We start from the raw sequence: 109,359 nt of genomic DNA, 5'->3' as shown, positions 1-109,359 counted from the left end.
ATCGACGCCGCCGTCCGCTCGCGGATCGCCTCCATCTCGGTGACGGCCTCGGTGGCGGCGTCGTTGCCGGCGTTGCCGATCTCGGCGGCGTTCGCCGACTTCGTCGCGACCTCGTCGGACGACGAGGCGATCTCCTCGATCGACGCCGAGAGGTCGGAGAGCTCGCCGGAGGCGTCCCGCACGGTGTCGTACTGGTCGCCCGCGTTGTCGGCGATCCCGTCGATCACCTCGACGACGTCGTCGCCCTGGGACGCCAGCCGCCGCGCCGTGTCGTCGATCTCGGTGCTGGCCTCGTCGACCTCTGCCGCGAACGACCGGACGCCCTCGACGGTCGCCTCCACGTCGCCGATCATGTCGTTGAACGACGCGGCGATCGTCGCCAGCGCCTCCGCGTCGACGTCCTCGTCGGCCCGCACGGAGAGGTCGCCGTCGGCCGCCGCGTCGAACGTCTCGCTCATGCGCTCCGCGCTCGCGGCCAGCGACTCCGCCTGTCGCTCGGCCTCCGCGCGCGCCGCCTCCGCCTCCCGCTGGGCGGTCTCCAGCTCGTCGATCCGCGTCGCGATGGCGTCGCGCATCGAGCGCACGGCCGCGAACAGCCGCCCGACCTCGTCGTACCGCGGCGCGTCGAGGTTCACGTCGAACTCGCCGTCCTCGATCCGCGCCGCCTTCTCGTTGAGGAACCCGAGCGCGCCGGCGGTGTCGCGGACCAGCGTGATCGTCAGCAGCGACGCGCCCACGACCGCGACGAACAGCGTCGTCACCAGCGCTGACAGCACGGCGGACTCGGCCTCGGCGGGTATCGACCCGCGGACCGAGAGCCACCGGGTCCACACCGTTACCCCGAGCAGCAGCGCGAACCCCGCGATGCCGAGGAAGCTCTTGGTGTTGAGGCTACGCGTCAGTATCGAACCGGAAGTGGTCGTGTCCGTCATGGTCTCAGGCGGCGGTCGTCGCGGTCGTCGTTTCGCTCTCGGCGAACAGGTCGCCGACGCGGGTGATGCTGAACGTGACGATCGAGGTGAAGCCGACCTTGGCGGTCGTGTCGAGCACGGCGACGATGAAGTGGTAGTCGGCGGTCGATATCACGCCGACGCCGGAGCCGCTGAGCAGCCAGATCACCGGGTAGACGAACCACAGGGCGATGGTGAGGTCCCGGAGCGTCCGGAAGGTGCCCTGCACCGCGGCGCTCTCGTCGCGGACGCCGTCCGTCACGGTCGTGAGCAGGAGGTAGACCACCGCGAGGAACGCGGCCGACGAGACGGCGAACCCGCCCCACTTGACCCCCGGCGTCGCCGCGGTGGTCGCGGCGTAGCCGGCCGCGATCATGAGCGCGTCGGCGCCCATCGCGGCGGCGATCGTCTTCCGCGGAGCGGCCGCGACCACCGCGATGTGTAACACGATGAGCGGCGTCGTCAGTGCCCAGTCGAGGTACCGGAGCTCGACGACGAACCCCTCCAGGGCGATCCCGGCCGAGCTCGCCGCCATCCCGGCGTACGAGAGCCCCGCGATCGACATGATTGCCGGCGGGAGCAGGAAGTACCTGTTCTCGTGGTCCCCCAGCAGCGAGAACGCGACGAACGCGACTGTCGATACCCCCATCAGCGCCGCCACAGCGGCGAACACCGCCGTCTCTACCAGCATGGTACGGATCAGTCGACCGTCCGTATTGAATCCCTCCCGCGAGTTATCAGGACTGGTATCTCGGCGCGGAGCTCCGGGTGAGCCGGCCGGATCCGAGGGGGCAGAGGTCCCTCGGTGGCAGTCCGACGCGATCGGTCTCGACTAACCTTTTATATCCCACACGCGAACCGCTTCGCATGACCGATATCGCCGCCGCGGTGCGGGACGCGTTCGAGCACACCGACTACGACCTCGGCGACGTCGCCGTCAACCGACGGCAGGTCCGCGTCCCGGTCCTCCGGGAGGGGGCCGACCCCGACGCGCTCCGCGCCGTGATCGAGGAGGCGCTCGGCGCGGACGCGGTCGCCGGGGTCACCGTGACCACGGAGACGATCGACGGGGACGACGGGATCGGCACCGTCGTCTCGTTCCGATACCGCCCGTAGCGCGGTACGGTTAAGCGTGCGGTGCTCGTAGACGCCCCGTACACGATGACGTCCGACGACGGACACGACGGCGCACAGTACCTCGCCGGCTCGCCGGTCCGGGTCGCGGTCCTCCGGGCGCTCCGGCGGGAGCCGCGTCGTCCGACGGACCTGACGGACGCGGTCGACGCGACCCGGACGACGGTCCAGCGGATCCTCGGGGGGTTCCGCGAGCGCGACTGGGTCGTCAAGCGCGACGCGGCGTACCGCGTGACGGCGACCGGAGAGCGCGTCCACGACGCGTACGAGACCCTTCTGGACGAGGTGGAGCTGGCCGACCGCTACGGCGGGTTCGCCGCCGACCTCGAACGCGTGGGCGCCGGGTTCCCCGCGGAGGCCGTCGACGCCGGCGACCTGACAGTCGCGACCGACCGGAACCCGCTCGCCGCGGTCGACCGCATCGCCGACATCATCCGAGACGGCCGTCGGGCCGAGATCAGGGCGGTCTCGCCGGTCGTCATCCAGCAGTTCAACCGGGCGGCCGCGACCGCGCTCGACGCCGGCGCGGAGGTCGAGCTCGTCATCGACCGCGACGTGGTCGAGGCGTCGATCGCCGACTTCGCCCGGGCGACCGACCGGGCGCTCGACGACGACGACGCGACCGTCTACGTCTCGCCCGACCCGATCGAGTACGGGCTGTTCAGGCGGGACGACGTCGCCTGCGTGACGGCGTACGACCGCCGGAACAACCCCCGATGCGTGCTGGAGTCCACCGACTCGGCGGTGGTCGACTGGGTCGACGACCGGTTCGAGTCGCTCACCGCCGACGCCCGACGGCTGTCCGCGGTCGTCGAGAACGCCTGACGCGGCGGTCGGGACGCCTACGCGGTCGACCGGTCGGCGTCGCCGTCGGACGCGTCGTCCGAGTCGGCGTCGCGGCGCTCGGGCTCGAAGTTGGCGGGGACGACCGTCGGGTGATCGATGCCGACGGACGGGGTGCTCGCGCTCATGGCTCTGTCAGTACGTAGGCGCGCCACCGACTAAAAATTACCCATGGGCATAACGCATCCCGTCCGCGGGACGCGATGTCCGGTAGTTATCTCTTCGAGTCCGGCGCTACTCGCCGAACTCCTCGTCGTACAGGTCCCGCGCGTGTTCGATCGCGTCCTTCGCGGCCGCCTTGTCCTCCCATCCGAGGGTTTCGACCTCCTTGCCCGCTTCGAGGTTCTTGTACGTCGAGAAGAACTCGTCTATCTCGTCGCGGATCTGCTGCGGGATGTCTTCTAAGTCCTCGATGTGGTCGAAGCGGGGGTCCTCGGTCGGCACCGCGATCACCTTGTCGTCCTGCTCGCCGTCGTCGTCCATCTTCATCAGCGCGACGGGGCGGGCCTCGACGACGCAGCCGGGGAACGTCTGGTCCTCGACGAGCACCATCACGTCGAACGGGTCCTCGTCGTCGTAGTACGACCGCGGGATGAACCCGTAGTCGTACGGGTAGTGGACGTTCGAGTGGAGCACGCGGTCGAGGACGACGCCGGGGATGTCCTTGTCGTACTCGTACTTGTTCCGCTCGCCCTTGAGGCACTCCACGACCGCGTAGATCTCGTCGGGTGCGTCCGGGCCCGTCTCGAGGTCCTCCCAGAGGTTGACCATGTGACCGATATTCGGTCCATCGGTAGCAAAGTCCTTTCGGGTTCCCGGCGACACCGCTCCGACCGTCGTCGGCCGAGTCGCTTTTCGATTCGACCGTCGCTTTCCGATTCGACCGTGCTTTCCGATCGATCGTCTCGACTGACCGTCGTTCGCGCCCCCGCGTTTACCGACCGCTCCTCGGAGACGGCTACCGGTTGATCGGATGTCGTATTGTGTCCGAAGCTCCCGGTTCGTCCGACGGATCGTCACGGATGCGTCGCGTCGGTCGGCGATCGCTCGGATCCGGTGTCGGGAACGAACCGGCAGTTCAGCCGTTCTGCGGCCGACGACGGCCGGAAACGAACGCGTGCGGCGTAGTTATGTATTTAAAAGATGCTGAATCTTGAGAAAGGTTATAAGTTCGGGAACCCTTCAGATACCCATGTCAGAGGCACAATCAGTCACTGATGCGGAGACACCGCGGCCGGCGTCGGAGCTGACGGCGTTCCAGCAGAACATCCTCGCGATCCTCTCGGAGGAGCCCATGTACGGGCTCGCGGTCAAGCGCGAGCTCGAATCGTACTACGGCTCCGAGGTCAACCACGGGCGGCTCTACCCCAACCTCGACGACCTGGTCGCGGACGGGTTCGTCGAGAAGAGCGAACTCGACAAGCGGACGAACCAGTACGAGCTGACCGAGGCCGGCCACGACGCGGTCCTCGGCCAGCTGGAGTGGGCCCTCGACCGGTTCGTCACCGACGAGGAGCGGGCCGACGAGGTCCGCGCGCTCCTCGACGAGTAGCGCGGCGAGCCCGCGGGACGCATCGGCGCGAAACCGACAGTATCCTGGCACACGACGCGCGGTGAAAACCGCGCGCCCCCGAGACTCCCAGCCCCGGCGCCGTCGTCGACGACGCCGACATCGGCGATTCGGGCCTCGACTACGACTCCTCTGGCCCGTCGACCTCGGCGGCGACCGACTCGATCACCGCCAGCGACTCCTCGACGACGGCGAGCTGCTCGTCCGTCGGCCAGCCGTTCCGCGGCAGGTACTCCTCGCGGAACTCCTCGCGCACCTCGGGGGTCGCGTCGTCGACGGCGCGCACGTAGTGGTTGCTCATGAACGCCGCGAAGCTGCGGGCGGTGTCGGCGTGCGCGCCGCCGTGCGCCTCGGCGACCGCGTCGGCGACCGCCTCGTTGTACGCGGCGACCTCGTCGTACCGGTCGGCGTCGCCCGGCCCGGACAGCGACACCTCGACGGCCCGCTCGGTGGTCTCGATCCGGTCGAGTCGCACCGTCCCGTCGGCCATCCACTCGTCGGGGTACAACACGAGGGTGTCGTCGTCCTCGCGGAGCCGCGGGACGTAGCCGTGGCCCGCGACGAGCTCGTCGCGGCGCTCGCGGTAGAACGCGGCCGCCGCGTCCTCCTCCGCCCGCCGCGCGAGCCGCGTGAGCCGCTCCGCCTCGTCGACGACCTCGACCGGCACGTCCGGGACGCGGTCGGCGTCGCTCGCGCCTTCGTCGGCCGGGTCACCGTCGCCGTCGCTCTCGGCGCCCTCCTCGGCCGCCATCACCTCTCGCGCCCGCTCCTTCGCCCACTCCGGGGGTTCGTCGTTAGTTCGCGTCATCGAGTGCCTCGTTCGCCAGATCGTCGGCGCGCGCGTTTATCTCCCGCGGAACGTGGCCGATCGACCACCGGTCGAACCGCTCTAACAGCTCCCGGGCGCGAACCCGCCTCTCGCGCAGCTCGGGGTCGTTGGCGTCCCACTCGCCGCGCACCTGCCTGACGATCAGCTCCGAGTCGCCGCGGACGTCGATCTCGTTGAAGCCGTACTCGTCGGCCGCCTCCAGCGCCCGGATCAGCGCCGCGTACTCGGCCTGGTTGTTGGTGACCGTCCCGATCCGCTCGCCGCCCTCGGCGACGACGCCGTCGGACGTGACGAGACACCAGCCGACCGCGCCCGGCCCGGGGTTCCCGCGGGAGGCGCCGTCGAAGTAGACGTGCGCGCGGCCGCCCCCCTCGCGGATGAGGTTCGTCAGGCGGGTCGGGTCGCTCCCCTGGACCACGACCTTGCCGTCGTACGCGACGGCGACGGCGCCCTCGCGCTCCGCGCGCCACCGCTCGTGGGCCGTGTTCCCGTCGTCGATCGGGACGCCGGCGTCCTCGAGGCGGGCGCGCGCGGTCGCCGGGTCGCAGTCGATCGTCGGCATTCGGTCGCAGTCGACGCCGGCGCGTCAAAGCCTTGTCCGTCGCGGTCGCCGACCGAGCGTCCACTGACCTCTCCTCGCTCCGGTCGAGCGATCGCCGACCCTCACGAACTTTTAAGTCAGTCCGATTGGATAGTATATAAATGCGATGACACGGCCAACCCGGCAACGGGATCACGACCGGCAGCGTGTGCGGGACGAGGACGCCGACGAGACCGAGACCGACGCCGAGGGGGTCGAGGGGGTCGACGCCGACGAGCTGGACCCCGAGGACTTCGACCCGGAGGAGCTCACCCGGACGGCCGACGGGGAGCTGATACACGAGGAGACGGGCATCATCATCGAGGAGGAGCAGATCGATCCCGGACCGGAGTGGCGCGCGTTCAACCACTCGGAGCGGCAGGAGAAGTCGCGGGTCGGCGCCCCGACGACGAAGACGATGCACGACAAGGGGCTGACGACGACGATCGACTGGAAGGACAAGGACGCCTACGGGCGATCCATCTCCTCGAAGAAGCGGTCGCAGATGCATCGGCTGCGCAAGTGGCAGGAGCGGATCCGGACGAAGGACGCGGGCGAGCGGAACCTCCAGTTCGCGCTCTCGGAGATCGACCGGATGGCCTCGGCGCTCGGCGTGCCCCGCTCGGTACGGGAGGTCGCCTCGGTCATCTACCGACGCGCGCTCAACGAGGACCTGATCCGCGGGCGCTCCATCGAGGGCGTCTCCACCGCCGCGCTCTACGCCGCCTGTCGAAAGGAGGGGATCCCCCGGTCGTTAGAGGAGATCTCCGACGTCTCCCGCGTCGACCGCAAGGAGATCGGCCGGACGTACCGCTACATCTCTCAGGAGCTCGGCCTGGAGATGCGTCCAGTCGATCCGAAGAAGTACGTGCCCCGGTTCTCCTCCGAGCTCGAACTGAGCGAGGAGGTGCAGTCGAAGGCGAACGAGATCATCGAGACGACCGCCGAGCAGGGGCTCCTCTCCGGGAAGTCCCCGACCGGCTACGCCGCGGCGGCCATCTACGCGGCCTCGCTGCTCTGTAACGAGAAGAAGACCCAGCGCGAGGTCGCCGACGTCGCGCAGGTCACCGAGGTCACCATCCGCAACCGGTACCAGGAGCAGATCGAGGCGATGGGGATCCACAGCTAGCGGGCCGCGGGTCGACGGGAGGCGTACGGTTTTTTCGCTCGGTCACCGATCGCCACACATGCTCGTCTGCGGAACCCACAGCGGGCTGTATCGGCTCGACGGGCCGCACGGCGACCCGGTGCGGGTCGCCGCCTGCGGGCGCGTCCGCGAGGTCGTCCGGAGCGGCGACGCCCGGATCGCCGCGACCGCCGAGGGGCTGTACCGCTCGACGGACGGGACCGACTGGCACCGGCTCGACGGCCCGGACGACCCGGTCTCCGTGCTCGCCGGCCCGGAGACCGTGCTGGTCGGGACGGGCTCGGTCGACGTGCTCCGGGCGCGGCCGGCGACCGACGGCGACGGGTGGCGCTTCGACCCGATCGGAGACCTCGACGCGCACCCGCACGGCGAGCGGTGGCGGGACCGCGCGCCGGGGGCGGCGCCGAGCGTCAGGACGCTGGCGGTCCACCCGGACGACGGCGTGCTCGCGGGGCTCGAACCCGGCGGCGTCTACGCGTTCGACGGCGACTTCTGGCGGCGGTACGGGCGGGGCGTTCACGACGACGTCCACGACCTGCGCGTGCTCGACGGCGGCGCCGTCGTCGCCGCCACCGGGAGCGGGCTCTACCGGACGGACGACGGCGACCTGTGGTACCGGCTCGACACCGACTTCCGCGACTTCTGGGCGAGCTACTTCCGCGAGGCGGTCGTCCGCGGCGACCGACTCTACGCGGGGGCGAACCGCTGGGGCCCGGAGGCGCCCTCGGGCGTGACCCTCTCGGGGCCCGCCGACGGCGACGGGTTCGACGCCGACCCCGTGCCCGCCGCCGAACCGGCGTTCGTCGCCTCGTGGGCGGTCGTCGACGGGACGCTCGTCGGCGGGACGCTGCGCGTCGACGAGGACGGGTTCGCGGGCGGGGAGCCGACGCCGCTGGTCGTCCGCGATGACGACGCGTGGCGCGTCGGCGCGACGCTGCCGGCCGGCGCGACGTCGCTCGCGACCTGAGCGGCAAACGTCCCTTGCGGTTCGGGACGGGGTCCCGCCGGCCGCCGACACCGTCAAGTCGCGCTCGGCCCTACTCGACGGCGAATGCGGCTCGACGAGTTCATCGAGTTCGAGGCGAACGAGCGCGCCGAGCGGCGGCGCCTCGCGAGCGAGAAGGACTACGGCATCCTCGACCACCTCGACTCCTTCGAGCGGCGCTTCGAGGAGCACGTCTCCGACGACGCCGTGGTCGGTAGCGTCTCGCCCTCCATCTTCGTCGGCCGCGCGGACTACCCCAACGTCTCGACCGGGCTGCTCTCGCCGGTCGGCCGCGAGGAGCGCGCGGCGGCGTTCGAGACCTCCGCGGCGTGGTACGACGAGGGCGTCTCCATCTCGGACGTGTTCGACCGCCGGACGAGCCTGCTCAACTCGACCCGCGGCGTCGACGTCGCGGACGCCGGGGCGACCGGCGGGGTGGCGTCGATCGGGGGCGGCGACGGGCCGGCGGAGAGCGTCCAGGACGCGTGGGACGGCTGGCTCGGCGTCCAACGCGAGGTCGCGATCGCGGACCGCCCGGTCGACGTGGAAATCGGGCTTGACGGCCGGCCGGACCTCGACTTCGAGGTGGGCACCGAGGACATCAAGACGCCGACGGGGCCGCGCGCGGCCGCCCGCACCGCCGAGCTCGGCGAGAACCCGCACGTCCCGCGGCCGGTGCAGAAGACGCTCGAAGACGACGACTGGCGCGCCGAGGGGGCGATGACGTACCTCTACCGCCGCGGGTTCGACGTGTACGAGATCAACACGATCCTCTCGGCGGGCGCGCTCGGCCGCGGCGAGAACCGCCGGCTCGTCCCGACGCGCTGGTCGATCACCGCCGTCGACGACACGGTCGGCCAGTTCCTCCGCGGGTCGATCCGCGACGACCCGACGGTCGACCGGATCGAGGTCCACCGCAACGAGTACCTCGGCAACGCCTTCTGGGTGATCCTCGTGCCGGGGCAGTGGGAGTACGAGCTCGTCGAGATGAAGGCGCCCGGCTCGATCTGGAACCCAGACCCCGAGGCCGGCGTCTCCCTCTCGGCCGCGAGCGAGGGCCGCGAGGGCCGGACCGGCTACGTCGAGGAGACCGCGGGCGCCTACTACGCGGCCCGGCTCGGCGTCTTAGAGCACCTCGACGACCGCGGGCGACAGGCGAAGGCGCTCGTCTGCCGCCACGTCTCCGACGACTACTGGGGCCCGGTCGGCGTGTGGCAGGTGCGCGAGGCGGTCCGGAACGCCTTCGAGGGCGAGCGCGGGACCGCGGAGACGTTCGGCGAGGCGGTCCGCGGCGTCGCCGACCGCCTCCCGATCTCGCTCGCTCGCCTCCGCCGGAAGTCGACGCTCGCGGCCGGGCTCCAGGCGAACCTCGCGGACTTCGTCGACGCGGGCTGAGCCGCCGGGCGACGGCACGCCTCCCTCCCCATCCCTTTAGTCGCGAGGCCGAGTGGGTAGCGCATGGTCTCTCTCGTCCCCGCGTTCGGCGGTATCCCCGCCGGGCCCGAACTCCTGATCGTCCTGATCATCGCCGTGCTCCTCTTCGGCGTGCCCCTCGTCCTCGTCGCGGGCGCGGTGCTGTTCTTCGCGCTGCGCTCCGACGACGAAGACGAGCGAGACGACCGGCCGGACGCCGACCGGATCGCCGAACTGGAAGCCGAGGTCGAGCGCCTCCGGGAACAGGTGGGCGACGAACAGGACGGTCGCGGCGACGAGCCGAACGGTCGGGAGGGCGGCCACTCCTGAAAAGGTAAGGCGGTGGCGCGTGCCTCCGAGTGGCCGCCGAAGGCGGCCGCGAAGAGCACGCGCGAGGGACGCCGCGAACGCCCGTAGGGCGTGAGCGGCGAGGCTGGGGAGGCGCGAGGCCGCGGTGCGGGGTGGGACTCGAAGGGGCAGCCGGGAGACGACCTGAGGCGACGCAAGCACCGCAGGGAGCGAGTGAAACGAGCGACCGAGGAGCACAGCGAGCGCATCGAGTCCTCCCGGTTGGGGCTTCGGGGGTTGTCGCCGGCGATTCACGATCAACTCCGTACAGCCGAGCGGTTGGGACTTCGAGGCTGTCAGCAGCGTCTGCGCGGTCGACTGAATATAAACAGAGACCGGAGAAACGACGGTGCTTCTCGCAGTAGTCGTCTCAGTCCTCGGCCCAGTAGTACAGATCCTCGCGCGGCGCGTCGCAGTTCGGGCAGTTCTCGGGGAGCTCCGTGCCGATCTCGCCCATCTCGCCGCACTCCCAGCAGCGCCACATCACGTAGGCGGTGCCGAACACGTCGCGCGCGTCGGTGAGGCTCAGCGACTTCGATCCGGACGGCGACGAGACGTAGAACCCGTCGTCGTCGACCCCGCGGACGGTGCCGAGTTCCTCGCCCGACTCGTCGTACACCGTCTGTCCGATACTCACGTCAGCGAAGACGGGTTCGTCGGTAGCCATACAGGGGGGTACGTGTTTATGACTTATAATTGTGATAGTAGGTAGCACGACACGGGTGGGATATACGACCACCGATCGGCGGCGAACACCGCCAAAGCCCCAGCCGTGAGACGGCCTGACGCTCGCTGCGCTCCTCGCTCGTTCACTCCGTTCACTCGCTGTGGTGCTTGCGCCGCCTCAGGTCGTCTCACGGCTACCCCTTTGAATCCCGCCCCGCACAGCACCGCACCTCACGCCTCCCCAGCCTCGCGGCTCCCTCCGCTTCGCTCCGGTCGCCGCGTCCCTCGCGCGTGCTCCTCGCGGCCTATCGGCCGCTCGCAGGCACGCGCCACCGCATCCACGAGTAGACGGGGATGCCGACCAGCGGAACAAGACCCGAACCCTGTCCGTTCAGGCGACCGGCGTCCGCTCGACGACGGTGCCGTCGACGGTCGGGTACTGCTCGACGATTTCCCCCTCGTCGAGGTCGCCGTCCTCGACCATCTCTTCGAGGAGCCACCACGCGACCTCGACGTGGTTCGACTTCGCGGTGTAGAACTCCTCGGGGACGCCGAGCGCGTCGAAGCGCTCCGGGTCGGCGAACGCCTTCCCGTAGACGAGCGTGCCGTCGTCGGTCACCTCGTCGAACTCGCGGCGGATGTTCTCCGCCATCCGCTTCAGGCGGTTGCGGTGTTGCGCGGCGTCTTTGAACACCGAGGTACAGAAGTACACCTTCTCGTGGCTCGCCATCTCCGAGACGATCGCGTCGTCCTTCGACCCCTCGACGGCGGACATGTGCCCGTCCTGCAGCTCGAACCCCTCCTCCTGCATCCGACGGTAGTTCCCGTCGGACATCTCGAACTCGTTGATGTTACAGAACTCGGCGGCGCCCTCGTCCAAAAAGTCCAGGAACTCCGGCTCCGCGCGGATGCCGGGGATCTCGAAGGCGGGCGTGAGCCCCTCTTCGCGGGCGACGTGGAGGATCTCCTCCCACTCGGTGCCGTGCATGTCGCCCCACATCTCCAGCGGCGGGTGGAAGCGGATCTCGTCGAGGCCGGCCTCGGAGAGCTTCCGCATGTTCTCGCGGCCGCCCGTGATCCCGGTGTAGAGGTGGGTGTGGTGGTCCTCGCCGAACTCGTCTTTCAGCAGTTCGAGGTACCGGCACGTCTTCGCCATCGCCTCCTGCGGCTCGCCGCCGGTGATCGAGGTGCCGAGCGCGCTCATGCGCTTGGCCTCTCGAATCACGTCCTCGTCGGACTCGACCTTCCGCTCGTTTGCGTACACGTCGGTGACGTTCTTCCGGTTCTCTCCGAGGGGGCAGTAGAAGCAGTCCCGCTGGTCGCAGTAGCCGTAGACGAACAGCACCATCTTGCCGCCCTTGGCGCACTGTTCACAGCCCTTGGAGATCATCTACCCCTCCCTACCGGCCGCGGCCTCAAAAAGCGTCCGAAGCGCGCGTTCCCGGGGGATCCGTTGCCACGGGGCGGTTCCGACGCTCGACGGCGCCGCGCACGGGGCGACTCGGACACAAAGTATGTACCCCCGCCGGCGCCAGTGCCGGCCATGAACCGAGAGCCGACCGTCGACGACGACGCCGAGAACCGGACCGCGAGCGACGCGATCACCCGCCGTCGCGCCCTCGCGGTCGGCGGTGCGGCCGGCCTCGCGGGCCTCGCCGGCTGCACCGCGTACGACGTCGTCAGCGGCGACGGCCCCGCGGAGTTCGCCGCCGGGACCGCGACGGTCGCCGACGCGACGCTCTCGGAGAGCGGCTACGAGCTCAACGAGGTGACCGACGAGACGATCACCCGGGAGGTCGAGGTGGCCGGACGGACGCGGGAGGTCCGCGTGACGAACACCGTCGCGGAGTACGACAAGGCCGTGGAGCTGTTCGGCGAGCGCTACCAGGCCGCCGTCTTCGCCGCGGTGGCGACGCCGCGGGTGGAGGTCCTCGGGGAAGCGCTCAACCCGATCGCCGACTTCACGACCCGCGAGCGCGCGGAGATCATCCTGAGCCGCTACGAGGACGTCGGCGACCTGGAGCGCGGCTCCGAGTACTCGACGACGGTCCTCGGCGCAGACGCCGACGTCGTCGTCTACACGGCGGAGGGCGAGATCGGGGGGACGGGCGCGGGCGTCGAGCTGGAGCTCCACGTCGGGGAGCCGGTCGAGACCGGCGACGACTTCGTCCTGCCGCTCGCGGCGTACCCGGCGTCGTTCAGCGACGGCGAGAACGTCCGCCGGATGATGAACGGGATCGAACACGAGCCGGCCTCGGACGACGACTGAGGGCAACGGAACGACGCGACGGTCGGTCGACTCGACCGGGCGCACGCGACCACACACGGACCGGGCACACGCGACCGAACGCGCGAGAGCCGCGCCCCGCGAGCCGTCAAGTCGCCGACGCGAGCCGAAAACATATGTCGGCCCCTCGCATAGCGTCGCGTAATGCTGTTGGTCCTCTGCGTCGACCTCGACGACGACCTCGGCCGCAAGACCGGGATCCCGACCCCGGTGATCGGCGCCGACGACGTCACCGAGGCCGCCGTCGCGCTCGCGACGGCCGACCCGGAGGACTCGGACGTGAACGTCCTCTTCCAGGGCGTGAACGTCCACGACGAGCTGGCGGCCGGCGGCGAGGCGGTCGAGGTCGCCGCCGTCACCGGCGTGGACGGCGCCGACGTGAAGGCGAACCGCGCGGTCGGCAAGGAGGTCGACCGCGTCCTCGCCGAGCTGTCGACCGGCGAGGAGGTCTCCGCGGTCGTGATCACCGACGGCGCGCAGGACGAGTCCGTCCTCCCGGTGATCCGCTCCCGGATGCCGATCGACGGGATGCGCCGCGTCGTCGTCCGGCAGGCGCAGGACTTGGAGTCGCTCTACTACACGATCAAGCAGGTGCTGGCGGACCCGGAGACCCGCGGCACCATTCTGGTCCCGCTCGGCGTCCTCCTGCTCATCTACCCCCTGGTCGTCGTCGCGAACCTCTTCGACGTCGCCGGCGCGGCCGTCCTCGGGATCCTCTCCGGGCTCGTCGGGCTCTACTCGCTGTTCCGCGGCCTCGGGCTGGAGGAGACCGTCGACGGCGCGGCCTCGACCGTGCGGAACGTCCTCTACACGGGGCGGGTGACGCTCGTCACCTACGTCGTCGCGCTCGCGCTGATCGTCGTCGGCGGCGTCCAGGGGACGGAGACGGTCGAGGCCGTCAGCGCGGTCCGCGGCGGGTCGATCACGGCCGGCGTGACCCTCGCGGCGTTCGTCCACGGCTTCGTCCAGTGGCTCGCGGTCGCCGGGGTCACCTCCAGCCTCGGACAGATCACCGACGAGTACCTCGGCGGACGCTTCCGGTGGCGGTACCTCAACGCCCCCTTCTACGTGCTCTCCATCGCCGTCGTGCTGTACGCCGTCTCCGGGTTCTTCCTGCCGGACGCGCCGGGCGTCACGTCGCTCGGGCTCCCGGACCTCGCGATGGCGCTCGCGGCCGGGACGCTCACGGCCGTGCTGAGCACGCTCGCGTTCGCCGTCGCGGAGTCGCAGCTCCCGTCGGCGGCCGGCGTCGGCGAGCGGAAGAGCGGGTAGGCGGCGTGCCGGTTCGGAAAGCGCCCCTGAGAGCTACCGCGGCGTCCACTCCTCGCAGGCGTCCATGTCGTCCATCAGCTCATCGTGGTGCCCGCAGTACGGCTGCATCCCCTGATCGGTCCGGACGTAGTCGAAGTGCGTGCAGTTCCCGCAGTACGTGTCGCCGGGACCGTCGCGCGCGGCGGCGTCGACGCCGGGGGAGATGTCCGCCCCGCTTCGTCCGTCCTCGCCCGGCCCCGCGGGTCCGTTCGGTCCCGCCGACCCCGCGTCGTCGAGGGGCGACCGGATGTCCGTGCCGGACTCGCCGCCGTCGCTCACGCCGGCGGAGCCGCCGCCTCGACCGCCGGAGAGGGCGTCCGAGCGCCCCGCGCCGAGGCCGCCTCCGGAACCGGTCGTCGGCCCCGTCCCGGTCGCCGATCCGTTCCGGGTCGGCGATCCGCCGCCGGCCGGCGACTCCTCCCCGACCGACGGTCGGCTCCTGGACCGCGGCCCGTCGCCGGTCGACCCGTCGCTCCCACCGGCGCGGTCCGGCCGGTTCGTCTGCGTCTCCACGTCGCCGTCGGGGGTCCCGCCGAGGAGCCCGACGCCGCCGGCCCCGTCGAGCTGGTTGCGGCCGACCTCGATGACCTTCGTCTCGCCCTTGTGGGTCACCTCCATCGTGACGGTGCCGCCGGGGTCGTTCCGCGTCTTGAAGTTGGCGACGCCGATGAAGACGCTCCACAGCGTCGTCGCGGCGCCGACGAAGTACAGCCCCGCGGTCGGCAGCGTGAGGTCGGTCAGCTCCGGGCGCGGCCCGCTCACCCAGTGGTAGGGGTACGCGTACGCGAACAGCGCGACGCCGAGGCACATCACGCTCGCCCCGACGACCGCGGCGACGCGCGTGCTTCGATCCGCCGGCAGGACGGTCATCACGCCGAGCAACACCAATGGGACGCCCACGCCGCCGAGCACGCCGCCGAGCCGCCGCGCCTCGGCGGAGCCGTAGCCGCTCGGGAGCACGACCTCCGCGGCCACGAACAGCCCGGCGACGAGCAGTAGGGTTCCGGCGACGAACGAGCCCACGCCGAGGTACAGCCGGCGCGGGTCGACCTCGGAGCCCCCCCGTCCACCGTACGCCTCCGAGAGACTGGTCATACGCGGCCTACGTCGTCCTCCGTGAAAACAGTACGTCAGACGTTCCCCCGCGCGGGGGACGAGGCGGGCGTCGCGGGGCGGCGGCGACCGAGAGCCTACAGCAACGCGTCGACGTCGACGTGCGCGTCGAGCAGCTCCGCCATCCGGTCCACGGTGCGCGCGTCCCGGGTCCGCCCGCTGCGGACGATCCCCTCGGCGCGGTCGATCGCGGTGACGGTGTCCGTGTTCACGGCGAGGACGGGCTTGCCGGCGTCCGCGGCCTTCCCGAGCACCGCGCCGGAGGGGCGGTGGCCGCCGGTCAGGACGAGACAGGCGACGCCGGAGGCGTCGAGCGCCGCGGTCTGGACGTCCGCGCGGTCGCCGCCGGTGATGACGGCGGCGTCGCGGGCGCGTCGGAAGTACCGCAGCGCCTCGTCGCCGCCCATCGCCCCGACGAGGAAGCGCTCGACGAAGCCGTCCGTCGGCGCGTCGGTGAGCAGCTCGGCGCCGAGTTCGTCGGCCAGCTCGCCGACGGTGACGCCCGCGAGCTCCTTCTCGTGGGGGATCGCGCCGAAGACGGTGATCCCGCGCGACTCGAGGAACGGGATCCCGTCCTGGCCGAGCGAGTCGAACGCGTCGTCGGAGACCTTGTTGAACACGACGCCGGCGAGGCGGTCGCCGAAGGCGTCGGCGGCCGCGAGCACGTCGTCGAGGTCGTTCGGCGAGCCGTACTCGGCGACGAGCACGACCCGCGCGTCGAGCAGCTCCGCGACGTCGACGTCGGTGAGGTCGACGACGCCGCCGGTGGTCCAGCTGCCGCCCCCCTCGACGAACATGCGGTCGCGGTCGGCCGCGAGCTCCTCGTACTCCTCGCGGATCCGGTCGCTGAGGGCATCGGCGTCCTCGGTGCCGCGGATCGCGCCCTCGACGAACGTCGGCGAGTAGACGACGGGCTCCATCTGGTGCATCTCGGAGTCGAGACCGAGCACCTCGCGGGCGAGCATGGGGTCCTGGTCGAGCGTCTTGCCGACGTTCGACTGGAGCCGCGTCCCCTTCGGTTTCATGTAGCCGACGCTGCGGTCGCGGTCGGCGGCGAGCCGCGCGAGCGCGACGGCGATCGCTGTCTTTCCGGCGCCTTCTCCGGTCGCGGTGACGAGTGTGGTGGGTGTGTCAGTCATTGGTGGGTTCCTCCGAGTCGGTGACTTCGGGGTCGGCGTCGACCGGGTCGAGCGCCTCCGGGTCGAGCGCCTCCGGGTCGACGGTGAGTCTCACGTCGACGGCGGCGGCGTTCGCGCCGCCGTCGGCGTCGGGCAGTGCGACGAGCGGGTTGATGTCGAGTTCTAAGATTGCGGGGAAGTCGGTGACCAGCTGGGAGAGCCGGCCGATCGTCTCGACCACGGCGTCGACGTCGACCGGATCGCGGCCGCGGGCGCCGCGCAGCAGCGGCGCCGACTGGATCTCCTCGGTCATCTCGCGCGCCTCGGGCTCCGAGACGGGCGCGACGCGGAAGGTGGTGTCCTCCATCACCTCCACGAAGATGCCGCCGAGCCCGAACATCAGCAGCGGGCCGAACTGCGGGTCGCGGTTCATCCCGACGATCGTCTCGACGCCGTCCTCCAGGTCGACCATCTCCTGCACCTGCACGCCGAGCACGGTCGCGTCCGGCTGGTAGTTGCGCGCCCGGGTGATCAGGTCCTCGTAGGTGTCGGCCACGTCCGCGTCGGCGACGCCGACGGCGACGCCGCCGATGTCGCTCTTGTGAAGGATGTCCGGCGAGACGATCTTCATCACCACGTCGCCGTCGATCCCGGAAGCGACCTCGGCGGCGCGCTCGGGGGTGTCGACGATCTCGCCGTCGGGCGTGGGGATGCCGTACGCGTCGAGCAGCTCCATCGCCTCGACGCCGAGGCGGTTGTCGTCGCGGTCGCGCACCGCTCCCAGGATCTCGCGGGCGCGCTCGCGGTCGACGTCGAACGACATCGGGGGCGCGTACTCCCGCTCCCTGATGTCACGGTACCGCGCGAGCGTCGCGAGGCTCTCGATCCCGCGGGCGGGGTCGAAGTAACAGGGGATCCCCTTCGCCTGCAGCCGCTGTTTCGGCTCGCGGGTGCGGTCGCCGCCCATCAGGCAGGCGGCGACGGGCGCGTCCATCTCGTCGCTCACGTCGGTGATCGCGCCCGCCAGCTCGTCGAAGTCGATGGTGGCGGTGGGGGCGGCCAACACGAGCGCGGCCCCGACGTCGTCGTCGGCGACCGTGATCTCCAGCGCCTCGCGGAACCGCTCCACGTCGGCGTCGCCGATCACGTCGACCGGGTTGTGGATGTTCGCCTCCTCGGGCATCGCGTCGGCGAGCCGATCGGTCGTCTCCCGGGTGAACGACGCCATGTCGAGGTCGGCGTCGCCGACCGCGTCGGTCGCCATCACGCCCGGGCCGCCGGCGTTGGTGACGATCGCGACGCTGTCGGTGTCGGGGAGCGGCTGGCTCCCGAGGATGCCCGCCGAGTCGAACAGCTCGTCGACCGACTCGGCGCGGATGACGCCGGCCTGGTCGAGCCCGGCCTCGTACGCCTTGTCGGAGCCCGCGAGCGTGCCGGTGTGCGAGGAGGCGGCCTGCGCGCCGGCGCTCGTCCGGCCGGACTTCACCGCGACGATCGGCGTGTCCCGGGTCGTCTCGCGGGCGGTCTCGATGAACTCGCGGCCGTCCTCGATCCCCTCCAGGTAGCCGATGATCACGTCGGTCTCCTCGTCGTCGCCCCAGTGGTCGACGAAGTCCGTCTCGTCGAGGACGGCCTTGTTGCCGAGCGAGACGACGTCCTTGAACCCGATCCCGTTGTCGTTGGCCCAGTCGAGGACCGCGGTGACGAACGCGCCCGACTGGCTCATGAAGGAGAGCCCGCCGGGGAGCGCGTTCTCCGGCCCGAACGTCGCGTTCATGCCCGAGGGCGTCGACATGATCCCCAGGCTGTTGGGGCCGACGAGGTCGAGGTCGTGCTCGTCGGCTATCTCGGCGAGGCGCCGCTCCCGCGCCGCCCCGTCCTCCCCCGTCTCGCCGAACCCGGCGGTGATCACGACGACGTTCCGGACGCCGGCCGCGCCGCACGCCTCGATCGCGTCCAACACGATCGAGGGCGGCACGACGACCACGGCGACGTCGGCGTCGGCGTCGCCCACCTCGTCGACGCAGGGCGTCCCGAGCACCTCGTCGTAGTTCGGGTTGACGGGAACGGTGTCGCCGTCGAAGTCGTCGAGCAGGTTCGACGTGACCGCGCGGCCGACGGCCCCCTCGCGCGCGGTCGCGCCGACGACGGCGACCCGATCCGGGTCGAACAGCTCGTTGAGCGTACCCATCAGCGTGGAGCTACGCGAACCGGCGGCTTAAGATCCGTGGGAGCCCGTTCGGTAGCCGAGTCAATCACGAACGACCGATCGGGAACCGCCCGGGTCGGCGGCGGGCCGTTCGGGCCGTCGACGGGTCACCCGTCTGAACCGCCCCGCACCCTCAATCGGTTCCCGCACCGCCTCCCGGTTCCGGGCCGACCTCGCCGCCCCTCTCGGCGTCCGCCCCGCGGTTCGCGCGGTCCGCCGTCGTCCGCGGTCGGTCGGGGAGCGTCGACGCGGCCGGGGCCTCCTCCGTCTCCCGCCCGGCGCTCGGGACGCTGAGCGTCACGACGTTCCCGTCCGGATGGGTGTCGAAGGAGAGGTCGCCGCCAGACCGGTTCGCGACCCAGTAGACGAGCCACAGGCCCATCCCCCCGGTGTGGCGCAGGTCGTCCATCTCCCACCGGTCGGTGATGACGTACCGCTCCTCCGTCGGGATGGGCGGGCAGTTGTCCCGGATCGCGATCTCGACGCTCTCGTCCGCCTCCGTCACGTCTATCCGGACGCGCGGCGCCGACTCCGCGTGCTCGATGGCGTTCTCGACGAGCTCGGCGATCGCGTAGTCCAGTTCCGGGTGCGTGAACGCCTCCACGTCCCGCGGGTACGAGACGGAGACGGTCGCGACGTCCCCGCCGTCGGCGTCCGAGTCCGATCCCCGCGATCCGTCGGCGTCCGAGCCGCGGTTCCGCGACCCGTCGGCGGTCGACTCGAAGTCGTGCGCTCCGTCTCCGACCGCCTCGTCGGGGGCCGGTTCGCGGTAGCTGACGTCGATCTCGTCGCGGCCCTCGCAGTCGTCGACGACCATGTCGATCGCCTCCTCGACGACGGGCGCGATCTCCACCGACCGGGGCGACCCGCGCTGGCGGAGCAGGTCGATGACGCCGCGCTGCTTCTCGGCGGTCGCCAAGAGGTCGGCGGCGACGCGGCGGATCGTCTCGGCGTGCTCGGCGACGTCCGCGCCGAGCTCGGCCAGCTCGTCGGGGTCGGCCCCCGCCGACCCGTCCGTTCCCCCTGTCGCCGTTTCCTCCGCCGTCCCCGTTTCCCCCGACCCCGTCTCCTCCGGCCCCGTTCCCTCCGTCGTCTCGGCTCCCTCCCGGGCCTCCGGATCGAGCGCGTCCGCGGCGGCCACGCGCTCGACGATCCGCTCCGCGGTGCCGTCGACGATGTTCATGTCGTTCCGGATCGTGTGCCGGAGCAGGTTGTCCATCACGGTGAGCTGGCGGTCGCGGCGGTACTCGTCCGTGACGTCGCGCGCGAAGCCCGTGACGGCGACGACCTCGTCACCCTCCACGACCGGCTCGCCGGGCACTCGAACCCATCGGGTGGCCCCGTCGGGCGTCCCGAGCCGGTAGTCGATCAGCGTCGACTCGCCGGCGGAGAGCCGCTGCATCGCTCGCTCTACGTACGGTCGGTCCTCGGGGTGGATCGAGTCGAGGAAGACCCGCGGCTCGCGTTCGAGCCGCTCCGCGGGGACGTCGAACACCCGCTCGACGGCGTCGTTGACGAACAGCAGCTCGGACCAGTCCGGGGTGAACATCCAGAACACGTCCGGCGACACCGAGGCGATCGTCTCCAACCGACGCCGCGACTCCACCTCGCGGGTCACGTCGCGGGAGGTCAACACGTAGCCGTCGACCCCGGTGGAGTCGGGCGTGTGCACCCTGGTCCGGAGCCACACCCACCCGCCGTCGGCGGTCGCGTAGCGGTATTCGAAGGGTCCGTCCGGCTCGGCCTCGCCGGCGACGATCGCCGCGAACGTCTCCCGGAGACGGGCCTCGTCCTCGGGGTGGACGAGCTCGAACGCGTCCGTGCCGACGAGCTCCTCAGGGTCGAACCCGATCACGTCGGCGGTGGCCGCGTTCAGGTGCCGGTACACCCCTTCCTCGTCGAGGACCACGACCTTGTCCTGAGCGAGGTCCAGGAGGGTCTCGGGGTCCGGCCCGTCGCGCATACGGAACCGGTTCGCTGAGCGATAGATAAGGCTGACTCCCCGATTATCGCAGACGAAAAAATCGGTCCGGGCTCAGTCGGCCGAGACCCCGGTCGTCTCGACGGCCGCGGTGAGCGAGTCGACGCCCCCGTCCTCGACGGTCAGCGTGACACCGTCGTCCCCGAGTTCGATCGCCGCGTCGGTGGCGCCGCGGGTGTACTCGGCGGCGTGGTCGCCCTCGGGGTCGAAGCGGACGCCCTCGACGAGGAGCGGCGTCTCGCTCAGGCGCTCGACCTTCCGGTATGCCGTCGAGAGCGCGATGTCGCACGCGTCGGCCAGCTCGCTCGTCGTCATCGGCGTGTCGGCGGCGCCGAGGATCGCTCGGCAGTCCGGGTCCGCGAGGACGTCGAAGGTGGCGTCCAGCGTCTCGTCGCCCTCGGTCGCCGTCGTCGGTCCGGTCGCGTACGAGGCCTGTCGCTTCATGGATGTACGTACCGGTTCCACCCACCCCAACACCGCCCCTGCATATGAGGGGTGTTTTATAAGGACGCGCCGAACCCGGTCGCCTTCGACCGCCTCTCGCCTCCTTCCCGCGGCGGGCGTCGGACCGGCCGACGCGGCCGCGGGCGGCTCCGCGCCGCCACCGCTTCCGCGGCGTCAACGTTTTGCCCGGGGGCGGTCACGGACGGACGCAGATGGGATCCGGAATCAGGGCGGAGGTCTCGCTCCCGGCGGGGACGCCGTCGCCGTTCGACGGGATCGCCGACGGCTCGACGCCGATATACAGCGTCGCGCGGACCGCTCCGGACGGGGCCGCGGGGACGGTCGTCTTCGAGTTCGTCGCCGACGCCGACCTGTCGGTGCCCGAGGGCGTCGACGTCGTCTTCGACTACGGCGCAAAGGCCGCCTACCGGTTCGAGACCGACCCCGACGAGGCGTCGCCGTTCGCGGTGCTCGACCGCCACGGGCTCCCCGCATCGGAGACGACCGTCCGGGACGGGCGGCTCCTCGTCACGTTCCACGCGACCGACCTCCCGACGCTCCGGTCGGTCCTCGACGCGTTCCGGGAGTCGACCCCGGACATGGAGGTGTTGCGGCTCCTCCAGTCGTCGTCGACGCCGGAGGAGTCGGACCTCGTCACCGTCGACCGGAGCGACCTCACCGAGCGCCAGCGCGAGGTGCTCGCGACCGCCTACGACGCCGGCTACTTCGACCACCCGAAGGGGGCCAACGCCGGCGAGGTCGCCGACTCGCTCGGCATCGACCGCTCGACGTTCTCGGAGCACATCGCCGCCGCGCAGCGGAAGCTGCTCTCGACGCTGATCGACTGAGCGGCCGGGGACCGCCCCGCGCCGTCGGTCGACCGTATTCCGAACCCTCTGGAATCCGATCCATCCTTCATGAGCGTCCGCGTCGTACGCGCATCCATGACGACCCCACGGACCCACACGTTCGTCTGCCCGGAGTGTCGTCGGTCGATCGAGGTGGACGACGCCATGCGGGCGACCCTGCTCGACGTGGGCTGCGTCGTCTGCGGCGAGCCCGTCACCGAGGGCGACATCGCCGATCCGCAGAGTGCGTAGGACCGCCCGCCCCTCGTCGTTCCCGCTCGCGTCGTCGCACCCCCCGCTCGCGTCCCGGTACTCCCGCTCGCGTCCTCACACCCCCGATCCGTCTCGTGCCCTTTATCCCGGCGTACGCCGACCTTCGCGTATGGCGACGAACGGCGAGGTCGAGATGACCGACGCGGAGGTCGACGCGTTCCTCTCGCGTCACGAGACCGGCGTGCTCTCGCTCGCGCGCGACGAGACGCCGTACGCGATCCCGATCTCCTACGGATTCGACGAGGAGTCCCGCGACGCCTTCCTCCGGCTGGTGTCGACGCCCGACAGCGAGAAGCGCGAGTTCCTCGCCTCCGAGCCGAAGGCGCGGATCGTCGTGTACGAGGAGGACGGCGACGAGTACGGGAGCGTCGTCGGCGTCGGCGTGCTCCGGCGCGTCGACCTCGACGAGCTCACGCCCGAGACGATCGCGCAGTACGGCGAGACCCGCCGCCCGCTCTTCGAGATCTGGGCCGACGGGAAGTCCGACCTCGACATCGACCTCTACCGGTTCGTCCCCGAGCGACTCACCGGCCGACGGATCGTCGTCGACCGCGACGAGGAGTGAGGGGCCGCCGACGCTCCGCCCCCCGAGGTCCGACCGCGCGGGCACCGCGTCCGGGCGGGAGCCTACCCGTCGTCGGGGTCGTCGGAGAAGTCGTCCTCGCTGGCGCCGGTCGTACACACCGGACAGCCGGCCGCGAGGATCGTCTCCCGCATCTCCTCGTTGACCTCGATGGTCTGCGCGCAGTCGGAACAGGTGAAGTGAACGGTCGTCAACGGTGGCCCTCTCTCGTCTCTCCGAGACGGCGGCGGACCGTATAAATGACCGGCTTCGGGGCGGCGCCGCGCCGAGCGGCCGGCTCCCCGCTCCACGCCGGGCCGCCGGCCCTCCGCCTAATCCGTCCGCGGGACCGCGTACGCGCCGACCGCGAGGAACGCGACGGCGAGGGCGGAGAGGGCGGCGAGGTCGCCGACCCACGCCCCGGGCTCGTGGACGATCGCCCGCGTCCCGCGCGCGAAGTACGTCAGCGGCGACGCGGCGACGGCCGGCCGGAACCACCCCGGCAGCAGGTCGGGAGAGACGAACGTCTCCGAGAGGAAGAGGAGGGGGAGCGCGACCGTGTTGCTCGCGGCGATCACGCCGTCCTGCGAGTCGGTGAGCGCGCCGAGCACCGCCCCGAGCCCGCAGAACAGCGCGACGCCGACGGCGACGAAGACGGGGAGGACGGCGAGCGCGGGCGAGACGACCGGCTCGGCGTCGGTCACCGCGAGCACGAGCCCGAAGATCAGGAGGCTCGCCGCCCCGATGATCGCGACGTTGACGAGGGTGTGCGCGAGCAGCCACTCCGCCCGCGAGAGCGGGGTCGTCGCCAGCTTCTCGAACCGGCCGCCGTCGCGGTGGCGGGCGATCTCGGAGCCGACCCGCGAGAGGGGGGTGAAGAGGACGACGACCGCGAGGTAGCCGGGGATGTAGTAGCCGGCCGGCTCCGCGAACAGCCCCCCGCCGGTCGGCTGGGTGCGGACTAAGGCGCCGAAGATGACGACGAGGATCACGGGGAAAAAGAACGTGAAGAACACCGCCGTCCGCCGGCGGAGGAACGACCGCGCCGCCGCGGTCGCCTCGGTGCGGACCCGGCCCACGCGGGTCATCGGTCGCCTCCGTCTCGGGGCACCCCGTCGAGGACCTCCTCGCGCGGCGAGTACTCCTCGCCGGTGAGCCGCAGGTAGACGTCCTCCAGCGACGGTTCGGACCACGCGATCGACTCGAAGGCGACCCCGGCCGCGTCGAGGGCGTCGACCGCGTCGCCGATCGCTTCGGGTCGAACGCCGCGGATCCGCAGTCCGTCGCGGGTCGACTCGACGGCGACGTCGTTCGAACCGTCGCCCGCGCCGCCCGCGAGCGCCGCCGCGGCGCGCTCGCCGACGCGCCCGGCGACCGCCTCGCCCGCGGGCCCGTCGAGGGTCACGTCAAGTCGGGGCGCCCCGCCGTGCTCGGCGATCAGCTCGTCGGGCGGCCCGACGGCGACGACCGCGCCGTCCCGGAGGAGGGCGACGCGGTCGGCGAGCCGCTCGACCTCGTCCATCGCGTGGCTCGTGAGGAAGACGGTCGTGCCGCCGTCGGCGAGCCGCTCGATCAGGCGGTGGATCGACCGGCGGCCGGCGGGGTCGATCCCCGTGGTCGGCTCGTCGAGGAAGAGGAGGTCCGGGTCGTTGACGACGGCGGTCGCGACGCAGGTCCGGCGCCGCTGCCCGCCCGAGAGCGTCTCGTACCACGCGTCGGCGTCGCCGGCCATCCCCACGTCCCGCAGGACCGACTCGACGTCGCGGGCGTCGTCGTAGAGGCCGCCGTAGTACTCGACGAGCTCGGTCGCCGTGAGGCGCTCCGGCGGGTCGAACGACTGCGGGAGCAGCCCGATCCGCTGCGGGTCGACCGCGTCGGGCGGGGCGCCGAACACGCGCAGGTCGCCCTCGGCGTCGGTCGTCCCCGTCAGCGCGCGGACGAGCGTGGTCTTGCCGGCGCCGTTGGGGCCGATGAGCCCGAACACCTCGCCGGCCTCGACGCGGAGGTCGACCCCGTCGAGCGCGACGACGTCGCCGTACGACCGCCGGACGTCCTCGCCGACGAGGACCGGGTCGCCGGCGGCGTCGTCCCCCGCCGCACCTCCCCCGGCGGCCGACGCGGCCGCTGTCTCGTTCATGCGACCGAGTCGGGGTGCCGCGCGCGTAAGGGTTGCTCTTCGCGGCCGGCTCCCCGCGGACGGTCGGCGACCGCCGGTCCTCGCGTCGGCGGTGCCGTCCCAGCTCGCTCGGGTCCGTTACGCCTAAGCGACGCGGCGCCGACCCAGGGACATGGACTACCACGAGGCGGCGGCGTTCCTCTTCGACCTCCGCCGCTTCTCGGTCAAGCCCGGGACCGAGCGGATCGCGGCGCTGCTCGACCGGCTCGGCAACCCCGAGGACGACGTGCCGTTCGTGCAGGTGGCCGGCTCGAACGGGAAGGGGAGCGCGGCGCGCATGACCGAGTCGATCCTGCGCGAGGCCGGGCTCTCGGTCGGCCTCTACACCTCGCCGCACCTCTCCGCGCTCGCCGAGCGCGTCCGCGTCGACGGGCTCCCGATCACCGAGGACGCGGTCGCCGACTTCGTGGCCGAGGCGAAGCCGTGGCTCGTCGAGCGCGCCGCCGCCGGCGAGCCGCTCACCTTCTTCGAGGTCGTCACGGCGATGGCGATCCGCGACTTCGCGCGCCGCGACGTCGACGTCGCGGTACTGGAGGTCGGGCTCGGCGGCGAGTACGACGCGACCAGCGCGGTCGACCCGGTCGCGACCGCCGTGACGAACGTCTCGCTCGAACACACCGACGTCCTCGGCGACACGATCGCCGAGATCGCCCGCACGAAGGCCCGGATCGCCGAGCCGGGCGCCCCCCTCGTGACGGCCTGCGAGGGCGAGGCGCTCGGCGTCGTCCGCGAGGTCGCCGGCGAGGCGGGCGCGCCGGTCGCGACGGTGGTGGGGGCGGGCTCGGACCGGGACGCCGACGGCACGGACGTCGACGGCACGGACGCCGACGGCGGCGACGGTCCCGACCCGGATCCGACCCTCTCCGTCGCCTACGACGGGCGCGTGAGCCCCACCGACGCCGAGGCGACGCTCGCGGGCGAGGTCGCGGGGACCTACCGGATCCCGCTCGTCGGCGACCACCAGGCGACGAACGCGGGGGTCGCCGTCGCGCTGGCCCGACGGACCGCGGCCGCGGTGGCGGACGCGGAAGACGGCGCCTCGGACCCCATCCCGGAGTCGGCCGTCCGCGACGGGCTCGCGCGGGCGACGTGGCCCGGCCGGTTCGAGGTGGTCGAGACGGCGCCGCTGACCGTGCTCGACGGCGCGCACAACCCGGCCGCCTGCCGGACGCTCGCCGGGACGCTCGACGAGTACGACTACGACGACCTCCACCTCGTGTACGCGGCGATGCACGACAAGGACCACGCGGGCGCCGCGAGCGCGCTCCCCGACGCCGCTTCGGCGGTCACCTGCCGGCCGGCGCTCGACCGCGCGGAGGACCCCGAGGTGCTCGCGGCCGCGCTCCGCGGCGCCGGCGTCGACGAGGTGACCGTCGGCGGCGACGTGGCCGCCGCGCTGGACCGCGCGGTCGCCCGCGCCGACCCGGACGACTGCGTGCTGCTCGTCGGCTCGCTGTTCGCGGTCGCCGAGGCGCGCGCCGCCCGGCTCCGGACCGTGACGCCGCGGTCGGTCGGCGGGGCGGGCGGACGGGGCGAGGGCGACCGCGGCGGAGGGAGTCGGAACACCGACGCCCGCCGCGCGCTCGACGCGGCCGGAGTCCCGCCCGACGCGGCCGCGGCCCGCGCCGACGGGCTCGACCACCGCGTCCTCACGCTCCGGCTGCGCGGCGACCACGCCGAGCGCCTCGCGGCCGCGGTCCGCGAGGTCGGCGGCGACGCCGCGATCGGCGGGCTCGGCGCCGGCGAGGGCCGCGTCCCCGGCGGCGAGCAGGTCCCGGTCACGCTCGGCGCGACCGTCGCGGAGTACCGCGGGCTGCTCGACCGCCTGCGCGACCGGGAGGGCGAGGGGCTCGCGGGCGTCGCGACCGACCTCGCGGGGCGACTCGGGCTCGACGGGGACCGATCGGACGCCGAGGAGGGGTCGGACGCCGCCCCCGACTACCCCTGGTCCGACGGCACCGCGGTGATGGGCGTGCTCAACGTCACGCCGGACTCCTTCCACGACGGCGGGCGCCACGAGGCCCTCGAAGACGCGGTCGCCGGCGCCGAGCGCATGGTCGAGGCCGGGGTCGACGTCGTCGACGTCGGCGGCGAGTCGACCCGGCCGGGCGCGGAGCCGGTCCCCGTCGACGAGGAGATCGACCGCGTCGTCCCGACGGTCGAGGCGGTGCGGTCGGTGCCGGCGGTCGCCGACGGCGACGTGCTGGTCTCGGTCGACACGCGGAAGGCCGAGGTCGCGGCGGCGGCGCTGGAGGCCGGCGCCGACGTCATCAACGACGTGACCGGGCTGGAGGACCCGGCGATGCGCGAGGTCGTCGCCGAGGCGGACTGCCCCGTCGTCGTGATGCACAGCCTCGACGCGCCGGTCGACCCGACGAACGACCCCGAGTACGACGACGCGGTCGGCGACGTGATCGCGTCGCTCCGCGAGCGGCTGGCGCTCGCCGACACGGCCGGGATCGACCGGGACAAGGTGATCGTCGACCCCGGGCTCGGCTTCGGGAAGTCGGCGGCCGAGGCGTTCGAGCTGGTCGACCGCGTCGGGGAGTTCGCCGCGCTCGACTGCCCGGTGCTGATCGGGCACTCGCACAAGTCGATGTTCGGCGCCGTCGGTCGCGACCCGGACGACCGCGAGCACGCCACCGTCGCCGCCACCGCGCTCGCCGCCGACCGCGGCGCCGACCTCGTGCGCGTCCACGACGTGGCGGAGAACCGCGCCGCGGTCGACGTGGCCGCCGCGGTGAACGGGGCGCTGCGGGAGGGCGACGCTCCCGACGGCGGGCCTCCGGAGGGCGACGCTCTCGACGGCGGCCCTCCGGAGGGCGACGACGTCCCCGACGAATGACGGCAGCGTTTTCCTCTCGGGTCGCGTCGCGCCCGTATGGCCCGGCGTCTGCTGCTCGGCTGTAGCGCGGTCGGGAACACGCTCGTCGAGCGCAGCCGCGGAGAGCGCGGCGAGCTGATCGCGATCACCGACGACACCGGGTGGGCGTCGACGCTCCGCGACCGCAACGTCGCCACCGTCGAGGCCGACCCCACCGACCCGTCGGCGTACCCCGACCGCGCCGCGGTCGTGCTGGTCGCGAGCGACGACCCCGCGCGCAACGTCGCCGCCGCGGAGGCCGCGCGGGAGCGCTACCCCGACGCGATGATCGTGGCGCACGTCGGGACGAGTCCGACCGCGGCCGAGCGGTCGGCGCTGGAGGCGGCCGCCGACCGCGTCGTCGACCCGGTCGAGGCGCTCGTCACCCGCGTCTGCGAGGCGATCGGCGCCGACGGCGACGAGGGGGGGACCGACGAGCTCCCGGTCCGGCTGCTCGCGACGCTCCGCGAGCTCTCCGGCCCCCTCCTCGTCGTCGCCCACGACAACCCCGACCCGGACGCCATCGCGAGCGCGATCGGGCTGGCGCGGGTCGCGGACGTCGTCGGCGTCCCCGCCGACCCCTGTTACGGCGGCGAGATCGCCCACCAGGAGAACCGCGCGATGGTGAACCTCCTCGACCTCTCGCTGTCGACGTTCGACGGGATCGACCTCGACGACTACGACGGCGTCGCCCTCGTCGACCACTCGCGGGCGGGGATCAACGACAGCCTCCCCGAGGGACACCCGGTCGACGTCGTGGTCGACCACCACCCGCCGCGCGGGCCGGTCGCGGGGTCGTTCGTCGACATCCGGCCGGACGTCGGCGCGACGAGCACGCTGATCGAGGAGTACCTCTCTCGACTCGGCGTCGAGCCGGACCGGCCCCTCGCCACGGCCCTGCTGTACGGGATCCGGATCGACACGAAGGACTTCACGCGGTCGACGTCGATCCCGGACTTCGAGGCGGCGGCGTCGCTGTCGCCGCTCGCCGACGAGTCCACGCTCGAACGCGTCGAGAGCCCGAGCGTGAGCCAGGAGACGCTCCGGGTGCTCGCAAACGCCATCGAGGGGCGCGACGTGCGGGGGTCGACGGTCGCCTCCTGCGTCGGCGAGATCAGCGACCGCGACACGCTCGCGCAGGCGGCGGAGCGCCTCCTCGACCTCGACGGGGTCGCGGTCACGTTCGTCTACGGCTACATGGACGGGGTGATCTACGGCTCCGCGCGGTCGCGCGGCACGGACCTCGACGTGGGCGAGCTCCTCCGCGACGCGCTCGACCCGGTCGGCTCCGCCGGCGGCCACGCCACGATGGCCGGCGCGCAGGTCCCGCTCGGCATCTTGGAGGAGGTGTCGGAGTCGGAGTCGCTGCCGGAGGTCGTCGAGACGTTCGTCTCCGGGCGCTTCTTCGAGGCGCTCGACGACGCGCCGACGCAGCCGACCGGCGCGGCGTCGGAGTTCCCGACCGACTGAGGGCGGGGGCGGGGACGCGCCGGCTCGGGTCCCCGCGGCCGCGTCACGCGCCCGTCGGCTCGCGTTCGGCAACCGCGCCCGATGGCGCAACCTACATACTTCGCGGCGGCGAACGGTCTCACATGACCGACGACGTCGTCGACCACCGCCGACTGATCATCGCCGGCACCGGTATCGCGGGGCTCTCCGCCGCGATCTACGCCGCGCGGTCGAACAACGACCCCCTGCTCATCGAGGGCGACGAGCCGGGCGGCCAGCTCACGCTGACCACCGACGTGGAGAACTACCCCGGCTTCCCCGAGGGGATCTCCGGCCCGCAGCTGATCAACGACATGAAAGCGCAGGCCGAGAAGTTCGGCGCCGAGGCCCGCAACGGGGTCATCGAGGACGTCTCGAAGGAGCCGGTGGGCCACTTCCGCGTCGAGCTCACCAACGGCGACGTCTACACCGCCGACGCCGTGATCGCCGCCTCCGGCGCGAGCGCCCGGACCCTCGGCGTCCCCGGCGAGAACGAGCTGATGGGGTACGGGCTCTCGACGTGCGCGACCTGCGACGGCGCGTTCTTCCGCGGTGAGGACATGCTCGTCGTCGGCGGCGGCGACGCGGCCATGGAGGAGGCGAACTTCCTGACGAAGTTCGCGGACACCGTCTATATCGCCCACCGCCGCGAGGAGTTCCGCGCGGAGGACGTCTGGATCGAGCGCGTGATGGACAAGGTCGACGACGGCGAGATCGAGCTCCTCCTCAACACCGAGCTCACCGAGATCCACGGCACGCCGGAGGACGGCGTTGACCACGTGACGCTCGTGGAGCACCCCGAGGGCCACCCGAAGGAGAAGCTCGACGACCCCGCGACCGCCGACGAGGTCGACGAGTACGACTTCGACGTCGGCGCCGTCTTCTTCGCCATCGGCCACACGCCGAACACCGATTTCCTAGAGGGGACGGGGATCGAGACCGACGACGACGGCTACCTGATCACCGAGGGCGGCCGCGGCGGCGGGCAGACCCGGACCGGCGTCGAGGGGCTCTTCGGCGCGGGCGACGTGGTCGACTTCCACTACCAGCAGGCGGCCACCGCCAGCGGGATGGGCGTGCAGGCCGCGCTCGACGCCGACGACTACCTCTCCGAGCGCGAGCGCGCCGGCGAGCTGTACGAGGGCGAGGTCGACGCCGCGACCGCGGACGACTGAGAGGCGGTTCGTCGGTTCCGGCGCGTTCGGTTCACCGCCCCGGCGGTTCCGTCTGCGCCCGTGAGGCGATCGGTGACGCAAACCCCTCTTTGAGTTATACGCGGTACTATCCGCGTCTCCCCCGTCGTCCGAAACGTGATGAGCAGACGTAGTCTGGCCGTCGTCGTCGTCGCGCTCGCGTTGTTCGTGGCCGGTAGCGCCGTCGCCCTCGCCGGCCCCGTGTCGGGAGGGCCCGGCAGCCTCTTCGGCGGAGCGAGCGATCAGCCGGCGCTGCTTCACTTCGATTCCGACGAGGTCCGCTGCCCCGACGAGTTCGCGGCCAACAGTTCGACCGCGGTGTCCGCCGGGCCCGAGAACACGGAGATAACGTACGCTCGAAACGTCTCCCTGCCGAGTTCCTCGTACGCCGTCGGGGATCCGACGTTCGAACGGCTGAACGAGTCCGCCTACGTCCTCGACGTGCCGATCGAGGAGGCCGGGAACGCGTCCCGGTCGTGTTCGGGCGTCGTCCGCTACAACGGCACGATGCGGATTCCCGCGGGCGACGATCCCTGGACCCTGATCGTGAAACAGGACGGCGAGACGGTCACGACGCTGCGCGGCGACTCGGACTCCTCCCTCCTCGGCGGATCGACGAGCGTGAGCGGAAGCGTTTCGGCCTCGGAATCCGCGACCGATTCGACGAACTCGTCGGAGTGAGTCGCGGTCGCGGCGAACACCGACACGCCCCCGGCTGCTCGACGACACGCGAATACTGACTCGACGGCGACTACCTCCACAGTACCGGCCGTTCGGCGATACGTCACCGACATTACTCCCGTGAACACCGGCAAAGCCCCAGGCGCGAGAACTCGCGCGGCTTGCTGTGCTCCTCGCTTGGTCGCTCACTTCGTTCGCTCCCTCGCTGCGGTGCTTACTGCGCCGTGCTTCGTCCTCGCCCCTGCCCCTTTGAGTCCCGCCCCGCCCAGCACGGCGACCGCACCTCACGCCTCCCCAGCCTCGCGGTTCGTTCGGGACTCCCTGCGGTCGCCCCTCACTCACCGCGTCCCTCGCGCGTGCGGTTCGCGGCCTGTCGGCCGCTCACCGGCACGCGCCGCCGCCGTTCTGTTTATAAAAGCCGCCGCTCGACTCAGGACAGGACCTCGACCTCGTATCCGTCGGCTTCGAGCGCGTCGACGATGTCGGCGGCGTGTTCGGCGTCGTCGGTCTCTAATTCGAGTTCGAGCTCGGCGGCGTTGACGGCCACGTCGCGCGAGGTGCGGTCGTGGTGGACCGCGTACACGTTCGCGCCGGTGCGCGCGACGATGCTGGAGACGCGCTCCAGCTCGCCAGGCCGGTCCTTCAGGCTGACCGTGATCTTGAGGTATCGACCCATCTGGACCAGCCCGCGCCGGATCACGGTGCCGAGGCGGTTGAGGTCGATGTTCCCGCCGCAGAGCGCGGCGACGACCGTCTCGCCGTCGTCGTACTCGAACGCCTCGGAGAGGACGGCGGCGAGCGCGACCGCCCCCGCGCCCTCCACGAGCGTCTTGGCGCGTTCGAGGAGCAGCGTGAGGGCTAAGGCGATCTCGCGGTCGTCGACGGTGACGACCTCGTCGACGTACTCGGTCATGACTTCGAGGGTCGCCTCGCCGACCGCGCGCGTGGCGATCCCGTCGGCGATCGTGTCGACGCTGTCGATCTCCGTGACTTCGCCGGCTTCGAGCGACTTCGCGGCCGACGCCGCCCCGTCGGCCTGCACGCCGACGACGCGCGCGTCGGGGAGCTGCTCTTTGACCGCGACGGCGACCCCCGAGATGAGCCCGCCGCCGCCGATCGGGACGACGACCGTGTCGAGCTCGGGGCAGTCGTCGACGATCTCCAGGCCGAGCGTCCCCTGCCCGGCCATCACGACCGGGTCGTCGAAGGCGTGGACGTAGGTGCGGCCCTCCTCGCGCTCCAGCTCGTGGGCGTACGCCTGCGCCTCGTCGTAGTCGACGCCCTCCAGGCGGACGCTCGCGCCGTACCCGCGGGTGGCCTTCACCTTCGAGACGGGCGCGAACTTCGGCATCACGACGGTGGCGTCGACGCCCGCGCGCTGGGCCGCGAGGGCGACGCCCTGCGCGTGGTTCCCCGCGCTCGCGGTGACGACCCCGGCCTCGCGCTCCGCGTCGGAGAGCGTCGCGATCCGGTTCATCGCGCCGCGGATCTTGAACGCCCCGGTCCGCTGGAAGTTCTCCAGCTTGAGCCGGACGTCCGCGCCGCTCATCTCGGAGAAGGTCCGCGACCGCTCTAAGGGCGTGTGACGCGCCACGCCGTCGACGCGCTCGCGCGCCGCGTGAACGTCGGAGAGGGACAGCATGCCTCCCCGTCGCCGCGCCGCCCGCTAATCGGTTCCGGTCCGCCGCGTCGCTCCCGATTCCGACCGAACGACGGACGACACGCTCCGGATCGGGCGGAAGCCGACGGGCGAGCGACCGGCTCGCCGTCCGTGAAGGGGGGAATGCACGCGTGTGACGTGCACCTGAAACCAAGCGGGCTGAATACAAAAAGGTGGGGCTAGCGGAGCGAAAGTGAAACCGCACGACAGCGGCGCCGTCATTCCTCCGTCAGACGGGGTTTTCGGGGGTCAGCCGCACCCGCACGTCGGCCCGTTCGAGGTACGCCGCGACGCGCTCGGCGAACCCCCGATCGAGGTCCGCGGGGTCGTCCGCGGATCCCGCGTCCGATCGCATCGCGTCCGACCGCGCCGCGTCCGATTGCGCCGCGTCCGACCGCGTCGCGTCCGGCCACGAGGCGTCCGCGTCGAGGCGCTCGGGGTCGCCCACGTAGACGGCGGCCCGGTCCGGGTGCCCGTCCGGCGCGTCGAGCGGGACGCTCACCCGATGGTACAGCCCGTCCTCGACGCCCTCGTACTCGTCGAGCGCGGCCGTCTCGTCGGTCCGGAGGAGCCGACCGGCCGTCTCGCCTCCCGGTACGAGCGTCGGGTACCGCCCCTCCACGGGGCGGAGCCCCGTCAGGGTCGCCGGGCCGACGTAGACGTACGAGTCGAGCACCGCGGCGACGCGGTCGGGCTCGGTCAGCGTCCCGTACGCGAACACGTCCATGGGTCGTGTGGGTCGTTCGCACGCTTGAAGCTTCGGGCGTGCGCCGCCGTTCGGCCCAAAGGTTTTGATCGCCGCCCGCCTGGGTGAGCGCATGTATCGCCCCCGCGGCCACCTGGTCGTCTCCGCGCTCGGGGCCGCGATCCTCCTCGCGGCGGTCGTCCACCACTGGAGCGAGCTCGGCGCCGTTCGGGATTCGACCGGTCCGATACTCGCCCTGGCGCTCGACGGCGGGCTCGCGCTCGCCGTAGTCTACGCCGGCCGACGGCTCTCCCGGGCCGGACTCCCGCGGTGCGGGGAGCGGCGGGTCGCGCGGTGGACGGTCGCGGGCGCGCTCACGGCCCTCGGCGCGATCGGCGCGACGCTGCTCGTCCGCGCCTTCGAGGGACGGCCGCTCGTCGAGCCGGCGTTCCCGCTCCTGGTCTCCGCGGGCGCCGGCGCCCTCGCGGGCATCGTCGCCGGGTACTACGCGGTGCGGCAGGCGTCGGAGGCGCGCCGCGCCCGCGAGGCGACGCGGGCGGTGTCGTTCGTCAACCACCTGCTGCGTCACGACCTCCGGAACGACTTCGCGACGATCCGGGGATACGCGGACCTCGGGGACGACGCCGGCGACGCCGACCCCCGAACCGTCATCTCCCGCAAGGCGCAGGAGGGGCTCGACCTGATCGAGGCCACGAGCGGGATCGCGGACGCGCTCCTCGGCGACGCGACGCTCCGGCCGATGGACCTCGCGAGCACGGCCCGGTCGGTCGTCGACGACGTCGACCGGGCCCAGGGCGTCACCGTCGAGGTCGACCTCGACGAGCCGGCGCCGGTCGCGGCCACCGACGGCCTCCGGTCCGTCGTCGACAACCTCGTCGAGAACGCCGTCGAGCACGCCGGTCCGAACGCGCTGGTCCGCGTCGCCGTCCGCGCCGGCCCCGAGACGGTCACCCTCTCCGTCGCCGACGACGGTCCCGGGATCCCGCCGGAGCGACGCGACGCGCTCTTCGACGCCGGAGACGACACGGGCGGGCTCCAGATCGTCGACGCGCTCGTCGACGCCTACGGCGGGGAGATCGCGGTCGCGGACTCCGACCTCGGCGGCGCCCTGTTCGAGGTGACGCTCCCGCGCGCGGAGTCGACCGGGACCGCCGATCGGCCGTCGACGCCGACGGCGGCTCCGGCGGTCTCGACCGGCTCCGACACCTAAAAGCGGCGCACGACCCTCCGGCGTGACGCATGGATCTCCCGCGGCTGCGCGATGTCTGGCGGCGCGTCTTCGCGCTCGCGTGGCCCGTCATGGCCGAGCAGACGTTCCGCACCGCGATGCGGACGACCGACGTGCTCGTCACCGCGCTGTTCTCGCCGTCCGCGGTCGTCGCCGTCGGGCTCGCCGACCTCTACGCCCGGTTCCCGCTCCGGATCGGGCTCGGCCTCGGCGGCGGCGCGATCGCGCTCTCCTCGCAGGACACGGGCGCAGGCGCCGCCGAGAACCGCGACGAGGCCGTGACGCAGGCGATCCTGATCGGCGCGCTCGCCGGGGTCCCGTTCGTGCTGTTCGGCCTCGCCTTCGGCGAGCTCGCGATCGACGCCTTCGGCCGGCTGGTCGGGGAGCGGACCGCGCCCGAGGTCGTCGCCCTCGGCTCGACGTACCTCGCGATCGTGTTCGCGACCGCGCCCGCGCGTCACGTCGCCCTGGTCGGCGCCCGCGCGCTGCAGGGGACCGGCGACACCCGAACGCCGATGTACGTTAACATTGCGGCCAACTCGCTCAACATCGTCGGCTCCGTCGCGCTCGGGCTGGGGCTGTTCGGCCTCCCGCGGCTCGAAGTCGTCGGCGTCGGGCTGGCGACCGCGGGCGCGAACGTGCTCACCGCCGGCCTCCTCTGTCTCGCGATCCGGGGCCCCCGGACCGACGCGAGCTTCGCGCGCCCCCGCGACCTCACGATCGCCGGCCAGCTCCTCCGCGTGAGCGCGCCGCGGGTGGCGGAGGGGTTCGGCTCGGAGCTCGCGGAGTTCCCGTTCAACGCCCTCCTCCTCGGCTTCGGCGAGGCGGTCAACGCCGGCTTCCAGATCGGGCGGCGGGCGTACCAGCAGGTGACCGGACCGCTCTCGCGCGGGTACAACGTGGCGGCCTCGGTGCTCGTCGGGCAGGCGCTCGGCGCCGGCGACCCGGACGAGGCGCGGTTCAACGGGTGGGCGGTCGCCGGGCTCGGCGCGCTCACGGTCGGGGCGATCGGCGGCGGCCTCGTCGTCGCCGCGCCGCGGCTCGTCCCGCTGTTCACCGACGACGCGGCGACGGTCCGCTACGCGGTCGACTTCGCCCGCGTCTACGGGGTCGCCGGGACCGCGCTCGCCTGCTTCTCCGCGCTCTCCGGCGCGCTGCAGGGCGCGAGCGAGACGCGGATCCCGCTCGTCGCGCGGGTGTCGGGGATGTTCGGGCTGTTCCTCGGCGCGTCGTGGCTGCTCGGGCGGACGGTCGGTCTCGGTCCGACGGGCGCGTACGTCGGCGTCTCGCTCGCGTACGCCTGGATGGCCCTCGTCGTCGCCGCGGGCTTCCGGTACTCCGGCTGGGCCGGGCGCGCCGCGGACCTCATGGCGGAGCGCGGCAGCGGGGTCGACCCCGAGGTCGACGAGGCGGAGGAGCCGGCGACGGACTGAGCCGCGACGCGGTGGTCGGGCGCGAGCCGACCCGACTCGCGACACACGGACCCATTAAGTGTCGAACGACCGAACCGCTCCGCATGGATCTGTCATCCGCCGTCACCGCCGCGGCCTCCACCCTCCGGCGGCGCCCCGCTGACCTGATCCCGTTCTACCTCCTCGGAACGGCGGTCCCCGTCATCGCTCGGATCGGCCTGTTCACCGCGCTCGCCGGCGTCTACCTCCACCTCGAACTCACCGGTCGGCTCGCGGCCGCCCGCGAGTCGCTCGCGAGGCTGGACCTGACGCCGCCCGACACGCAGGACCCCGAGGCGCTGCAGGCGTGGGGCGAGTCGCTCGCCCCGGCGCTCGAACCGCTCGCGTCGCCGACCGCGCTCGCCCTCGTCCTGGCCGGAACGCTCGCGACCGCGGCGATCGCGGTCCTGACGTACGCCGCGGTGTCGGCCGGCCAGATGTCCGCCGTCGTCGCCCGGCTTCGGAGCGCCCGCGGGCTCACCGCCGGGATCGCCGGCGTCCGGGACCGCTGGCTCACGTTCCTCGGGATCTACGTCGCCGAGCTGCTCTGCTGGCTCGGCGTCCTCCTCCTCGGCGGGATCGCGGTCGGCGCCGCGTTCGCCGTCGACCCGTTCCTCGGCGCCGCGGCCGCGCTCGTCGCCCTCCTCGTCGGCTTCGTCGCCCTCCTGCTCGTGCGGGCCGTCTTCGCGTTCGCCCCGGCGGCCGTCGTCGTCGACGACGCGGGCGCGGTCGGCGCCGTGGAGGGCGCCGGCGGGTTCGTCCGATCGAACCCGGCCGACGCCGCCGCGTACCTCGTCGTCGCCGTCGGCGTCCTCGTCGCGATCTCGTCGGCCGCCTCCGCGCTGGCGTTCCTCGGCGGCGGCGCGATCGTCGCGCTCGTCAGCGCGGTCGCCGCGGCGCCCGCGCTCGACCTGCTCAAGACCGTCCTCTACGGCGACTACCGCGGCGCGGTCGACCCGCACGACCCCCCCGAGGCGAGCCTCCGCGCGCAGCTGTCCGGCGGCGTCCGCCGCGGCTGGCGCGAGATGACCGCGTTCGTGCGCGGGAGCCCCGGCCTGCACGTCCTCGCCGTCGCCGTCGGCGTCGGGTTCGGCGCACTCGGCTGGCTCGCGGTCGACCCGTTCGTCGGCGCGCTCACGACCTCGATCGAGGGCCGGCTCGTCGGTCACGTCCCGCCCGTGGCGGCGCTCAACTTCTTCGGCAACAACTGGACGGTCGCGATCGCGACGTCGCTGGCGGGCGTCGCCCTCGTGGTACCGGCGCTGTCGTCGATCGCGTTCAACGGCCTCGCGCTTGGCGCCACGGCCGCGTTAGAGGAGAACCTCGCCGCGCTCGCGGCGTTCGTCGTCCCTCACGGGATCCTCGAAATCCCGGCGCTGTTCGTCTCCGGCGCGCTCGGGGTCCGCCTCGGGATCGTCTCGTGGCGGACGCTCCGCGGGCGGCGCTCCCGCGCCGAGTTCGCCGACGCCCTGGAGACCGCGTTCTGGGTGCTGGTCGGCGTCGGCGTACTCATCGCCGTCGCCGCGTTCATCGAGGGGTTCGTCAGCCCGTACTACTGGCGGCCGTTCCTCTGAGGCCCGGCGACGGCGCTCTCGCCGACCCGTTCGACCCTCGCGCCCGTACGTTCAAGTCGCTCCGTCACGAATCCTGACCTGTATGACGCGACGCGATCCCTTCGGCGAGATCGAGGAACTGCTCGAACGGATGGGCCGCGAGTTCGAGGAGCTCGGCGGGACGCTCGACGCGCCGGGGGGTCCCCGACTCCCCGGCGCCCGCGACGTCGCCGTCGACGTGATCGAGGACGACGAGTCGATCACGGTGCTCGCCGACCTCCCGGGGTTCGACGACGAGGACATCGACGTCGAACTGCGCGAGGAGTCGCTGTCGATCGCGGCCACCCGCGAGGAGGAGCGCGACGTCGCGGACGGAGCGGGCGACGCGGACGCGGAGGGAGTCCGGTACCGCCGCCGCGAGCGCCGGTCGCGGTCCGTCTCGCGACGGGTCCCGATCGCTGAGCCCGTCGAGCGCGACGGCGCGACCGCCTCCTACGAGAACGGAGTCCTCACCGTCACGCTCCCGAAGCGGTCGGAGAGCGGCGAGGGCCACAGCATCGACGTGAGCTGACGCCACCGGCCCCCTGACGACGAGCCGGCACCGCCGACAGTTTCTCCACGGTAGCCGTGCTACCGTATCGCATGGACGACGCGAACGGACCGAGTTCACGAGACGGTCCGGAGCGCGGTGAGCCCCCCGACCGCGCGGCCGCTCGCCGGGAGCTCGTCGACGCGCTCCGGGAGCGCCTCGACGTGAGCGAGCGCACGCTGTCGGCGATCGAGGCCGTCCCCAGACACGAGTTCGTCCCCGAGAGCCACCGCTCGCGCGCCTACGCCGACCGGCCGCTCCCGATCGGCCGCGACCAGACGATCAGCGCGCCGCACATGGTCGCGGTGATGACGGACCTCCTCGATCCGGACCGCGGCGACCGCGTCCTCGAAGTCGGCACCGGCTGCGGCTACCACGCCGCCGTCCTCGCCGAGCTCGTCGGCGGGGGCAACGTCTACAGCGCCGAGTACGTCCCCGAGCTCGCCGCCGACGCCCGCGAGCGGCTCGACCGGCTCGGCTACGACGTGACCGTCCGGGCCGGCGACGGCCGCGAGGCGTTCCGCGACGAGGCGCCGTTCGACGCGGCCTCCCTGACGTGCGCCCCGTCCGGCGGCGTCCCCGACCCGATAGTCGACCAGGTCCGGACCGGCGGTCGGGTCGTCGCGCCGGTCGAGGACGGGGGGCTCCTCGGCGGCGGTCAGCGGCTCGTGCGCCTGACGGTCCGCGAAGACGGCGTCGAGCGGGAGGACCACGGCGGCGTCCGGTTCGTGCCGATGCGGTGACGGGCCTCGCCCGACCCGAACCGTCCCGCCGCCGCGCCGAACGAGCGGTTTTAGGCGACCGAGCACCGAGCCCGACCATGGACGAGGCGTCGCTGCGGGCGGACATGATCGAGGGGCTCGAACACGAGCTCGGCGAGCCGCTCGGCGCCGCCGTGCTGACGGCCCTCAAGCGGGTCCCGCGAGAGGCGTTCGTCGACGACTCCCCGTACGCGAACGCCGCGAGCGACGAGGCCGGGACGCGCGTCCTCGCGCCGGCGACGGTGGTGCGACTGATCACCGCGCTGGACGCCGCGGAGGGCGACGACGTCCTCGTGGTCGGCGCCGGCGTCGGCTACTCGGTCGCGCTGCTCGCCGAGATCGCGGGCGCGAGACACGTCCACGCGGTCGACATCGACCGCGAGGCGGTGTCGATCGCGCGGTCGAACCTCTCCGCGGCGGGCCACGACGCCGTCCTCGTCGACCGGCGAGACGGCGCCAACGGGCTGCCGGAGTACGCGCCGTACGACCGGATCCTCCTGGAGGCCGCGGTCCTCGAACCGCCCCGCGCGCTCAGGGAGCAGCTCGCCGACGGCGGGCGGATCGTCTACCCGCGGGGGAACGCGGTGCAGACGGTCGCGGCGATCGAGCCGAGGCCGGACGGAACCGCGGGAGCGGACGACGACGCCCCGCCCGGGTTCCGCACCGTCGAGACCGCCGGTCCGGCCCGCCTCCGGCCGATGCTCGTCGACGGGGAGCAGCGCGGCGTGGAGCGGAACCGCACGCGCCGCGAGGACGCCGAGCGGGCCGAACAGGGCCACTTCGCGCGACACGGGTGGGAGCAGGAGTGGATCGACTGGGACGACCGCCTGTGAGGGAACGAAGCGCCCCGACGCGTCCCCTCCGTCACTCCTCGACGACGAGCACCGCCGTGTTCTCCCGCTCGTCGACGTAGTCGCCCTCTGCCGGCGGCTTGACGTCGACCGTGAGCGTCCCGTCAGGCTGGTTCGGTCCCAGCTCCGGCGCGACGTCGACGGTCGCGACCCCCTCCTCGTTCGTCTCCGCCGTCGCGACCCCGTCGATCTGCGCCGACCCGCTGCGGACGAGGACCGTCGCGTCGGCGACCCGCCCGCCGTCGGGGTCGATGACGGAGACGTCGATGGACTGCTCGCCGGGCGTCGTCACCTCCGGCTGCGGCTGCGCGTCCACCTCGGTCGCGGCGAGCCCCTCGATGTCCCCGATCATCCCCATCATCACGCTGAGGCTGGCGACGCCGACGACGAGGGCGATCACCAGTCTGACCGGTAACCCCTCGATCGCGCGGCTGTCCGCGCGGAACGATCGGCGGTTCGCGGTGCGTCCGTCGCGTTTCGAGTCCGACATACGGCCCCTGGCCGCGGCATCGCTCATAAGCGGTCGGCTCGGTAGCGCCGTCGTCGACGAGCTCGCCCGTCTCGCCTCCCCGACCCTTTTGGGCGATACCGCGGCCACCGCCGGTATGCACGTGCTCGGACGCGAGGCGGACGGGGACCGCGCCGCGTCGCTCCCGACCGTCCGTCTCGGCTCCTTTCTCGCCCGCGACGGTACCGCCGGAGCCCCGGTCGGCGTCGACGCGGACCGGCCGCACGCCGGCGTCGTCTTCGGCAAGCGCGGCACCGGGAAGTCGTACACGCTCGGCGTCCTCGCCGAGGGGCTCGCGGACGCGTCGGGCGTCTCCCCGGTCGTCGTCGATCCGATGGGCGTCTTCGAGGGCCTCCGGGCCGTGGGCGGTCCCACGGTCGAGCCGTCGATCCGTCCGGACGCGGTCCCGGCGTCCGCGTGGCCGGACCTGCTCGGCCTCGACCCGACGGGCGGCCCGGGCGGGGTGGTGTGGCGGGCCGTCGCCGACGCGACGGCGGGCGCGGGGACGGTCTCGGTCGCCGACCTGCGCGACCGCGTCGCCGAGGCCGACGCGCCGGAGAGCGCGCGCCTCGCGGCCGCGAACCACCTTCGGCTCGCGGCGTCGTGGGGCGCGTTCGACGCCGAGGCGCCGCCGATCACCGCCCTCGCGACCGACGGGACTCCGACCGTGCTCGACCTCGCCGGGGTCCCCGAGGCCGCCGCGGCCGCCGTCGTCAGGGCGGTCGCCCGCGGGCTCTACGACGCCCGGATCGGCGGCGACCTCGACCGGCTCCCGTGGCTGCTCGTCGACGAGGCGCACGCCTTCTTCGGCGGCGTCGCCGACCCCGCCCTCCGAACGCTCCTGACCCGCGGCCGCGCGCCGGGGGTCTCGCTCGTCTGCGCGACGCAGCGCCCGGGCGCCCTGCCGAGCGTCGCCGTCTCCCAGTCGGACCTGCTGGTCTGTCACCGGCTCACCGCCGAGCGCGACGTGGCCCGGCTCACGGAGGCCGAGGCGACGTACCTCGCGGGCGGCCTCGCCGAGCGGCTCCCGACCGGCACCGGCGAGGCGCTCGTCGTCGACGACGCGACCGAGACGAGTCACACCGTCAGGGTCCGCGAACGGCGGACGCCGCACGGCGGCGGGAGCCCCCGAGCGAGCGACGCGGGTGCTTCCGACGGGCCCGCTGCAGACGCCCCGGACGCGCCCGAGCCCGAAGGTCCAAGGTGACCGCCACCGACGCGTTCGCATGGAACGGACGCCGCTCGGGTACCTGCTCGTCGCAGCCGGCGGCTTCCTCGGCGCCGTCGCCAGACACGGCGTCGCCGTCGCTGTCGAGGACCCGACCGGCGCCGGCACGCTCGCTGCCAACGCCGTCGGGTCCTTCGCGCTCGGGCTGTTGGTCTCTCGGGCGGCGACGACCCGCGCACAGCTATTCGTCGGTACCGGGGCGCTCTCGTCGTTCACGACCTACAGCACGTTCGTCGGCGACGCCGTGGCGCTCGGAGGGCTCTCCGGAGCCGCGTACGTCGCCGCGAGCTACGCGGTCGGATTCGCGGCCGCGCTCGGCGGACTCCTGGTCGGGGGCCGAGCGTGATCGGACCGCTCCCCGCGACCGCGCTCGTCGGCGTCGGCGGAGCGTTTGGCGCGGTCGCCAGGCACGTCGTCGGGCTCCGGGTCGCGGGACGCCGCTCTGTGGTGACCGTCAACGCGCTCGGCAGCCTCGCGCTCGGCGCCGTCCTCGCCGCGCCAATCGGCTCGGCGGCGACGCTGTTCGTCGCGACGGGCGCCTGCGGCGCGTTCACCACGTTCTCGTCGTTCGCGGTCGAGGCGGTGTCGGCCGCGACCGACGGCGAAACAGATGTCGCCGTCGGGTTCGCCGCCGCGAACCTGGCGGCCGCGTTGGTCGCGTTCCTCGCCGGGTCGACGCTCGTCGGCGCGGTCGCGTGAGTCGCTCCGGCCGTCAGTCCGACGGCCGGGAGCGACAGGTACAGGCACCTCCGGGCCGTACCGGCTCGCGTGACAGACGACGCCGAGAGCCGGGTCGACGGGGGGGCCGACGCGGAGCGCGCGACCGGCGATCCGGACCCCGCGGATCCGGACGCGGCCGCCGCCTCCGCGGAGGCCGCGCCGTCCGAGGCCGCGTCCGGAGCGTTCGGCGACGAGGCGCCCTCGTTCGGCGATCTCTCGCTGCCGCAGCGGGTGTTCGTCGCCGCGGTCCAGAACCCGACCCGCGGCGTCGTGATCGCCGGGCTCCTCGTGTTCGCCCTCTCGTTTTACGTCGCCTTCTGGCTCGTCTTCCCGCGCGTCGCGGCGTTCACCTCGGCGATCGGGGCGATCCTGATCGCGCTCGTCGCGCTCGTCTACCTCGCGTCGGACCGCCTCTCGGCGTGAGGGCCGCGGAGCGGCGGCGGTTCCGCGGCCCGGTCACGGGTGCGGCTCGTAGAACTCGCGGAGCGTCGTCCCGAACGTCGGCGCCAGCGTCGCGACGGCGTCGCCGACCAGCACGTCGCGCTCGGCGAACGCCCGCTCCACCTGCGCCCCGAGCGCGACGTCGCCGGCGGCGTCGCTCTCGAGGTAGGCCCGAACCGTCGTGAACTCCCGCTCCCGCTCGACGACGTACCGCTCGCCGTCGATGAACGGGCCGTACGTCTCCGGGTCGACGTCGTCGGCGTACGACTCGTAGAAGCTCGCGGCGTGTTTCCGCACCGCGACCGGCGGGCCCTCGTGGCGCTCGACCGCCGGCCGCTCGGCGACCTCCAGCTCGGCGTACAGCGCGGCGCGGACCGGCCCGGTCGGGCCCCGTTCGGCCCGGTCGTCGTCGACCATCGCCTGCGCGCGCAACACGTCGAACCCGTGCGCGTTCAGCCCGCGGACGATCCCGTCGAGGGAGCGCCGGAGCTGGGGCCACAGCTGGTCGTCGACCAGGTCGGGAGCGTCGAAGACGACGGCGACCGGGGTCGTCTCCCGCCGATCGAGGTGGGCCCGGACGCCCGCGGCGTCGAGCGCCTGCGGGTCGTCGGGCTCGAACAGCGTCTCGCGCGGCGCCGCGAGCAGCTCGCGGGCGTAGTGCTGGAACCGCGCGGCGTTCGCGGCCGAGAGCACCGCCGCGACGTTCCGGGTCGGGTCCGTGGGATCGACGACGACGAGCGGATCGTCGAACGTCTCCTCGGCGTGACCCTCCGGGTCGAACTCCACCGGCGGGTGCCAGCTCCGCGCGGACTCGACGAGGGGGACGAACCCGCCGAGCTCTAACACGAGCAGCTCCGTCAGGTAGCCCGAGAACCCCTCGGTGCGGAGATCGCTCCCGTAGGCGCCGATCCCCTTCAGGAACGCCTTCGCGAGCACCACGTCGTCGGCGAGCTCGTCGTCGAGCCGCGCCGAGAGGTACGCGTCGTGGAAGGGGGTCCGGTCGACCGCGGAGACGAGCTCGCCCGCGGTCTCCACGTCGTGACAGGGGACGAGGTCGACGTCGAACCCCTCGTAGGTCCCCTTCACGTACGGGTGTTCGGCGTACTCCTCGTGGCCGTCGGGGAGGACGGCGTGACCGACCGCGAGCCCGTACTCCTCCAGTTCGGCGCGGTCGAGGTCCGCGTCGAACCGGACGAACAGGTCGATGTCGCGGTCGCCGGAGACCCACGTCCCGCGGGCCGTCGACCCCACCTGCACCACGTCCGCCTCGACGGGGAGGTCGGCGATCGCCTCGCGGGCGCGCTCGACGAGGTCGCCGGCGACCTCCCGGAGCCGGTCGCGCTCCTCGGGCTCCGGAACCACACGGTCGCGGACGCGCGAGAGGACCGCGTCGAGGTCGTCGGACTCGGGCTCGTCCGACTCGGGATCGTCCATGTCCGTCCCTCTCGCGGTCCGACCGAAAACGTGTCGGTCGCGGGGGCAGCGGGGCGGTCGGAAAAACGGCCGCCGGCGACTCGACGCGCCCACGTGGTTCGTCGCGGCCGAGTCGGGCGGAAACGAAAGCCCTATCAAAACCAGTCGAGTATCTTGAATCGGGCCGAAGTAGCTCAGTTGGTAGAGCGCCTCGCTGTTAACGAGGCGGTCCCAGGTTCGAGTCCTGGCTTCGGCGCCTCATCGTTTCTCGCTCTGCGTAGCTCCCTGTTCGTACCGGTACGGCTTCCCGCGATCGAGGGGATTCGGTACGCTAAAGGGTTCGTCCCGCTAACGCCGGAACACGGGCCTTTAGCTTAGTCCGGTTAAAGCGACTCGCTCATAACGAGTTGATCGCCGGTTCGAATCCGGCAAGGCCCATCTTCTATTCCAGCAACCCGACCAGCTCGTTCACGTCATCGACGACCGCGTCGGCCCCGTTCTCGGCGAACTTCCGGCGCCCCTCCTCGCCGGTCAGCCCGCCCGTCAACACGGCGATCCCGTAGTAGACGCGGCTCGCGTCCTCGTCGTCGGCGTTGCGCGCGGTCCGCACGTCGTCGAGGGTGTCGCCGGCGAAGGCGACGCGCTCGGCGCCGAACCGCTCCGCGAGGGCGACAAGCGCCCGCGGGTGCGGCTTCCCCTCCTCCCAGTCGTCCATCGTGAACCGGCGGTCGTCGGGGACGTCGAGGCCGACGCGCTCCAAGGCGATCTCGGCCTCGGCAGCGGGCCGCCCCGTCAACACGCCGACGTCGAACCGCTCGGTGAGGTCCGCGATCGTCGCCGGCTCGACGAGCGTCGGCTCGTCGTGGATGTACCCCGGCGCCGACAGCGGCGGCTCCCCGCCCTCGAGCTCGCGGTACAGCTCCTCCCCGAGGTACAGCGCCTGGAACGTCTCGCGGAGGCGCTCGGTGTCCCACTGGTCGCGGACGCGCGCCTGCGCGACCCGGGGGAGGTCGCCGACGACCGCCTTCGCCGCGGCGAGCCCGCCCCCGGCCTCGGCGACCCGGTCGGTGAACGTCTCCGGGTCCATCCCGAGCCCCTCGCGGCGGGCCAACACGTACAGCGCGGCCGCGTCCGTCAGCTCCCAGTCGTTGTTGAACCCGCCGGCGTCCTTGAACGCCTGGACCGTGTCGCGGTCGATCGTCTTGCCGCACACCCTGTCGACGGACTCGATTACGGCCCGCCGGTACGAGTCGCCGACGTCGACGAGGACGCCGTCGATGTCGAGAACGACTGCGTCGACCTCCATACCCGTACGCCGGCAGGTGAGGGAAAGAACGTTCGGGTTCGCGGTCGATTCGGCCGGAAGCCCGTCACCGTCCGCGATCGACGCCCGAGGATCCGGACCCCGCCGGACCGCCGCGGGCGACGTAGAGCGTGGCTCCGGAGAGCGACCGCCGCCGGACCGGCACGGTCGGCTCCTCGAAGCCGAGGGTGGTGAACAGGCACGCGGCGTCCAGGCGCTCGGCGAGCGTGAGCGTCGGGCGCTGGAGTTCCGCCGGGAGGTTACAGGCGTACACCGCGTCGAACCCGCCCGTCACCTCGTCAGGTTCGGTTCCGGTCTCGCCGCCCGCCGCCTCCGCGAGGGCGAGCACGTCGGCCTCGACGACGCGAAGCGAACCGTCGACCGTCGCCGCCTCCGTCCCGTCGGCGGCGGCCCGCGTCCGCTCGCCGACGGCGACGTCGATCGCGACGACGTCGCGGCCGCGTTCGGCGAGCGATCGCGCGACGCCGGGACGGTCGCCGACGCCGACCTCCAGCAGCCGATCGCGGCGGGCGAACTCCTCGACGAGCGCCAGACGGGGCGGTGAGACCACGGCGCGGGCTTTAAGATTGGGGCGGTCATAAGCCGTTTCATGCTCGTGGACATCGTCCCCGTCGGGGAGGTCACCCCGCGCGTGAAGCGGGAGGCCTCCGGCGCGCTCCGGTCGGTATACGACTGCGACGTCACGGTCCACGACGATCAGCCGATCCCCGAGACCGCCTACGACGAGGGTCGCGACCAGTACCGCGCCGAGGACCTGATCGAGACCGTCAGCCGCGTCGGCGGCGGCGAGAAGAACATCGGAATCACCCCGCAGGACCTCTACTACCGCCGCCGGAACTACGTGTTCGGGCTCGCGTACCTCAACGGCAACGGCTCCGTGATCTCCACCCACCGGCTCCGCACCTCCTCCGACGGCGGCGTCTCCACGAAGCCCGCGGTCGACGTGTTCTCGGACCGGGTCCGCAAGGAGGTGGTCCACGAGATCGGCCACACGCTCGGGCTGGAGCACTGCGACAACAGCAAGTGCGTCATGTCCTTCTCCCCGACCGTCCGCGAGGTCGACGTGAAAGAGGAGAACCTCTGCGGCTCCTGTTCCCGGCTGGTCAGGTGACCCCGCCGGTAGAGGTAAACCCCGTCCTGTCCAACGAACGCCCATGGCCGCAAAGCCGGAATACCGCGACCGCCCCGACGTCGAGGTCGCGCTGCTGGACGCGCTCGTCGACCGCGGCGACGAGGGGATGACGGTGTTGGAGCTGCGTGCGGCCGTCGACGCCGACATCGACGCCGTCGAGGAGGCGCTGTCGTCGCTCAAGGAGGACTCGCTCATCACCGTCGAGAGCGAGGAGCGCGTCCGCGTCTACGCGCACGACCGCGTGATCCCCGACCCCGACGCGCCGGACGACGACCCGCCCGGTGGACTCGTCGACGCGATCCGCGACCGGCTCGGGCTGTAGCTCGACCGTCCGCGGCGGCGTCGAACCCTCCCGCGACCACGCCCCGGTGGCGCCACCGCCGCGAGCCAGCGACCTTTTGCCGCTCCCCGGCCTCGTTTGGGGTATGACTCTCGTCTCCGGCACGCACGGCGCCCACGGCGCGACGTACCGCGACCGCGGCGGCCGTCGGGTGGTCGACCACTACGGGAAGCCAGAGCGCGTCGGGAAGGCGGTCCGCAACGTCGTCGGCGTCATCGAGATGGGGTACGGCGTCCTCGCGATCACGGGCGACGACCGCGTCGAGTTCGTCGACAACGCCGTCTCCAACCGCGTTCCGGCCGAGGACGGACGGGGCGCGTACGCGCTCCTGCTCGACCCGCAGGGCGGCATCGAGACGGACATGTACGTGTACAACGCCGACGAGCGCCTGCTCGTCTTCCTCCCGCCAGAGCGCATCGCCGACGTCGCCGAGGACTGGTCGAGCAAGGTGTTCATCCAGGACGTGACGGTCGAGGACGCCTCCGACGAGTTCGGCGTGTTCGGCGTCCACGGCCCGAAGTCGACCGAGAAGATCGCCTCCGTGCTCGGCGGGCCGGGCGCCCCGGAAACGCCCCTCTCGTTCGTCCGCGGCTCGATGGTCGACGCCGGCGTCACCGTGATCGCGACCGACGCGCCCCTCGGCGAGGAGGGATACGAGGTCGTCTGCGCGGCCGACCACGCCGAGGAGGTGTTCGACACGCTGATCAACCGCGGGCTCAACGCGGCCCCGTTCGGCTACCGGACGTGGGACGCGCTCTCCGCCGAGGCGGGCACGCCGCTCTTCGAGTACGAGCTGGAGGGAACGGTGCCGAACGTCCTCGGCCTCCGCAACGCCCTCGACTTCGAGAAGGGGTGTTACGTCGGCCAGGAGGTCGTCTCCCGCGTCGAGAACCAGGGCCGTCCGAGCCGCCGCCTCGTCGGGCTGACGCTCGACGGGCTCGCGGACGCGACCGCCGAGATTGACGGCGACGCCGACCCGGAGGGGTACGACGAGGTCCTGCCGACCCCCGGCGCGGCGGTCTTCGCCGGCGACGAGGCCGTCGGCGAGGTGACTCGCGCGGCGGTCGGGCCCGCCTCGGGCGACCCGATCGCGCTGGCGCTGGTCCGGTACGACGCCGCCCTCGACCCCGTGACCGTGCGCGTCGACGGCGACGAGGTCGCGGCGGCTCGCGCCGACCTCCCCTTCGCGTCGGTCAAGGGCAGCGCGCAGTCCGCTCGGCTCCCGACGTACCCGAGCGACGAGTAGTCGATGTCGACGCTGACACGGTCGCACTCGCGGTCGGCGCGTGCCGCCGAGCGCCCGCAGGGCGCGAGGTGCACGCGCGAGGGAGTCGCTGGCGGCGACAGCCGCCAGCGACGAGGCTGGGGAGGCGTGAGGCTGCGGTGCGGTCGCGGATGGGTGGGACTCAAAGGGGCAGTCGTCGAGGACGGCGCAGGCGACGTAAGCACTGGAGGGAGCGAGCAACGCGAGCGACCGAAGCGCGCAACGAGCGTGCGCCGTCCTCGACGACTGGGGCTTTGGCGGTGTTCACTACCGAACCGGGATCAACCGTGTATCGCCGAGCGGCTGGGGCTCTGGCGGTGTTCACCGCAGTCGGCGCCACACCAGCAACGATGGAGTGCGCTCGGGAACACGATTATACCGTCGCCCCGCCCACGTCGACCCATGAGTCTCTCGCTCGACGCCGACCAGCTCGACCGGTACTCCAGGCACGTCATCATGGACGAGGTCGGCCCGGAGGGACAGCGACGCCTCCTCGACGGCCGCGCTCTCGTCATTGGAGCGGGCGGGCTCGGCGCGCCCGTCATCCAGTACCTCGCGGCCGCCGGCGTGGGGACGCTCGGGATCGTCGACGACGACGTCGTCGAGCGCTCGAACCTCCAGCGGCAAGTGGTCCACGGCGACGCCGACGTGGGCGAGCCGAAGGTCGAGTCCGCGGCCAGGTACGTCGACCGGCTCAACCCCGACATCGACGTGGAGACGCACGAGACGCGCCTCGACGAGGGGAACGTGCGCGACCTGCTCGCCGGGCACGACGTCGTCGTCGACTGCGCGGACAACTTCCGGACGCGGTACGTCGTCAACGACGCGGCCCGGATCGAGGGGGTGCCCGTCGTCCACGGCGCGATCTACAAGTTCGAGGGGCAGGCGACGACGCTCGTCCCCGACGGCCCCTGCTACCGGTGTCTGTTCCCCGAGGCGCCCGAGCCCGGGACGGTCCCCGACTGCGCGGCGACCGGCGTGCTCGGCGTGCTCCCCGGCACGGTCGGGTGTATCCAGGCGACCGAGGCGATCAAACTCCTGCTCGACGCGGGCGAGACGCTCGACGGCCGGCTCCTCTTCTACGACGCGATGGACCTGAGCTTCGAGACGGTGCCCTACCGCCGGAATCCGGACTGTCCGGTGTGCGGCGACGACGGCATCGAGACGATCGACGGGATCGACTACTCCGGCGGCTGTCGCGTGGACGCGGACTAGCGCCGGTCGGGTCCGTGCCGACGCCGACTCGGCTCGGACCGACCGGCCGCGCTCACAGCGAGCGCTCGGTCACCGCCGACCCCCCGGCGGCGCCCGAGCCGTCGCCCGCGAACCCCGACCGGACGCACCACCGACAGTAGCGGAAGTCCGGCCGGTTCTCGGCCCCGCAGTGCCGGCAGACGACGGTCTCGCCGTCGGCGTCGAGCGGCGGCGGGTCCCCGTCCGGGTCGGTCCCGCTCGCCGTCGAGCCGGCGTCGGCGCCCACGGCGAACTCCGGCCCGGCGGCCGCGGCGCCGTCGGAGTCGGAGTCCTCCTCCAGAATCGACTCCGACGGCGACGAGTCACCCGGGGAGCCGAGCGCTTCGGGCGGGTCCCAGTTCCGCCTCGCGAGGAGCCACGCGAGCACGACGTTGGCGGCGAGCACCCCGACGAACACCGCGGCGACCGGAAGGAGGTTGCCACCCGTCATATGGTGTGTGTTAGCAGGCGAGGAATATATGCCCAACGGCGGTCGGAGGGGGGGGTTCGCTCGGGTCCCCGGCACTCTTAGGGCGGCCCGCCGAACGAGGGGGTACATGAAGGAGATCGTTCACACCGACGCGGCGCCCGAGGCGGTCGGGGCGTACAGCCAGGCGACGACGAACGGCGAGCTCGTCTTCACGGCCGGGCAGATCCCGCTGACGCCCGACGGCGAGCTCCTCGGCGACGCGCCGATCGCGGAACAGACGGAGCGGGCCCTCGACAACCTCGTCGCCGTGCTCGACGAGGCGGGCGCGGCGCCGGCGGACGTGTTGAAGACGACCGTCTTCCTCGCCGACATCGACGACTTCGACGAGATGAACGCGACGTACGCGGACTACTTCGACGAGTCGCCGCCGGCGCGGTCGGCGGTACAGGCGGGCGCGCTCCCGAAGGGCGTCGGGATCGAGATCGAGGCGGTCGCCGCCGTCGAGTAGATGACCGCCGAGGGCGACGAGGGCGGGAGCGAGGGCGACGAACGCGAGGCGGGAGGTCGCTCGGACGCCCCCGCCGCGCGGCCGGCGAAGCGCGCCAGGGCGAAGTCGGCGGCCCTGTGGGGGCTCGTCGGCGGGTTCGGGTTCGTCGTGCTCGCGCAGGGGTTCCTGATCGTCGCGGGCGACCTCCCGGTCGGGTACGGCGGCGTGGTCGGTCTCGCCGCGGCCGTCGCCGTCGCGTCCGGCGGAATCGCCTACGCGACCGAACACCGTCTGCGTGCGAAGCGCGTGAAAAGAAGGACTTAACAGTCGCACCGGATTATCTCGGCGTGAGCCAGGATGGCCGAGTGGTAAGGCGCACGCCTGGAAAGCGTGTTCCCTTCCGGGATCGGGGGTTCAAATCCCTCTCCTGGCGTTCTTTGTCGACGCCGATCACGAGCGAGGAGCGGAGCGAGGAGCGAGTCCGGCGTCGACGAACCCGGACGAGGATTTGAACCCAACCAGTCGCGCGTAGCGAACGATGCGAGCGAACACGTCTGATTTCGGTTTGAATCCTCCTCCCGGCGTTTTCTACCCGTACGACCCGCGTCGCAAGATGTGGTCTCCATCAGTATAGTCGACGTTCTCAGAGGCCGACATAAGACTCATATGCATGGGTAGAGTTGACACGGGTGACGATGCCAGACACGAAATCGGGTCGCGAGCGGAAAGGGAGAGACAAGCGCCGGCAGCTGGAGAGCCGGCTCAACGAACGCGAGCTCAGCGCCGCCGACGAGCCGCCGGAGCCGACGCTCGACGAGGTCGACTCGGAGTATCTCGACGGGGACGAGCTCGGTCGGTGAACGCTCGCGACCGAACGCCGTCTTCGATTTTGCGAATATAGTTACTCGCCGCGAGCGACCCGCCAGCCGTCTCACGCGCCGAGAGCGACGCTCTTCCCGCGCGTCCGCCTTCCGACGCGTCGACGTAGTATATAAATAATGCCGCAGAGGCGACGGAATCGCCGTGAAGTGCCATGCTAACTACTCGCACAAAATCGAACTAATCGCCGCGTAGTCGGGCGTTTTTCGGGAACGATACACCGTCGATCGCGGCGACGACCGATCGCTCCTCAACGACGGATTTATATAGAATCACAATCAATCAAACGCTGTATGAGTCAGCGAATGCAGCAGGGTCAGCCGATGATCATCATGGGCGACGACGCCCAGCGCGTCCAGGACAAGGACGCACAGGAGTACAACATCTCCGCGGCGCGCGGCGTCGCCGAGTCCGTACGCTCGACGCTCGGACCGAAAGGGATGGACAAGATGCTCGTCGACTCGACGGGCGACGTCACCATCACGAACGACGGCGTCACCATCCTGCAGACGATGGACATCGACAACCCGACCGCCGAGATGATCGTCGAGGTCGCCGAGACCCAGGAGGACGAGGCCGGCGACGGCACGACGAGCGCGGTCGCGATCGCGGGCGAGCTCCTCAAGAACGCCGAGGACCTCCTCGAACAGGACATCCACCCGACGGCGGTGATCAAGGGCTTCAACCTCGCGAGCGAGTACGCCCGCGAGCAGGTCGACGAGGTCGCCACGCGCGTCGAGCCCGACGACACGGAGACGCTGAAGAACGTCGCCGAGACGTCGATGACCGGCAAGGGCGCCGAGCTCGACAAGGAGACCCTCGCCGACCTCGTCGTCCGCGCCATCCAGGGCGTCACCGTCGAGGCCGACGACGGCTCGCACGTCGTCGACCTCGCGAACCTCAACATCGAGACCCGCACCGGCCGCGCGGCCGGCGAGTCGGAGCTCCTCTCGGGTGCAGTGATCGACAAGGACCCCGTCCACGACGACATGCCGACCGACTTCGAGTCGGCCGACGTCCTCCTCCTCAACGACCCGATCGAGGTTGAGGAGGCCGACGTCGACACCTCCGTCAACGTCGACTCCCCGGACCAGCTCCAGAAGTTCCTCGACCAGGAGGAAGAGCAGCTCCGGGAGAAGGTCGACAAGATCGTCGAGTCGGGCGCCGACGTCGTCTTCTGTCAGAAGGGGATCGACGACCTCGCCCAGCACTACCTCGCGAAGGAGGGCATCCTCGCGGTCCGCCGGACGAAGAAGTCCGACCTGAGCTTCCTGAAGAACGTGCTCGGCGCGCCGATCGTCACCGACCTCGACTCGCTCACCGCCGAGGACCTCGCGGTCGGCTCGATCGAGCGCGACGAGGAGGAGGGCTTGTTCTACGTCGAGGGCGAGGACGCCCACGGCGTCACCCTCCTGCTGTACGGCACCACCGACCACGTCGTCGACGAGCTCGAACGCGGCATCGAGGACGCCATCGACGTCGTCGCGACGACCGTCTCCGACGGCCGCACGCTCCCTGGCGGCGGCGCCATCGAGGTCGAGCTCGCCCGCCGGCTCCGCGACTACGCCGACTCCGTCTCCGGCCGCGAGCAGCTCGCCGTCGAGGCGTTCGCCGACTCGCTGGAGCTGATTCCCCGCGTGCTCGCCGAGAACGCCGGGCTCGACGCCATCGACCTGCTCGTCGACCTGCGCGCGGCCCACGAGGCGGGCGACGCGCACGCCGGGCTGAACGTCTTCTCTGGCGAGGTCGAGGACACCGCCGAGGCCGGCGTCGTGGAGACGGCGCAGGCGAAGGAGCAGGCGATCTCCTCGGCCGCCGAGGCCGCGAACCTCGTCCTGAAAATCGACGACATCATCTCCGCGGGCGACCTGTCGACCGCCAGCGACGACGACGAGGGCGGCGCGCCCGGCGGCGGCATGGGCGGCATGGGCGGCATGGGCGGTGCGATGTGACGATTCGGTAGGTCACAGCTCCCCCATACCTGCTCCGACCGCGCATCGTCACCCGAACACACACGCTTGCGTTCCCCCGGTTTTGCCTTTTTATACTGCTGAAACCCGTCGTAGTCGAAACCGCTACTTCGGTCACAATCAATGCAGGAATAGCGGTGAGTAACAGCGAGAGTGGGTATAGTACGTTGTGAGAGAGATCGTTTATAAGTCGGAACGTGGTGTTGCTGTTGGTGGTTTATACCTGATCGACGCTGCTGCGGAGAAGACCCTCAAAGCCCCAGCCGCGCTCGGCTCCCACAGCTCGCTGCGGTCCTCAGTCGGTCGCTAACGCTCCCTCCTTGCGGTCCTTTCGTCGCTGGGGTTCGCCGAGCGCGGCTGCCCCTTTGAGTCCCACCCACCGCAACCGCACGGCAGCCTCACGCCTCCCCAGCCTCGCGGTTCGCGCTCTGTGAGCGCTCACCGCGTCCCTCGCACCGTCGGCTCGCGGCCCTTCGGGCCGCTCGCCGGGGCGCGCCACCGCCACGTCTATTTATAAGTGATCGTCGCCGTCGCTCACGGCTATTTAAATACCGAACCGCCACCGCCGATCTGCAACACTCACTCCCCCTATCGATCAGGATGCCCGTTGGGTGACCCGCCGTTTCAGAAGAGGACGTTCTGAAGCAGAGAGATTCGAGACACGAGAGCTCTGCTCGACGTCGCCGCTACGCAACTGATAAACGAGAGAAGTCGATTGCGACCGCAGGCGGCGAACCGTTATTTGCCTTGGCGGTCGTTTCCGGTGACGCTCGGCCGGGTCTTCTCCGTGCCCTTGCCGCGTTTGCGCTGGCCGCGGCCCTTCGTGCCGGCGGAGGTGAGCCCGCGGAAGGCGCGCCCGCGGTGGTCGTCGGAGGTGATCCAGCCGAGGTCGTCGTCGTTCTCGATCGCGGGGTGGGCGGGGTCCACGAGGATGACCTCGTGCCACTTCTGCGAGCCGTCCTCGCCGACCCAGTAGGAGTTGAGCACGCGGAGGTTGCGGTACTTCCGCGAGGCGCGCTCCTCGGCGATGCGCTGGATCGACTTGCGGCGCGAGAGGCGGTTGACGCCCTGGCGCTTCGAGCGGCGACCCGCCGTGAAGCGCTGCTTGCGCGAGCCGCCTTTCCGGACGCTCACGCGGGCGACGATGACGCCCTGCTTGGCCTTGTAGCCCAGCTCGCGGGCCTTGTCCAGCCGAGTGGGGCGCTCGATGCGCTCGATGGCGCCCTGGTCGCGCCACTCCTGTTTGCGCTGCCACTGCAGCTCCGCCAGTTTCCCCTCCTTGGGGGACCGCCACGCCTCCTTGATGTGCGAGTAGAAGCTTCGTGCCATATGTTGTCCGCGGACGGTTGCGATTCAGCCGCGAGGCGGCCACATGTCGTCTCGTCCCGGGGTGTCAACCGCGTCGACGGCGACGTTCGCGTCGGCGTCGACGGGCGCCCGGCGGCGAGTGCCCGCTGTGTCCGCACCAGCGAGTTGGCCGTATTTCCCGCGGTTCGCCCTTAACCGCTTCGCTACGGCGTTCGCGTGGGTGGCGGTGGCACGCCTCGGACGACGACGACGGACCCGTCCGAGCGGAGGGACGTCGACGCGTCGCGATCGGGTCCGGTTCGTCGAGCGCGGACCGGTCGGTACCGAGCGGGAGTACGAAGAGCGGGGTCGTCGAGACCCGGGGCGCACCCCACGGATGTCAGGACCGCGGGACGCGCCGCGGTGGGTCGCTCACGGGCGGCGTGGGGGTAACGGGCGCGTCCCACAGGGAGCGGGACACACCGTCGGTGACGAGTACCGCTCAACCGTCGCCGATGGTCGTCTCGTCCATCGGCGTCCGATCGTTGCGACGCGAGTTCGATAAGCCCGAGCCCCCGACACCGTGGGGCTTTTTCCCCAGTCGGGAGCGAGGAGGGCAGTCTTCGGTACCGCGCGCAGTCTTCGGTACCGCACGCCGACTCCGCCCGCGCGTCCCGTCCGTCAGTCGCGTCCGCACCGCCGTCGCGTCCGAGCGCTCACAGCGCCGCCCCCATCGCGTCGACGGTCGCCAGCACGCCGAAGTAGAGGACGTACAACAGTATCAGGACGATCGGGACTCGGAGCAGCCAGATCCAGACCGCGCCGAGCGCGTCGCCGCCGCGCATCCCCGTCCGGAGCTCCTCGGTCCCCTCGGCGGCGTACGCCCAGCCGACGAAGACCGCGAGCAGGAGTCCGCCGCCGATGAGCAGCACCTGGTTGGCGAGCACGTCGTACGCGGTGAGGTAGCGCAGGTCGATCGCCGTCGGGATCCCCAGGAGGAAGATCGCGACCGCGACACCGGCGGTCGCGGGCTTCCGGTCGACGTCGAACGTCTCGGTGACGTAGGCGACGATCACTTCGAGGATGCTGAACGCGCTCGTGACCGCGGCCATGAACAGCGCGACGTAGAACACCGTGCCGACGGCCCGACCGGCCGGGAACTCCGCGAACGCGGTCCCGAGCGCCACGAACACCGTTCCCGGGCCGCCCGTCCCCGGATCGACGCCCTGCGAGAACAGGAACGGGAAGATGGCGAGGCCGGCTAAGAGCGCGATGGAGGTGTCGACGACGAGGATGATCAGACCGTCGTTGAGCAGACTGCGGTCCTCGCCGAGGTAGGAGGCGTACGTGACCATCACGCCCATCCCGAGCGAGAGGGTGAAGAAGGCCTGTCCGGCCGCGTCGGGCAGCAGCGCGAGCGCGTCGCCGAACAGCGTCGAGACGTCCGGCGAGAGGTAGAAGGCGTACCCCTCGGCCGCGCCCTCCAGCGTCGCGCCGTAGCCGGCGAGGAGGACGAGCAGGACGACGACGCTCGGGATCATGAACTTCGCCGCGCGTTCGAGGCCGTTGCGGACGCCGAGGACGACGATGCCGGCGACGAACGCCATGAACAGCGCGTCGAAGGCGATCGCGTTCGCTCCGACCGACACCGACTCGAAGTACGCCGCGGGGTCGCTGGTGTACGCGCCCGTGACGCTCGCGATGATGTACTGGATCACCCAGCCGCCGACCACGCTGTAGTACGACAGGATGACGAAGCCGGCGAGCGCGCCGAGGCCGCCGATGAACCGCCAGTTCGAGCGGCCGAGCGCCTCGAACGCCCCGATCACGTTGCGGTTCGACCGCCGCCCGATCACGAACTCCGCCAGCACGAGCGGTAACCCCACCCCGACGACGAGCAGGAGGTACGCGACGAGGAACGCCGCGCCCCCTGACTCGGCGGTGAGGAAGGGGAATCGCCAGACGTTTCCGAGTCCCACGGCGCTGCCCGCCGCCGCGAGGATGAACCCCGCCCGCGTCGCCCACGATTCTCGTTGGACCATAGTCGGCGAATATCGACCATCGGGCCTATGAAAGGCGTTCGATCGCGGCGCGCCGACGGGGCGTCCCGCGATCGGGCGACGCGACGGCGTCGCATCCCGCGACGCGACGGTACTGCGTCCGGAACGGTGCGCTTTAATCACCCCGACGATAATCCCGTGATAGTATCATGAGAGTATTCCAGCGGCCGGAGACGGCCGATCGGACGATGGCGTCCCCGGAGGGTGAGTGACCCGTGCCCAAGATCAGCGTCGAGATCCCCGGCGAACTGCTCGACGACCTCGACGAGCACGTCGGCGACGACGGGAAGTTCGTGAACCGCAGCGACGCGGTCCGGGCGTCGATCCGCAAGACGCTCGACCGCCTCGACGAGATCGACGCGCGGCACGGCCGGCTCGACACCGGCGGCGTCGACGGGGGCAACATCGACGGGGGCGACGCCGACCACGGCGACGAGGCGAGCGATGAGTAGCCGGACGCGGGGAGAGGCCCGGAGCGGCGGCCCCTTCGCGGCCGACCCGCTCGACCGCTCCGCGGTGGCCGCGGTCGGGCTGATCACCCTGTTCGTCGTCGCCCTAGCGACCGCGCAGCTCACCGCCGCGAAGGTGCTCGCGCTGCCGCTCCCGGTCGCGCTCCCGGTCGTCGGCGCCGAGATCACCCTGCCGGGCGCCGCGCTCGCGTACGCGCTGACGTTCCTCGCGTCCGACTGCTACGCCGAGCTGTACGGCCGCCGCGCCGCGCAGGTGGTCGTCAACGTCGCGTTCCTCGCGAACTTCCTCGTCCTCGCGCTGGTGTGGTCGACGCTCGCCGCCCCCGGCGTGAATCCCGAGATCTCGGCCGCGTTCGACACCGCTCTCGCGCCGGCGACTGGCGTCGTCGCCGGCAGCCTGCTCGCGTACGTCGTGAGCCAGAACTGGGACGTGTTCGTCTTCCACGCGATCCGCGACCGCACCGGCGAGGGGCTGCTGTGGCTCCGCAACATCGCCTCGACCGCGACGAGTCAGGCGATCGACACCGTGATCTTCGTCGGCGTCGCGTTCTACGTCGCGCCGGTCCTGCTCGGGACCGGGGAGCCGTTCGCGCCGTCGCTCCTCCTCACGCTCGGCCTCGGGCAATACCTCCTCAAGCTCGCGATCGCCGTCCTCGACACCCCGATCGTCTACCTCGTCGTGGGCGCCGTGCGCGAGTAGGCGACCGCCGCGCTCGGCGGTCCGCGCCGAGGGGCGCAAGAAACTTACCGCCCGCCGTCGTGTGAACGGTACGCATGGATCTCCGCGTGCAGGGTGACGTTCCCCCCGATCCGTTCCTCGGCGCCGCCGACCTGTTCGAGACCGAGTGGTCCCTCGACGATCCGGTTCACGTGAAGGTGCGCGAGGACCCCGACGAGCGGACGTGGGCCGGCCACTACGACGGCTACCACGTCCTCAACGTCTCGAAGCGCGCCGCCACCAGCGCGATGGCCCGCGAGCTGGCCGTCCACGAGCTCTCGCACATGGCCCGCTACGAGGAGGGCCACGCCTCGCACGTCCAGTCGACGGAGGAGGCGCTCTACCTGGGCCTCTCGGGCGAAAAGGTGGAGCGCCGCAAGCTCGCGCACTGCTACCAGATCGCGAACCACATGAAGGACATCTACGCCGACGACATCACCCTCTCCGTCGCGCCCGCGGACAAGCTCCTCGGCTTCCTGGAGTCCACCCTCGCGGCCGCTGTCGCCGACCGCCCCGCCGTCTCGCGGGACGGCTCGCCGCCCGTGACGGCCGGCGCCGACCCGGAGATCACCGCGGTCAACGCCGCGTTCGCGCTCGCCCTCGTCGAGCGCCACGAGATCGCCGGACGAGACCACCGGATCTACGACCTCGCGCGCGCCGCCGGCAGCGACACCGACGCGGTCGACGTCGACGCGTTCAAGGAGCGCTTCCTCGGGCTCGGTCCCGACCCCTCCGAGAGCGACTACCGGAAGGCGCTCGTCGCGGCCGCCCGGGCGTACGCGGTGTGAGGGGCGATGAGAGGCTGAGAGAGGGGTAGGGGTTCGAACACGGCACGGGCGATCGACGACAACTGTTTATAAATGAATAGTGCGGCGGCGCGTGCCTGCGAGGCCGCTCCGCGGCCGAGCAGCACCGCGCGAGGGAGTCGCTGGCGGCGCCAGCCGCCCGCGACGAGGCTGGGGAGGCGTGAGGTGCCGTGCGGTTGCGGTCGGAGTGGGACTCAAAGGGGCAGCCGTGAGCGGGACGCAGGCGACGAAAGGACCGCAAGGAGGGAGCGATAGCGACCGACTGAGGACCGCAGCGAGCGTGCGTCCCGCTCACGGCTGGGGCTTTGGAGGTGTGTACCGCACCAGCGACGGCCACGACGTACAGCCGAGCGGCTGAGGCTTTGGGGGAGTTCACCGCACCGGCGACAGCAACGACTCACAAGTGATCGCCATCGCCCGAACGATGCGTACGGGCGACTTATACCGCGTCGTCGGGCGCCGTTTCGGCCTCGCCGGCCCCGCCCTTCTCGGCCCCCTCTTCGTCGACGTCGAGCACCGTTACGCGCGCCGACATGATCCGCGTGTTGTCCACGCGCTCGATGCGGATCCGGACCCCGTCGAAATTGATCTCCTCGCCCTCCTCGACGAGGCGGCCGGCGCGGTTGAAGACGAAGCCGGCGAGCGTCTCGAACTCCTCGCCCTCCGGGAGGTCGATGCCGAGGATCTCGTTGACCTCGTCGATGTTCACCTCCCCCTGGACGACCGCGACGTTCTCTTCGAGGAACTCGACGGGCGCCTCCTCGTCGCCCTCCAAGATCTCGCCGACGATCTCCTCGACCATGTCTTCGAGGGTGATGATCCCCTCCGTGGTGCCGAACTCGTCGATGACGGTGACCATCTGGAGGCGGTTCTCCTGCATCTCCGCGAGCAGCTCGTCGGCGTTCTTCGACTCGGGGACGTGCAGCGTCGGCTTGACGACCCGCGCCAGCGACGGCTCGCCCTCGGAGTAGCGCAGCTCGCGGACGAGGTCCCGGACGGTCACCACGCCGATGATGTTGTCGAGGTTGCCCTCGTAGACGGGGACGCGCTCGTGGTCGGCCTGGATGCACGTCTCGATCGCCTCCTCGACCGGCTGCTCCTTCGCGACCGCGGTGACGTCGAGGCGGGGCGTCATCACCTCCTTGGCGATGGTGTTGTTGAACCGGAAGATGCGGTCGAGCATCTCGCGCTCCTCCTCCTCGATGACGCCCTCGCGCTCGCCCGTCTCGATGATGTCCTGGATCTCGTCGCGGGTGACGTACGTCGACTCGATCGCCGCGGAGCCCCCGATGACGCTGTTGACGCCCTTCACGATGTAGTCGAACAGCACCACCAGCGGGTAGAGCGCGTACTCCGAGGCCTTCAGCGGGCGGGCGATCCGGAGCGCCCACGACTCGGTGTTCTCGACGGCGTAGGACTTGGGGGCGCTCTCGCCGAAGATCAGGACGAGGGTGGTGATCCCGAACGTCGTCGCCAGCACGGACTGCCCGCTGGAGAGGTAGAATCCGAACAGCGCGGTCGCGATGGAGGTCATCGCGACGTTGACGATGTTGTTGCCGACGAGGATCGTCACGAGCAGCCGGTGGGGGTTCTCCTTCATGTCGCGGATCGTCTTCGCGCCCGTGACCCCCTCGTCGACGAGGCTGTCCACGCGGTGCTGCGGGAGGGAGAACATCGCGATCTCCGACGAGGAGAAGAACGCGGACAGGCCGATCAGCGTCAGGATGGCGAGGACGCCGAGGACCGTCACCGCGTTCTCCCCCGGCATCGGCAGCTGTAGCAGACCGGCTGTCAGCGTGCTCGACGACAAGCCCATATTCATTCGTCTTCCGGCGGCGGATGGTTAAAGGATTACCTTCGGCGACCCGGACGAGCGGGCGAACCGGCGGTCGGCGGCGGAACGGGTCGGCGGTCGGCGGTTGGCGGTCGGCGGCGAGACGGACCGCGGATCGCTCTCGATCGCGCCGGGCGAGCGCGGAGCGTGCCGCGGCCGACACGATTACACGTCCCGCGGTCGAATCGACGCCCATGACGGAGCCACAGATCACCCTGTACAGGTTACAGGCGTGCCCGTACTGCGAGCGCGTCGTCCGGACCCTGAACCGGTTCGGCCTGGAGTACGAGTCCCGGTACGTCGAGCCGATGCACTCGGAGCGGAACGTCGTCAAGCGCGTTTCCGGCGCCCGGAGCGTCCCGGCGATCGTCGACCGCGAGACCGGGGTGACGATGTCCGAGAGCGCGAACATCGTGGAGTACCTCGAAGGGACGTACGGCGACGCGGCGGCCGACGGGGGCCGCGCAGTCGACGACGCGGCGACCGACGGGGGCCGCGCAGTCGACGAGGGAGGTGCCTGAGATGCCCGACTTCGACGTCGTCTCCCTGCCCGAGACGGACCACGTCGCCGAGGGCGACGCGGCGCCCGACTTCACCCGCCCTCTCGTGAACGAGGAGTACTGGGAGGACCGCGCGCTCGACGACGTCGTCGACGGGCCGACGCTCCTCGTCTTCCATCCGATGGACGGCGCCTTCCAGGCGACCTACCTCTACAACACGATCGACGACCACGGGTGGGCCGACGACCTCGACGTGGTCGGCCTCTCGATCTCGTCGCCGTACGCCCACAAGCGCCTGCTCGCCGAGCGCGGCGAGGACGTCCGGATCTTCTCGGACCCCGGCGCGGGCGTGATCGAGGAGTACGGCGTCGCTCACGACATCGACGGCATGACCGGGATCACCGAGACGCGCCCGGCCGTGTTCCTCCTCGACGCCGACCGCACCGTCGAGTACGCGTGGGTCGCGAGCGAGCACCCCGAGTTCCCCGACGCCGAGGCGATCGACGACGCGATCGGTCGGCTCGTCGACTGAGACCGTCGTCGATATCGGCTCGACCGAGGCCTCGTCGACGCCGGTTCGACTGGTCCCGACGACGGTCTCCGCCGTGCGACCGCGTCGCCCACACACGTCATCCTTTTTTAAATCGCGGCCGAACGGTCGGCCGTGACGGACGACACAGACGATCGGGAGCCTCGGCCCGGATCCGAGCCGGATCCCGGACGCGACGCGGACCCGGGACGCGACGCCGCGAGCCGCCGTGACGACGTCCGGCGGGCGGCCGCGGCGGTCGCCGACGGCGAGCCCGTCGTCTACCCCACGGAGACGGTGTACGGGCTCGGCGCCGACGCGCTCGACGCCGACGCCGTCGAGCGCGCCTTCGAGCTGAAGGGCCGCGACCGGTCGAAGCCGCTCTCGCTGGGCGTCGCGAGCGTCGACGACGCGCTTCGCTACGCCCGCCCCACCGAGTTCGCGGTCGCGTTCGCCCGGGCGTTCCTCCCCGGCCCGGTGACGGTCGTCATCGAGCGCGGCGACGCGGTGCCCGACGCGCTCACCGCCGGGAGCGACCGGGTCGGGATCCGCGTGCCCGACCAGCCGGTCGCGAGGGCGCTCCTCCGTGAGACCGGCCCGCTCACCGCGACGAGCGCGAACGTCTCCGGAACGGGTAGCGTCACCGACCCCGCCGACCTCGACGACCGGATCCGCGAGGGGGTCGGCGCGGTGATCGACGACGGCGAGACGCCCGGCACGGAGAGCACCGTCGTCGATCCGGAAGCGGGGACGGTCCACCGCCGCGGCGCGATGGCCGGCGCGATCGAGGCGTGGCTGGCGGACCCGCCGGTGTAGGGCGGAGCGTAGCGTAGAACAGGCCGCGACCTCAGACCGCGAGCTCGCCCTTCTCGCTGAGCACCTCGACCTCCTCGGCGTCGACCGCGTCAACGTCGAGCCAGTGCGGTACGTACTCCCGTTTGTCGTACGCCTCGCGCTCGTCCTCGCTGCCGACGGTGCACCAGAGCTGGGGCTCGTCCGGGCCGTGCCAGCCGCCCTGGACGTTGATGCCGAAACAGACCAGCTCCTCGCCCTCGTACTCGATCACCGCGTCCCGCCGGATCCCGGGGTCGCCGCGAATGATGAGGTGTTGCATACCCCGCCGTTCGCGGGTTCCGTGCTTAATCGCTTCGATACGGCGGATCGGTCCGGCGGTGAGGCCTTCCCTCATCCGGAGTAGTAGTACTCGCCCTCGCGCTTCTGCCTGCTGTCGAGCTGCGAACCCGGCTTGTTGATCCGGGGGCGGCCCGTGCGCTCGTCGCGGCGGAAGGTGATGTCGAGGTCGGCGAGGAACTCGTTCATCCCGTCGCGCATGTCCTGCGGCGGCGCGGCGCGACCGCGCTCGGCCGGCTCGCCGTCGAACACCATCAGGCGGTCGGCGAGGAGGTCGATCATGTAGATGTCGTGGTCGATCACCATCACGGTCGCGTCGTGGTTCTCGGCGTACCGACGGATCGCCGTCGTCGCGCGGACGCGCTGCTCGACGTCGAGGTGCGCGGAGGGCTCGTCGAGCAGGTAGAGGTCGGCGTCCTCGGAGAGACAGGCCGCGATGGCGACGCGCTGGCGCTCGCCGCCCGACAGGTCCGCGAGGTTCTGCTCCATGATCCGCTCCAGTTGGAGCGGCTGGGCGACCTCCGTGTTCCAGTAGGAGGAGCCGAACTCGTCGGTGATCGAGGAGAGGAACGCGTCGACGCGCATCGGCTGGTCGATCTCGATGTACTGCGGCTTGTACGCGATGTCGAGCGCGAAGTCGAGCGCGCCCTCGTCCGGCTCCAGCGAGCCCGCGAACAGCTTCGCGAGCGTCGACTTCCCGATCCCGTTCGGCCCGACGACGCCGAGCACCTCGGAGTGGTTGATCTCGCCGCCCTCGACGTGCAGTTCGAACTCGCCGTCGCCGTACGACTTCGAGAGGTCGGGGTACTCCACCAGCGTCTCGCTGCGCGAGGCGACGCGGGGCGCGTGCTCCTCGAAGGTGATCGCGGAGGGGCGGATCCGCATGTTCTCGTTGTCGAGGTACCCCTTCAGGTACTCGTTGATCCCGTTGCGGACCGACTTGGGATCGGTGATGACCCCGTACGCGCCGGGCTCCCCGTAGGCGACGTGGAGGGTGTCGGCGAGCAGGTCGAGGATGGCGAGGTCGTGCTCGACGACGAGCATCGAGCGGTCGGCGGCGTCGTCGTCCGCCAGCTCCCGGATGAGCCGGGCGACGATCATCCGCTGGCCGATGTCGAGATAGGGGGTGATCTCGTCGAGGAAGTAGAAGTCGGCGTCGCGGGCGAGACACGCCGCGATGGCGACGCGCTGGAGCTCCCCGCCGGAGATGGAGTCGATGTCCTGGTCCATCACCGGGGCGATGTTGAGCCGCTCGATCAGCTCGTCGAGCGCGCCGCGCTCGTCGGTGCGCTCCAGCAGCTCGCGGGTGTTGCCGTCGAACTGCTTCGGGATCTGGTCGACGTACTGGGGTTTGCGGGAGACGCTCACGTCGCCCGCCTTCAGCGATTTCAGGTAGTTCTGAAGCCCCGTGCCGCGGAACCGGTCGAGCACGCGGTCCCAGTCGGCCTCCGCCTCGTGGTCGCCGAGGTTCGGGACCATCTCGCCGGCGAGCCCGTGGATCGCGGTCGACTTCCCGATCCCGTTCGGGCCGAGGATGCCGGTGACGTTGCCCGGCTCGGGGGTCGGAAGCCCGTACAGCGAGAAGGCGTTCTCGCCGTAGCGGTGGACCGGGTCCTCGTCGAGCTCGGAGGGGAGGTTGATGATCTCGATCGCGTCGAACGGGCACTTCTCGACGCAGATCCCGCAGGTCTCGCCCAGACAGATCTCCTCGGAGATGTGGATCTGGTCCGGGTCGCCCTCGACCGCGTCCTCGCCGCGCTCGGTGATGCACTCCTTGCCCGTCCGGTTCGGCGGGCAGTAGTTCGCGCACTCGTAGTTACACCGGTCGGGCTGACACCTGTCGAGGTCGACCACGGCGATGCTGTCGTCCGCCATCTCACGCCACCAGTTGCACGCCGGACGTGGCCAGCACGGTGTAGCTGATGAACCACAGCGTGAACGTCAGGAACGCCACGTAGAGGTTGTCCTTGACGCCGAAGTCGCCGACGCCGATGACCTTGTACAGCGGGAACTGGGCGAGCACGAACGCGCCGAGGACCAGCACGACCGTCGTGCTCTGTGCGGCGGCCACGGTCGTGCCCACGTAGGCGGCCGAGACGACGCCGGCGGCGATCCCCGCCAGACAGCAGATCGTCGTGACGACCACGCCGCGCGCGTGGCCCGACATGCCCGAGTCGTCGCTCATACCAACGGATCCGCGAGCACCCGTGAAAAGCCGTTCGTTCCGGCCGTCGCGCGTTCGGGACCGTCGGCGTCGAGCGCGGGCGAGACGTGAGGCCGACGCGAACGCGGAGGACCCGTGAGGCCGAAAAAAAACGCGAGCGGCGCGAGGCGAGCAGAGGCGATGAGCGAGGCGGGCGGGGGCGATGAGCGAGGCGGGCGGAGACGACAAGGCGAGAGCGCGCGCGAGCCCCGTCGCTGACTGACTGGTCAGTCGAACGGGCATATACCGGAGCATGTTGCTGGTTATCAGCGCGATAACCGGCAATAAAACCCGGATAATGCGGGAGAATCCCGGAAATGGGACCGCGGGCCATCAACATTTATGCCGATGTGCGGTTTCGAATCGTAACGATGGAAGGAACCCAATCGGAGGGGCTCGACGACCTCCCACCGAGCGCCAAACTCGTCTTCAAGGTGCTCGAATACAACGGTCCGCTGACACAGAAGGGCATCGTTCAGGAGTCGATGCTGTCGGCCCGAACCGTTCGGTACGCCCTCGAACGGTTGGAGGGGATCGGGGTCGTCGACGAGGACGTCTACTTCGCTGACGCCAGACAGAACCTCTACAAGCTCACCGAGCCCGCACAGGAGTTCACCGGCGAGGAGTGCGACGCCTCCTGTACCGCCGACTGAACCCGACGACCGGTTCGGACCCGCCCGACCTCGCCGACCACACGGTCGTTCGCGCCGCGGAGCGGCGCGCTCGCCGGGTCACTCGACTCGCCCGGTCGACGCCTCACCGGCACCCCGCGCCGCCTCCGCGATCGTGAGCGCGACGGCGACTAACAGCGCGAACGTCGCCGCCAACACGAACGCCAGGAACAGGAACCAGACGTCCGGCCCGAACAGCGGGTACTCCCGCGTGTCGATCACGGGGCCGAGCAGCTCCAGCGTCCGGACGAGGTACAGCAGGACCGCGAGCCCGGCGCCCGCGACGAGACCGATCCGGACGTTCCGGTAGAACGCCAGCGACTCGAGGAGGACGAGCATCGGGGGTTTAGAGGAGCTCTCGTCGGTCACGGGAACGCGTAGTCGCCCGGCGCGCAAAGAGCCTCCGGAAGCGGCTCGGGAGCGACCGTCGCCGCCCGGAATATCACGATCGAAAATAGACGTTTGAGTCCCTAACAACGTCAATACCAGCCATCAAGTGGGGTCGGGGCGAAGCGAGTCCATGGCCAAGGTCGTCCTGTCGTCGTTCCCGATGATCGACCCGGAGACGTACCGCGAGGTGCTCGGCGAGCGCGTCGACGAGCCCGTCGAGATCGAGGTCGCCGACCTGGGGTCGGCCGAGCGGGTGATCGAGGCGGCCGCGGGCGCCGACGCGGTCGTCACCGACATCAACACGCCGGTCACCGCCGAGGCGCTCGCGGCGCTCGACCTGGAGGTCGTCGTCCGGTCGGCGGTCGGCGTCGACAACGTCGACGTCGGCGCCGCGGCCGACGAGGGCGTCACCGTCACCCGCGTCCCCGACTACTGCACCGACGAGGTGGCGACCCACTCCGTCTCGCTGCTGCTCGCCTGCCTGCGCTCGCTGAAGTCGTACGACGACGACGTCGCCGCCGGCGGCTGGAGCTGGGAGACCGGCCGGCCGGTCCGCCGCGTGAGCGCCTCGACGATCGGACTGCTCTCGTTCGGACCGATCGCGAAGCGCGCGGCCGAGCAGCTCGCCGGCTTCGACGCCGAACTGCTCGCGCACGACCCGTTCGTCGACGCCGACGAGATGGCGGAGTACGGCGTCGAGGAGGTCGGGTTCGAGGCGCTGTTCGACCGCGCCGACCACGTCGGCGTCTACGCCCCCCTGACCGACGCGACCCGGGGGATGGTGGACGCCGACGCGCTCGCGCGGCTCGGCGAGGACTCGGTCGTCGTCAACGTGAGCCGCGGCCCGGTCGTCGACGCCGACGCGCTGCTCGACGCGCTGGAGTCCGGGGCGATCAAGGGCGCCGGCCTCGACGTGCTCGCCGAGGAGCCGCCCGAGGACGACCCGCTAGTCGGTCGCGACGACACCGTCGTCACGCCTCACGCGGCGTGGTACAGCGAGGAGGCCAGGGACGACCTGAACCGGAGCGGCGCGGCCGACGTCGCCGCCGTCCTCAACGGCGAGACGCCGGCCGGTCGGGTCGACCCCGACGCCGACTGGCTGTAGGCGGGACGACGAGGCGACCGGCGGCGCGAGCGGGGACTGGTTACAGCCGGTCGAGCGCGTCGAAGTCGTCGCCGTCGCTCTCGCCGTCCCCGTCGCCGTCGGCGGTTCCGGAATCGTCCGCCTTCGCCGCCTCGAACTCGCCCGCCTCCAGCCCCGCCGCTAACCCGGGACCGAGGTCGTACGTGTCCCGGACCGTCTGGGCGAGCACGCCGTCGCGGTCGAAGACGACGTAGACGGCGACGAAGTCGTGGGCGGCGGGCCGCAGCACGAACACCTCGCGCGGGCCGTCGTCCTCGCGCGACTCGTTGACGCGGGCGACGAGCGGCTCGATCGGGAGCCGCGCGGCCCGGAGGTCGGCGAAGGCGTCGCCGCCGGGCGCGTCGGCGAACAGGTACAGCGCTCCGTTCGGCTCGCCGTCGTTCGACCGGGTCGTGATCGAGCCGACCGCCTCCCCCTCGGCGCGGATCCGGTCCCACGTCTCGACCGCCGCCTCGAACATCCCCTCGACGTCGTCGGCGAACCGGAACCGGCTCTCGCGGGCGACCTCGACGTCGACGAACCGCGCCGAGGCGTCCGTCCACGCCAGCGTCGCGTCGACGACGTGGCCGGGCTCCAGCGACGCCACGCGCTCGGCGAGCTCCCCCTCGTACCCCTCCGCGGTCGCGTACAGGGGATCGAACCGGTCCTCGGCGTCGGCCGCCGTCGGATCGATCGGTCCGTCCGGGAGTTCGACGAGGACGAACTCCTCGGGGGCGTCGGCGGCGTCGGGAGCTGCGTCGCCCCCGCCGCCGTCGGAGTCGTCCTCGATGTCCGGTCGCGGCCGCCGGTCGTGCACGCGGAACCGGCCGCTCGTCGTCGGGTCCATACGCGTGGATCGGTCGGCGGGCTGATAAGCGGGGCGGACCGGGGCGCGAACGGATTCGCCGAGATATCGGTGTCGTCCCGTCGATACCCCGCCATATCGACGCCGCCGCGGGGCGGATCCGTGTCGTTATGGGGCGGGCGACCCAACGGAACGGTAAATGGGGATCCTCGAGGACAAGTCGAACGCCCGCCTGTTCTACAAGTACCTCTCGAAGGTGTACGACCGGGTCAACCGCTTCAACTGGAACGAGGAGATGCGTTCCGAGGCGCTCTCCTGGCTGGAGTTCGGCGACGATCCGAGGGTGCTCGACGTCGGGTGCGGCACCGGGTTCGGCACCGAGGGACTGCTGGAACACGCCGACGACGTGCACGGGCTCGACCAGAGCGTCCACCAGATGGAGAAGGCGTTCGAGAAGTTCGGGAAGCGCGACCTGGTGAACTTCTACCGCGGCGACGCCGAGCGGCTCCCCTTCCGCGACGACGCGTTCGACGTCGTCTGGTCGTCCGGCTCGATCGAGTACTGGCCGAACCCCGTCGAGGGGCTCCGAGAGCTGCGCCGCGTCGCCAGGCCGGGCGGACAGGTGCTCGTCGTCGGCCCCGACTACCCGCGCAACCGCGTCCTCCAGCGGGTCGCCGACGCGATCATGCTCTTCTACGACGAGGACGAGGCCGACCGGATGTTCGAGGCGGCGGGCTACGAGGAGTTCGAACACCACATCCAGCGGGCGACCCCGCGGAGCCCCCGAGCGATCACGACGGTCGCTCGCGTTCCCGGGGAGTAGCGCGCGACGGGTCGACGCGCTCGGTTCCTTCGCTTCGCCGTCGTTCATCTCGGTTCGACGACCGTCTCTAACGCCGCGACCGGCCGCCCGTCGACGGAGATCTCGACGGCGACCGCGCGGCCCGGTTCGAGGACGGGGTCGTTCGTCCCCGCGACGCGGAACGACGCCTCCCCGCCGACACGCCAGTCGCCGCCGCTGGCGGCGTTGAACGCGCCGGTCGGTCCCGGCCGGAACCCCGCCGCGGAGAAGAACGGCACCGGCGGCTGGCGGGCGAGGGGCTCACCGTCGACGGTGACGCGGACGTCGAGCTCGCTCGCGTCGAGGGCGTCGCCGCCGCGGTGCGTGACCGCGATCCGGTCGTCGGTCGCCGACAGCGACAGCGACGCCGTCGGGGCGGGCTCGACGGGCTCGGCGGGAGCGCCGAGCGCGACGGTGACGACGCCGCCCGCGAGGACGACCGTGATCGCGAGCAGGAGGACGCCGGCGACCGGGGCGAGCGCGCGGGCGGAGCGGCGGGCGTCCGCGTCGGTCTTTCGACGCGGCGGCGAGCGCGACGGCGGCGGTAAGCTGTCGGAGAGCACGGCGCGACTGGTCGCGGTATCCGATAAAAACGTCAGGACCGGGCGAGCGGAACCGCGGCGAGCGCCGCCACCGCGACTGCGGTGGCGAGGTTCAGCCCCCGTGTCGGGCGGGCGAACCCAAGGACCGTCTCGACGCCGACCCAGATCGCCAGCGCGACGCCGACGGCGACGGCCGTGGCTCGCCCCCACGAGCGACCCGCGTTGACCCCGTAGCCGGCGACGAGCGGACAAACGCCGAACAGCAGGAGGAGGAGGACGCCGGGGAGTAGGAAGTCGTCGACGGGGGTCGCGGCGAGCGGAGCCGGCGACGCGTTCACGAGGCCGCCGGAGGGGTCGACGACGAGCGCGACGCCGCCGACGGCCGCACGCGCCGCGAGCTGGCCGAGCGCGGCGAGGAGCAGCCAGTGCGAGAGGGGCCGACCGCGGAGGCGCATAGTCGGGGGTCGTCGCGGGACCGACAAGAGGCCAGTGCCGGGTTCCGATAGGCCGGGAACCCGCGGTTCCGGACGGCGGACGCCCGCGGTTCGTGTGCCGCGCTACCCCTCGTCGACGGGCCGCGGCGTCGGGATCGGCCCGAGACCGTCGACGACGACGACGCGGGGCTCGTCGACGACGGTGATGCGGTACGACCCCGCCGGCGAGAGCGTCCGGACGACGCCGTCGTCGTTCGTGGTGCCGATCGCTCTGCTGTCGCTGTCACCGACGCTTTTCGTGACGGTGACGTCGGGCTCCGGCTCGCCGGTCTCCTCGTCGAGGACGGTCACGGTCACCGGTCCGCCGACGTAGCTCCGGTCGACGGTGACGGTGAACCCGTCGCCGGTCTCGGAGACGCGCTCGGCGTCGGGGAAGGCGTCGAGGTCGATCCGCTGGTGCTCGACGAACACCTCCCGCGTTCCGCCGCTGACGAAGGTGCGGAGGATCCCGTACTCGTGCGGGACGGTGATCCGCTGGACGGAGCCGACCCCGAACGCGTCGGGCGCCCGGAGCGCCGCCGTCTCGGGGTACGACTCGGACGTTACCTCGATCGCGGCGTCGTTGCTTATCGGGCCGCCGCCGCGGTCCCAGCGGTCGTTCCGGAACGTCTCGCGGACGTACTGGCCGTCGACGATCGTCGCCAGCGTGACCGAGTTCGGGGTCGATTCGATATGAATCTCGGCCGCAGAGACCTCGCCGCTGGCGGTCGCGAGCGCGAGGTCGCGGACGGGCCCCTCGTACACCTGAATCGCGACCTGGAGCTCGTCGAGCCGAGTCGGGGAGCTGAAGCCGTCGGTCGCTTCCGCGAGCGCGTCGATCTCTTCGAGCCGCCGGTCGTACTCTTCGGCGATGGCGGAGATGCGGACGAGCTCGTTGAGGAACTCCCGGTCGGAGAGGTTCCCGGAGGCGTGCGCCCTGAACGCGTCCGACTGGCGGCCGTGGAGGCGCTCCTCGCCGCGTTCGACGCGATCGAGCGCCGCGAGGATGAGTCGACGCCGCTCCGCGTTCGTCTCGGCGCTCTCGATCCGGTCGACGACCGCCGCGGTCTCCACGGCGGCCTCGGCGTCCGCGACCGAGAAGGAGAGCGCGGGACCGAGGTTCGCGCCGCGGGGAGCGCTGGCGACCCGGGAGTCGGCGCCGGCCGGCGCGGAGAGCGTTCGGAACGTGAGGTTCGGCTCGTCGACCTGCGAGGGGTCGTTCGGGAGCCGCGGCGGCTCGATCGGGTCGGCGGCATCGACCGGAATCGAGCCGGGGACCTCGGCGATCGCCGTGGAGTCGGACCCGAAAGCGGGGGACGTCGTCCCTGCGACCGGGACGACCAGCAGCAGGACCGCGACGACGATAGGGAGGGCTCTCATCGTTCGATGGTTCGACCCCTGATATAAAAAATCCACCTCAACGGCCCCGCACGGCCCGGCGGCGCCGGGTCGGTCTGCGACGCTTCGGATGACCGAACGGACGTTTCCCGCCCACAAACCGACTATGGAAAGCGTTTTGCCCGGTCCACGAGAGGACAGACGTGCATGCGGAATCCCCTTCGCGTCCTCCTCGTCTCGCTGTTCGCCCTCCTCCTCGTCGGCGGCGTCGCGGCGCCGGTCGCCGGGGGCGCGGTCGCGTCCCCGGCGGCGTCTCCGCTCGACCCGTCGGCCTCGCACGGAGCGCAGACCGCCGAAGCGCCGTCGGCGGAGGCCCTCGGGACGACCGCGGGCCCCGCCGCGCAGATCGACTCCGACTTCGACCCGAACACGGCGACCCGGATCCGGATCGAACCGACGCCGGACCGCGACGCGCGGTGGGAGGTGTCCGTCAGGTACGCGCTGGCCGACGAGACGGAGGTCGGGGCGTTCCGGAGCGCCGGCGAGCGGTTCCGCGACGGCGAGGTCGGCCCGACCCCCGCGCTGTTCGAGGGGTTCGCGCGGGAGGCGAGCCGGACCGTCGACCGGACGATGCGGATCCGGGCCGTCAACCGCGAAGTGATCGTCCACGAGGATCCGTCCGAGTTCGACGTCGCCGACGACGGGACCGTCGCCGTCGGCGAGCTCCGACTGACGTTCGTCTGGACGGAGTTCCTCGGGACCGACGGCGACGACCTCGTGCTGGGCGACGCGCTGACGACCCCTGAGGGGACGTGGCTCCGGTCGCTCGGCGAGGGACAGACGCTGGAGGTGGCGACCCCGGAGCGGTACACCGTCACCGGGACCCCCGGCGCCACCGTCCCGCTCCGCGACAACGCCGTGATAATCGAGGGGCCGCGCACGTTCGCCGAGGGCGAGCGAGTCGCCGTCGTGTACGCGTCGACGGGGCCCGTGGGCCCCCCGTGGGAGATGCTCACCGCCGCGATCGTCGTCGCCGCGCTGCTCATCGCGGGGAGCGTCGTCGGCTACCGGCGGATAGAGACCAATGGGGACGACGTGACGGACGCAGCCGGCGCGAACGGCGCGAACGGCGCGAACGGAAACGGCGAGGGCGCCTTCCGGGAGACGGGTGAGGGAGCCGGCCCGAACGGCGGGGCGGTCGGGCCGCCGGACGCCGAGGGGGATCCCGACGGGTCCGCGGAGTCGGAGCCCGAGGAGGACCTCTCGCTGCTCTCGGACGAGGAGCGCGTCGAGCGGCTTCTCACGGAGAACGGCGGACGGATGCGGCAGGCCGACATCGTCTCCGAGACCGGCTGGTCCGACGCGAAGGTCTCGCAGCTCCTGTCGGAGATGGCCGACGGGGGACGGATCGAGAAGCTCCGCCTGGGCCGCGAGAACCTGATCTCGCTTCCGGACGGCGACGACGAGTCGGCGGACGGAGAGAGCGGGACGGCGGACGACGACCGCGCCGGGCGGTGAAGGGGCCCCGGATCCCGAACGCGGTAGGCGGCGAGGCCCGTCCGGAGCCAACTCCTCGCGGCGAGTGAGGCGTTTCGAAAACCCTTACAGGGCGAGCGACGGAGTAACGATCATGAAGGTTCTAGTGACAGTCAAAGAGGTCGCGGAGGCGGACGACGACTTCGCGATCGAGGGGACCGACATCGCGGAGTCGGACCTCGAGTACGACCTCAACGAGTGGGACGACTACGCCGTCGAGGCCGCGGTGCAGCTGGCGGAGGCCGGCGTCGCCGACGAGGTCGTCACCGTCACCGTCGGCCCGGAGCGGGCGGAGGAGACGATCCGGATGGCGCTCGCGAAGGGGGCGGACCGCGCCGTACGCGTCTGGGACGACGCCTTCGAGGAGGGGTTCGCCGACGTGGCCGCGAAGGTCTCGACGATCGAGGCCGTCGTCGAGGCCGAGGAGCCGGACCTCGTGCTGGGCGGGGTCCAGGCCGCCGACACGGGATTCGGCGCGACCGGGGTCGCGCTCGCCGAGCGGATCGACTTCGAGCACGCCGCGGTCGTCAACGACCTCGAAGTCGACGCGGACGCCGGCGTCGCGCACGTCCGCCGCGAGCTGGAAGGCGGCGTCGAGGAGCTCACCGACGTCGACCTCCCCGCCGTGTTGACCGTGCAGACGGGGATCAACGAGCCGCGCTACGCGAGCCTGCGCGGCATCCGGCAGGCGCAGCGCAAGGAGATCGACGCGAAGGAGCTGTCCGACCTCGGGCTGACCGCCGCGGACGTCGAGAGCGCGCTGACGATCACCTCGATGTACGAGCCGGAGAGCGAGTCGGACGCCGAGATGATCGAGGGCGACGCCGGCGAGGCCGCGGGACGCCTCGCCGAGGTGCTGCGTGACAAGGGGGTGGGCGCGTGATGAGCGTGCTCGTCGTCGCCGAGCACCGCCGCGGGGAGCTCCGCGACGTCTCCTACGAGGCGATCACGGCCGGCCGCGAGCTCGCCGACGCGCGCGGCGGCGACCTCCACGTCGCCGTTATCGGCGGGGACGTGGACGGCTTCACCGAGGACCTGAACCGCGAGGGTGTGGACGCGATCCACGCCGTCGAGAACGGGGAAGAGTTCGACCACAACGTCTACCAGGCGGCGGTCGGAGCCCTGCTCGACCGCACGGACGCCGGGACGGTCGTGGCGCCGAACTCGGTCAACGGCCTCGACTACGTCCCCGCGGTGGCCGAGGACCGCGACCTCCCGCTGGTGACGGACGCGATCGGGTTCGAGCACGACGGCGGCCTGACCGTCACCCGCGAGATGTACGGCTCGAAGGTGGAGACGACGGTCGACGTCGACGGCGACCGCCACGTGCTCACGGTCCGCGGCGGCGAGTGGGCGCCCGCGGAGGGCGTCGGCGACGCGGCGATCGAGTCGGTCGACGTTGAGCTGCCCGAGTCCGGCGCGCGCGTCACCGGCTTCGAGGAGGTCGGCGGCGGCGACGTCGACATCGCCGACGCCGACGTGCTCGTCTCGGTCGGGCGCGGGATCGAGGAGGAGGAGAACTTGGAGCTCGTCGAGGAGCTCGCCGACGCGCTCGGCGCGACGCTGTCCGCCTCCCGGCCGATCGTCGACAACGGCTGGCTCCCGAAGAACCGGCAGGTCGGCCAGAGCGGAAAGGTCGTCACCCCCGACGTGTACATCGCCGTCGGCATCTCCGGCGCGGTCCAGCACGTCGCCGGCATGAAGGGGTCGGACACCATCATCGCGGTCAACACCGACCCGAACGCGCCCATCTTCGACATCGCCGACTACGGCGTCGTCGGGGACCTGTTCGAGGTCGTCCCCGAGCTCATCGACGAGTTCGCCTGAGACCGCGTCGACTGACTCGCCCGAGCCGACGGCCGGGACCCGGTCCCGCCCGCGCCCCGTTCTCGGTTCGTTTATCACCCCGCCGACCTTCCGATCCGCCATGAGCGAGGCCGACGAGCAGACGGCTGCGACCGCGACCGGCCGGGAGATCTGGATCGAGAAGTACCGGCCGCAGTCGCTCGACGACATCCACGGCCAGGAGGAGATCGTCGAGCGGCTCGAAAGCTACATCGAGCAGGACGACATCCCCCACCTGCTCTTCGGGGGGCCTGCCGGTACCGGGAAGACGACCGCGGCCACCGCCATCGCCCGGCAGGTGTACGGCGAGGACAACTGGCGCGGCAACTTCCTCGAGCTCAACGCCTCCGACCAGCGCGGTATCGACGTGGTGCGCGACCGGATCAAGGGATTCGCGCGCTCGTCGTTCGGCGGCGATTTCCGGATCGTGTTCCTCGATGAGGCGGACTCGCTTACTGATGACGCTCAGTCAGCATTACGCCGCACGATGGAACAGTTCTCCGACAACACCCGCTTCATCCTCTCGTGTAACTACTCGTCGAAGATCATCGACCCGATCCAGTCGCGCTGCGCCGTCTTCCGCTTCTCGCCGCTCTCGGACGCGGCCGTCGCCGCGCAGACCCGCGAGATCGCCGCGGCGGAGGGGATCGAGGTGACCGACGAAGGCGTCGACGCGCTCGTGTACGCCGCCGACGGCGACATGCGACGCGCGATCAACTCGCTGCAGGCGGCGGCGACGACCGGCGACGTCGTCGACGAGGAGGCGGTGTACGCGATCACGGCGACCGCGCGGCCCGAGGAGATCGAGTCGATGGTGACGAACGCGCTGGAGGGCGACTTCTCGCGGGCGCGGGCGACCCTGGACACGCTGCTCACGGAGACGGGGATGGCCGGCGGCGACGTGATCGACCAGCTCCACCGCTCCGTCTGGGAGTTCGACCTGAGCGAGCGCGAGGCGGTCGCGCTGATGGAGCGGATCGGCGAGGCCGACTACCGGATCGCCGAGGGCGCCAACGAGCAGGTGCAACTGGAGTCGCTGCTCGCGTCGCTTTCGTTAGAGGAATAGGTCAGTTACGATCGAAGTCTCGGTTCGTTCGCGGCGTACGATCGCAGTTATTTATCACAGACCGACGGTAGCAGCGGCGGGCAGACCGTCTCCGAAGCTCCGGTCGTTCGGCGATATGATGACGATTGAGAATCGACTGGGTACACCTCCAAAGCCCCAGCCGGGAGGCGGACGCACGCTCGCTGCGCTCCTCAGTCGTTCGCTCCGCTCACTCCTTGCGGTGCTTACGTCGCCTGCGTCCGCCTCCCTGCTGCCCCTTTGAGTCCCACCCCGCACCGCACAGCGACCGCACCTCACACCACCCCAACCTCGCGGTTCGCGCTCTCCGAGCGCTCACCGAGCGCTCACCGGCTCCCTCGCGCGTGCTGCTCGCGGCCAGCGGGCCGCTCGCAGGCACGCGCCACCGCCCCGGCACATTCGAGTACTCGTCCCGGGCGCGCTTCTTAAGCCGGGCGCGCACGGACTGCGGGTATGCTCGTCGTCGTCTCCGACACGCACGCACGCGAGGAGTCGAAGCTGCAGGGGCGCACCGCGGAGGCGGTCCGCGAGGCCGACCTCGTCGTCCACGCCGGCGACTTCTACCGCGAACCGGTGCTCGACGCCTTCGAGTCGGCGGCGCGGACGCTACGCGGGGTGTACGGCAACAACGACGACGCCGCGATCCGCGACCGCCTCTCGGAGGTCCGGACGGTCGAGTACGCGGGCGTGCGGTTCGCCGTCACCCACCGCCACCGCAGCGGGGACACGGGACTGGTCATGCTCGGTCGGGGACGCGACGCCGACGCCGTGATCTGCGGGCACAGCCACCGCCCGCGGTTCGACGACTCGGGCGACCTCCCGATCCTGAACCCCGGGAGCCACGCACAGCCGCGAGGGAACCGACCGGGACACGCCGAACTGGAGCCGGCGACCGAGGTGGATGCGGACGGGGACGGAGGGGGCGAGACCGACGGGCGCGACGGGAGCGAGACCGCGCTCGACGGGCGACTCGTCACGCCGGACGGGGAGGTCTTCGAGCGGTTTCGGATCGGGCCGTGAGAAGTACCGCCCGCGGGAGAAGGGGGGGGGAGAGCGGGCGGGACGCGACGCCCCGCGGGCCGAGCCGCGCCGGCGGGCCGGAACGACCGGGGATGGGGAGGGGGGAAAGCAGGGGGAGGGCAGGGGGGAGCGATCGGCGGGGACCGGCCCGATCGACGCGGAGCGATCGCGGGGGAGAGGGCCGAAGCGGGGGTCGCGTCCGTACGTTACGCCGGAGATAGCTTATACCTAGCTTAGGGACAAACACGCGCTTTAGTCACCGCCCGCCGGCGGACGGGAGTCCCGAAACGCCTAACACCGTGCCGACGGATTCGACTGTATGCTCTCGGTCGAACCGCTGTTCGTGGTTATTCTCGTCGGTCTGCTCGGGCTCTTCTTCTTCGGGTTCCTCCTCGTCCGGCGCACGCTGACCGGGCTCCGCGAGGGGTACGAGGACGGCCAGCGGTAATGGTCGTCGTCACCGTTCTCACCCTCGGCGTCGCCGGCGCGGCGAGCATGTTCATGGCGTGGTCGATCGGCGCCGGCTCCTCGGGGTCCACCCCGTTCGCGCCGGCCGTCGGGGCGAACGCCATCTCCGTGATGCGCGCCGGGCTGATCGTGGGCGTCCTCGGGCTGCTCGGCGCCGTCCTGCAGGGCGCGAACGTGACCGAGGCGGTCGGCACGGAGCTGATCGGCGGCGTCACGCTCACCGCCGGCGCGGCCATCGTCGCGCTGGTCACCGCCGCCGGGCTCGTCGCGGTCGGCGTGTTCGCCGGGTACCCGATCGCGACCGCCTTCACCGTCACCGGCGCGGTGGTCGGCGTGGGCCTCGCGATGGGCGGCGACCCCGCGTGGCCGAAGTACACAGAGATCCTCACGCTGTGGGTGCTCACCCCGTTCGTCGGCGGCGGGATCGCCTACGTCGTGGCGCGCTCGCTGATCGGCGAGCGCCTCCCCGAGCGACCGCTCACCGCGGCGCTCGCGGGTCTCGTCGGCGCGATCGTCGCGAACGTCGGGTTCGCGCTGCTCGGCCCCCCGGGCGAGCAGGCGTCGCTCTCGCAGGCGATCGGGCCCGGGCTCGGGGTCGGCGCGGTCGGCACGCCCCTCGTCACGGCCGCGGTGGCCGCGGTCGTCACCGTCGCGGTGTACCTCGACCTCGGCCGCGACCGCGAGGGGGCCCAGCGGCGGTTCCTGCTGGCGATGGGGGGGCTCGTCGCGTTCTCCGCCGGCGGGTCGCAGGTCGGGCTGGCGATCGGGCCGCTCGTGCCCCTGTTCGTCGGCGACGCCGGGATCCCGCTGTGGGCGCTGCTCGTCGGGGGCGGAGTCGGGCTGCTGGCCGGGTCCTGGACCGGCGCGCCGCGGATGATCAAGGCGATCTCGCAGGACTACGCCTCGATGGGGCCGCGGCGGTCGATCTCGGCGCTCATCCCCTCGTTCGCGATCGCCCAGACCGCGGTCGCGTTCGGGATCCCGGTGTCGTTCAACGAGATCATCGTCTCCGCGATCGTCGGCGCCGGCTACGCCGCCGGCGACGCGGGCGTGAGCCGGGCGAAGATGGGGTACACGGTACTCGCGTGGGTCGGCTCGCTCGTCGGGTCGCTGGGGCTGGGCTTCGGCATCTACACCGTCGTGCAGTTCGTGCTGTAGGTGGTGCGACGAACAGGTGGAGCGGTGAATCTCGGAGTTCGGTTATATATAATTGTGGCTGGCAGATCGGCGGTGAGCATCGCCGAAGCCCCAGCCGCTCGGTAGTACGTGGTCGGCGACTCGACGACGAGGAGCTCCAAAGCCCCAGCCGCTCGCTTATAAATCGTTGCTGTCGGTGATATAGAGAACACCTCCAAAGCCCCAGCCGCGAGGACTCGCGCGGCTCGGTGCGCTCCTCGCTCGCGTTGCTCGCTGCGGTGCTTCCGTCGCCGTGCTTCGTCCTCGCGGCTGCCCCTTTGAGTCCCACCCAACCGCTCCGCACCGCAGCCTCACGCCTCCCCAGCCTCGTCGCTCGGTCGGGGCTCCCGCCGGTCGCCCGCTCCCTCGCGACTCCCTCGCGCGTGCCCCTCGGCCGCCAGGCGGCCTCGGCGGCACGCGCCACCGCGGTGGCCGGTCACACCGATCGCCCCCGTGCCCGCCGTCGATCCAGCAGGGTTCAAGTACCCCACCGGCAAAACTCGCGGCATGCAGACGCTGCTTCTGAACGCCGACGACGTCGACGAGAACGCTCGCATGGACCGGGTCATCGACGCGGTGCGCGGCGCGTTCACGGCCTACGAGCGCGGGAACGCGAAGATGCCGGCGAAGTCGTACATCGACCTCCCGGAGTACGACGGCGACTTCCGGTCGATGCCCGCCTACCTCGACGTGCGCGAGGCGGACACCGCCGAGGAGACGGCCGACGGCGAGGGGTGGGACGCGGCCGGGATCAAGTGGGTGAACGCGCACCCGAACAACCCCGCCGACCACGGCCTCCCGACCGTGATGGGGACGATGATCTACTCCGACCCCGAGACGGCGTTCCCGCTGGCGATCCTCGACGGCACGACGCTCACCATGAAGCGAACGGGCGCGGCCGCCGCGGTCGCCACCGACCACCTCGCCGTCCCCGACGCGACCTCGCTCGGGATCGTCGGCGCGGGCGTCCAGTCGTACACGCAGCTGGAGGCCATCGCCGAGGTGCGCGACGTCGAGGAGGTCGTCGTGAGCGACCTCGACGAGGAGCGCGTCGCCGACTTCATCGACGCCTTCGGCGACCGGTTCGACGTCCGGGCGGGCTCCGTTTCGGAGGCCGGCCACTGCGATATCCTCTCGACGGTGACGCCCGTCGAGGACCCGATCGTCGGCCCCGGCGACGTGGGCGAGCACACCCACGTCAACGCGATGGGCGCCGACGCGGCGGGGAAACACGAGCTGGCGGACGAGCTCCTGCTCGACGCGACGATCGTCATCGACGACCGCGAGCAGTGCACCCACTCCGGCGAGATCAATGTCCCCTACGCGGCGGGGACGCTCACCGACGACGATATCTACGGCGAGATCGGCGAGATCGTCGTCGGCGCCCGCTCGGGTCGGGCCGGGGTCGACGCCGGCGGAAACGGCCCCGCGACGGGCGGGGCGGGCGTCACGGGCGTCACCGTCTTCGACTCCACCGGCCTCGCGATCCAGGACGTCGCGGCCGCCCGCGTCGTCTACGAGCAGGCCGACGAGGCCGACAACGGCTCCCCGTTCGACCTGCTCGGACTCGCCGAGTGACCGCGACGGCCTTTTTATCGCTCCCGCCCGTATCGCTCCCGTGCAACTCGTCAGCGTCGCCGCGCTCGCGGAGAACCGGGTGATCGGGAACGACGGCGGCGTCCCGTGGCCGGACCTCCCCGAGGACGTGCGTCAGTACCGCGCCCGCGTCGCCGGCTCGCCGGTGATCTTAGGCCGTCGGACCTTCGAGTCGATGCGCGGCGACCTCCCCGGCCGCCGGCAGATCGTCGTGAGCCGCAGCGTCGACGCGGTGGACGAGCCGACCGCGGTCGTCGCCGACGGCGTCGACGCGGCGATCGACCTCGCCCGCGAGCTCGTCGGCGAGGGCGTCGACGCCGGATCGGTCGACCGTGTCGCCGGGGAAGCGGCGCCCGCCGGGACGGGGTCGCTCGGCGACGCGCCCGAGCCGGCCGTCTACGTCCTCGGCGGCGGGACGGTCTACGAGCTGTTCCAGCCCCGGATCGACCGGATGGTCCTCAGCCACGTCGACGGCGCCTACGAGGGCGACACCCGGTTCCCGGCGTGGGACGAGTCGGAGTGGCGCGTGGCCGACGAGACGGACTACGAGGGGTTCACGCTCCGCGAGTGGGTCCGACGCGCGGACGCCGCGTGAGCCGGCACGTCGCCCGCGACGTGTCAGTCGACTGTCCCTCGTCCGCCAGTCGTCCCCGAGTTAGGCGACCAAACTAAGTGGGTATCGGACGTGGGTCACCTCGATAGATGGCGGCCTCGTGGTGGCTCGTCGGCCTGTTCGCGCTCTCGGCTGCGGCCTGTTTCGTCGCCGCCCTTCACGGGTCTCGCCTGCGGAACGACGACGCCAGGCGCGGGCTCCGCTGGCTCCTGGTCCTCGTCGGCGTCTGGGGGCTCCTCCAGGCCGGGGTGCTGCTCGCGGGCCGGGAGCCGACGGCGGTCGCGCTGTACGTCCTCGCGCTCATCGTCGGCTTCGCCACGCCGTTCGCCTGGCTGTACTTCGCCTCCGCGTACGCCGGCCGGGACTACCACCGCCGGTCGGCGTACCGGCGAGCGGGCCTCGCGGTCTACGTCGCCGTCGTCGCGGCGAAGCTCACGAACCCGATCCACGGCCGGTACTTCGACGCGTCGTTCCGCACCGACCCCGTCCGCCGCCTCCTCATCGACGAGGGGGCGCTGTACTGGGGGTCGCTCGCCCTCGCGTACGCGCTCTCGCTCGTCGGCTTCTACCTCCTGTACCGGCTCTTCCGGGAGTCGGAGCACTCGTCGTGGACGCTCGCCGGGCTGTTCGCGGCGACGGGGCTCCCGGTCGTTCCGAACGCGGTCGCCCAGGCGGCGCCGTCCCTGTTGCCGTCGCTGAGCTACGAACCGCTCGGCGTCGCCGTCTTCGCGGTCGGGACCGTCTACCTCGTGGAGGACACCTTCCTCGCCGTCGAGCGCACGGCGACGCGCTCGTTCGTCGAGCGCACCGCCGGCGGCGTCCTCGTCCTCGACGCCGACGGCCGGCTCCGCGATCACAACGAGCGGGCCGCGGAGCTGTTCCCCGCGATCGCGGACGGCGCGACCCGCGTCGAGGAGGTCTCGCCGCCCGTCGCCGACGCGTACCGCGAGGAGGCCCCCGTCCTCGTCGACGTCGTCGACGCCGGCGGCGACGAGCGGACCTACTGCGTCACGAGCGAGTCGCTCTCCGTCGGCGGGGCGGAGTTCGGCTGGGCGCTGCTCGTGCAGGACGTGACCGCCATCGAGCGACAGCGCGACCGGCTCGAACGCCACGAGGAACAGCTCGGCGACATGGCGGGCGCGATCGCCCACGAGCTGCGGAACTCCGTCGCCGTCGCCGACGGCTACCTCGCGGACGCGGCGGAGCGGCTCGCCGACGACGACGCCGAGGGCGCGGCCGAGTCGGTCGCGGTCGCGCGCCGCCGCGTCGGCCGGATCGGCGGCGTCGTCGAGGACCTCCACACGCTGGTGCGCCACGCCCGCGACTTCGACGAGCCGTCGCTCGTCGACTTCGAGGCGGCGGTGGCCGACGCGGAGTCCGCCGCCGACGCCGACGTCGCGGTGACCGTCGAGGGGAGCGGTCGGGTGCTCGCGACCCCGACGCGCCTCAAGCAGGTGTTCAAGAACGCGCTCGCGTTCGCCGCGTTCAACGGCGCGACGGCGGTGACCGTCTCCCTGACCGACGACGGGTTCGCGATCGCGGACGACGGCCGGTTCGCCGCGACCGACGGCGACGAGGCGGCGCTCCTCTTCGAGTACGAGAGCGCCGAGCCGAGCGCCGACGCGGGCATGTCGCTGCCGAACGTCCGCGCGCTCGCCCGGGTCGAGGGGTGGACCGTGGAGCCCGACCCCGGGTACGAGGACGGCGTCCGGTACGTCGTTCGCGGGGCCACGGTCGAGCGGGACCCGGCCGAGTGAGGAGGGGTCGTCGGCTCAGTCGTCGCTCTCGGCGTCGGAATCGCTGTCAGAGCCGCCGTCGACGCGCTCGGCGAATCCGAACCGCGGCTTGGCCTCGTCGACCTCGACGGTCACGGCCTCGCCCACGTCGGCGTCCGGGACGAACAGCGAGTACCCCTCGACGTACGCGATCCCGTCGCCCTCGTCGCCGAGCTCCTCGACGGTCACCTCCAGCCGGTCGCCGGCCGCGACGGGCGCGGTGTTCAGCCCCCTGGCGACGAGGTACACCTCCGAGGAGGAGTCGCGGGAGGCGGGCGGCGAGACGGTCCGGAGGTACTGGAACTCGCTCCGGACCTCCTCGCGGAAGGCGTCGAGGTCCTCGCCCTGGAACACCTTGACGACGAAGTCCCCGCCGGGCGCGAGCAGCTCCTCGGCCACGTCGAACGCCTGCCGCGCGAGGTGGACCGACCGCGCGTGATCGAGCGCGTACTCGCCGGTCATGTTCGGGGCCATGTCAGAGAGCACCGCGTCCGCGCCGCGCTCGCCGACCGCCTCGCGCAGGTAGTGTCGGGTGCGCTCCTCGGTCATGTCGCCCCGGATGGTCTCCACGTCGCCCTCGTCGAGGTCCTCGATGCGCTGGAGGTCGACGCCGACGACGGTGCCCGACTCGCCCACTTCCTCGGCCGCGACCTGCAGCCACCCGCCCGGGGCGGCCCCGAGGTCGACCACGGTGTCGCCGGGGTCGAGGAGGTCCGCATCCTCGTCGATCTGCTTCAGCTTGTAGGAGGCCCGGCTCCGGTACCCCTGCTGTTTCGATCGGTTGTAGTATTCGTCTTTGCCGCTCATATCTTGATCACCGCGCCCCGGGATGGGACCGCCGAAATCGAGGGCGAAATCGCGCTCATACCCGTAACAACGGGAGCGACCGGGAAATGAACGTCGAATGCGACCGTCGACGGCTCAGTGCGGTTCGGTCCGTTGACACCAGCCGCGAGGAGAGCGACTGTGGCCGAGGGGCGCCCTGGTGCCGGCCGTTGATTTTCGCCGCGACGAGCGGTGAACGGCCGACTCAGAGCGTTTCCGGCCGTTTTATCCGCCTCCATTTTGTACAGTCGATACTCAGATGCCTACCGAAGGAGAGTCGATCGGCTTCGGTGCCCGATCGCAAGAGAACCTGCGCGCCGAGTTCGCCGGCCGCGACCTTGACCGTCACCTCGCGCTGTTCTACGAGTCGACGGCCGCGCAGCTCGACACCGTGTCCGCGTTCCTCTCGCACGGGCTCGCGACCGGGCATCGGTGCGTGTACCTCGCCGATGCGAACCCGCAGTCGCGGATCGAAGCGGCCCTTCGAGATGCAGACGTGGATGTCGCGGCGCGGGCCGCCGCCGGCGACCTCGCCGTCCGCGACGCGTCGGAGGTATACCTCGACGGCGGGTTCGACTCCAGCAACACCGTCACCGAGCTGCGGTCGGAGGCGGAACGGAGCGCCGCGGGCGGCTACGAGGGGCTCTGGCTCGCCGGGGAGAACACGTGGGCGTTCGGGGCCGAGAAGTCGTTTGACGAGATCGTTGATTTCGAGTTCGCGTTCGACTCGGCGTGCCCCGACGAGCCGGTGACCGCGCTGTGTCAGTACGACCTCCGACGGTTCGACGAGGCGGCGGCCGCGAAGGCGCTGCGGACGCACCGACAGGTCGTCTTCGACGGAACGCTCTGCGAGAACCCCTTTCACGTCTCGCTCGAAGCGTACCGCTCCGGAGACGCGGAACATCCCGACGCTCGACTCATGTTAGAGCAGGCCCGGGGACTGGCCGAGAGCAACCGGGAGCTGGATCGCCGCGAGGAGCGGCTCACCGTCCTCAACCGAGTGTTGCGCCACAACATCCGAAACGACCTCAACGTCGTCCAGGGGGTGCTCACCGAGCTGTCGAGGAGCGAGTCGCTGACGGCCGCCGAGGCCGACCGCGTCGCCGCCGCTGCGAGCCACGCGGACGCCGTCGTCGAGACGGCAGCGAAGGCACGGTACATCCAGCGGACGATCGGGCGCTCGACGGTCGAGCCGACGCCGCTCCGGCCGGCGATAGAGCGGGCTGTCGAAGAGGTCCGGATCGAGTATCCGAACGCGCGGATCCAAGCCCCTGCATCGCCGGAACACGTCGTTCTCGCGGACGTGAACCTCGACGTTGCGCTCGAAGAGGCGATCCGGAACGGGATCGTCCACCAGGACGACCCGACGCCGAGAGTCGAGATCGCGGTGTCGATTCCGACGAGCGAGCGGGTACGGATCGAGGTACAGAACCCGGGGTCGATCCCCGAACACGAGCTGCGGTGCCTCCGAGAGACCAGGGAGACGCCGCTCGCCCACGGCAGCGGGCTGGGGCTCTGGCTCATGCGGTGGATCGCCGAGTCGGCCAACGGGACCGTCGAGTTTGTGGACGCCGACGACCGGACGCGGGTCCGGTTCGAGCTGTACCGCGTCGGCGACTGACGGGCGATCAGTCGCCGACGCGGATCCGGCCGTGCCGGCGGGCGTCGGTCGTGTCGCCGGTGACGACGAATCCGATTGCCTCGTAGAACGCGACCAGGTCGTCGTCGAACGCGGCGGTGACGGTCTCGATAGCGGAGTCCGACCGCCCGCGATCGACCGCGGCCGCGAGGAGCGCGGAACCGATCCCCCCTCCCCGACGCGCACGCCTGACCGCGACGCCGTCGACGTGGAGCCGGTCGGGGTCGGGACGGGCGGCGACCAGCGCGCCGACGACCCCGCCGGTTCTGGTCGAGCGCGCGACGAGGGCGTCTCCGGCCGCGATCCGGTCGTCCACGGTCGCCGCGTCCGTCTCCAGCATCGCCGCGTCGAGGATCCGGAGGACGTCGAGACGGTCGTCGGGCGTCGCCCGCTCGACGATCACGTCCTCGGGCGGGTCGCGGGAACCGGCCGAGCCCGGCGGATCGTCGGCGGGGTCGGAGCTCTCGCTCACGCGCCGTCGCCCGTCGCGCCGCCCTTGATCAGCCGCAGGATCCGGACCTCGTCGGCGTCGACAATGCGGTCGCCGGGGACGGGCGAGCCGTCGACCAGCGCCGACGCCTCCTGCGGGTGGTAGCCGGCCTCGCGGACGAGGTCGTCGTAGGTGGCGTCGTCGGGGAGGTCGACCGCTCGGGTCCCCTCGCCGACGACCTCGACCGAGACGCGCATCGAGGGGCTACCCCTCCAGCCGCTCGCGGAGCAGCCCGTTCACCTCGCCGGGGTCGGCGCTGCCGCCCGTCTCCTGCATCACCTGGCCGACGAGGAAGTTGATCGCGCCCTCGTCGCCGTCGTGGTAGTCGCTCACGGCGTCCGGGTTGTCGTCGATCGCGGCGTCGACGGCGGCCTCGACCTCGCCGGAGTCGGCGACGCCGAGCCCCTCGCGCTCGATGACGGTCTCGGGGTCCTCGCCCGCGTCGAGCATCTCGCGCAGGACTACCTCCTCGGCGTTCTTCACCGTGAGCTCCTCGGCGTCGACCAGCTCGATCAGGCGCTTGAACTCGTCGAGGCGGTCCTCGACGTCCGTGATCGCCATCTCGCGGTAGTTGAGCTCGCCGAGCAGATTGTCGGCGACCCACGTCGCGGCGAGCTCGGGGTCGAACGACTCGGCCACGTCCTCGAAGAAGTCGGCGACGGCCTTCGTCGAGGTGAGCTTCGAGGCGGACTCGCGGTCGAGCCCGTACTCATCGCGGAAGCGCTCCCGGCGGGCGTCCGGCAGCTCCGGGATCGGGATCGACTCCTTCCAGTCCGACACCTCCAGCGCGGGCAGGTCGGCCTCCCGGAAGTAGCGGTAGTCCTTCTCGGCCTCCTTCGAGCGCATCGAGACGGTGACGCCGCGCGCCTCGTCCCAGTGACGCGTCTCCTGCTCGATCTCGCGGCCGCGCCGGAGCACGTTCTCCTGGCGGGTGACCTCGTACGCGAGCGCCTGCTCGGCGCCCTTGTGGCTGGAGATGTTCTTCACCTCGGCGCGGTTCACGTCCGCGAGGGCCTCGTCCGTGATCGTCCCGTCGTCTGCGACCCGGTCCTCCGGTACGAGCGAGACGTTGGCGTCGACGCGCAGGCTCCCGTCGCGGGTCGGGTCGAAGACGCCGAGGTATTCGAGGACTTCTTCGAGCTTCGCCAGGAACGCGCGCGTCTCCGCCGGCGACCGGAAGTCCGGCTCGGTGACGATCTCCATCAGCGGCGTCCCGGCGCGGTTGTAGTTCACGAGGGTGTGGGTCGCCGACTCGATGGAGCCGCCGGCGTGCTGGAGGCTCCCCGGGTCCTCCTCCAGGTGCGCCCGGGTGATCCCGATGGTGCGCGGCTCGCTGTCGACGCGCACTTCGAGCTCGCCCGACTGGCAGATCGGGGCGTCGTACTGCGTGAGCTGGAAGTTCTTCGGCAGGTCGGGGTAGTAGTAGTTCTTCCGGTGGAACGTCGTCGTCTCGGGGATGTCGGCGTCGATCGCCTTCCCCACCTTCACCGCGGCCTCGACGGCGGCCTCGTTGAGGACCGGCAGCGCGCCCGGCAGGCCGAGGCAGGTCGGGCAGGTGCGCGTGTTCGGCTCCTCGTCCTCCTCGGGCTCCGTCGAGCAGCCGCAGAAGATCTTCGTGTCGGTCTCGAGCTGGACGTGGACCTCCAGCCCGATCACGACCGTCCGCTCCTCCGTCGCGGCCTGAGTGCTCATTACCGGTCCGTTGTGAGCCGGCCACCTAAATCGTGTCGGGACCGATACGATGTCGATTCGGAGGCTCGTTCGCGTGGTTCTCGACTGTGTGTCGCTACTGCCGCTGACGCGGTGAACGGTTTCAAAGTCCCAGCCGCTCGGTGATACGCGGCCGATCCCGGATCGTCGGCGACCACCTCCAAAGTCCCAGCCGCTCGGTGATACGCGGCCGATCCCGGATCGTCGGCGACCACCTCCAAAGCCCCAGCCGCGAGGACGGCCCACGCTCGCTGCGCTCCTCAGTCGCTCACGTCGTTCGCTCCTTGCGGTGCTTGCATCGCCTGTGCCGTCCTCGCGGCTGCCCCTTTGAGTCCCACCCCGCCCAGCACGGCACCGCAACCCCACGCCTCCCCAGCCTCGTCGGTCGCCCTCCGCGTCGCTTCGGGCGACCGACTCCCTCGCACGCGCTGCTCGCGCCCGAAGGGCGCTCGCAGGCGCGCGCCACCGCAGCCGTTCCCGAGAAATCGTGCCGCGGTGCTCGCGCCGGTCTCCCCTCCGGCGCCGTTGCTAAACCCTTATGAGCGCGCGGGTGGGAGGAACGGCCGTATGAGCGACCTCCCGGACGACTTCGACTGCACCCTCACCAACTGGGAGTACATCTACGGGCTCTGCCGCAACGTCTCGAACGCGGTGAAACGGGCCGACTTCGAGCCGGACGTGGTCGTCGCCCTGGCCCGCGGCGGCTGGTTCGCGGGGCGGTGCGTCTGCGACTTCCTCGGGCTCAACGACCTGACGAGCCTGAAGATGGAGCACTACGTCGGGACCGCGGAGAAGAGCGGCGAGCCCCAGATCCGCTACCCGATGCCGGAGGGGAGCGTCGAGGGGAAAGACGTCCTGATCATCGACGACATCGCGGACACCGGCGGCTCGATCCGCCGCGCCGAGGAGTACGTCGACGACCGGGACGCCGCCGAGATCCGCACCGCGACGCTCCAGCTGCTCGGCACCTCCGAGTTCCAGCCGGACTTCGTCGGCGAGCGGCTCGAACAGTGGACGTGGGTCGTCTACCCGTGGAACTTCCTCGAAGACATGATCGACCTCACCGAGGGCGCGATGGAGCGCGCCGGCCAGGAGACGTTCGACCGCGACGACCTCCGCCACTACCTCGACGAGTACCACAGCATCGGCCGCATCGAGATGGAGGTCGCCCAGCCCGGCCGCCTCGACGAGGTGCTCGACGAGATGGTCCGCCGCGGCGTCGCCGACTCGGCGGGCGACGGGACCTGGCGACTCGCCGACTGACCGCCCGCGATGCCCGGAGACGACCCGGAGTCGGACGCTGCCGACGACCCCCACGGCGTCCCCGAACAGGCCCTCGACGCCCTCCTCGACGCCTCCGCCCTCAAGGACGAGCGGCGCACGGGGTGGCAGCTCCGCGGGGTCGACGACCCCGAGTCGGTCGCGGCCCACGCGTGGGGGGTCGCCTACCTCGTCCTCGCGCTCGGCGACCGGTTCCGCGGGGACCTCCCCGGCGTCGACCTCGACCGCGCGCTCCGGCTCGCGGTGGTCCACGACGTCGCCGAGGCGGAGACGGGCGACGTCGCGACCCGCGCCGACTCGACCGCGGACGCCGTCGACCCGGCCGCCAAGGAGGCCGCCGAGCGCGAGGCGATGCGCGACCTCGCCGGGCCGCTCCCCGACCGCGTCCGCGACGCGTGGGAGGCGTACGAGGCGCGCGAGTCGCCGGAGGCGATACTCGTCAAGGAGTGCGACCTCCTCGACGTCTGCCTCCAGGCCGTCCGCTACGAGCGCGACGACCGGTACGACCCCGCCGACGGCGATCCGGGGGCGTTCCGCGAGTACGACGACCTCGACGAGTTCTTCGCGACGACCGGGCCGCGGCTGCGGACCGAGACCGGGAACGCGCTGTTCGCTCGCCTCCGCGATCGGTACCGGGCCGCCCGTGACGGCGAGTGACGCGCACTACGACGGGGCGCGACCGCGGACTACGACGCGACGCGAGCGCTCAGTCCGACGCGCGCCACGCGGCGGCGGCCGCGTCGATCACCGCCAGCGCGTCTTCGCTGCCGTTCGCGTCTCCCTTCTCGAACTCCTCCTCGGTCTGGCCCATCTGGTTGGTCACGTGCGCGAAGCAGACGACCGGCCGGTCTCGGGCGTCCGCGAACGCGTAGAGGGCCGCCGCCTCCATCTCGACCGCGAGGATCCCCTCCGACCGGGCGCGTTCGATCGCGGTCTCCGTCTCCCGGAACGGCGCGTCCGTCGTCCACGACGCTCCCGTGTACACCGGTCTGGGCACCGCCTCGCACTCGCGCTCGACCGGCCTCAGGAGCTCGGGATCGAGGGACGCGTAGCGGTCCGCCGGCCGGTAGTGGTGGCTCGTCCCCTCGTCGCGGAGCGCGCGCTCGACGAGCACGAAGTACGGCGGGTCGTCCCGCGGGACGATCCGCCCCGAGGAGGTGACGCTCACGAGGAACTCGCAGCCGGCGGCGAACAGCTGCTCCGCGACGAGGACCGCGAACGACGCCCCGACGGCGCACCCGACGATTCCGAACTCCTCGCCGCCCCGCTCGAACCGGTAGAGCTCGGTGTGGTACCCCGGCCACGTCTCGTCCTGCTCGGCCTCTCCGGCCGCTCGCAGCCGGCGCACGACGTCCCCGTCCGGATCGAGGACGCAGACCTCCGGGACCGAGCGCTCCGGGAGCTCCTTCTGACGGCGGGCGTTCTCCAGCAGGGCGCTCGGCGCGAACACGGACGGTTCGTCGAACGCCTTCGCCTCGAACAGCGGGGACGCGTCCGCGTCGGACGGGTCGGTCATGTGGATCGGTTCGCGGAACTCGCGAAAGGGTGTTGCGGTCGGGCCCGCCTGCGCGCCTCCGACTCACCGGAGTCCGAGACGGTCCCCGAACCGCCGAGCGAGCGCTCCGATCGCGTAGCTACCCGCGGCGAGGACGACGGCTATCGGCGCCCAGAGCGCCGGCGCGCCGTGTCCGTAAAACGACAGCACGAACGCCACGGGCGCCGCCTCTCGCGTCGAGATCAGCCACGCGTAGAACGTCACCGGTCCGTACACCGGTCCGACCACCAGGGCCGTGCTGACGAGCAGTCCGCTTCCGGCGTACGCGGCGCCGACCGCGAGCAGGCCGCCGAGCAGGACGAACGGCAACAGGACCGCCTCGGGTATCGCGTCGAAAGCGGCGTGTGACGCGAACGCGAACAGCCCGGTCACGCCGAACAGCCCCGCGGCTACCGCGGCTCCCGACCGTCTCGGTGACGACCGGGTTCCGAGGAGCGCTCGCCGGAGGGCCGCGTTCGAGTCGAGGTCCATGTGTCCGTTCGGGAGGGCGCGGCGTCTCCGTCCGAGTACGCGGCCGCTCGGTATCCGTTTTGGGGTCCCTGCCGCGGTCCGACGGCGTCGCCGTCGCGTTCTACGTCCCCGCTGCCACGCCGACCTCCCGCTCGAACGCCTCCCGGAGCACGCGGATTGCCCGCCGCTTCGTCCCGTCGGGGACGAACACGAAGGGGATCGGCACGTCGAACGCGCGGTCGCCGTACAGCCCCCAGTCCCCGACCGACCGGGTCGTCCCGCCGTAGGCGATGGGGATGTCCTCCAGTTCGTCGGGGTCGTACGCGGGGACGTACGAGCGGTCGATCCACACCTCGTGGACGGGCACGTCGAGCGCGTCGGCGAGGAGCCGCTCCAGCCGGTCGTCGCCCTCGGTGAGCCACGCCGTGAAGTCGTCGAGGTCGGGGGCGCGTCCCTCGCCGGAACCGCCCGCGTCGCCGTCGCGGTCACCGCCGCCGTCGCGGTCATCGCCGAGGTCGCCGCCGATCCGGTCGGCCAGCGCGATCCGGTGTTTCCAGCAGGTGGCCGGGAAGCGGCGCCCGCGGAAGCGGTCGTACATCGACGCCAGCGTCGAGTCGGGGTGCTCGCGGGCGGCGACCTTGAGTCGTTCGAGCACGGCGTTGTCGTCGAGCTCCCGCGAGAGCACGCCGTCGACCGTCACCGGGCTCTCGCCGGTCACGCGCTCGTACTCGCCGAGCAGCTCCTGGAGGAGGCGGTTCGCGTAGACGGCCTTGTGATGCTGGGTGACCCACATGTACAGCGCGATCCGGCCTTCGAGGTAGTTCCCGATGGTCGAGAGCGCCTTCTCGGTGAGCGCGAGCCCGGCCTCGGGATGGGCGGTGTAGGCGTCGACCATGCGGTCGACGTCGAAGCTCAGTACGCCCGCGCCGGTCATCTGATTGTCGCGGGTGATGTAGTCGAGCCGGTCGACGTCGATTGGCGAGTGGAGCAGCTGCGCGCCGACGCCGTACTGCCAGGGCTCGCCGCGCTCGTACGCGAGGCTGTAGCCGAGCACGTACGCGCACACCTCGAACGGGTCCACGTCGAACGAGCGCAGCGCGCCGCCGTACTCCTCGACGATGAGTACGCAGCCGAGCAGCTCGTGCGGGCTCGCCGACCGGAGCGGCGCCCCGCCGACGCCCGCCCGGTCGAAGGCGTCGACCAGCCCGGCGTCGGCGACCCGCTCCCGGAGGACCCCCTCGTCGAGGAACGACTCGGAGAGGTGCGAGAAGGGCGGATGCCCCACGTCGTGGAGCAGGCAGGCGCACTCCAGCGTGCGCTGGATCTCCTCCAGCTCGTCGGTCGTCGCGTCCCGCGTGAAGTACGGCTGCCGGCGGAGGTTCTCGAAGACGGTCCGCCCGAGGTGGTAGACGCCGAGCGAGTGCTCGAACCGCGTGTGGTTCGCCCCGGGGTAGACGAGGTGCGTCGCCGAGAGCTGGCGGACGTACCGCAGCCGCTGGAACGGGCGGGTGTCGACGACGCCGTCGACGAGCGCGTCCGGCAGCTCCACGTAGCCGTGCACGGGGTCTTTGATCTGCGTGGTCGGCATCCGGATGTCCGACCGACGACCGCCCGGACCGTCGCTCTTTCGGTCGCGCGTCGGGCGCCCGCACCCCGCCGAGTCCGTCCCTATAAGTACCGAGCGCGCCGACCCGCGGGCATGGTATCGGAGCACGGCGACGACACGGCTCGCGCCGACGGCGCCGGGGACGACGCCGCCCGCGAGACCGGCTCCCCGCTCGTCGACCGGTGGACCGCGCTCGACCGCGGCTGGCAGGCGCTCGCGCTCGGGCTGGGGGTCGTCGCCGCCCACGCCGCGGGACAGGTCGCGGGCCTCCTCTGATGGGCGTCGCCGCCGCCGCTCGGCCGTACCTCCCCGGCCTCGCGCTGCTGGCCGCCGGGGCGGTCCTCGCAACCCTCGTCGCCGGCGCGGTCGCCGGGCTCTCCCCGCTCGTCGTCGCGGTCGCGCTCGGCGCGCTCGTCGGGAACGCGGTCGGGACGCCCGAGGCCGCGAAGCCGGGCGTCGGCGTCGACAAGCTCCTCTTGGAGACCGGGATCGTCCTGCTCGGCGCCGCGGTCGTCGTCGAGGAGTTCCTCGCCGCGGGGCCGACCGTGCTCGGCATGGTCGTCGCGACGGTCGCCGGCGGCCTGCTGCTCGCCGAGCTGATCGCCCGCGTGCTCTTCCGGCTCGACGGGACCACGCCCTCGCTGCTGGCGGCGGGCGCGAGCGTCTGCGGGGTCTCCGCTGTCGTCGCCGTCGGACGCGTGCTCGACGCGCGCGGCTCGGCGATCACCTTCGCGGCGGCGACCGTGCTCCTCTTCGACGCCGTCACGCTCGTCGCGTTCCCGATCGCGGGGGAGTGGCTCGGGCTCACCGGCCGGCAGTTCGGCGTCTGGGCCGGCGTGAGCATGTTCTCGACCGGCCCCGTCGCGGCCGCGGGGTTCGCCCACTCGCCCGAGGCCGGCCAGTGGGCGACCGTGACGAAGCTCGCGCGCAACGCCCTGCTGGGGGGCGTCGCCGTCGCGTACTCGCTGGCGTACACCGCGCGATCGGCGACCGACCCCGGCGTACGCCGGGTCTGGGCCGAGTTCCCGAAGTTCCTGCTCGGCTTCCTCGCGGTCGCCGCGGTCGCGAACAGCGGGCTCCTCTCGCCGGCCGCGCTGGCGTCGATCGGGCGCGTCTCGGACGCGCTGTTCACGCTGGCGTTCGTCGGCCTCGGCCTCTCGATCCGGCTCCGCGAGATGCGCGACGTCGGCGGGGCCGCGGTCGGCGCCGTCCTCGTCCACCTGCTCGTCGTGAGCGCGCTCGCGCTGGCGGCGGTGCGGTGGCTGCTGTAGTCCCCGTTTTACATGACTCCTTATAAGTAGCGAGCCGCCGCACTCCGGGTATGGGCACCATCGGCTTCATCGGCGGCAGCGGCATCTACGAGGCGCTCCCCCTGAACGACGTGCGCGAGGTCGAGTACGACACCCCCTACGGCGAGCCGAGCGACGCGATCACGATCGGCGAGTTCGCGGACACGGGCAGAGAGGTCGCCTTCCTCCCGCGGCACGGCTCCGACCACGGCGTCTCGCCCACCGACCTCCCGTACCGCGCGAACATGTACGCGCTGAAGCGGGCGGGCGTCACCCACGTCTTCGCGTCGAACGCGGTTGGAAGTCTGAAAGAGGAACTGGGGCCCGGCACGCTCGTCATCCCCGATCAGATATACGACCGCACCAAGCGCCGCGACCTCTCCTTCTACGGCGACGGCGTCGTCGTCCACCAGCCGTTCGCGGACCCGTACAGCCCGGAGCTGGTCGACCACCTGACCGAGGCGGCCGAGTCGGCGGCACCCGCCGACACGAAGGTGGTGAAGGGCGGCACGTACGTCTGCATCGAGGGGCCGCAGTACTCCACGCGCGCGGAGTCGGAGTTCTACAGGAGCCAGGGGTGGGACCTCGTCGGCATGACCGCGATCCCGGAGGCGAAGCTCGCCCGCGAGGCCGAGATCGCGTACGCGACGATCGCGGGCGTCACCGACTACGACGTCTGGAAGGAAGACAGCGAGGTGACGCTCGAAGAGGTGCTCGAAAACGCCGAGAAGAACCAGGCGGCGATCAAGGCCGCGGTCGAGGAGGCCGTCCGGACGCTCCCCGAAGATCTGGAGTGCGACGCGCACACGTCGCTCGACGGCACCGTCAACACGCCGACCGAGGCGATTCCGGAAGAAACGCAGGAGCGCGTCGAGCCGCTGCTCGGCGACTACCTGTGAACAATTTTGCGGTGCGGTGGCGCGTGCCGACGAGCGCCCGCAGGGCGCGAGTCGCACGCGCGAGGGACGCGGCGACCGAAGCGAAGCGGAGGGAGCCGCGAGGTTGGGGAGGTGTGAGGCTGCAGTTGCTGTGAGGGTGGGACTCGAAGGGGCAGCCGCGAGGGCGAAGCCCGGCGACGCAAGCACTGGAACGAGGGAGCGTCAGCGACCGAGTGAAGCGCGCAGCGAGCCGCGCGAGCCGTCGCGGCTGGGGCTTTGGAGGTGTTCACCGCCGATCTACAGTTGCCAATCACGTACCACCGAGCGGCTGGGGCTTTGGAGGTGTTCACCGCCGATCTACAGTTGCCAATCACGTACCACCGAGCGGCTGGGGCTTTGGAGGTGTTCGCCGCGGGAGCGACGGCGTCTCAGTCGTCGAACACGGCGAACGTGAACGCCGAGTCGGACTCACGGGTGAGCCGCTCGGAGCCGTCGTGGTCGCGCAGCTGCCCCTCGTCCATCGAGTCGTGGGCTTCTTCGACCGCCTCCGGCGCCAGCTTCTCCGTCACCTCGAAGGTCGTCACGGGGCTGATCAGTCCCCAGACGGCGCCGATCGAGTGCGCGAAGAAGGCGACCGGCGTGAGCGCGAGGTAGACCGGCCACGTGAGGGGGTGTTTGTCGTACCTGGCGGTCCCGACGAGTTTGTACACGAACAGGATCCCGACCAGCGCCAGTGACGCGGTCTGGTACCATTCCATCGCCGGCGCGGTGCCCGGGAGGAGTATCGACGCGACCGCGAGCAGCGGCACGAGCGGCGAGAACGCCCACGCGACGATCCGCGTGTAATACACGGGCCGATAGGCGAGCGGGAGGAGCCCCCCGTCGGCGCGCGTCCCGGAGATCCACCGACGGCGCTGTTTGGCCATCGCGCGCAGCGACGGGGGCGCCTGGTTCCGGAACCGCACGTCGAGGACGGCGAAGGAGACGCCCGCGCGGTCGGCGGCCCGCCAGATGAAGTTCGTGTCCTCGGTGATCGTCGCGACGTCCCACGTGATCGCGTCCTCCAGCGAATGCCGGACCGCGACGCCGCCGCCCCACGCGTACAGCGGGTACCGGAGGCGGTGGAACGCGAACTGCTCGTACTGGTAGCCGACGCGGAAGATCTCGCTCAGGTACGTGAGCCGCGACCCCGTGTACAGCGGCTTCTCGGTGAACTGGACCACGTCGGCGTCGGGCAGCCCCTCGAAGCCGGCCATGATGGTGTCCTCGTCGAGGTACAGCACGTACTCGCGGTCGCAGGGCACCTCGCGGCGGGCCCACTCGACGGCCCGCCCCTTGTTCGTCGCGGCGCACTCGAAGGAGTCCGGGACGACGTGAACGTCAGCGCCGTCGACGTCGATCGGTTCCTCCGCGATCACGCGCACGTCGTCGAGCCCCGCCGGCACCGCGTTCACCGTGGCCTGAACGACCGCCGCCGCGTCGACGGTGAGGATTCGAACTTGGACGTCGTCGTACCCCCACTCGACCTCGTCGGGGGCGACGCGGCCGCCGCGCGCGAGGACGACGGATTCGAAGAGCCACCACGCCGACGAGGCGCCGTACAGGACGAGCGCGACCCACAGCGCCGCGACGACGACGGCGAGGAGGGGGTTGCCCGCGACGAACTGGAACACGCGGAACGGTGCGGGCGGCCGGACAATCAGCGTGGCGGTGTCCGGACCGCGACGGCCTCGGATGACGGGGTTCGCGGAGAGCGACCGCGGCGCCGGTCAGTCCGCGATCGCTTCCGACTCCCCGGTCGCCGCCGCCGGGTCCTTCACCCACAGGTCGCCGAAGAAGTCGTCCTGCTGGAGCCGCACCGAGCCGCGGTGGGCCATGAACAGCAGCGCGAGGTACGTCATGAACGGGCGGCCGCCCGCGGTCTCGATCTCCGCGAACAGCACCTCCGTGCGACCGCGGTCGAAGTGGGTCCGGAGGGCGTTGTCGATCTCCACGATCACCTCCTCGATGTCCTCGTCGTGGGTGCGGTCGGTCGCCTCGCCCGCTGTCGGCTCCCCGTCCCGCCGGAACTCGTCGCCCGCGCGGTAGTCGAGCGTCTGGGTGCCGCGGTCGTACCCCTGCGGCGACTCCGAGGTGTCGTACTCGCGGGAGTCCTTCCACCACGAGCCGCGCTCGGCCTCGCGCAGCTCGCGGACCAGCTCGTCGAGCGTCTCGGGTGACCCCCGGGTGTTCTTCCGGTCGAGCCGCCGGTCCATCTCGGCCTCCAGCTCGTCGACCGGGTCGACGTCGCCGTCGGCGGGGTCGGGCGCGCCGCCCTCCATCGCGACCTCCCACGGCTCCGGCTCGGGCTCCTCGTCCTCGTCGTCGTCGGCCAACATCCCGTCGCTCTTCATCCGGAGCAGGACGCTGGCGTAAAAGAGCGCTCGGCCGGTCGTCCGGAGGTCCGTCTCGTCGAGGCGCTCCAGGAAGGCGTCCGTCACCTGCACGATGTCGATGTCCCAGGGCTCGATCTCGCCCTCCTCGGCGAGCTGGACGAGGAGCTCGACGGGCTCGACCTCGCCGTCATCGTCGACGCCCGCATCGCTGTCGCTGGCGTCACCTCCCGCGTCGCCCGTGGCCGGTTCGTCGCCTCCGAGCGTTTCCGGCGTCGCCCCGTCGTGCGCCCCGACGTCGCGATCGCTCGTCAGGTCGAGGTCCGGGACGCCGTCGTCCGAGCCGCCGCCGCCCGCGCCCGCCGACTCCGGCGGCTCAGTCATCCGCCGTCACCTCCTCGTCCCCGTCGCCGTCGTCGCCGAACTGCATCCCGGTGACCGCGGAGAGGTTGTCGCCCTGCATCGTGACGCCGATCGCGCGGTCGGAGCGCTCCAGCAGCGCCGAGCGGTGGCCGACCACGACGAACTGGGCGTCCGCGGCCAGCTCCTCGATCATCTCGCCGACGCGCTCGGCGTTGACGGCGTCGAGGAACGCGTCGATCTCGTCGAGCGCGTAGAACGGCGCGGGGTTGTGCCGCTGGACCGCGAAGATGAAGGAGAGGGCGGTCAGCGACTTCTCGCCGCCGCTCATCGCGTCGAGCCGCTGAACCGGCTTGTCCGCGGGCTGCGCCCGCATCGTCAGCCCCTCCTCGAACGGGTCCTCGGGGTTCTCCAAGAGGAGCTCGCCGCTGCCGGCCGAGAGGCGGGCGAAGATGTCCTCGAAGTGGTCGTTGATCGACTCGAACGTCTGCATGAACGTCTCCCTCTTCGCCGCCTCGTACCCCTCGATACGCTCCTCGATCGCGTCGCGCTCCTTGACCAAGACGTCCCGGCGCTCCCGCAGCTGATCGAGCGCCTCCTGCACCTCGTCGTACTCGTCGATCGCGAGCATATTGACGGGCTCTAACGCCTCCATCTCGGCCTCCAGCTCCTCGATCCGCGACTCGACCTCGTCGAGGTCGGGGATCTCGTCGGCGTCGTAGTCGCCGACCTGCGACTCCAGCTCGTCGATCTCCCACGCCAGCCGGTCGCGGCGGTCGGTCAGGTCCTCCAGGTCGGACTCCGCCGCCGAGACGAGCGAGCGCTGCTCGTCCCGTTCGCGGGTCGCTTCCTTGATCTCCTCGCGGAGGTCCTCGCGGTCGGCCTTCAGCTCCGTGAGCTCCTCCTCGAGATCGGCGATCGCCGCCTTCTTTTCCTCGAGCTCGGCCTCCTTCTCCTCGATCGCGGCCTCGTGCTCGGCGATCGCCTCCTCGGCGTCGGCCTTCCGGTTCTGCGCTTCCTCGACGGTGTCGTGAAGCTCGTCGACGGCGTCCTCGGCGTACTCCTTCTCTAACTCCAGCTCGTTCTGCCGACCGTCGAGCGAGCTCATCCGGTCTTCCAGCTCCGCGATCTCGTCGCGGATCTCGTCGGCGCGCTCGGAGAGCTCCGGGATCTCCGAGTCCGCGAGCTCCGCCTCGATATCGTCGATCTCGGCCTCCAGGTCCGAGATCTCCGAGTCGAGCTCGGCGAGCGTCCCGTCGATCTCGCTCATCTCCTCGTCGACCGACTCGCGCTCGGCCTCCAGCTCCTCGAGCTCGGCCTCCAGCTCGTCGATGCGCTCCTCGGCGTCCGCCAGCTCGTCCTCTGCGCGCTCGACGTTGGCCTCCAGCGACCGGACGCGCTCGGCGGCGTCGGCCTTCCGGTCGCGCGCGTCGTCGATGTCGTCTTCGAGGGCGTCGATCTCGGCCTGTAGCGACTGCCGCTCGTCCTCCAGCTCCGATATCTCCGCGGCGAGCCGTTCGAGCTTCCCGCCGCCCGACTTCGTGAACGCGTACCGCGAGCCGCCGCCGGAGCCGCCGGTCATCGCGCCCGACTTCTCGACGAGGTCGCCGTCGAGGGTGACCATCCGGTAGTCGCCCATCAGTTCCCGGGCGGTGTCCATCTCCTCCACGACGAGCGTCGAGCCGAGCACGTACGAGAACACCGAGGCGTACGCGGCGTCGTAGTCGACGAGGTTCCGCGCGAAGTCGACGACGCCCGGCAGCGAGGGCTTCCGCGGGAGGCTCCGGTCGTCCATCTCCGTGATCGGGAGGAAGGTGGCCCGGCCCGCGTTCCGCCGCTTGAGGTAGTCGATACACGTCGAGCCGACGCCGTCGTCGTCGACGACGACGTTCGCGAGCCGGCCACCGGCGGCCGTCTCGCAGGCCTCGGCGTACTCGGCCTCGACCGAGCCCAGCTCGCCGACCGCGCCGTGGACCCCGTCGATGCCGCCGTTCTTCACCTCCGTCACCGCGCGCGGCCAGGAGGCGTCGCCGCGCTCGTCGGCCGCCGCCTCGAGCTTGGCGTACTCGTTCTGCTTCTCGCGGAGCTCCGCTTCGACCGCCTCCAGGTCCTCGCTCCTCTCCGCCTTCTCCGAGAAGAGGTCGGCGACCGCCTCCTCGATCGTCGCCTCGTTCTTCTCGGCCTTGTCGAGCTCGCTGCGGAGCTCGGAGATCCGCGCTTTGTGCTCCGGAAGCGACTCGCGGGCCTCCTCCAGCTCGGTCCGCGCCTCGCTCACCGCGTTCGAGCGCCGGCGCGCCTCGTCGAGCAGGCGGTCCTTCTCGCGCTGCGTCTCGTTCTTCTCCTCGCGCAGCGACTCGATCGCCTCCTTCTTCTCGGCGAGCTCGTCTTTCAGCTCGTCGAACTCGGTGTCGGCGCCCTCGATCTCGGCCTCGACGTCCGCCAGCTCGGACCGTTTCGTCGCGATCTCGGACTTGACGGACGCCTTCTCGACTTTCACCTCGCGGATCTCCGCGTCGAGCTCCTCGATCGTCTCCTCCTTCCGGTCGATCTGGACGAACGCGTCGCGCCGCTCCGTCTCCGCCTCGGCGGCGCGCTCCTCGGCCGCCTCGATCTTGTCCTCCAGCCGCGAGATCTCGCCTTTCACCTCCTCGATCTCCGACCGAATCTGAATCTGCTCGTCCTCGCCCTTCGTCTCGATCTCGTGGTTGAGGTCGGCCAGGTCCTCCTCAAGCCGGGTGAGTTTCCCCTGTCTCGCGTCGAGCGCCTCGCGGAGCTCCGCGAGTTCGGCCTCCGCCTCGTCGATGTCGGCCTCGATGTCGTCGAGCGCCTCGCGCTTCTCCTCCAGCTCGGAGGCCTTGCGGAAGCCGCGGTACTCCTCCAGCTCCTCGCGGAACCGTTGGTACTGAAGCGCGGTCTCGCGCTCGTCGGCCAGCCGGTCGAGCCGGTCCTCCTTCTCGCCGATCCGGAGGTCGGCCTCGCCGATGCGCTCCCCGACCGTGTCCAGCTCCTCGTAGGCGGCCTCCTTCTTCTCGTCGAACTCGGCGACGCCCGCGATCTCGTCGACGATCCCCCGCCGCTGGTAGGGGGTCATGTTGATGATCTCGGTCACGTCGCCCTGCATCACCACGTTGTACCCCTCGGGCGTCACGCCCGCGGCCGCGAGCAGGTCCTGCACGTCCGAGAGGTTCACCGAGCGCCCGTTGAGGTAGTAGTACGAGTAGTAGTTGTCCTCGGTCTCCTTCACGCGGCGTTTGATCGTGATCTCGGAGACGTCGCCGACGTTCTCCGTCCCGGCCGCGGAGACGACCTGCGACCGGTCGAGGGTGCCGTCCTCGTTCGAGAGCACCACCGTCACCGAGGCCTCGTTCGGGCCGCCGGAGCCCTCGCCGTCGTCGTGGCCGGGGTTGTAGATCAGGTCGGTGAGCTTCTTCGCCCTGATCCCGCGGGTGCGCGCCAGTCCGAGCGCGAAGAGGACCCCGTCGATGATGTTCGACTTCCCGGAGCCGTTCGGCCCCGTGATGACCGTGAAGTCGTTGTAAAAGGGGATCCTCGTCGTCCGCCCGAAGCTCTTGAACCCGTCCAGAACGACTTCGCTGATGTGCATGTGACGCGGGGGTGCGGAGGCGGACTACGCGACGATGATGTCGCTGTCCGACTCCTCGTCGTCGCTCGTTGCCTCGGACTCCCCGGCCTCGGCGTCCGGCGTCGTCGCCTCCTGCTCGGGGACGACCATGTCGTCGCTCTCGGCGTCGGCACCGGCGCCGGCGGCCTCGTCGGCGCCCTCGCCGCCCGTCCGCTCGACGACCTCGACGTGGTCGTCGGAGTGCGTCCGCGTCTCGCCGCCGGCCGATTCGGTCGGCTCGTCTGCGGCCGACGCCGTCGCAGTCTCGGCGGTCCCCGGGTCCTCGCCCGCGGCCCCCGCCTGAACGGACACCTCCTGCGCGTCCTCGACCTGTCGGACGCGCTCTTTCATCTCGACCAGCTCCTCCGTGAGCCCGTTGACCGCCGCCTGCAGCTCCGCGACCTGTCGTTCGAGGTCCTCGACGCGGTTACTCATATACACACGTATGCTCACGCGGGCCGTATAAATCCGCGTCAGACACACGTGTGACCATATCCCACGATTTCGCCGACCGCGACGGCGCCGAGCGTTCGTTTCGAGGGACTGAAACGCCGCGGCGCCGTCGCCCGATATCGGGGGGAAGATACTTGTAGTGCGGTCGATATGGCGTCCGTATGAGCAAGATCACCTTCCGAGCCGACGACGGCCTCGTTGAGCGGCTGGAAGCGTGTGACGCCTCCAAGAGCGAGGTGATGCGGGAGGCGCTCCGCGCTCACCTCGACGACGCCGAGGCGGGGGCGACCGCCGGCGACGCGGGCCGAGACGCCGCGGACGACACGGTCGACGCCGCGCTGGCCGACCGCGTCGACGACCTCATCGCCGAGCGGCTCGACGCCGCGTTGGACGACCGACTCGGCGGTCGGCGGGGCCCGTCCGACGCGGCGTATGCGCGCGAAAACCCGGCCGAAATCAACGTGAACGTCTCTCTCGACGCTCCTGACGCCGATCCGGAGGACGCGCGTGTGACACGTGAGACGTCGGCGGACGCCGAGACGGAGTCGCGTAAGACGCCGCCGAGCGTGGGCGCGACCGAGAGCGTCTGCGGCGGCTGCGGCGAAAACGTTCCGGAGGACCACGTCTACTGCCCGAACTGCGGCGAAAAACAGTCTCACAGGGCGTTCTGCGAGTGCGGCGACGAGCTGCGAACCGACTGGGCGTTCTGCCCCGGCTGCGGCCGTCGGACGCCGGCTGCGGACGTGTTGAAGGACAGATAACGAGTTTCTGAGGCGTAAGGCTCCCGAAATTCGGCGTTTCGGATGATGTCTTACACTCGTCGGTAGTTTTATAATGATAGCCTCGGTGATTCGAACTGCGTAAGACGGTCGTCTTACAGCGACCGTCCGCGGCGGGGATGACCCCGCTGACGGGCGACCCGTCGCTGTAAGACACACGCGTCGCGTGTTCGCCGTCTTACCGGGGGAATACCAATGGAGCGTGTGACACTACGAATCCCGAAACAGCAGATCGACGAGGTCGAACAGATGGTCGAGACGGGCGAGTTCCCGAACCGGAGCGAGGCGATCCGGTCGGCCGTCCGCGACATGTTGAACGAACAGGACGGCGAGCGCGACGAGCGCGGCCGCAACCGCAACTGGGCGAAGGTGTAAACCGATGCAAGATCTCGTTCAGGACGCCCTCGACAACGCGGAGGCGGAGAAGCGCGACATGGACTCCGTCGACATGGAGGACGACGAGTTCGGGGACCCCCGAATCGTCATCGTCGGCGCCGGCGGCGCCGGCAACAACACGATCAACCGACTGTACAACATCGGCGTCGACGGCGCCGACACCGTCGCGGTCAACACGGACAAACAGCACCTCAAGATGGTCGAGGCCGACACCAAGATCCTCGTGGGCAAGTCGCTCACGCAGGGGCTCGGCGCCGGCGGCGACCCGAAGATGGGCGAGCGCGCCACCGAGATGGCGCAGGGCACGATCAAGGAGGTGCTCGGCGACGCCGACCTCGTCTTCGTCACCGCCGGGATGGGCGGCGGCACCGGCACCGGCGCGGCGCCGGTCATCTCGAAGATCGCGAAAGAGCAGGGCGCCATCGTCGTCGGGATGGTCTCGACCCCGTTCAACGTCGAGCGCGCCCGCACGGTGAAGGCCGAGGAGGGCCTGGAGACGCTCCGCAACGAGGCGGACTCCATCATCGTCCTCGACAACAACCGGCTGCTCGACTACGTGCCGAACCTGCCGATCGGGAAGGCGTTCTCCGTGATGGACCAGATCATCGCGGAGACGGTGAAGGGGATCTCCGAGACGATCACCCAGCCGAGCCTCATCAACCTAGACTACGCCGACATGTCCACGATCATGAACCAGGGCGGCGTGGCGGTCATGCTCGTCGGTGAGACCCAGGACAAGAACAAGACCCAGGAGGTGGTCAACGACGCGATGAACCACCCGCTCCTGGACGTCGACTACCGCGGCGCCTCCGGCGGGCTCGTCCACATCACGGGCGGCCCGGACCTCACGCTGAAGGAGGCCGAGGGGATCGCGAACAACATCACAGAGCGGCTGGAGGCGAGCGCCAACGTGATCTGGGGCGCCCGCATCCAGGACGAGTACAAGGGGAAGGTCCGCGTCATGGCGATCATGACGGGCGTCCAGAGCGCGCAGGTGCTCGGTCCCTCGACGCAGAAGCAGGCCGATAAGTCCCGCGCCGCGGTCGACGGCGAGGACCTCGGCGACTCGCGCTCCCGGGCCGCCGAGACGAACGGCACCGCCGGCGCGACGGCCTCCGGAGGCGCCGACGGCGGCGCCTGGGAGTCCGACGGCGGCACCGAGCCGACCGAGAAGAACAACGGCCTCGACGTCATCCGCTAGGCGTCGCCCGTCGACCGACCCGCCTCGCTTTTTCGCCGCCCGCTCCGCGCCCGACCCGCGGGACGGCGCGAGGACTTAACATCGCGCGGTCCGTGGACTGTGACGTGTCACGCCACCAGCCGAGCCGAGGCCCGCGGCGTCGCTCGGGCGTCGACCGAGACGGGACCGCGCGCGCGACGCGATGACCGACGCCGCGCTCTACTTCACCGGCCCGGAGACCGTCGAGGTCCGGGAGACGTCGGTCGGCCCGCCGGACGCGGACGAGCTCCTCGTCGACGCCCGCGCGTCGGCGATAAGCGCGGGAACGGAGCTGCTCGTGTACCGCGACCAGACGCCGGACGACCTCCCGGCCGACGAGACGCTCGACGCGCTCGACGGCGACCTCTCGTACCCCCTCCGGTACGGCTACGCCGCGAGCGGCGTGGTCAGCGAGGTCGGCGCCGACGTCGATCCGGCGTGGGTCGGTCGGTCGGTGTTCGCCTTCGTCCCCCACCAGACGCGCTTCCGCGCCACCCCCGACTCGGTGGTCGCGCTCCCGCCGGAGACGACGCCGGCGGCCGGCTCGCTGCTCCCGTCGGTCGAGACCGCGACGAACGTCGTCCTCGACGCCGCCCCCCGGCTCGGAGAGCGGGTCGTGGTGTTCGGCGCCGGCGTGATCGGCCTCTGCGTCACCCGGATCCTCTCGGCGTTCCCGCTGGAGTCGCTCGTCGTCGTCGACCCGATCGAGCGGCGCCGCGCCCTCGCCGCGGCGTTCGGCGCCGACCGGACGGCGACCCCGGCCGAACTCGGCGAGGGCGACGCGATCGGGACGACCGGTGGCGACGCCGACTCCGACCTCGGCCCCGACTCCGCCGTCGACGGCGCCGACCTCGCGATCGAGCTCTCCGGCCAGCCCGACGCGCTCGACGACGCGATCGGCGTCGTCGGCTACGACGCGCGGATCGTCGTCGGCTCGTGGTACGGGACCAAGCGCGCGCCGATCGACCTCGGCGGGCGGTTCCACCGCGACCGCATCGACATCGTCTCCAGTCAGGTGTCGACGATAAGCCCCGAGCTCCGGGGGCGCTGGGACCGCGACCGACGCATGGACGCGGCGCTCGACCGGCTGGAGCGGATCCCCGCCGACGAGCTGATCACCCACCGGATCCCCTTCGAGCGCGCGCCGGAGGCGTACGAGCTGCTCGACGCGGAGCCCGACGCGGCGGTGCAGGTGATCCTGGAGTACCCGTGAGCGCCCGCCGCGGTCACCGGCGCCGGGAGAGCCGGCCGCTGACGACGAGGTAGTCCCGCGCGAACACCGCCAGCGACGGCGCGAGGACGACGGGCGCGAGGGCCCACGCCAGCTCCGTCGGCGTCGGCGGGAGGAGCGCGACCGTCACGAAGACCATCTGCACGCCCGCGAGGTACCTGCTGAGGTCGCCGTCGGGGAGGTCGCCGACCGGGAGTCCGCGGACGCGCCGCAGCCACACCGCCCCGCGGAAGACGTACCGCGCGGCGGAGATCGAGAGGTACCAGGCCGGGAGCAGCCCCCACGACACCGCCACCAGCGGCGCGGCGACGAACCCGAACGTGTCGAACGCCATGTCGAGCCGCCGGCCGATCTCCGTCTCCCGGCCGACGGTCCGGGCGACGGCCCCGTCGAGGTTGTCGAGGACGACCCCGGCGCCGTAACACAGCGCCGGGCCCCACGCGAGCGACGTCCCCGGCGGGACGACGACGAACCCGGCGACGACGGCGTACAGCGCGCCGCGCGCGAGCGTGACCGCGTTCGCCAGACCGAGCAGCCGCCGCCAGAACCCGTCGGCGATCCCCCCCGGATCGAGCCCGTAGCCGACGTACCAGAGCTGTCCGGCCCAGCAGACGCCGGCGACGACGGCCGGGGAGAGCCCCCACCGGACCATGGCGTCCGCGGGGAACAGCCGGAACAGGAGGACGCCGAGCGCGGCCGCGGCGACGAGCGGCAGTCCGACCCCGACCCCGACGTGGACGGACCGCCGCTGGGGGGCCTCGGCCATCTACCCGTCGCCTCCCGCCGTCCCCCGAAAGACGGCGTTTACGGCGGCCTCGGGTGCGTTTACGCCGCGATCGCACGCGTTCCCGCCGCCTCCGACCGGCGCGGCGGCGAGCGAGCGTCGCGATCGGCGGTCCGGAGTCGGCACGGCTACCGCCGCAGGAGGGCGACCAGCACGGCGATCAGGACGACCTGCGCGACCTTGTCGACGGCGCCGAGGGTCCCGACGTCGCCCGGGAACGATCCGGCGCCCCCCGCGAAGTTGACGACGTACCACAGGACGATCTGGACGAGCGTGAAGGCGATCCCGACCGCGTACACCGCGCGCCGGCGGTAGTCGATCACGAGGAGGACGACGCCGCCGACGAAGCCGAGCCCCGCGAGGACGAAGCTGATCCCCAGCGGGGAGGGCGCGAAGCTGACGCCGAGGAAGAGGTGGACGGCGGCGGAGACCAGGGCCGCGACGATACCCACCCAGTGGAGGCCGTTCAGCGAGCCGATGTCGACCGTGGGCTGCTGCGTCTCGGTCGTTGCCATATCACACACATGGACTTCAGTCACATAGGAATACCGACCGATCGGCGGGCGGGCGCCGGCCCCCTACCGCTCGAAGTCGGGGTCGTGCAGGGCGTCGACGCGCGCGACCTCGTCCGCGGTCAGCCGCGCGGCTCCGGCGGCCAGGTTCGAGACGACGTGCGACTCCGTGGTGCTGGACGGGATCGGGACGACGCCCCGGGTCGCGTTCCACGCGATCACGACCTCGGCCGGCGAGAGCCCCCGGTCCGTCCCGATCGCGTTCAGGACGGGCTCGTCGAGGAGCCCGGGCGCCGACAGCGGCGAGTGCGCGACGACCCGGATCCCGCGCTCGTGGCAGAAGTCGACCAGATCGTTCCGGGGCCGGTAGGGGTGACGTTCCACCTGCACCAGGGCCGGGTCGACGTCGCCGGTCTCCAGTACCGTCTCCAGCTGCGCCCGCGAGACGTTACAGATTCCGAGCGTCCGGGCCCACCCCTTCTCGTACACGGCCTCCAGGTTCTCCCACGCGGTCGCGAGCGACACGTCGTCGGTCGCGAGCTCGCCGTCCGCGTCCTCGGGGAAGGTGAGCGCCTCCCGCCGCTCGACCGGCTCCTCGGCGAGCCGGCGCAGCTCGCCCCGGTGTTCGAGCGCCGAGGGCCAGTGGAGCGCGTAGCAGTCGAAGGCGTCGATCCCGAGCTCCTCCCGGCTGCCCGCGCAGGCGGCGAGCAGGTGCTCGCGGCGGTGGTTGGTCCGCCACGCCTTCCCGAGGAGGAACACGCCCTCGCGGTCGGGCGCGCCCGGCGCGGCGAGCAGCGCCCCGATCCGGTGTTCGTTGCCGTACAGCTCGGCGGAGTCGAGGAGGCGGTAGCCGGCGTCGAGCGCGGTCGCGATCGAGTCGGCGCGCTCGACGTACGCCCCGTCGCGGTAGCGCGAGCAGCCGAAGCCGACCGACGGAAGTCGGACCGCGGCCGCGCCCTCCCCGCTCCCCTCGCTCGTATCACGGCTGAGAGACGCCGCCGGCCGCACGACCGGCGCCGGGGGCGGGTCGGCGGTCGCCCCGCAGTCGTCGACGGGGACCGGCCCGCCCTCCTCGACGGCCGCCTCGATCGCGTTGCAGACGGCGACGACGTGGGCGCCCCGGCGGCCGCCGGCCCGCGAGGGCGACCCGGACTCGACGGACGCGGCGAGCCGCTCGACGGCGTCGACGTACTCGTACGGCTCCTCGGGGGACGCCGGCGGCGCGCTCACGTACTCCCGACCGACGCGGCCGAACCGGACGCCGTCGCGGTCGGTCGCCGTCGCGCCAGCGTCCGCCAGGTACAGCGAGCCGTCGTCGCCGTGGAGCTCCAGGCCGTAGAACTCCCGGCTCCGGTGGGGCGCGTAGAAGCTGGCCGTGAGCCTGACGGTCGGCCCCGCGGCGAACGCGAGCGCGGCCTCCACGTGGCTCGGCGCCGACGGCCGGCGCTCCTCGCGGTCGGGCCAGACGTCGAGGGCGTCGGCGACGCGGACGCGCTCGACCGGACCGAACCACGTCACCAGCAGCGCGAGCGGGTACACCGCTCCGTCGTACAGCGGCCCGATCTCCAGGAAGGAGTCGGGGCGGTCGTGCCAGTCGGTCACGCGCCCGACGTGGGCGTGGGCGTACCCCAGTCTCACCGGACCGAGCCGGCCGTCCGCGAGGAGCCGACCCGCCCGGCGCTGCGAGGGCGCCCGCGGCGTCCCGGGCGCGCAGCCGAGCGCGAGGCCGCGGTCGCGGGCGAGCCCCACCAGCGCCCGCGCCTCGTCGGCGTCGAGCGCGAGCGGCTTCTGCGAGTAGACGTGGCGGTCGGCCTCCAGCGCGGTCCGCGTCACCGGCGCGTGGGCGGCGTGGCTCGTCAGGTTCACCACGAGCGGCGCGTCGACCGCGGCGAGCGCCGCCTCCAGGTCGGTGAACGACGGGCAGTCGCGGTCCGCGGCGAGCGCCGCGGCGCGGTCGGCGTCGAGGTCGACGACGCCGGCGAGCGACAGCGGGCCCGCCGACAGGCCGGCGGCGTACTCCGACGCGATCGATCCGGCCCCGACGAACAGGCAGTTCACGGTCGTATCGAGGCGGGAAGACGTATAGGTGTCCCGGCGACCGCGACCGGACGGCGCGACCGCGACGCCCTCCGGATTTAGGTGCGTCGCGCCCGTGGATCGGTCCATGTACGCGACGACGGTGCTGACGGAGTTCGTGGCCCAGCACTACCTCACGGTCGTCGACGAGGGGCCGGAGAGCGTCCCGCACTCCCACCGCTTCGAGGTGGAGCTGACGTTCCGCGGCCCCGAGCTGAACGCCCACGACTACCTCGTCGACATCGACGACGCCGAGGCGGCGCTCGCCGACCTCGCCGACCGCTACCGCGACGAGCTGCTGAACGACCTGCCCGAGTTCGAGGGGGACAACCCCAGCGTCGAGCGCTTCGCCCGCGTGATCTTCGATCGCGTGACCGACGCGGTGACCGACGAGACCGTGACGGAGCTGGCCGTGACCGTCTGGGAGGACGAGACGGCCGCCGCGACGTACGACGCGCCGGTATGAGGGTCGGCCTCGCGCTGTACGGGAGCCTCGACGAGCGGTCGGGAGGATTCCGCTACGACCGGAAGCTGGTCGAGGGGCTCCGGGCCGCCGGCGACGCCGTCGAGATCGTCGAGCTCCCGTGGCGATCGTACCCGCGCGGGCTGCTCGACAACGCCAGCCCGGCGCTCCGCGACCGGCTCCGCGTCGACGTCGACGTGATGTTGCAGGACGAGCTCGCGCACCCCTCGCTGGTCCTCGCCAACCGCGACCTGCCGTACCCGGTCGTGAGCGTCGTCCACCACCTGCGCGCGAGCGAGCCCCGGCGCCTCTCGCCGCTGTACCGCGCCGTCGAGCGCCGATACCTCGCGACGGTCGACGGCGTCGTCTGCAACAGCGCGGCGACCCGCGACGCCGTCGCGGAACTCGGCGTCGATCCGGAGGCGACCGTCGTCGCCCCGCCCGCCGGCGACCGGTTCGACCCCGCGGTCGACGACGCCGCGATCGCGGCGCGGGCCGCCGCGCTCGGCGAGTCCGACCCCCTCCGGGTCGCGTTCGTCGGCAACGTCGGACCGCGGAAGGGGCTGGACACGCTCGTCGAGGGGGTGGCGCTCGCCGACGCCGCCGTCGACCTCACCGTCGTCGGCCGCGCGGTCGACGAGAGTCACGTCGCCGACGTCGAGCGACTGGTGCGGGAGCGCGGGCTCGGCGACCGCGTGCGCTTCGCCGGCCGGCTGTCGGACGCCGCGCTGGCCGACGTCCTCCGCGAGAGCCACGTCCTCGCTGTCCCCTCGCGCTACGAGGGGTTCGGGATCGTCTACCTGGAGGGGATGAGCTTCGGCCTCCCGGCGATCGCCTCGCGCGCCGGCGGCGCGGCGGAGACCGTCACGGACGGCGAGACGGGCGCCCTCGTCGACCCGGACGACCCGGCCGCCGTCGCCCGCGCGCTCGACGGGTTCGCGGCCGACCCCGACCGGCTCGCCGAGATGGGCCGCGCCGCCAGGCGCCGGTACGAGCGCCACCCGGATTGGGCGGAGTCGACCGCGCGCGTCCGCCGGCTGCTCGCCGAGGTCGCCGGCGCCGACGACGCCCCTCACGCGCCCGATCCGGAGGTGGCGACGTGACGGGAGAGGGCGCCGGGTCCGGCGACGACGCGCCCGACGGCGACGCCATCGCCGCCGACACCGCCGCGTTCCGGCGGTACCTCCGCGCGAAGCGGCCCGTCGACGACCGGGCGCTGGACCGGCGGCTCGTCGGGCTCCTCCGCGAGCGGCTGACGGCGCGCGCCGCCGAGGGGAACGGCCCCCTCCGCGCGCTGGAGGCCGGGGCCGGGGTCGGGACGATGGTCGCCCGGCTGATCGACTGGGAGGTGCTCC

General features: G+C 71.6%; 114 protein-coding genes and 3 tRNA genes (2 of these 117 only partly in view). 69 read left to right on the top strand and 48 right to left on the bottom strand.

Going from position 1 to position 109,359, the window contains the following annotated elements; all coding sequences use genetic code 11:
- Together NO900_RS10525 and NO900_RS10520 are read right to left on the bottom strand one after the other, a co-directional pair.
- A protein-coding gene (locus NO900_RS10525) for a methyl-accepting chemotaxis protein (protein WP_256409179.1) crosses the window boundary here: on the bottom strand, positions 1-932 show its 5' portion. Its footprint begins 673 nt before the window's first position; only the first 932 of its 1,605 coding nucleotides appear in the window; it begins with the start codon at positions 930-932; its stop codon lies beyond the left edge, outside the window.
- Between the two features lie 4 nt (positions 933-936).
- Positions 937-1,641, bottom strand: coding sequence for a bacteriorhodopsin (locus NO900_RS10520; protein WP_256409178.1), 705 nt, complete (start codon positions 1,639-1,641; stop codon positions 937-939).
- A 176-nt stretch (positions 1,642-1,817) separates the two neighbouring features.
- Between NO900_RS10520 and NO900_RS10515 the strand changes: the two genes are divergently transcribed.
- Together NO900_RS10515 and NO900_RS10510 are read left to right on the top strand one after the other, a co-directional pair.
- Complete coding sequence (locus NO900_RS10515) at positions 1,818-2,066, top strand: hypothetical protein (RefSeq protein ID WP_256409177.1); 249 nt, start codon at positions 1,818-1,820, stop codon at positions 2,064-2,066.
- 45 nt (positions 2,067-2,111) lie between these two features.
- Positions 2,112-2,909: a helix-turn-helix transcriptional regulator gene (locus tag NO900_RS10510; RefSeq protein WP_256409176.1), complete on the top strand. Its 798-nt coding sequence runs from the start codon at positions 2,112-2,114 to the stop codon at positions 2,907-2,909.
- Between the two features lie 17 nt (positions 2,910-2,926).
- Here NO900_RS10510 and NO900_RS10505 read toward each other — a convergent pair whose 3' ends face one another.
- Together NO900_RS10505 and NO900_RS10500 are read right to left on the bottom strand one after the other, a co-directional pair.
- Positions 2,927-3,055, bottom strand: a complete 129-nt coding sequence (locus NO900_RS10505) for a hypothetical protein (protein WP_256409175.1) — start codon at positions 3,053-3,055, stop codon at positions 2,927-2,929.
- A 106-nt stretch (positions 3,056-3,161) separates the two neighbouring features.
- Positions 3,162-3,698 carry an inorganic diphosphatase gene (locus tag NO900_RS10500; RefSeq protein ID WP_256409174.1) on the bottom strand — a complete coding sequence of 179 codons (537 nt, stop codon included), beginning with the start codon at positions 3,696-3,698 and terminating at the stop codon, positions 3,162-3,164.
- Positions 3,699-4,119: 421 nt separating this feature from the next.
- On the opposite strand from NO900_RS10500, the gene NO900_RS10495 reads away from it, so the two are divergent.
- Positions 4,120-4,479 carry a PadR family transcriptional regulator gene (locus NO900_RS10495; protein WP_256409173.1) on the top strand — a complete coding sequence of 120 codons (360 nt, stop codon included), beginning with the start codon at positions 4,120-4,122 and terminating at the stop codon, positions 4,477-4,479.
- Between the two features lie 139 nt (positions 4,480-4,618).
- Here the strand turns inward: NO900_RS10495 and NO900_RS10490 are convergent, their stop codons facing one another.
- Positions 4,619-5,305, bottom strand: a complete 687-nt coding sequence (locus NO900_RS10490; RefSeq protein WP_256409172.1) for a DUF7108 domain-containing protein — start codon at positions 5,303-5,305, stop codon at positions 4,619-4,621.
- A complete protein-coding gene (gene rnhA / locus NO900_RS10485; RefSeq protein ID WP_256409171.1) occupies positions 5,292-5,888 on the bottom strand; it encodes a ribonuclease HI in 597 nt (198 codons plus the stop codon). The genes NO900_RS10490 and rnhA overlap by 14 nt, the downstream gene beginning before the upstream one ends.
- Before the next feature lie 145 nt (positions 5,889-6,033).
- Here rnhA and NO900_RS10480 point away from each other — a divergent pair, with 145 nt between their 5' ends.
- From NO900_RS10480 to NO900_RS10465, 4 genes are all read left to right on the top strand, one after another.
- A complete protein-coding gene (locus NO900_RS10480) occupies positions 6,034-7,035 on the top strand; it encodes a transcription initiation factor IIB (protein ID WP_256409170.1) in 1,002 nt (333 codons plus the stop codon).
- 58 nt (positions 7,036-7,093) lie between these two features.
- Positions 7,094-8,020 carry a beta propeller repeat protein gene (locus tag NO900_RS10475; RefSeq protein ID WP_256409169.1) on the top strand — a complete coding sequence of 309 codons (927 nt, stop codon included), beginning with the start codon at positions 7,094-7,096 and terminating at the stop codon, positions 8,018-8,020.
- Between the two features lie 84 nt (positions 8,021-8,104).
- Entirely contained in the window at positions 8,105-9,433 is a 1,329-nt protein-coding gene (gene nreA, locus NO900_RS10470) for a DNA repair protein NreA (protein ID WP_256409168.1), read from the top strand.
- Between the two features lie 63 nt (positions 9,434-9,496).
- Entirely contained in the window at positions 9,497-9,781 is a 285-nt protein-coding gene (locus tag NO900_RS10465) for a preprotein translocase subunit TatA (protein WP_256409167.1), read from the top strand.
- 388 nt (positions 9,782-10,169) lie between these two features.
- Here the strand turns inward: NO900_RS10465 and NO900_RS10460 are convergent, their stop codons facing one another.
- Positions 10,170-10,466, bottom strand: a complete 297-nt coding sequence (locus NO900_RS10460) for a DUF7130 family rubredoxin-like protein (protein WP_256409166.1) — start codon at positions 10,464-10,466, stop codon at positions 10,170-10,172.
- A 390-nt stretch (positions 10,467-10,856) separates the two neighbouring features.
- A complete protein-coding gene (locus tag NO900_RS10455; RefSeq protein WP_256409165.1) occupies positions 10,857-11,855 on the bottom strand; it encodes a radical SAM protein in 999 nt (332 codons plus the stop codon).
- A 153-nt stretch (positions 11,856-12,008) separates the two neighbouring features.
- Between NO900_RS10455 and NO900_RS10450 the strand changes: the two genes are divergently transcribed.
- Both NO900_RS10450 and NO900_RS10445 read left to right on the top strand, forming a co-directional pair.
- Complete coding sequence (locus tag NO900_RS10450) at positions 12,009-12,734, top strand: DUF6517 family protein (RefSeq protein ID WP_256409164.1); 726 nt, start codon at positions 12,009-12,011, stop codon at positions 12,732-12,734.
- A 162-nt stretch (positions 12,735-12,896) separates the two neighbouring features.
- On the top strand, positions 12,897-14,024 hold the full coding sequence (locus NO900_RS10445; RefSeq protein ID WP_256409163.1) for a DUF373 family protein: 1,128 nt from the start codon (positions 12,897-12,899) through the stop codon (positions 14,022-14,024).
- A gap of 33 nt (positions 14,025-14,057) precedes the next feature.
- Here the strand turns inward: NO900_RS10445 and NO900_RS10440 are convergent, their stop codons facing one another.
- From NO900_RS10440 to NO900_RS10420, 5 genes are all read right to left on the bottom strand, one after another.
- Positions 14,058-15,158: a cell division protein CdpA domain-containing protein gene (locus tag NO900_RS10440; RefSeq protein ID WP_256409162.1), complete on the bottom strand. Its 1,101-nt coding sequence runs from the start codon at positions 15,156-15,158 to the stop codon at positions 14,058-14,060.
- A gap of 95 nt (positions 15,159-15,253) precedes the next feature.
- Positions 15,254-16,315 (bottom strand): phosphotransacetylase family protein, encoded by a 1,062-nt coding sequence (locus NO900_RS10435; RefSeq protein ID WP_256409161.1) that lies wholly within the window; start codon positions 16,313-16,315, stop codon positions 15,254-15,256.
- The gene (locus NO900_RS10430; RefSeq protein WP_256409160.1) at positions 16,308-18,485 is read right to left on the bottom strand and encodes an acetate--CoA ligase family protein; all 2,178 of its coding nucleotides are present in this window, start codon (positions 18,483-18,485) and stop codon (positions 16,308-16,310) included. Before NO900_RS10430 ends, NO900_RS10435 begins: the two co-directional genes overlap by 8 nt.
- Positions 18,486-18,636: 151 nt before the next feature.
- Positions 18,637-20,466, bottom strand: coding sequence for a PAS domain-containing sensor histidine kinase (locus NO900_RS10425; RefSeq protein ID WP_256409159.1), 1,830 nt, complete (start codon positions 20,464-20,466; stop codon positions 18,637-18,639).
- 72 nt (positions 20,467-20,538) lie between these two features.
- Positions 20,539-20,928 carry a winged helix-turn-helix domain-containing protein gene (locus NO900_RS10420; RefSeq protein ID WP_256409158.1) on the bottom strand — a complete coding sequence of 130 codons (390 nt, stop codon included), beginning with the start codon at positions 20,926-20,928 and terminating at the stop codon, positions 20,539-20,541.
- Between the two features lie 212 nt (positions 20,929-21,140).
- Here NO900_RS10420 and NO900_RS10415 point away from each other — a divergent pair, with 212 nt between their 5' ends.
- The 3 genes from NO900_RS10415 to NO900_RS10405 all read left to right on the top strand — a co-directional run bounded on the left by NO900_RS10415 (position 21,141) and on the right by NO900_RS10405 (position 22,614).
- Positions 21,141-21,776 carry a helix-turn-helix domain-containing protein gene (locus NO900_RS10415; protein WP_256409157.1) on the top strand — a complete coding sequence of 212 codons (636 nt, stop codon included), beginning with the start codon at positions 21,141-21,143 and terminating at the stop codon, positions 21,774-21,776.
- 96 nt (positions 21,777-21,872) lie between these two features.
- On the top strand, positions 21,873-22,028 hold the full coding sequence (locus tag NO900_RS10410; RefSeq protein ID WP_256409156.1) for a DUF7560 family zinc ribbon protein: 156 nt from the start codon (positions 21,873-21,875) through the stop codon (positions 22,026-22,028).
- A gap of 130 nt (positions 22,029-22,158) precedes the next feature.
- A complete protein-coding gene (locus tag NO900_RS10405) occupies positions 22,159-22,614 on the top strand; it encodes a pyridoxamine 5'-phosphate oxidase family protein (RefSeq protein WP_256409155.1) in 456 nt (151 codons plus the stop codon).
- 62 nt (positions 22,615-22,676) lie between these two features.
- Here NO900_RS10405 and NO900_RS10400 read toward each other — a convergent pair whose 3' ends face one another.
- The 3 genes from NO900_RS10400 to NO900_RS10390 form a co-directional block, all read right to left on the bottom strand.
- Positions 22,677-22,826 (bottom strand): DUF7560 family zinc ribbon protein, encoded by a 150-nt coding sequence (locus NO900_RS10400; RefSeq protein ID WP_256409154.1) that lies wholly within the window; start codon positions 22,824-22,826, stop codon positions 22,677-22,679.
- 117 nt (positions 22,827-22,943) lie between these two features.
- Positions 22,944-23,699, bottom strand: coding sequence for an ABC transporter permease (locus NO900_RS10395; RefSeq protein WP_256409153.1), 756 nt, complete (start codon positions 23,697-23,699; stop codon positions 22,944-22,946).
- Entirely contained in the window at positions 23,696-24,748 is a 1,053-nt protein-coding gene (locus NO900_RS10390; RefSeq protein WP_256409152.1) for an ABC transporter ATP-binding protein, read from the bottom strand. The genes NO900_RS10395 and NO900_RS10390 overlap by 4 nt, the downstream gene beginning before the upstream one ends.
- Before the next feature lie 151 nt (positions 24,749-24,899).
- On the opposite strand from NO900_RS10390, the gene folP reads away from it, so the two are divergent.
- From folP to NO900_RS10370, 4 genes are all read left to right on the top strand, one after another.
- The gene (folP, locus tag NO900_RS10385) at positions 24,900-27,632 is read left to right on the top strand and encodes a dihydropteroate synthase (RefSeq protein WP_256409151.1); all 2,733 of its coding nucleotides are present in this window, start codon (positions 24,900-24,902) and stop codon (positions 27,630-27,632) included.
- Positions 27,633-27,668: 36 nt separating this feature from the next.
- A complete protein-coding gene (locus NO900_RS10380) occupies positions 27,669-29,120 on the top strand; it encodes a DHH family phosphoesterase (RefSeq protein ID WP_256409150.1) in 1,452 nt (483 codons plus the stop codon).
- Between the two features lie 122 nt (positions 29,121-29,242).
- Positions 29,243-30,313 (top strand): NAD(P)/FAD-dependent oxidoreductase, encoded by a 1,071-nt coding sequence (locus NO900_RS10375; RefSeq protein WP_256409149.1) that lies wholly within the window; start codon positions 29,243-29,245, stop codon positions 30,311-30,313.
- A 138-nt stretch (positions 30,314-30,451) separates the two neighbouring features.
- Positions 30,452-31,012 (top strand): hypothetical protein, encoded by a 561-nt coding sequence (locus NO900_RS10370; protein WP_256409148.1) that lies wholly within the window; start codon positions 30,452-30,454, stop codon positions 31,010-31,012.
- A gap of 430 nt (positions 31,013-31,442) precedes the next feature.
- Here the strand turns inward: NO900_RS10370 and ilvA are convergent, their stop codons facing one another.
- Positions 31,443-32,654 carry a threonine ammonia-lyase gene (gene ilvA, locus NO900_RS10365; protein ID WP_256409147.1) on the bottom strand — a complete coding sequence of 404 codons (1,212 nt, stop codon included), beginning with the start codon at positions 32,652-32,654 and terminating at the stop codon, positions 31,443-31,445.
- A 247-nt stretch (positions 32,655-32,901) separates the two neighbouring features.
- Positions 32,902-33,399, bottom strand: a complete 498-nt coding sequence (locus tag NO900_RS10360) for a gamma-glutamylcyclotransferase family protein (RefSeq protein WP_256409146.1) — start codon at positions 33,397-33,399, stop codon at positions 32,902-32,904.
- 91 nt (positions 33,400-33,490) lie between these two features.
- Between NO900_RS10360 and NO900_RS10355 the strand changes: the two genes are divergently transcribed.
- The 6 genes from NO900_RS10355 to NO900_RS10330 all read left to right on the top strand — a co-directional run bounded on the left by NO900_RS10355 (position 33,491) and on the right by NO900_RS10330 (position 39,793).
- Positions 33,491-34,588 (top strand): ATP-binding protein, encoded by a 1,098-nt coding sequence (locus NO900_RS10355; RefSeq protein WP_256409145.1) that lies wholly within the window; start codon positions 33,491-33,493, stop codon positions 34,586-34,588.
- 29 nt (positions 34,589-34,617) lie between these two features.
- Positions 34,618-36,039: an MATE family efflux transporter gene (locus tag NO900_RS10350; protein WP_256409144.1), complete on the top strand. Its 1,422-nt coding sequence runs from the start codon at positions 34,618-34,620 to the stop codon at positions 36,037-36,039.
- An 83-nt stretch (positions 36,040-36,122) separates the two neighbouring features.
- On the top strand, positions 36,123-37,631 hold the full coding sequence (locus NO900_RS10345; protein ID WP_256409143.1) for a stage II sporulation protein M: 1,509 nt from the start codon (positions 36,123-36,125) through the stop codon (positions 37,629-37,631).
- An 82-nt stretch (positions 37,632-37,713) separates the two neighbouring features.
- Positions 37,714-38,181: an Hsp20/alpha crystallin family protein gene (locus NO900_RS10340; protein WP_256409142.1), complete on the top strand. Its 468-nt coding sequence runs from the start codon at positions 37,714-37,716 to the stop codon at positions 38,179-38,181.
- Between the two features lie 71 nt (positions 38,182-38,252).
- The gene (locus tag NO900_RS10335) at positions 38,253-38,942 is read left to right on the top strand and encodes a protein-L-isoaspartate(D-aspartate) O-methyltransferase (protein ID WP_256409141.1); all 690 of its coding nucleotides are present in this window, start codon (positions 38,253-38,255) and stop codon (positions 38,940-38,942) included.
- Positions 38,943-39,019: 77 nt separating this feature from the next.
- Positions 39,020-39,793: a protein-L-isoaspartate O-methyltransferase family protein gene (locus tag NO900_RS10330; protein WP_256409140.1), complete on the top strand. Its 774-nt coding sequence runs from the start codon at positions 39,020-39,022 to the stop codon at positions 39,791-39,793.
- 31 nt (positions 39,794-39,824) lie between these two features.
- Here the strand turns inward: NO900_RS10330 and NO900_RS10325 are convergent, their stop codons facing one another.
- Positions 39,825-40,301, bottom strand: a complete 477-nt coding sequence (locus NO900_RS10325) for a DUF7382 domain-containing protein (protein WP_256409139.1) — start codon at positions 40,299-40,301, stop codon at positions 39,825-39,827.
- A 115-nt stretch (positions 40,302-40,416) separates the two neighbouring features.
- Between NO900_RS10325 and NO900_RS10320 the strand changes: the two genes are divergently transcribed.
- The 4 genes from NO900_RS10320 (at position 40,417) to NO900_RS17555 (ending at position 42,690) form a co-directional block, all read left to right on the top strand.
- Positions 40,417-41,526, top strand: a complete 1,110-nt coding sequence (locus NO900_RS10320; protein ID WP_256409138.1) for an ATP-binding protein — start codon at positions 40,417-40,419, stop codon at positions 41,524-41,526.
- A 19-nt stretch (positions 41,527-41,545) separates the two neighbouring features.
- On the top strand, positions 41,546-41,893 hold the full coding sequence (locus NO900_RS10315) for a CrcB family protein (RefSeq protein ID WP_256409137.1): 348 nt from the start codon (positions 41,546-41,548) through the stop codon (positions 41,891-41,893).
- Positions 41,890-42,246: a fluoride efflux transporter FluC gene (locus tag NO900_RS10310; RefSeq protein ID WP_256409136.1), complete on the top strand. Its 357-nt coding sequence runs from the start codon at positions 41,890-41,892 to the stop codon at positions 42,244-42,246. The genes NO900_RS10315 and NO900_RS10310 overlap by 4 nt, the downstream gene beginning before the upstream one ends.
- A 69-nt stretch (positions 42,247-42,315) precedes the next feature.
- A complete protein-coding gene (locus NO900_RS17555; protein WP_256409135.1) occupies positions 42,316-42,690 on the top strand; it encodes a hypothetical protein in 375 nt (124 codons plus the stop codon).
- A gap of 33 nt (positions 42,691-42,723) precedes the next feature.
- Here NO900_RS17555 and cca read toward each other — a convergent pair whose 3' ends face one another.
- Positions 42,724-44,142 (bottom strand): CCA tRNA nucleotidyltransferase, encoded by a 1,419-nt coding sequence (cca, locus tag NO900_RS10300; protein WP_256409134.1) that lies wholly within the window; start codon positions 44,140-44,142, stop codon positions 42,724-42,726.
- A gap of 162 nt (positions 44,143-44,304) precedes the next feature.
- Here cca and NO900_RS10295 point away from each other — a divergent pair.
- Positions 44,305-44,377: transfer RNA gene (locus NO900_RS10295), tRNA-Asn, on the top strand.
- A 107-nt stretch (positions 44,378-44,484) separates the two neighbouring features.
- A tRNA-Ile gene (locus NO900_RS10290) sits at positions 44,485-44,559 on the top strand.
- A 4-nt stretch (positions 44,560-44,563) separates the two neighbouring features.
- Here the strand turns inward: NO900_RS10290 and NO900_RS10285 are convergent.
- Positions 44,564-45,427 carry a TIGR01548 family HAD-type hydrolase gene (locus tag NO900_RS10285; protein WP_256409133.1) on the bottom strand — a complete coding sequence of 288 codons (864 nt, stop codon included), beginning with the start codon at positions 45,425-45,427 and terminating at the stop codon, positions 44,564-44,566.
- Between the two features lie 64 nt (positions 45,428-45,491).
- A complete protein-coding gene (locus tag NO900_RS10280; RefSeq protein WP_256409132.1) occupies positions 45,492-45,995 on the bottom strand; it encodes a UPF0146 family protein in 504 nt (167 codons plus the stop codon).
- A gap of 39 nt (positions 45,996-46,034) precedes the next feature.
- On the opposite strand from NO900_RS10280, the gene NO900_RS10275 reads away from it, so the two are divergent.
- From NO900_RS10275 to ubaA, 4 genes are all read left to right on the top strand, one after another.
- Positions 46,035-46,556, top strand: coding sequence for an archaemetzincin family Zn-dependent metalloprotease (locus tag NO900_RS10275; protein WP_092564926.1), 522 nt, complete (start codon positions 46,035-46,037; stop codon positions 46,554-46,556).
- Positions 46,557-46,599: 43 nt separating this feature from the next.
- Positions 46,600-46,899, top strand: coding sequence for a DUF6432 family protein (locus NO900_RS10270; RefSeq protein WP_092564924.1), 300 nt, complete (start codon positions 46,600-46,602; stop codon positions 46,897-46,899).
- A gap of 103 nt (positions 46,900-47,002) precedes the next feature.
- Positions 47,003-48,163, top strand: a complete 1,161-nt coding sequence (gene ygfZ / locus NO900_RS10265; protein ID WP_256409131.1) for a CAF17-like 4Fe-4S cluster assembly/insertion protein YgfZ — start codon at positions 47,003-47,005, stop codon at positions 48,161-48,163.
- Positions 48,164-48,583: 420 nt separating this feature from the next.
- Positions 48,584-49,396 carry an SAMP-activating enzyme E1 gene (gene ubaA / locus NO900_RS10260; RefSeq protein WP_256409130.1) on the top strand — a complete coding sequence of 271 codons (813 nt, stop codon included), beginning with the start codon at positions 48,584-48,586 and terminating at the stop codon, positions 49,394-49,396.
- A gap of 52 nt (positions 49,397-49,448) precedes the next feature.
- Here ubaA and NO900_RS10255 read toward each other — a convergent pair whose 3' ends face one another.
- Positions 49,449-49,865, bottom strand: a complete 417-nt coding sequence (locus NO900_RS10255; RefSeq protein ID WP_256409129.1) for a zinc ribbon domain-containing protein — start codon at positions 49,863-49,865, stop codon at positions 49,449-49,451.
- A gap of 106 nt (positions 49,866-49,971) precedes the next feature.
- Here NO900_RS10255 and NO900_RS10250 point away from each other — a divergent pair, with 106 nt between their 5' ends.
- From NO900_RS10250 to thsB, 5 genes are all read left to right on the top strand, one after another.
- On the top strand, positions 49,972-50,352 hold the full coding sequence (locus NO900_RS10250; RefSeq protein WP_256409128.1) for a Rid family detoxifying hydrolase: 381 nt from the start codon (positions 49,972-49,974) through the stop codon (positions 50,350-50,352).
- Complete coding sequence (locus tag NO900_RS10245) at positions 50,353-50,655, top strand: DUF7981 family protein (protein ID WP_256409127.1); 303 nt, start codon at positions 50,353-50,355, stop codon at positions 50,653-50,655.
- Between the two features lie 27 nt (positions 50,656-50,682).
- Positions 50,683-50,764, top strand: a tRNA-Ser gene (locus tag NO900_RS10240).
- Between the two features lie 262 nt (positions 50,765-51,026).
- On the top strand, positions 51,027-51,191 hold the full coding sequence (locus NO900_RS10235) for a hypothetical protein (RefSeq protein ID WP_256409126.1): 165 nt from the start codon (positions 51,027-51,029) through the stop codon (positions 51,189-51,191).
- A 324-nt stretch (positions 51,192-51,515) separates the two neighbouring features.
- On the top strand, positions 51,516-53,162 hold the full coding sequence (thsB, locus tag NO900_RS10230) for a thermosome subunit beta (RefSeq protein WP_256409270.1): 1,647 nt from the start codon (positions 51,516-51,518) through the stop codon (positions 53,160-53,162).
- A gap of 756 nt (positions 53,163-53,918) precedes the next feature.
- Here the strand turns inward: thsB and NO900_RS10225 are convergent.
- Together NO900_RS10225 and NO900_RS10220 are read right to left on the bottom strand one after the other, a co-directional pair.
- Positions 53,919-54,509, bottom strand: a complete 591-nt coding sequence (locus NO900_RS10225; protein WP_256409125.1) for a 50S ribosomal protein L15e — start codon at positions 54,507-54,509, stop codon at positions 53,919-53,921.
- Positions 54,510-55,183: 674 nt separating this feature from the next.
- Positions 55,184-56,509, bottom strand: coding sequence for a sodium-dependent transporter (locus NO900_RS10220; protein WP_256409124.1), 1,326 nt, complete (start codon positions 56,507-56,509; stop codon positions 55,184-55,186).
- A gap of 233 nt (positions 56,510-56,742) precedes the next feature.
- On the opposite strand from NO900_RS10220, the gene NO900_RS10215 reads away from it, so the two are divergent.
- From NO900_RS10215 to NO900_RS10205, 3 genes are all read left to right on the top strand, one after another.
- Positions 56,743-56,979 (top strand): ribbon-helix-helix domain-containing protein, encoded by a 237-nt coding sequence (locus NO900_RS10215; RefSeq protein ID WP_256409123.1) that lies wholly within the window; start codon positions 56,743-56,745, stop codon positions 56,977-56,979.
- Complete coding sequence (locus NO900_RS10210; RefSeq protein WP_256409122.1) at positions 56,972-57,697, top strand: queuosine precursor transporter; 726 nt, start codon at positions 56,972-56,974, stop codon at positions 57,695-57,697. The genes NO900_RS10215 and NO900_RS10210 overlap by 8 nt, the downstream gene beginning before the upstream one ends.
- A 74-nt stretch (positions 57,698-57,771) precedes the next feature.
- Entirely contained in the window at positions 57,772-58,503 is a 732-nt protein-coding gene (locus tag NO900_RS10205; protein ID WP_256409121.1) for a DUF5781 family protein, read from the top strand.
- A 457-nt stretch (positions 58,504-58,960) separates the two neighbouring features.
- Here NO900_RS10205 and NO900_RS10200 read toward each other — a convergent pair whose 3' ends face one another.
- Positions 58,961-60,337 carry a hemolysin family protein gene (locus tag NO900_RS10200; RefSeq protein WP_256409120.1) on the bottom strand — a complete coding sequence of 459 codons (1,377 nt, stop codon included), beginning with the start codon at positions 60,335-60,337 and terminating at the stop codon, positions 58,961-58,963.
- A 212-nt stretch (positions 60,338-60,549) separates the two neighbouring features.
- Here NO900_RS10200 and NO900_RS10195 point away from each other — a divergent pair, with 212 nt between their 5' ends.
- The 3 genes from NO900_RS10195 to NO900_RS10185 all read left to right on the top strand — a co-directional run bounded on the left by NO900_RS10195 (position 60,550) and on the right by NO900_RS10185 (position 62,200).
- The gene (locus NO900_RS10195; RefSeq protein ID WP_256409119.1) at positions 60,550-60,876 is read left to right on the top strand and encodes a glutaredoxin family protein; all 327 of its coding nucleotides are present in this window, start codon (positions 60,550-60,552) and stop codon (positions 60,874-60,876) included.
- Position 60,877: 1 nt separating this feature from the next.
- Positions 60,878-61,387 (top strand): redoxin domain-containing protein, encoded by a 510-nt coding sequence (locus NO900_RS10190; RefSeq protein ID WP_256409118.1) that lies wholly within the window; start codon positions 60,878-60,880, stop codon positions 61,385-61,387.
- A 132-nt stretch (positions 61,388-61,519) separates the two neighbouring features.
- Positions 61,520-62,200, top strand: coding sequence for an L-threonylcarbamoyladenylate synthase (locus NO900_RS10185; protein ID WP_256409117.1), 681 nt, complete (start codon positions 61,520-61,522; stop codon positions 62,198-62,200).
- A gap of 31 nt (positions 62,201-62,231) precedes the next feature.
- Here NO900_RS10185 and NO900_RS10180 read toward each other — a convergent pair whose 3' ends face one another.
- The 3 genes from NO900_RS10180 to NO900_RS10170 form a co-directional block, all read right to left on the bottom strand.
- A complete protein-coding gene (locus tag NO900_RS10180; RefSeq protein WP_256409116.1) occupies positions 62,232-62,498 on the bottom strand; it encodes an HAH_0734 family protein in 267 nt (88 codons plus the stop codon).
- A gap of 71 nt (positions 62,499-62,569) precedes the next feature.
- Complete coding sequence (locus NO900_RS10175) at positions 62,570-64,390, bottom strand: ribosome biogenesis/translation initiation ATPase RLI (RefSeq protein ID WP_256409115.1); 1,821 nt, start codon at positions 64,388-64,390, stop codon at positions 62,570-62,572.
- Between the two features lies 1 nt (position 64,391).
- Positions 64,392-64,700, bottom strand: coding sequence for an EMC6-like membrane protein (locus NO900_RS10170; RefSeq protein WP_256409114.1), 309 nt, complete (start codon positions 64,698-64,700; stop codon positions 64,392-64,394).
- A gap of 389 nt (positions 64,701-65,089) precedes the next feature.
- Here NO900_RS10170 and NO900_RS10165 point away from each other — a divergent pair, with 389 nt between their 5' ends.
- Positions 65,090-65,371, top strand: a complete 282-nt coding sequence (locus NO900_RS10165) for a MarR family transcriptional regulator (protein WP_256409113.1) — start codon at positions 65,090-65,092, stop codon at positions 65,369-65,371.
- A 78-nt stretch (positions 65,372-65,449) separates the two neighbouring features.
- Here the strand turns inward: NO900_RS10165 and NO900_RS10160 are convergent, their stop codons facing one another.
- Complete coding sequence (locus tag NO900_RS10160; RefSeq protein ID WP_256409269.1) at positions 65,450-65,728, bottom strand: DUF7536 family protein; 279 nt, start codon at positions 65,726-65,728, stop codon at positions 65,450-65,452.
- A 181-nt stretch (positions 65,729-65,909) separates the two neighbouring features.
- On the opposite strand from NO900_RS10160, the gene NO900_RS10155 reads away from it, so the two are divergent.
- Entirely contained in the window at positions 65,910-66,884 is a 975-nt protein-coding gene (locus NO900_RS10155; RefSeq protein ID WP_256409112.1) for a C-terminal binding protein, read from the top strand.
- 40 nt (positions 66,885-66,924) lie between these two features.
- Here the strand turns inward: NO900_RS10155 and NO900_RS10150 are convergent, their stop codons facing one another.
- Positions 66,925-67,749 carry a DUF6663 family protein gene (locus NO900_RS10150; protein ID WP_256409111.1) on the bottom strand — a complete coding sequence of 275 codons (825 nt, stop codon included), beginning with the start codon at positions 67,747-67,749 and terminating at the stop codon, positions 66,925-66,927.
- A 157-nt stretch (positions 67,750-67,906) separates the two neighbouring features.
- On the opposite strand from NO900_RS10150, the gene NO900_RS10145 reads away from it, so the two are divergent.
- On the top strand, positions 67,907-68,530 hold the full coding sequence (locus NO900_RS10145; RefSeq protein WP_256409110.1) for a methyltransferase domain-containing protein: 624 nt from the start codon (positions 67,907-67,909) through the stop codon (positions 68,528-68,530).
- Positions 68,531-68,574: 44 nt separating this feature from the next.
- Here the strand turns inward: NO900_RS10145 and NO900_RS10140 are convergent, their stop codons facing one another.
- The 3 genes from NO900_RS10140 to NO900_RS10130 all read right to left on the bottom strand — a co-directional run bounded on the left by NO900_RS10140 (position 68,575) and on the right by NO900_RS10130 (position 70,943).
- Complete coding sequence (locus NO900_RS10140; protein ID WP_256409109.1) at positions 68,575-69,111, bottom strand: type IV pilin N-terminal domain-containing protein; 537 nt, start codon at positions 69,109-69,111, stop codon at positions 68,575-68,577.
- Between the two features lie 32 nt (positions 69,112-69,143).
- Positions 69,144-69,545 carry a hypothetical protein gene (locus NO900_RS10135; protein ID WP_256409108.1) on the bottom strand — a complete coding sequence of 134 codons (402 nt, stop codon included), beginning with the start codon at positions 69,543-69,545 and terminating at the stop codon, positions 69,144-69,146.
- Between the two features lie 102 nt (positions 69,546-69,647).
- A complete protein-coding gene (locus NO900_RS10130; protein ID WP_256409107.1) occupies positions 69,648-70,943 on the bottom strand; it encodes a DUF7094 domain-containing protein in 1,296 nt (431 codons plus the stop codon).
- 165 nt (positions 70,944-71,108) lie between these two features.
- Here NO900_RS10130 and NO900_RS10125 point away from each other — a divergent pair, with 165 nt between their 5' ends.
- The 10 genes from NO900_RS10125 to NO900_RS10080 all read left to right on the top strand — a co-directional run bounded on the left by NO900_RS10125 (position 71,109) and on the right by NO900_RS10080 (position 81,996).
- Entirely contained in the window at positions 71,109-72,419 is a 1,311-nt protein-coding gene (locus NO900_RS10125) for a helix-turn-helix transcriptional regulator (RefSeq protein ID WP_256409106.1), read from the top strand.
- Between the two features lie 112 nt (positions 72,420-72,531).
- A complete protein-coding gene (locus NO900_RS10120; protein WP_256409104.1) occupies positions 72,532-73,320 on the top strand; it encodes an electron transfer flavoprotein subunit beta/FixA family protein in 789 nt (262 codons plus the stop codon).
- Entirely contained in the window at positions 73,317-74,264 is a 948-nt protein-coding gene (locus NO900_RS10115) for an electron transfer flavoprotein subunit alpha/FixB family protein (protein ID WP_256409103.1), read from the top strand. Before NO900_RS10120 ends, NO900_RS10115 begins: the two co-directional genes overlap by 4 nt.
- Before the next feature lie 100 nt (positions 74,265-74,364).
- Positions 74,365-75,348, top strand: a complete 984-nt coding sequence (locus tag NO900_RS10110; RefSeq protein WP_256409102.1) for a replication factor C small subunit — start codon at positions 74,365-74,367, stop codon at positions 75,346-75,348.
- Positions 75,349-75,819: 471 nt separating this feature from the next.
- The gene (locus tag NO900_RS10105) at positions 75,820-76,386 is read left to right on the top strand and encodes a metallophosphoesterase (RefSeq protein ID WP_256409101.1); all 567 of its coding nucleotides are present in this window, start codon (positions 75,820-75,822) and stop codon (positions 76,384-76,386) included.
- Positions 76,387-76,705: 319 nt separating this feature from the next.
- A complete protein-coding gene (locus NO900_RS10100) occupies positions 76,706-76,834 on the top strand; it encodes a DUF7859 family protein (protein WP_255310142.1) in 129 nt (42 codons plus the stop codon).
- Positions 76,834-78,012 (top strand): inorganic phosphate transporter, encoded by a 1,179-nt coding sequence (locus tag NO900_RS10095; protein WP_256409100.1) that lies wholly within the window; start codon positions 76,834-76,836, stop codon positions 78,010-78,012. Before NO900_RS10100 ends, NO900_RS10095 begins: the two co-directional genes overlap by 1 nt.
- A 525-nt stretch (positions 78,013-78,537) precedes the next feature.
- Entirely contained in the window at positions 78,538-79,608 is a 1,071-nt protein-coding gene (locus tag NO900_RS10090) for an ornithine cyclodeaminase family protein (protein WP_256409099.1), read from the top strand.
- Between the two features lie 40 nt (positions 79,609-79,648).
- On the top strand, positions 79,649-80,221 hold the full coding sequence (locus tag NO900_RS10085; RefSeq protein ID WP_256409098.1) for a dihydrofolate reductase: 573 nt from the start codon (positions 79,649-79,651) through the stop codon (positions 80,219-80,221).
- A gap of 107 nt (positions 80,222-80,328) precedes the next feature.
- Positions 80,329-81,996 carry a histidine kinase N-terminal 7TM domain-containing protein gene (locus NO900_RS10080; protein ID WP_256409097.1) on the top strand — a complete coding sequence of 556 codons (1,668 nt, stop codon included), beginning with the start codon at positions 80,329-80,331 and terminating at the stop codon, positions 81,994-81,996.
- Positions 81,997-82,011: 15 nt separating this feature from the next.
- Here NO900_RS10080 and NO900_RS10075 read toward each other — a convergent pair whose 3' ends face one another.
- The gene (locus NO900_RS10075) at positions 82,012-82,821 is read right to left on the bottom strand and encodes an RlmE family RNA methyltransferase (RefSeq protein WP_256409095.1); all 810 of its coding nucleotides are present in this window, start codon (positions 82,819-82,821) and stop codon (positions 82,012-82,014) included.
- Between the two features lie 277 nt (positions 82,822-83,098).
- Here NO900_RS10075 and NO900_RS10070 point away from each other — a divergent pair, with 277 nt between their 5' ends.
- Positions 83,099-84,460 carry an MEDS domain-containing protein gene (locus NO900_RS10070; RefSeq protein ID WP_256409094.1) on the top strand — a complete coding sequence of 454 codons (1,362 nt, stop codon included), beginning with the start codon at positions 83,099-83,101 and terminating at the stop codon, positions 84,458-84,460.
- A gap of 7 nt (positions 84,461-84,467) precedes the next feature.
- Here NO900_RS10070 and NO900_RS10065 read toward each other — a convergent pair whose 3' ends face one another.
- The 3 genes from NO900_RS10065 to gatB are packed head-to-tail and all read right to left on the bottom strand — an operon-like array spanning position 84,468 to position 86,660.
- Positions 84,468-84,950, bottom strand: a complete 483-nt coding sequence (locus NO900_RS10065) for a GNAT family N-acetyltransferase (RefSeq protein WP_321169221.1) — start codon at positions 84,948-84,950, stop codon at positions 84,468-84,470.
- The gene (samp2, locus tag NO900_RS10060; protein WP_256409093.1) at positions 84,947-85,165 is read right to left on the bottom strand and encodes a ubiquitin-like small modifier protein SAMP2; all 219 of its coding nucleotides are present in this window, start codon (positions 85,163-85,165) and stop codon (positions 84,947-84,949) included. Before samp2 ends, NO900_RS10065 begins: the two co-directional genes overlap by 4 nt.
- 7 nt (positions 85,166-85,172) lie before the next feature.
- A complete protein-coding gene (gene gatB, locus NO900_RS10055) occupies positions 85,173-86,660 on the bottom strand; it encodes an Asp-tRNA(Asn)/Glu-tRNA(Gln) amidotransferase subunit GatB (protein WP_256409092.1) in 1,488 nt (495 codons plus the stop codon).
- A 585-nt stretch (positions 86,661-87,245) separates the two neighbouring features.
- On the opposite strand from gatB, the gene NO900_RS10050 reads away from it, so the two are divergent.
- Together NO900_RS10050 and NO900_RS10045 are read left to right on the top strand one after the other, a co-directional pair.
- A complete protein-coding gene (locus tag NO900_RS10050) occupies positions 87,246-87,941 on the top strand; it encodes a phosphoribosyltransferase (RefSeq protein WP_256409091.1) in 696 nt (231 codons plus the stop codon).
- 9 nt (positions 87,942-87,950) lie between these two features.
- Positions 87,951-88,616, top strand: a complete 666-nt coding sequence (locus NO900_RS10045; RefSeq protein WP_256409090.1) for an HD domain-containing protein — start codon at positions 87,951-87,953, stop codon at positions 88,614-88,616.
- Positions 88,617-88,665: 49 nt separating this feature from the next.
- Here NO900_RS10045 and NO900_RS10040 read toward each other — a convergent pair whose 3' ends face one another.
- From NO900_RS10040 to NO900_RS10030, 3 genes are all read right to left on the bottom strand, one after another.
- A complete protein-coding gene (locus NO900_RS10040) occupies positions 88,666-89,475 on the bottom strand; it encodes a nucleoside phosphorylase (RefSeq protein WP_256409089.1) in 810 nt (269 codons plus the stop codon).
- 63 nt (positions 89,476-89,538) lie between these two features.
- Positions 89,539-89,985, bottom strand: a complete 447-nt coding sequence (locus NO900_RS10035) for a hypothetical protein (RefSeq protein WP_256409088.1) — start codon at positions 89,983-89,985, stop codon at positions 89,539-89,541.
- 100 nt (positions 89,986-90,085) lie between these two features.
- Positions 90,086-91,552: an HD domain-containing protein gene (locus tag NO900_RS10030; protein WP_256409087.1), complete on the bottom strand. Its 1,467-nt coding sequence runs from the start codon at positions 91,550-91,552 to the stop codon at positions 90,086-90,088.
- A 111-nt stretch (positions 91,553-91,663) separates the two neighbouring features.
- Here NO900_RS10030 and NO900_RS10025 point away from each other — a divergent pair, with 111 nt between their 5' ends.
- Genes NO900_RS10025 through mtnP form a run of 3 tightly spaced genes read left to right on the top strand, consistent with a single transcriptional unit; the run spans position 91,664 to position 93,758 of the window.
- The gene (locus NO900_RS10025) at positions 91,664-91,846 is read left to right on the top strand and encodes a hypothetical protein (RefSeq protein ID WP_256409086.1); all 183 of its coding nucleotides are present in this window, start codon (positions 91,664-91,666) and stop codon (positions 91,844-91,846) included.
- Positions 91,846-92,841 (top strand): YeiH family protein, encoded by a 996-nt coding sequence (locus NO900_RS10020; protein ID WP_256409085.1) that lies wholly within the window; start codon positions 91,846-91,848, stop codon positions 92,839-92,841. Before NO900_RS10025 ends, NO900_RS10020 begins: the two co-directional genes overlap by 1 nt.
- Before the next feature lie 50 nt (positions 92,842-92,891).
- Complete coding sequence (mtnP, locus tag NO900_RS10015) at positions 92,892-93,758, top strand: S-methyl-5'-thioadenosine phosphorylase (protein WP_256409084.1); 867 nt, start codon at positions 92,892-92,894, stop codon at positions 93,756-93,758.
- A 407-nt stretch (positions 93,759-94,165) separates the two neighbouring features.
- Here mtnP and NO900_RS10010 read toward each other — a convergent pair whose 3' ends face one another.
- The 4 genes from NO900_RS10010 to NO900_RS09995 all read right to left on the bottom strand — a co-directional run bounded on the left by NO900_RS10010 (position 94,166) and on the right by NO900_RS09995 (position 100,526).
- Entirely contained in the window at positions 94,166-95,410 is a 1,245-nt protein-coding gene (locus tag NO900_RS10010) for a glycosyltransferase family 2 protein (RefSeq protein ID WP_256409083.1), read from the bottom strand.
- A gap of 96 nt (positions 95,411-95,506) precedes the next feature.
- Positions 95,507-96,493: a segregation and condensation protein A gene (locus NO900_RS10005; protein ID WP_256409082.1), complete on the bottom strand. Its 987-nt coding sequence runs from the start codon at positions 96,491-96,493 to the stop codon at positions 95,507-95,509.
- Positions 96,486-100,073 (bottom strand): chromosome segregation protein SMC, encoded by a 3,588-nt coding sequence (gene smc, locus NO900_RS10000; RefSeq protein WP_256409081.1) that lies wholly within the window; start codon positions 100,071-100,073, stop codon positions 96,486-96,488. The genes NO900_RS10005 and smc overlap by 8 nt, the downstream gene beginning before the upstream one ends.
- Positions 100,074-100,097: 24 nt before the next feature.
- The gene (locus tag NO900_RS09995; protein ID WP_256409080.1) at positions 100,098-100,526 is read right to left on the bottom strand and encodes a DUF7518 family protein; all 429 of its coding nucleotides are present in this window, start codon (positions 100,524-100,526) and stop codon (positions 100,098-100,100) included.
- A gap of 179 nt (positions 100,527-100,705) precedes the next feature.
- Between NO900_RS09995 and NO900_RS09990 the strand changes: the two genes are divergently transcribed.
- The 4 genes from NO900_RS09990 (at position 100,706) to NO900_RS09975 (ending at position 104,151) form a co-directional block, all read left to right on the top strand.
- Positions 100,706-101,305: a double zinc ribbon domain-containing protein gene (locus NO900_RS09990; RefSeq protein ID WP_256409079.1), complete on the top strand. Its 600-nt coding sequence runs from the start codon at positions 100,706-100,708 to the stop codon at positions 101,303-101,305.
- A gap of 213 nt (positions 101,306-101,518) precedes the next feature.
- Positions 101,519-101,698: a ribbon-helix-helix domain-containing protein gene (locus NO900_RS09985; RefSeq protein ID WP_004595187.1), complete on the top strand. Its 180-nt coding sequence runs from the start codon at positions 101,519-101,521 to the stop codon at positions 101,696-101,698.
- A gap of 4 nt (positions 101,699-101,702) precedes the next feature.
- Positions 101,703-102,920: a cell division protein FtsZ gene (gene ftsZ, locus NO900_RS09980; RefSeq protein ID WP_256409078.1), complete on the top strand. Its 1,218-nt coding sequence runs from the start codon at positions 101,703-101,705 to the stop codon at positions 102,918-102,920.
- Positions 102,921-103,101: 181 nt separating this feature from the next.
- Positions 103,102-104,151: a zinc-dependent alcohol dehydrogenase gene (locus NO900_RS09975; protein ID WP_256409077.1), complete on the top strand. Its 1,050-nt coding sequence runs from the start codon at positions 103,102-103,104 to the stop codon at positions 104,149-104,151.
- Between the two features lie 13 nt (positions 104,152-104,164).
- Here the strand turns inward: NO900_RS09975 and NO900_RS09970 are convergent, their stop codons facing one another.
- The 3 genes from NO900_RS09970 to NO900_RS09960 form a co-directional block, all read right to left on the bottom strand.
- Entirely contained in the window at positions 104,165-104,935 is a 771-nt protein-coding gene (locus NO900_RS09970; protein WP_256409076.1) for a CDP-alcohol phosphatidyltransferase family protein, read from the bottom strand.
- Positions 104,936-105,081: 146 nt separating this feature from the next.
- On the bottom strand, positions 105,082-105,468 hold the full coding sequence (locus NO900_RS09965; protein WP_256409075.1) for a DUF7475 family protein: 387 nt from the start codon (positions 105,466-105,468) through the stop codon (positions 105,082-105,084).
- Between the two features lie 63 nt (positions 105,469-105,531).
- Positions 105,532-107,523, bottom strand: coding sequence for an aldo/keto reductase (locus NO900_RS09960; protein WP_256409074.1), 1,992 nt, complete (start codon positions 107,521-107,523; stop codon positions 105,532-105,534).
- 106 nt (positions 107,524-107,629) lie between these two features.
- Between NO900_RS09960 and NO900_RS09955 the strand changes: the two genes are divergently transcribed.
- The 3 genes in view from NO900_RS09955 to NO900_RS09945 are tightly spaced (each overlapping or abutting the next) and all read left to right on the top strand, a layout consistent with a single transcriptional unit that may run on beyond the window.
- Positions 107,630-108,007 (top strand): 6-pyruvoyl trahydropterin synthase family protein, encoded by a 378-nt coding sequence (locus NO900_RS09955; RefSeq protein WP_256409073.1) that lies wholly within the window; start codon positions 107,630-107,632, stop codon positions 108,005-108,007.
- Positions 108,004-109,107: a glycosyltransferase family 4 protein gene (locus NO900_RS09950; RefSeq protein ID WP_256409072.1), complete on the top strand. Its 1,104-nt coding sequence runs from the start codon at positions 108,004-108,006 to the stop codon at positions 109,105-109,107. The genes NO900_RS09955 and NO900_RS09950 overlap by 4 nt, the downstream gene beginning before the upstream one ends.
- Positions 109,104-109,359: the beginning of a hypothetical protein gene (locus NO900_RS09945; protein WP_256409071.1), read on the top strand. 824 nt of this gene lie beyond the right edge of the window; only the first 256 of its 1,080 coding nucleotides appear in the window; it begins with the start codon at positions 109,104-109,106; the stop codon falls past the right edge of the window. Before NO900_RS09950 ends, NO900_RS09945 begins: the two co-directional genes overlap by 4 nt.

This window comes from Halorubrum rutilum (assembly GCF_024494565.1).
This window is presented reverse-complemented; position numbering and strand designations above follow the sequence as displayed.

Bases quoted from the DNA above. Each gene is read 5' to 3' on its own strand.
- NO900_RS10030 (WP_256409087.1), bottom strand. From the start codon at position 91,552: ATGCCGACCACGCAGATCAAAGACCCCGTGCACGGCTACGTGGAGCTG.
- NO900_RS10440 (WP_256409162.1), bottom strand. From the start codon at position 15,158: ATGACCAGTCTCTCGGAGGCGTACGGTGGACGGGGGGGCTCCGAGGTC.
- NO900_RS10210 (WP_256409122.1), top strand. From the start codon at position 56,972: ATGAGTAGCCGGACGCGGGGAGAGGCCCGGAGCGGCGGCCCCTTCGCG.
- NO900_RS10330 (WP_256409140.1), top strand. From the start codon at position 39,020: ATGGACGAGGCGTCGCTGCGGGCGGACATGATCGAGGGGCTCGAACAC.
- NO900_RS10495 (WP_256409173.1), top strand. From the start codon at position 4,120: ATGTCAGAGGCACAATCAGTCACTGATGCGGAGACACCGCGGCCGGCG.
- NO900_RS10160 (WP_256409269.1), bottom strand. From the start codon at position 65,728: ATGCTCGTCCTCCTCGAGTCGCTGGCGTTCTACCGGAACGTCCGGATC.
- NO900_RS10005 (WP_256409082.1), bottom strand. From the start codon at position 96,493: ATGACTGAGCCGCCGGAGTCGGCGGGCGCGGGCGGCGGCGGCTCGGAC.
- NO900_RS10225 (WP_256409125.1), bottom strand. From the start codon at position 54,509: ATGGCACGAAGCTTCTACTCGCACATCAAGGAGGCGTGGCGGTCCCCC.
- NO900_RS10275 (WP_092564926.1), top strand. From the start codon at position 46,035: ATGCTCGTGGACATCGTCCCCGTCGGGGAGGTCACCCCGCGCGTGAAG.
- rnhA (WP_256409171.1), bottom strand. From the start codon at position 5,888: ATGCCGACGATCGACTGCGACCCGGCGACCGCGCGCGCCCGCCTCGAG.
- NO900_RS10325 (WP_256409139.1), bottom strand. From the start codon at position 40,301: ATGTCGGACTCGAAACGCGACGGACGCACCGCGAACCGCCGATCGTTC.
- NO900_RS10375 (WP_256409149.1), top strand. From the start codon at position 29,243: ATGACCGACGACGTCGTCGACCACCGCCGACTGATCATCGCCGGCACC.
- NO900_RS10335 (WP_256409141.1), top strand. From the start codon at position 38,253: ATGGACGACGCGAACGGACCGAGTTCACGAGACGGTCCGGAGCGCGGT.
- NO900_RS10520 (WP_256409178.1), bottom strand. From the start codon at position 1,641: ATGCTGGTAGAGACGGCGGTGTTCGCCGCTGTGGCGGCGCTGATGGGG.
- NO900_RS10130 (WP_256409107.1), bottom strand. From the start codon at position 70,943: ATGAGAGCCCTCCCTATCGTCGTCGCGGTCCTGCTGCTGGTCGTCCCG.
- NO900_RS10045 (WP_256409090.1), top strand. From the start codon at position 87,951: ATGCCCGGAGACGACCCGGAGTCGGACGCTGCCGACGACCCCCACGGC.
- NO900_RS10165 (WP_256409113.1), top strand. From the start codon at position 65,090: ATGGAAGGAACCCAATCGGAGGGGCTCGACGACCTCCCACCGAGCGCC.
- NO900_RS10410 (WP_256409156.1), top strand. From the start codon at position 21,873: ATGACGACCCCACGGACCCACACGTTCGTCTGCCCGGAGTGTCGTCGG.
- NO900_RS10145 (WP_256409110.1), top strand. From the start codon at position 67,907: ATGGGGATCCTCGAGGACAAGTCGAACGCCCGCCTGTTCTACAAGTAC.
- NO900_RS10345 (WP_256409143.1), top strand. From the start codon at position 36,123: ATGGATCTGTCATCCGCCGTCACCGCCGCGGCCTCCACCCTCCGGCGG.
- NO900_RS10070 (WP_256409094.1), top strand. From the start codon at position 83,099: ATGCCTACCGAAGGAGAGTCGATCGGCTTCGGTGCCCGATCGCAAGAG.
- NO900_RS10450 (WP_256409164.1), top strand. From the start codon at position 12,009: ATGAACCGAGAGCCGACCGTCGACGACGACGCCGAGAACCGGACCGCG.
- ygfZ (WP_256409131.1), top strand. From the start codon at position 47,003: ATGACTCTCGTCTCCGGCACGCACGGCGCCCACGGCGCGACGTACCGC.
- NO900_RS09955 (WP_256409073.1), top strand. From the start codon at position 107,630: ATGTACGCGACGACGGTGCTGACGGAGTTCGTGGCCCAGCACTACCTC.
- NO900_RS09985 (WP_004595187.1), top strand. From the start codon at position 101,519: ATGGAGCGTGTGACACTACGAATCCCGAAACAGCAGATCGACGAGGTC.
- NO900_RS09990 (WP_256409079.1), top strand. From the start codon at position 100,706: ATGAGCAAGATCACCTTCCGAGCCGACGACGGCCTCGTTGAGCGGCTG.
- NO900_RS10360 (WP_256409146.1), bottom strand. From the start codon at position 33,399: ATGGACGTGTTCGCGTACGGGACGCTGACCGAGCCCGACCGCGTCGCC.
- NO900_RS10445 (WP_256409163.1), top strand. From the start codon at position 12,897: ATGCTGTTGGTCCTCTGCGTCGACCTCGACGACGACCTCGGCCGCAAG.
- NO900_RS10125 (WP_256409106.1), top strand. From the start codon at position 71,109: ATGCGGAATCCCCTTCGCGTCCTCCTCGTCTCGCTGTTCGCCCTCCTC.
- NO900_RS10405 (WP_256409155.1), top strand. From the start codon at position 22,159: ATGGCGACGAACGGCGAGGTCGAGATGACCGACGCGGAGGTCGACGCG.
- smc (WP_256409081.1), bottom strand. From the start codon at position 100,073: ATGCACATCAGCGAAGTCGTTCTGGACGGGTTCAAGAGCTTCGGGCGG.
- NO900_RS10250 (WP_256409128.1), top strand. From the start codon at position 49,972: ATGAAGGAGATCGTTCACACCGACGCGGCGCCCGAGGCGGTCGGGGCG.
- NO900_RS10255 (WP_256409129.1), bottom strand. From the start codon at position 49,865: ATGACGGGTGGCAACCTCCTTCCGGTCGCCGCGGTGTTCGTCGGGGTG.
- NO900_RS09950 (WP_256409072.1), top strand. From the start codon at position 108,004: ATGAGGGTCGGCCTCGCGCTGTACGGGAGCCTCGACGAGCGGTCGGGA.
- NO900_RS10415 (WP_256409157.1), top strand. From the start codon at position 21,141: ATGGGATCCGGAATCAGGGCGGAGGTCTCGCTCCCGGCGGGGACGCCG.
- NO900_RS10095 (WP_256409100.1), top strand. From the start codon at position 76,834: ATGGTCGTCGTCACCGTTCTCACCCTCGGCGTCGCCGGCGCGGCGAGC.
- NO900_RS10480 (WP_256409170.1), top strand. From the start codon at position 6,034: ATGACACGGCCAACCCGGCAACGGGATCACGACCGGCAGCGTGTGCGG.
- NO900_RS10315 (WP_256409137.1), top strand. From the start codon at position 41,546: ATGGAACGGACGCCGCTCGGGTACCTGCTCGTCGCAGCCGGCGGCTTC.
- NO900_RS10195 (WP_256409119.1), top strand. From the start codon at position 60,550: ATGACGGAGCCACAGATCACCCTGTACAGGTTACAGGCGTGCCCGTAC.
- cca (WP_256409134.1), bottom strand. From the start codon at position 44,142: ATGGACGATCCCGAGTCGGACGAGCCCGAGTCCGACGACCTCGACGCG.
- ftsZ (WP_256409078.1), top strand. From the start codon at position 101,703: ATGCAAGATCTCGTTCAGGACGCCCTCGACAACGCGGAGGCGGAGAAG.
- NO900_RS09975 (WP_256409077.1), top strand. From the start codon at position 103,102: ATGACCGACGCCGCGCTCTACTTCACCGGCCCGGAGACCGTCGAGGTC.
- NO900_RS10510 (WP_256409176.1), top strand. From the start codon at position 2,112: ATGACGTCCGACGACGGACACGACGGCGCACAGTACCTCGCCGGCTCG.
- NO900_RS10380 (WP_256409150.1), top strand. From the start codon at position 27,669: ATGGCCCGGCGTCTGCTGCTCGGCTGTAGCGCGGTCGGGAACACGCTC.
- samp2 (WP_256409093.1), bottom strand. From the start codon at position 85,165: ATGCGCGTCTCGGTCGAGGTCGTCGGCGAGGGGACCCGAGCGGTCGAC.
- NO900_RS10350 (WP_256409144.1), top strand. From the start codon at position 34,618: ATGGATCTCCCGCGGCTGCGCGATGTCTGGCGGCGCGTCTTCGCGCTC.
- NO900_RS10040 (WP_256409089.1), bottom strand. From the start codon at position 89,475: ATGACCGACCCGTCCGACGCGGACGCGTCCCCGCTGTTCGAGGCGAAG.
- NO900_RS10465 (WP_256409167.1), top strand. From the start codon at position 9,497: ATGGTCTCTCTCGTCCCCGCGTTCGGCGGTATCCCCGCCGGGCCCGAA.
- NO900_RS10150 (WP_256409111.1), bottom strand. From the start codon at position 67,749: ATGGACCCGACGACGAGCGGCCGGTTCCGCGTGCACGACCGGCGGCCG.
- NO900_RS10135 (WP_256409108.1), bottom strand. From the start codon at position 69,545: ATGCGCCTCCGCGGTCGGCCCCTCTCGCACTGGCTGCTCCTCGCCGCG.
- ubaA (WP_256409130.1), top strand. From the start codon at position 48,584: ATGAGTCTCTCGCTCGACGCCGACCAGCTCGACCGGTACTCCAGGCAC.
- folP (WP_256409151.1), top strand. From the start codon at position 24,900: ATGGACTACCACGAGGCGGCGGCGTTCCTCTTCGACCTCCGCCGCTTC.
- NO900_RS10390 (WP_256409152.1), bottom strand. From the start codon at position 24,748: ATGAACGAGACAGCGGCCGCGTCGGCCGCCGGGGGAGGTGCGGCGGGG.
- NO900_RS10190 (WP_256409118.1), top strand. From the start codon at position 60,878: ATGCCCGACTTCGACGTCGTCTCCCTGCCCGAGACGGACCACGTCGCC.
- gatB (WP_256409092.1), bottom strand. From the start codon at position 86,660: ATGAGCACTCAGGCCGCGACGGAGGAGCGGACGGTCGTGATCGGGCTG.
- NO900_RS10515 (WP_256409177.1), top strand. From the start codon at position 1,818: ATGACCGATATCGCCGCCGCGGTGCGGGACGCGTTCGAGCACACCGAC.
- NO900_RS10490 (WP_256409172.1), bottom strand. From the start codon at position 5,305: ATGACGCGAACTAACGACGAACCCCCGGAGTGGGCGAAGGAGCGGGCG.
- NO900_RS10245 (WP_256409127.1), top strand. From the start codon at position 50,353: ATGACCGCCGAGGGCGACGAGGGCGGGAGCGAGGGCGACGAACGCGAG.
- NO900_RS10355 (WP_256409145.1), top strand. From the start codon at position 33,491: ATGTATCGCCCCCGCGGCCACCTGGTCGTCTCCGCGCTCGGGGCCGCG.
- NO900_RS09995 (WP_256409080.1), bottom strand. From the start codon at position 100,526: ATGAGTAACCGCGTCGAGGACCTCGAACGACAGGTCGCGGAGCTGCAG.
- NO900_RS10435 (WP_256409161.1), bottom strand. From the start codon at position 16,315: ATGACTGACACACCCACCACACTCGTCACCGCGACCGGAGAAGGCGCC.
- NO900_RS10075 (WP_256409095.1), bottom strand. From the start codon at position 82,821: ATGAGCGGCAAAGACGAATACTACAACCGATCGAAACAGCAGGGGTAC.
- NO900_RS10235 (WP_256409126.1), top strand. From the start codon at position 51,027: ATGCCAGACACGAAATCGGGTCGCGAGCGGAAAGGGAGAGACAAGCGC.
- NO900_RS10180 (WP_256409116.1), bottom strand. From the start codon at position 62,498: ATGCAACACCTCATCATTCGCGGCGACCCCGGGATCCGGCGGGACGCG.
- NO900_RS10460 (WP_256409166.1), bottom strand. From the start codon at position 10,466: ATGGCTACCGACGAACCCGTCTTCGCTGACGTGAGTATCGGACAGACG.
- NO900_RS10425 (WP_256409159.1), bottom strand. From the start codon at position 20,466: ATGCGCGACGGGCCGGACCCCGAGACCCTCCTGGACCTCGCTCAGGAC.
- NO900_RS10430 (WP_256409160.1), bottom strand. From the start codon at position 18,485: ATGGGTACGCTCAACGAGCTGTTCGACCCGGATCGGGTCGCCGTCGTC.
- NO900_RS10025 (WP_256409086.1), top strand. From the start codon at position 91,664: ATGGTATCGGAGCACGGCGACGACACGGCTCGCGCCGACGGCGCCGGG.
- NO900_RS10035 (WP_256409088.1), bottom strand. From the start codon at position 89,985: ATGGACCTCGACTCGAACGCGGCCCTCCGGCGAGCGCTCCTCGGAACC.
- NO900_RS09970 (WP_256409076.1), bottom strand. From the start codon at position 104,935: ATGGCCGAGGCCCCCCAGCGGCGGTCCGTCCACGTCGGGGTCGGGGTC.
- NO900_RS10200 (WP_256409120.1), bottom strand. From the start codon at position 60,337: ATGGGCTTGTCGTCGAGCACGCTGACAGCCGGTCTGCTACAGCTGCCG.
- NO900_RS10100 (WP_255310142.1), top strand. From the start codon at position 76,706: ATGCTCTCGGTCGAACCGCTGTTCGTGGTTATTCTCGTCGGTCTGCTC.
- NO900_RS10205 (WP_256409121.1), top strand. From the start codon at position 57,772: ATGGATCTCCGCGTGCAGGGTGACGTTCCCCCCGATCCGTTCCTCGGC.
- NO900_RS10120 (WP_256409104.1), top strand. From the start codon at position 72,532: ATGAAGGTTCTAGTGACAGTCAAAGAGGTCGCGGAGGCGGACGACGAC.
- NO900_RS10270 (WP_092564924.1), top strand. From the start codon at position 46,600: ATGGCCGCAAAGCCGGAATACCGCGACCGCCCCGACGTCGAGGTCGCG.
- NO900_RS10285 (WP_256409133.1), bottom strand. From the start codon at position 45,427: ATGGAGGTCGACGCAGTCGTTCTCGACATCGACGGCGTCCTCGTCGAC.
- NO900_RS10170 (WP_256409114.1), bottom strand. From the start codon at position 64,700: ATGAGCGACGACTCGGGCATGTCGGGCCACGCGCGCGGCGTGGTCGTC.
- NO900_RS10395 (WP_256409153.1), bottom strand. From the start codon at position 23,699: ATGACCCGCGTGGGCCGGGTCCGCACCGAGGCGACCGCGGCGGCGCGG.
- NO900_RS10475 (WP_256409169.1), top strand. From the start codon at position 7,094: ATGCTCGTCTGCGGAACCCACAGCGGGCTGTATCGGCTCGACGGGCCG.
- NO900_RS10340 (WP_256409142.1), top strand. From the start codon at position 37,714: ATGACGCGACGCGATCCCTTCGGCGAGATCGAGGAACTGCTCGAACGG.
- nreA (WP_256409168.1), top strand. From the start codon at position 8,105: ATGCGGCTCGACGAGTTCATCGAGTTCGAGGCGAACGAGCGCGCCGAG.
- NO900_RS09965 (WP_256409075.1), bottom strand. From the start codon at position 105,468: ATGGCAACGACCGAGACGCAGCAGCCCACGGTCGACATCGGCTCGCTG.
- NO900_RS10500 (WP_256409174.1), bottom strand. From the start codon at position 3,698: ATGGTCAACCTCTGGGAGGACCTCGAGACGGGCCCGGACGCACCCGAC.
- NO900_RS10505 (WP_256409175.1), bottom strand. From the start codon at position 3,055: ATGAGCGCGAGCACCCCGTCCGTCGGCATCGATCACCCGACGGTCGTC.
- NO900_RS10155 (WP_256409112.1), top strand. From the start codon at position 65,910: ATGGCCAAGGTCGTCCTGTCGTCGTTCCCGATGATCGACCCGGAGACG.
- NO900_RS10175 (WP_256409115.1), bottom strand. From the start codon at position 64,390: ATGGCGGACGACAGCATCGCCGTGGTCGACCTCGACAGGTGTCAGCCC.
- NO900_RS10370 (WP_256409148.1), top strand. From the start codon at position 30,452: ATGAGCAGACGTAGTCTGGCCGTCGTCGTCGTCGCGCTCGCGTTGTTC.
- NO900_RS10050 (WP_256409091.1), top strand. From the start codon at position 87,246: ATGAGCGACCTCCCGGACGACTTCGACTGCACCCTCACCAACTGGGAG.
- NO900_RS10020 (WP_256409085.1), top strand. From the start codon at position 91,846: ATGGGCGTCGCCGCCGCCGCTCGGCCGTACCTCCCCGGCCTCGCGCTG.
- NO900_RS10420 (WP_256409158.1), bottom strand. From the start codon at position 20,928: ATGAAGCGACAGGCCTCGTACGCGACCGGACCGACGACGGCGACCGAG.
- ilvA (WP_256409147.1), bottom strand. From the start codon at position 32,654: ATGCTGTCCCTCTCCGACGTTCACGCGGCGCGCGAGCGCGTCGACGGC.
- NO900_RS10090 (WP_256409099.1), top strand. From the start codon at position 78,538: ATGCAGACGCTGCTTCTGAACGCCGACGACGTCGACGAGAACGCTCGC.
- NO900_RS10110 (WP_256409102.1), top strand. From the start codon at position 74,365: ATGAGCGAGGCCGACGAGCAGACGGCTGCGACCGCGACCGGCCGGGAG.
- NO900_RS10080 (WP_256409097.1), top strand. From the start codon at position 80,329: ATGGCGGCCTCGTGGTGGCTCGTCGGCCTGTTCGCGCTCTCGGCTGCG.
- mtnP (WP_256409084.1), top strand. From the start codon at position 92,892: ATGGGCACCATCGGCTTCATCGGCGGCAGCGGCATCTACGAGGCGCTC.
- thsB (WP_256409270.1), top strand. From the start codon at position 51,516: ATGCAGCAGGGTCAGCCGATGATCATCATGGGCGACGACGCCCAGCGC.
- NO900_RS10105 (WP_256409101.1), top strand. From the start codon at position 75,820: ATGCTCGTCGTCGTCTCCGACACGCACGCACGCGAGGAGTCGAAGCTG.
- NO900_RS10455 (WP_256409165.1), bottom strand. From the start codon at position 11,855: ATGATCTCCAAGGGCTGTGAACAGTGCGCCAAGGGCGGCAAGATGGTG.
- NO900_RS10220 (WP_256409124.1), bottom strand. From the start codon at position 56,509: ATGGTCCAACGAGAATCGTGGGCGACGCGGGCGGGGTTCATCCTCGCG.
- NO900_RS10320 (WP_256409138.1), top strand. From the start codon at position 40,417: ATGCACGTGCTCGGACGCGAGGCGGACGGGGACCGCGCCGCGTCGCTC.